We start from the raw sequence: 115,343 nt of genomic DNA, 5'->3' as shown, positions 1-115,343 counted from the left end.
CCTCGGTCACCGCATCCTCCATACGCGTTGTATGCAGGCTGCCCGTGCCTCCGCCGTTCACGAACCGAAGCGGGATGCCGAGCTCGTTCAGCCGGGCGACGAGCGCCGCCCGCCTATCGGCGAGCTCCCGCCGCGACTTGCGCTTCAGCCAGCGGACGAGCGCATTTTTAAGCCGCTGTCCCGGCAGCGCATCGCCAACGCCGGCGATTTGCGCTTCATAACCCATAATGCCGTCCAGAAACACATGGCGCGATGAGGCGATACGTTTCGCCAGTTCGACGGCTTGATCGACCGTACGCAGCGACGATCGCCAGACGCCGAAATGGAGCCCGGGGAAGTCGGACGACATGTCAAAGTCGATGCACACGGGTAGATTTACGCCAAACGATGCCGCTGCCTGCTCGATGCGCTCCACATGCGCGAGCGTATCCACCATCAAGGTGATCGGCTGCCCTTCCGCGGCCTTGCGGGCAATCGCATCGATACTGGAGCGGTCATATACGGGATATCCGATGAGCACATCCCGGAAGCCTCGCTCCGCCAGAAATAGCGCTTCCTCCGCCGTATAGCTCATTACGCCGCAGAACTGTCCGCTGCTGGCCATGATGTGCCGCAGCACGTCAATCGAGCGCAGCGATTTGGTGGCGACGCGCACCGCCTTGCCTCCGCTTGCCGCGAGCAAATCCTTCGTATTCTCGGCAAGCAGATCCAAGTCCAAAAATGCGAACGGCATCGGTATTCCGGCAAACGCCGCCGCATATTGTCCGTAAGTGGGCATGCCCTAGCCTCCCCTCTTGGTAAAGCCGATCGTAGCACGCTTCGATGTAATCGCTTACTCCATTGTAAATGAACCGATATGTCCGATGTCAATAGACGAATCCTCGAAGATGATCTCTTCTACTTTCTACTATAAAAAACGGTCCGCCGCTCATTCGAGCGGCGAACCGTTCCGGGATGCTGCTTATTGTTCCGCTGTACGTTTCTTGCGGAATTTCATGAGGAACTCGTATACGATCGGTACGATAACCAGTGTCAGCAGCGTCGAGCTGATCAAGCCGCCGATAACCGTAACGCCGAGCCCTTTGGAGATGAGTCCGCCGCTTTCGAAACCGAAGGCAAGCGGCAGCAGCGCGCCAATCGTGGCGAGGGCGGTCATCAGAATCGGACGCAAGCGCGTTTTCGCCGCCTCCAGCAGCGCATCGCGCGTCGATTGGCCTTCTTTCTCGCGCTTGATGACGCGGTCGATCAAGACGATCGCGTTCGTGACGACGATACCGATCAGCATCAGCGCGCCGATCATCGCCGATACGCTAAGCGTCTCGCCGGCGATCAGAAGCGCAACGAGGGCGCCGATGACCGTAAACGGCAGCGAGAACAGGATCGCGAACGGCGCAAGACCGCCGCCGAACGTAACGACGAGAACGAAGTATACGATCGCGATCGCAGCCAGCATCGCCATGCCGAGCTGGGAGAACGAGTCCGCCATTTGCTCGGCGACGCCGCCGAAGTTAACTTCAACGGTGGAAGGCTTCTCGATGCCTTCGATTTCTTTTTTCAGATCGGCCGTCACCTTCGATACGTCGCTCACTTTGATGTCGGCGGAAACGTCGGTATAGATCCGTCCGTTACGCAGCGTCACCGTGTTCGGCGATGTGCCTTCTTCCACCTTCATCACGTCTTTCACCGGCACTTGGATGCCAAGCGGCGATGTGACCGTAACATTTTCAATATCGGATTTATCCTTGTAATGCTTCTTGTCGACTTCAATATAAACGTTGATCTCTTGACCTTCGTTTTTGATCTTCGTTAATACCGGGCGTTCGCGTTCCGGCATAAGCGCCATCGCAATTTGCCCCGCGGTCAAACCATAGCTGCTCAGCTTCGCTTGATCCGCAACGAGCGTATACTGATCGTACGATTTGGACAAGCCGGTATCGGCTTTGCCAAGCCGATCATCTTTGCCGATCAAGTCGGTGATGCGGTCGACGACCGGTTTGATTTCATCCAGGCTTTGGCCGTAGACGTGCAAAGTCAGCTTATTGCTGCTTGCGGTTGCGCCGCCCATGTTCATTTCCTTCCACTCGCCCTTGCCGCCGAGCGCATTCAAATCTTTGACCACGGCTTCCTTCTCTTTATCGAACGCTTTGAACTCTTTCTTATATTCGGCGTAGAACAAAGCTTGCTTCGACGCGCTTGGGTTCATCGGATTTTTGCCGCCGACGGAATATTGCACCATCGTGACGCCTTCGCGCTTCATCAGCATTTCCTCCGCCTTCAGCGACAAGGACTCGACGTCCGCCTGCTTTTCGCCAGGAGCCGGATTGTAGGAGACGATCGCCATCTTCTGCTCGTCCGAAGGCAGGAAGCTCATGCCGACGAGCGGTACGAGGAACAAGCTGCCGATCAGCAAAATAACGGCGAGGCCAAACGCAATCAGCTTATGGTTGAGCGACCAGCGCAAGATGCCGACATAAGAAGCCGCAAGCTTGCCGGTTTTGTTCTCGTCGTGGCGCTGCGTGTCGCGAAGTCCTTTCTTGAACAAGGAGTGCGCCATCATCGGCACGACGGTAATGGCAACGAGCAAAGATGCAAGCAATGAAAATACGATCGTTAATGCAAACGGCATGAACATTTCGCCGATCGGCCCGCTTACAAGCCCCATCGGCAGGAATACGGCGATCGTAACGATCGTGGACGACATGATCGGCGTAATCATTTCCCTTGTCGCTGCGAGCATCAGCTCCGTGCCCTTTAACTTCTCGCCGGTCAGCGACATGCGGCGGTAAATGTTCTCGATGACGACGATGGAGTCATCGACGACGCGTCCGATCGCTACCGTCATCGCGCCAAGCGTCATGATGTTCAGCGTAATGTTCATTTCATTTAATAGAATAATGGCGATAAGCAGCGACAGCGGAATGGAAACGACCGAGATGATCGTCGTCCGGAAGTTTCGCAGGAACAGCAAAATGATGATGACCGCGAACAACGCGCCGAAGAGTGCCTTGCTCAGCATCGTGTTGACCGATTCTTCGATCGGCTTCCCTTGGTCGAAGGCATAAACGACCTTCAGATCCGGATCGTTTTTCTGGAACTCGGCCATTTTGTCTTTGGCGCTGTTCACGACGTCAACCGTGTTGGCGTCAGCTGCCTTGACGACCTGCACCGAAATCGACGGCTCGCCGTTCGTGCGCGAGATCGATTCCAGCACGCCGACGATTTGGACGTCGGCTATGTCTTTCAGCTTCACCGTCGGCAGCGCAATCGGCGGCATCGCTTGCCCCGTCGCAGGCTGCTGCACTTGCCCTTGCGGAGCTTGCTGCTGCCCGCCCGCTCCGCCTGCACCCTGCGCACCGGCTTGGCCGAATCCACCGGCGGCACCGGCATTCGGCATGCCTGCGCCGGCTCCCGAAGCGGCCCCTTGGCCTTTCCCTGCAGCCTGCTGCGGAATTGCCGGTATTTCGACATTTTGCAAATCTTCAAGTGTCGTAATATTGCCGTCGATGACAAGCGATTTTTCGGTATCGCCAACTTCCTGGATCCCTAGCGGAAACTTAACAACCGAGCCTTGAATGATCCCTTTGACCGTATCTTGGCTCAAACCCAAAGCTTTCATCTTATCTTCGTTAAACTTGATGTGCACTTCCTTCAGCTGTTGGCCGGACACTTGAACCGAACCCATGCCGTTTATGCCTTGCAATACCGGCAATACTTCTTTTTCCACGTATTCGGTCAGCTGCTCCGGCGTTTTCCCTTTGTCGGACAAGCTCATCGACAGTACGGGGAAAGCGTTCAAATTCAACCGCGACACCGATGGCGTTTGCGCGCCGGTCGGCAGCGTAAACTTGGAAATAACGTCTTTGACTTCGGTTTCGGCTTTCTCCATGTTCTTGGAATAATCGTATTCCAGCACGATAGAGGAGGCATTTTCCATCGAAGTCGAAGAGACGACGTTAACGCCTTGCAGGTTACGGACCTGAAGCTCGAGCGGCTTCGTTACCTTATCCAGAATCTCCTCCGGCGACGCTCCAGGATAGACGGTCGTCACCATGACGATCGGCACATCGATATTCGGGATCGTCTCCGATTTCATTTTTGTTCCGGAGTATAACCCTGCGATAACGACCAGTACCGTCAAAATCCAAATCGCAAACTTGTTATGCAGCGAAAACTTAATAATGCTGTTCAAACCTCACACTCCCTCTCCATCATTCTATTTTTATTTAATGTTCAAGCTCCAGCTGTTCGCGCCTTTCCTTCCATTCTTCCTCGAATCCGTCGAGACGCTTCAGAAAAATTTCCAGCAGCGCATTCAATTCATTCATGCGGCGCTTGAACACGGCAAACGATTCTTTGTCTTCCTCGATATCCTTGCATTGCTCCAATTCTTTTAAGACACCTTTGCAATATTTGCTTTCAATCGACAGCTTCTCGAACATTGAACCAATTAGCGTTAAGCTGAAAGAATCGTCGATCGAATAAAAATCTTTGCGATCATTGCCGCGTGCACGCTTATGGCATACGCCCGTTTTTTCCAGGCGGCGTATTTGAATGCTGACGGCTGCTTTCGTCACGCCAAGCTTGTCGGCCATTTCCTGCAAACCGAGCGGGTGCGGGGCAAAAATGAGATGCGAAAAAATACGCCCAAGTAGGGGACTGCTTCCATCCTGTTCAAAATTTAATGCTGTCCGTTCGCAAAAATCTTGTTTCAATTTCTCAAAGCCGGATGCTTTCTCCATACCACCCTCCCCTTTAGGTCGTTGTATCGTTTTTATCGTTAACAACATCATTAACGATCTAATTATAAAAGAGGGGGCGACACAGAGTCAAATGAATGAAAAATACTTGGCCCCGGAGCATTTTGTGTGGCTCATGGCTCTTGCGTGGCTCTTGCGTGGCTCTTGCGTGGCTCTTGCGCAAGTTGTGCCAATGTACATAAAAGCTGGCAGCGCGCCCCACAATATGGTCCGACACCACCACGAAACCTCCACCATGCGGACTATTCAGAAATTTTTGGCTGAAATTCAGCAAATATTTTCTGAAAAAATCTACTTTCAACTACGGATTCAGAAGACTCAGAAATTATTTACTGAAAAACAGAAAATTTTGGCTAATTTCAGAAATTACTTTCTGAATCTCGTTTATCCGCCCTCTTTTGTCCCTGAATTCAGCAATTTCTTTCTGAATTTCAGAAATTTTTGGCTTACTTCAAAAAGCAGCAGAAATTCCTTTCAATATCCCACCCGAGCTCCTATTTAGCATCTCAGCTAATCTATTCTCACCGGAGCTCATCCAACATAAAGGTAATTTCCCCACACCAGAACTCATCTTGATCAACTCAGCTAATATCCCTAATTGAGCTCATCTTCATTATCTCATGCATCCGAATCCATATTTATCATTTAGCTCATCTTCCCATATCCGAGCTAATGATCATCTCAGCACATTTTCTCCCATCTGAGCGCATCTTCATCATCTTAGCTAATCTTAGCTAATCTTAGCTTATCTTCCCTAATCCGATCTCATCTCGATCATCCAGCTCATCTTCGCCCACTCGAGCTCTACAAGATATATCCAAGCCCACCTTAGCCCAGCCGTGCTCTACATAATCATCCAGACACATCCTCTCTCATCCGTACTCATCGATCCTCCTGCTCATCTCCACATATATCTCCACTCTATTTGCTGAAAACTCGCCAAAAACTTGTTGCTACTCGAAAAACAGCCCCTTTCAGTCTTGTTACATTTAACCTGCCGTATGCCCTTAAAAAGAAGAAACGGCTACGCCGTCTTGCCCGCGTAACCGTCTAGATTTTATTTCGTCGATCTACTGACTCCGATCCGAATCGTTCTTTCGAGCTGCCCCCCTGATGCTGACGCAGGAGGTACGATCACATATCCCGCTTTGCTTCCCTCGATGTTTTCCAGCGTATACGAGTCGTCAGCCGACGATAAGGAAACGCCTCCGTCTCTTGCCGCCGCAAGATCCGGAACATAAATGACAGTAGGCGCAGCGGCCTCCCCTGCTGGAGCCGAAGCATGTTCTTCCTCCCACGCCATCGTGAAAACGTCGGTATCGGGGTCGTGGCTGTACTGCTTCAATTGACCGGCAATCCTCATCGGGTATGCACGGCTTATCGCCTTGAAGAAAGTATACCGGTCCATATTGCGACCCTCGTAGCTCCAATACGTATCTCCGCACAATAGCCGCTCGAAATTTTCCTTTACGGCATATGCTGCATCCTTTGCTCCGGCAGAGCCGTAATACGCACCCCATTCCCCGATCAACATCGGCATGCCAAGACGCTCCCGCGTTTGTTCATGACGTTCGAAGATGAGCCGAACCCGGTCCGCATTCGCCGCATCCGAAAAGCTCGTATCGGTGACGAGATCATAGCCGTGAGGCGCATAAACTTGGTGCGAATCGCGTTCTCCGTTTACGCCGACAGCGGGCTCGATCCCGCTTTTAACCCCCATATTGGAAAAATAATTCGTTTCCAAAAAAATAGCCGTGTCCGAATCAACCTGTCGAATCGCCTGTGTCACCTTGGAGAAAAAGGCCGATAACGTCTCCCGCTCGAACCGGGCGTAACCCTCGGCGACAACATCGATAATGGCCGAATAGCGACCTGCTTCGCCCATAAATTGCAAAACGTTCATCCGCTTCTCAGGATCGAAAAAGTCCTGGATCAATTGCTCGATGTTCGGCTCGGCTATTCCGTGCGCCGCAGCGTACTCCTCGGCATATTTCTTAAACATGAGTGGTTGCACCCGATTTACTTCCGACCCGATAAACGGCTCGTTCATCAAATCGTAGCCGATCACTGCAGGATGTCCTGCGAACCGCTTCGCCACGTGCCGCCATGCCGCCGCATAATGATCCTGCAGCCCGACGCCGTCCGCAGCCGGCGCATTGCTCCACAATCGGTCGAACGCGCGCTGCACGGCGGGGCTGATCAAATACGCGTCGCTCCATACGTCGCCCGTCACATGCGGTTCGCCATCCGTAAGCGTCGCCCATTGCGGCGCTCCGTCACCATAATCGACGCCGTACAAATCTTGATGCATGTCGAGGAATACCCACAAACCGTGCTTCGCCGCATCGTCGACGAGCTTCTCCGTCTCCGCGAGATAAGCATCGTCATATTTGCCCGGCTCCGGCTCAACGCCGTCCCAAATGATGCCGAGCCGCACGACGTTGAACCCCCACTCCTTCAGCTTGCGGAAATCCTCTTCTTCCCACAAGCCGACATAATTGCACGCTTTATCTTTATTGACCATATTAATGCCATGCAGAATGACCTGCCGTCCTTCTTCATCCACGAACCGGCTGCCTTGAACTTGAATCGAGTGCTTCGTCATTCGAGTTTCACCTTCCCTCACAATATGTACTGACTAGTCAGTACAATTATATGGCGAAAGGATGAATTTGTAAACAAAAAAACACCCTCAACCCCCTCCACACACTTCCCCCGCTCTGTAAATATGATGATGTAATTTGATATTCAGGGAGGTGGATTGGGAAACCAGTTATGCTAACCACAGTTGAAGCAACGCCGGGAGACGAGGCTTTCCTTTATAAAATATATTGCAGCACTAGAAATGAGGAAGTATCTTGCTGGGGGTGGGGAAACGATGAGCTGGATGCTTTTTTGCGCATGCAGTTCCATTGTCAAAAGCGATCCTATGAGAGCCAATATCCTCATGCCGAGCAAAAGATCATTTGGAATCAAGGGGTTCGAGTGGGAAGAATCATAGTCGGTGAAACGGATCAAGAAATCCAATTGATCGATATCTCCCTATTGCCTGAATATAGGAGCAACGGCATTGGAACAACCTTGTTAAAACAATTGAAAGATGCTGCCGCAGCTTGCGGGAAACCGATTCGACTCCAAGTATTCCGTTCCAACCGCGCCTTGTCCCTTTATGAACGGATCGGTTTTCGGATATGCGGAGGAGACGAGCCCTACGCAGCTATGGAATGCAGGTGCAGTTGAAATTGCCTGCCTCTTTCCGCTATTCGCCCTCAAAAGTCAGCTTACATTGAGTAAAATAGGAGGATTCCGATATGGCAAATCAATATATTGGCGAGATCCGACTGTTTCCCTACACTTTTGCTCCGAAAGGTTGGGCGTTTTGCGACGGGCAATTGCTGCCGATCAGTCAAAACACCGCATTGTTTTCCCTGCTGGGGTATAATTACGGGGGTAGCGGGTTATTTTTTGCGCTTCCGGACTTAAGAGGCAGAGTGGCGATCCATCAGGGGACCGGTTTCCCGCTCGCTCAATCAGGTGGCGAAGTCACGCATGTTCTTACCGTTCCCGAAATGCCCAGCCATACCCATCAAGCGAATGGAAGCTCTGATGAGGCCAATACGGTGGTCGCGAGCAATAACGTGTGGGCACTGTCGGAAAACCTCACATACAACCAGTCCGGCAACACGCCAATGAACCCTTCGGCGATATCTTCCGCCGGCGGCGATCAGCCGCATAATAATATGCAGCCGTATCTCGTGCTTCATTACTGCATCGCCTTGGAGGGGATATTTCCACCGCAAAATTGAATTTCACATATAGAACGGTTATTCCTTCAGCCAAAACAGGCCCCAATCTAGTAACACCTAACCACTTCATGCCTTCTCTTCGCGCATACAATGGGACGAGTAGCGGGGAGGAGGTTTTATCACGTGCCGATATGCAAAAGTAAAATGATAAGTACAAGAAAATGTTCAAAAAAACCCGACTATCGAAAAAAGATCATCCATCGACGATGCCGCAAAAAAACGAAAAAATGCTGCATTGTAAACATCATCAAACATGACTGCCGCCGAGGACCTCGAGGGTTTCGAGGACTCCGGGGACTCCGGGGACTCCCTGGGCCGCGTGGGGCTCATGGACTTCGCGGGCCACGTGGACTCCGTGGACCCCAAGGGCGTAGAGGAGCAAGAGGCCCACGAGGCTCCGTATCGGGGATAGGCATTTACGGAGACGGTTCGGCGGGCGTACTCCGTGTCGTTAGCGGACAAACTCTAAATCTGAGCGACCCTGCCGGTCTCGCTTCATTACCAGCCGGATTCAATTTGCAGTTTTCTCTGATCGATATTGCAGGTACGTTAATCGTTCCGAGCGGGACCGTGCTGCAATCATCCGGCAATTGCACCGTGACTGGAACGATTTCGGTCCTTGGGGGTGCTGCCGACTCAGGCAACGGTACGCCAAACTTTGGCGCTGCTCTTGCGGATGCGGGACCATATAACGGCGGTATCGGCCTGAGCGCTCTTCAAGCCGCACAGTTGAACCCTGAAGCAACCGCAGGCGGAGCTGGAAGCCGCGTGCTGTTGGGCGGCGGCGGAGAAGGGGGCGGAGGGCTAGTTCTGCTTATTAAGGGCACTACGCACGTCGCCGGTGGTGCAATCGTCAGCGCGAACGGCAATAACGGAACGAACCCGCAAATTCCCGGTAAAGGCATTGTCGGAAGCGGCGGCGGCGCAGGCGGGGTCATCGTTATCGTCGGAAAAGGCGCTATCGTAATCGAAGGTACGCTAAGGGCGAACGGCGGCAATGGAGCGGACGGCTGGGACGGCAACAACGGGGATGGCGAAGGCGGTGGCGGCGGCGGTTCCGGCGGAATCATCCACCTGATCTCCTCAACGTCTCCCAGCATTACCGGAATTCTGCAAGTGAACAACGGTTCAGGCGGGGTTAACGCCCTTGGAACTACCGGAATAATTACCGTTGGCGGAGGCGGCGGCGCATGCGGCGGCAACGGCGGCAATGGCGGCGGCACCCCGGTTATCGGCCAGCCGGCTGTCGCTTCCCAACCCGGACAAATCGGTCAAGTATTGCAGACGATCGTACCGGCGCCGGAAAATCTATATTTTGACTCTTGATTTTTCATCGTCTAAATCGATTCCAAGCTTTTTTCTTTGATTGCCAATTTGATGATTTCTTTTTTGTAGGATGTGTCCGAATAAATATAAATGTATGGAAGAACAACAATAAGGAATACGCCAACCGCTACCAATAGCGGTTCTTTGATTTGCAGCAAATCTCGGGATTCGATGAGGACTTTGATTTGTTCCCCGAAGAAACTGAAAATCAAACCAAAAAACAATCCCAAAAAGAATATCATGGAAGATTTGAATGTATCTTGCTTGGCCTCCAATGCGGCCAATCTCATTTCCAATTGCGGCGCCGTAAAATGCTCCATATAAAATTGCTTCATTTGTTCGTGCTTTTTTAAGCCTCGTTTTATTTTGGCGGCAGCTCTTGTTTGCTTCCGTGATTGTTTTTCGCTTTTTTTTAAAGCCTCAAGGTTTTGGCGCATTCTTCGATAATTCAACTCTTCAGCTGGTTCCATAATAACCCTCCACTTTGTCCGGCAGATAGTTAAAGTTTAACATATTTTTTGCGGCCAAGCAGGCATGATCAAAAAAAAGACCTTTATAACGATAAACGACGTGCATTTATCGTCATAAAGGTCGTGATGTTCTCCTAACATCAAGCGAATACGAACGTATCGCTCAACGATTCATTGGGTATGGTGCCGGATCAGCAAGGCTCCGCAGCCGGATTGCCTGCTTCGGTCGCCGTACGGAACGACGAGCCGCAGCCGCATGTCGCGGTAGCGTTCGGATTGTTGATCGTGAACCCGCCGCCCATGCCGGACTCCTTGAAGTCGATTTCGAGGCCGCGCAAATATTTAACGCTGTCAGCGTCAACGACAACTTTAAGCCCTTGAATGTTCATCACTTCGTCTGTATCGTGCTGCTCGTCGTCAAAGCCCATGCCGTACGAGAATCCGCTGCAGCCCCCGGCCTTGACGCCGATGCGCAGGAACAGGTTCGGCGTTTCTTCCGCCGCGAGCATTTCTTGTATTTTTTCGCCAGCCAGTTCGCTAATGGTAATCATTGTAGTTCCCTCCTTCAATGCACCTAAGAAACATCGCTAACTACGACGCTTCTGTCTCAAGTATACAAAGAAAATCATCTTGTCACAAGAGGAATTCACTTACTTAAATAAAGTATTATATTGCCCCTGTGCGCGAACAGGTTTATAATAGAAAAGTCAAAGTTGCATCGATCCTACACATCGGCAAGATTCGGCTTTTTATCGTCATGGGTCGGATATCTTTGTGCAAGGTTTCACAAACTTTTGCGCAAGTCACAATCATCCTGTACGACGAAGCTTTACGAAAATTAACGCTCAAATCTTAAACTTTAAGGAGGTTTCTACATGCACGTCATTACAAGCAGTCCTGACAAGCGGATGGCGGAAATTGCCGAGAAGGTTCAGCACGGCGTCCGGCTGTCGCAGGAGGACGGAATATTTCTGTACAAGTCTGATGACTTGTTGACCATCGGTCAATTGGCCGATACGGTAAATCAGCGCAAAAACGGCAAAAAGGTTTATTTTATCGAAAATATGAGCCTTTATTTCACCAACGTATGTGAAGCGCACTGCGCATTTTGCAACTTCCGCAAAGATGAGGGAGATGAAGGCGCATATACGCTCAGCGGCGAGCAAATGATTGAATACGTGGAGCAGCACATCCATCCCGGCGTTCGCGAATTTCATATCGTCGGCGGACATAATCCGCACGTTCCTTTTCAATATTATGTCGATTCGATCGAGGCGTTGCACAAAAAATACCCTGACGTCACGATCAAAGCCTATACCGCGGCGGAAATCGACTTTTTCTCCCGCATCAGCGGGCTCAGCTACAAGGAAGTGCTGCAGGCGCTTATGGCCGTAGGTCTCAAATCGCTTACCGGCGGCGGCGCGGAAATTTTGGACGATCATTACCGATCCAAAATGAAAGTGGAAAAAGCAGGCGTCCAGCAATACCTCGACGTGCACCGGGCGGCGCACGAGCTTGGACTCAAAACGCATACAACGATGCTGTACAGCCAAGTCGAAACCGTCGAGCAGCGCATCGAGCACATGCTGCACCTGCGTGAGCTTCAGGACGAGACGAACGGCTTTATGGTGTTCATCCCGCTCTCGATGCAGCCGATTAATCCGAAAGCCGGCATCAAACGCCGCAATTCGGCCTTCGAGGACTTGAAGGCGATCGCGATCGGCCGCCTGATGCTGGACAACTTCCAGCATGTCAAAGCCTACTTCATCAACATCGGCACGCAGCTCACCCAAGTTGCTCTCACTTGCGGCGCTTCGGACGCGCACGGTACGATCGTCCGCGAACGGATCAGCCACGCGGCCGGTGCGTTAACGCCTGCCGGCATTACGCGCGACGAGCTCATTTGGCTCATTAAAGGCGCAGGCCGTACGCCGGTAGAACGCGATACATTTTATAACGAAATCAAGGTGTATGAATAACGATGCGCAATCTGCTGCGTAAATCCGTTGCCGTCACGTTGCTATGCGGCTTGTCGCTTCTCGCCCTGCCGCAGTCCGAGCTAGTCATCGCAGAATCGCAGACGAACCAGAATAAAGTGGCGCCCATTCCTACGAATGCCGGCGCCTCAGGTACGCCGAAGTCCACACCCGCGAATGCAGCGGTTTCCGCGGCGCTCGAGGCGAAGCTTACCGCAAGTCAGCTTGCCGCCAAGTGGCTCTTGCTTCCGCAAACGGCGTCGCAAGGCGATGTCGTGCTTGTCCGTTCGACTAAGCAAGGCTCCGTAACGTGGTTGAAAAAAACGTACAAGCTGCAGCCGTACGGCAAAGGTTATTACACGTACTTGCCTGTTCCGAAGGATATGAAGGCGGGCAAATATAAAGTCGGCGAGGTTGAACTGACGGTCAAGAAGAAAAAGTTCGACGTCCAGTATTTGGAGGTCACGAAAGAACAGGAAGCAATGCGCCGCGATACGAAGAAAATCGAGGCCGACCAGATCAAGGTCAACAAAGCGCGCAGCAAATCTTCGCCGATCTTCCTGTTCAAGGAGTCGTTTCTGCAGCCGATTCAAGGCCGTTTATCCACGCCGTATGGGTTTACCCGTTATATTAACGGCAAGCTGAACAGCAGCCATAATGCGATCGATTTGGCCGCCAAACAGGGCACGAAGGTCAAAGCCGCGAACGACGGCAAGGTCGTCCTTGCGGAAATGCTCTATTTGCCAGGCAACACGATCTATATCGATCACGGCATGGGATTATATACGCAGTATGCGCATCTGTCCAAAATCAATGTCAAACCCGGCGATACGGTCAAAAAAGGCGATGTCATCGGCCTAGTCGGGTCGACCGGCTTTTCGACGGGTCCGCATTTGCATTTTGCTTTTTTTGTCGGCAATACACCCGTAAATCCGAATGTGTTTTTCGATACAACGCCGTTTTTATGGAATACTAAGAAGTAACAGCTTATTCAAGCCCTCAGGCACCATAGAAAGGAACATGGATTCTTATGAAAAATTTCGTCATCTTGGGCGGCGGATACGGCGGCTTGACGGTCGCCATGAATTTGCTCGAACAGGAGCTGCCGGACGATACGAACGTCATTATGATCGACCGGATGCCGTATCAAGGATTAAAAACGGAATATTACGCCCTTGCGGCCGGGACAGTGCCGGATATCGATATCCGCGTCCAGTATCCGGTTGATCCGCGATTAATCTTGAAATACGGCGAGGTGACCTCCGTCAACTTGCAGAACCGCCAGGTCGAATTGCAGGACCAAGAGCCGATCGATTACGAGTGGCTTGTTATCGCCCTGGGCTGCACGGACAAATATCACGGCATTATCGGCGCAGAGCAATACTCGCACAGCATCCAGACGTTATCCAGCACAAGACGGACGTACCGTTATTTGAACGACGTCAAGCCTTACGGCCAGGTCACGATCGTCGGCGGCGGGCTGAGCGGCGTCGAGGTCGCTTCCGAGCTGCGCGAAAGCCGCAAGGACTTGAACATTCGCATTCTGGACCGCGGGCCGAGCATTTTGTCGGCGTTTCCGAGCGCAGCCCAGAAGTACGTCGCTTCGTGGTTCCATGAACATGAAGTCGAAATGTGCGGCCACATTTCGCTCTGCCGGCTGGAGGAAGGCGTGTTATACGACCAGGACCGTCCGATCTATACCGACGTCACCGTCTGGACGGCGGGGATTCAACCTAGCCCGATCGTGCAGCAGCTCGATCTGGAGAAAGACGCCCAAGGCCGTATAGTATTGAACCAATATCATCAAGTTCCCGCCTTCCCCGAAGTTTTTGTCGTCGGCGATTGCGCAAGCCTCCCCTTCTCGCCGAGCGCGCAAGCGGCGCAAGCACAGGGCAAGCAAGTGGCTGAAGTGATGGAGGCGATTTGGCGAGGCGAAACGCCGCGTCTTGGCAAGATCAAGCTGAAAGGCGTGCTAGGCTCCCTCGGCAAAAAAGCCGGCTTCGGCATGATGGGCAAAACGACATTGACCGGACGTGTTCCACGTGCATTGAAGAGCGGCGTTTTGTGGAAATCGAAGCATCATTTCGGTTAATAACGGACTTACTCCGAACAAGCTGGCGCTCCAAGCGGAAGAGCCGGCTTTTTTGGCACAAAAAACGGTTCGAATCGATGCACCCCGCAAGGGGTTGCATCGATTCGAACCGATTCGTTCATCTGGACTAATCCAGGTCATAATCAATATTGAACGAGGCTTCGTATTCGCGAATCGCCTCCAGAATTTTCTCGTGAAGCTCCTCGGCCGTTGGTGCGGCAACGATTTCCCCGTTCACCAGCGCGTAAGGGAATAAGTAGCACTCGCCACAGTTGCCGAGACAGCCGTATTCGATGACATCATATTCGGGATTTTGTTCCAATTCTTTCATCACTTTTTCGGTGCCATGGTGCATGTTGGCCGCGCAAAATTCGATGATCGGTCTCATGATTCGTTCCACCTAACCAGTTTCATGGCTTAGCCATTTTATTTTCTGACATATTGTAATATAATAAACTTTAGAAAGGAGTTGAAGCAAATGAGCGAAAGCGCACAAAACACAATGTACGACGAAATCCTTGAGGTTTTGGATAAACTTCGCCCGTTCCTGCAGCGCGACGGCGGCGACGTTGAGCTCGTTGACGTCGAAGACGGCATCGTTAAGCTGAAGCTGATGGGTGCTTGCGGCAGCTGCCCTAGCTCCACCATCACGTTGAAAGCCGGCATCGAACGCGCTCTGGTCGAAGAGGTTGAAGGCGTTAAAGAAGTTATGCAAGTTTTCTAATTCATGGACCGCCATTATAGTAAGAGTCTCGCTTATGTCAGCGAGGCTCTTTTGCTGTCTTCACCAAAGTCCGGATCGGGTCCAGCCCGCCGGATACATCCATCATATTGCCCGTAATAAAATCCGATTGCGGCTCGCATAAAAACGAAATCATGCGAGCGACGTCCTCACCGGTTCCCGGCCGGCCGCGCGGCGATTCTTCATCCTCCAGGTGCTCCACTTCGGCGATCCGTTTTTCTTTGTTCGATCCGCGGATGTCGCCCGGACAAATCATATTCACCGTCACGCCGTGTGCGGCTTCTTCGACGGCAAGCGTCTTCGTGAAGGAGACGAGTCCCACCTTGGCGGCGGCATATACGGCGCGATGCGGCCAGCCTCTTGCTTCCGCAGCATGGCCGAATCCAAAATGGATGATCCGCCCCCAGCCGCGCTCGCGCATCCCCGGCAGCACAAGATGGTCGAGCAGCATGACGCCGACCAAGTTGCCCTGCAGCAAATAATGGATTTCATCCCATGTGTAATCGCCGAACAACCTTCTCTCCCGAATAAAAGGCCCCGCATTATTAATCAGGATGTCGATTCCGCCGAATCGTTCCTCGATGTCCCGCACAAGCGCGGTCAGCTCATCCTGCTTCGTTACGTCCGCCTTGTAAGCGGAGCATCGTACGCCCATCGCTTCGATCGTGATTGCCAGCTCCAGCGCTTCCGCTTCGCTGTTCACATAAGTCAATACGATGTCGCAGCCCTTTTCGGCCAGCACGAGTGCGGTCATTTTGCCAAGACCTTTGGCGCTGCCCGTAATGAGCGCAACTTTGTGACGCAAACTTCCGTTTACGGTCATCCCCGGTTTCCCCCCACACTTTACAGTTGCGTGCGACAATATCGACATGCCGTTGCGATCGTCCGGCACACCATATCGTATCCGCTTTTCAGCTCGTTCGTGTTGTCTGCGATATTTTCCAACCTGGCATGAGCGCCCAATTCGCGGTGGCTCTGTTCCAAATCGTCCTGCATCTCCGCGTTCATATGATGAATTTCCATATTGCGCGTGTTCCGCAGCTTCGACAATTCATTCTGATACTGATTTTTCAGCGTGGTCAGCCTTAGTTCCAGTTTATCATGAACGCTCGCCTGACGCATCTGCCGGAGGACGGTGAAATAGGAAAATCGCGACTTCACCTTCTCCGTACGCAAATCGAACAGCCGGTTCAGGAACACGCCTAACTTGTCGAGAATGGAGAACACGCGAATGATCGCATTTTTGAAAAAATAAACATGCCGGTAATAGTTCAGCTTCTCTTCTTCCGACATGTCGGCAACCGACGACTTCGTGATCATCGCGGCGAACCGGTTGCTGCAGTAGACGCTTTGTTCGAGCTCGTCCAGCGATACGCGCAGCCCGCGCACCCACACATCCAACTGTCGAAACAGATGCCGGGGATCGCTGCTATGCAGCATCAGCTGCTGGATTCGGCCGCTTAGCTCGTCTATGGCTTCCATCGCCGCAAGCAATTGTCCTTCGTCTTTTCTTGGCGGCTCCCCAAACAAGCTTCGCAACATCAGGTCATACACCTCCGCTATGATTCGTCGACTTCCGGCTTCCGCTGGCCGGGGCGGACCCGGTACGCTGCCGAACTCGCAGCATCCGTCGCATAAAGCGCCGTTCACGCCAAGCTCATCCGCTTACCGAATTATTCGCCAGCAGGTCGCCGTTTACCTGCCAATAGGACAAATCGGCCTCCATCCCGACCGAGGACAGTAAGGCAGAGCAAAGCCGCAAGCAGCAGCTGTCGCCCGCAATCCGAACGGCGATCCGCTTCGCGCGATAAGAAAAGCTTCTATTCGAAGCATTCTCCACGATGAATGACCCTGCGTAAAAGGAAGCTTTTCTTGGTAAAGAAAGTTCTCTTTCACTTTAACGCGTTATCGAACTTAAACTTTCTTTATCGTTAAACATAAGTATTCGCCCGCAGTAGATGAACAATACTTATGGAGCGGATGCCCATATCTCTTTTCATAAAAAGAAAGGGGTCCTACTCCCGTCCCCCAACTTTCATGGACGAGACGTTGGTCCCCCATAACAGATATACGATTGCTACTGCTGCACGCGGCATCATGGACGGACGATCGTCCCCACGCCCCTACTTTCTCCTGCTTCCCTATTTCTATGTCGATGCTCGTTACAGGCTGCTCGCACCGTTCATGCCGTACGGAAAATATTCCTTCCAGCGCTTCGTCACAAGCTCCACGATGTCCTCGCGCGGGAACAGCTCGTCCGGATATCCCGGCTTCATCCGGGCATCGATAACGATCGGCAGCTCGTACGACAAATGGTGGTTCCGGATTTCCGCATCGGCGTAAATATCGTGCGCCGGGTTGAATCGGGTGAATACCGCCCATAGGAACGCCATCTGGCTGCGCGCGATCGAAGCGTCGTCCGCCAAAATGACGAACGGCCAAGGCGTCGATGCCTCGCGCAGACGGGCGAGCAGACGCTTCGGAAGCTCCGGCTCGTCGACGTACGACGCACCGGAAACGACGAGGCAGCCGCGGCAATAGACTTCGGCCGCATCGATTTCATCGATCGGGCCGCCTTCATAAGCGGAAGGCAGCTCGCGAATCGGGGCGCCCGTGCCGAGCATAACGGCTTTGCTGCCGTGATTCAGCTGCAGTCCGGTGTAGTCGAGCGTGTCGTGCGACGTTTTATTGAAAATGAACAGATCCTTGCGCGGATCGAAACGTTCCAGCACGGTCTCGAGCAAATGCTTGAAGTCGGCCAGATCCAGCGTTTGGTCGGTCAATATTAAAAACTTCGTCAGCGTTAGTTGGCCTTCGCCGAGAATGCGGAACGCGGTGCCAAGCGCCTCACGCGAGTAACTCTCGCGCACGATCGCCGCCGCCAGCGGATGAACGCCCGTTTCGGCATATGCCCATAACGACTTGACACCCGGCATCGCCATCGGAAACGCAGGCGCAAGCAGACGCTGTAAATACTCGCCGAGGAAATAGTCTTCCTGGCGCGGCTTGCCGACGATCGTCGCCGGATAGATGGCGTCCTTGCGGTGCCAAACGTGATCTACGTTGAATACGGGGAAATCATGAATAAGCGAATAATAGCCGTAATGATCGCCGAACGGCCCTTCCGGCCGTCGCTCGTGCGGCGGCACGTATCCGCAGATCGCGAATTCGGCTTCCGCAGGCAAGCGGTGAACGCCGTACGGATCGTCGACAACAGGCAGCTTCTGCCCCATAATGAGCGAGGCCAGCATCAGCTCAGGCAAATGCTCGGGAACCGGCGCGATTGCAGCGGCAATCAACGCGGGCGGTCCGCCGAGGAAGACCGATACGGGCAGCGGCTGGTTCCGCTTCTCCGCCTCGTGGTAATGGAAGCCGCCGCCCTTATGGATTTGCCAGTGCATGCCGGTTGTTTGCCCGTCGTAGACTTGCATCCGGTACATCCCGAGATTGTGGTGCTTGTTGTCCGGATGCTCCGTATAGACGAGCGGCAATGTCACGAACGGTCCGCCGTCTTCTTGCCAGCTTGTCAGCACCGGCAGCGTGTCCATCGGCTGCTGCTTGCGGCATACGTCAAGAATCGGCGTTTGGCCGTTCGCCGCTTTTTTCGTGCCGACCCGGGCCAAATCGAAGATCAGTCCCCGTTCGTTCCATAACGCCTTCGGGGTAGGCGGCATCAAAGTGCTCGTCGCTCCGATGATTTGCTTCATGAATTGCTCGGGCCTCGGTCCAAACGCCAGGTCGACGCGACGGCTTGTCCCGAACAAATTCGTAAGCACCGGAAACGGACTGCCCTTTACGTTCGTGAACAGAAGCGCAGGGCCCTGCTCGTCGATCACCCTGCGGTGAATTTCGGCAAGCTCCAAGTATGGATCTACCGGAGCCGTAATTTCGATCAAATCTTTTTCTTTGCGCAATACGTCCACGAATGATCGTAAATTTGTATGAATCAATGAACTGCCCCCTATATAACGGAAGTTATCATGGATAAACGGCTAGCGCCGTCCACGTCGGCGCATCGTTTACCAAGAAATATAAGCCAAGTATAAAGTGAAACTTATCCTTTCTTATATTTTAAAAAAATTGCAGATGAGCGGCTCATCTGCTTAATTGCCAAGCGCGTATGCATAAATAACTGAGTACGCTGAACAACACGGATATGATTGCCGTATGGAGCATACTGGAGAACAACTGCCAATCTTCCGAGCCGAACGTAACGGTCACGAAGCCGCCACTGAACACTTGGAGCACAACTAACGTGAGCGACCATAAACTTGCGGAATATAACTCACGAATATGATTGTACTTGCGCGACGCCACGAAAGCAACCGCCGCGATCAGAAAGAACAACAGTAAAGCGGCAATACGGTGCGTAAAGGCGATTAATGTCGCTCCCGAAAGCTCGGGAATAAATTGTCCGTTGCAGAGCGGCCAACCGACGCAGCCGCCGGCGGATTCCGTATGGCGAACGAATGCGCCGATATATACGACGATATAGCAATAGATGCTGACGAGCCATATTGCATTTCGGAACGACTTGGGAACCGACCGGCCGACGGCCATAGCGTATTCGGCTTTGCCCAAGCTGATCCGTCTCATGTACACCGCCAGCAGCAGCGTACAAGCAAAAGCCAGCATCGAGATGCCGAAATGCAGCGCCTTGACGGCCGACGACTGCGACCACATGACGGCCATCGCACCAAGCACGGCCTGTACGATCGTAAAGAACAACGCGCCATACGCAAACCATTTGACGTCTTTACGCTGTTTCACATATCGCGATATGGCGATGGCCGTCGCCACAATGATAAGGCCTACGACACCGGTTACGGCCCGGTGCGAATATTCTATGATGGATTCAACCGTATAAGCAGGAATGAACTTGCCGTTGCAGAGCGGAAAATCATCGCCGCAACCGCGGCCGGAGCCGGTTTTCGTTACGAGCGCGCCTGCCAGCAGCACAAGAAACATGCCGATGCAGGAAATATAAGCAAGCCACTTCAAACTGTTCGTTTTCATGCCAGCACCTTCTCTCTGAGATCACCATTCATTATAGCGATAATCGACTGTTAAATCCATGCAGAAAATGTGACAAAGTCGGTACGTAAACATGAACTGTGTGAACGGCTTGTCCATCGGATCTGCTTTCATAAAAAAACGGACAGGATTCCGGTTGCCCGGATTCCTGTCCGTATATTGTGAAGCAAGTACATCCTTTTTAATCCGAATTTCGGCTTATTTAGCGGCTGCCTTGGCAACCTCTACGGCACGGTCGAAAAATTGCTCGATTTCTTCTCTCGACTTCCGCAGCTTGCTGACGAAGCGAATCAGTTCTTCGCCTTCCCGAAACGCGATGAAGCTCGGGATCCCGAGAATATTCAACCGTTCGCAAACGTCCGGCAGTTCGTCGCGGTCAATTTGTATAAAATTCAACCGGTCCGCGTAATCGCGCTCAAGCTCCGGCATAAACGGTTCGATGAAATGGCAATCCTTGCACCAGGTCGTCTTGAATACGGCGATCGTTGGTTTTGCTCCCGCGATTGCTTCGTTAAAGGCTTGTTCCGTCGAAATCTGTTCCATCGCAATCATCCTTCCGCATAACAGTACTTTTCGTTTGTATCCGTTATACACGAACCGGGTCGCGAAGTCAACCTGCTCATGACGTTATTGTGGATAAGCCGCTATTCGCGATGAATGGACAGCACCGTTCCGTCCTCGGACCACTTCGCGCTTCCGCCAAGCTCTTCGACGATCGGAACGATCGGAACGTATACGCTGTTCTCATAGGTGCCTACAGCGTCGCCCAGATCGATCTCGCGGCCGTTCACTTCCGCTTTGCTGCTTCCCATCGTCATGACGATCGTTTTCCCGGATTGCTCGTCATATACGGTGATCTGCTGTTTCTCTTCGTTCCAAACGACGTTGGCATACAGGCTTTCCGCCACATAGCGGATCGGACCGTAGGTCACGTCGCCTTCGACGATCGGCGGGAATAAGCTATAGCCGTCATCGTACAAGTTAACATCCGTCCGCGTAATATGCAGATCGTTTTTCAACAAATCGTATAAAGTCGATTTGGAATCCAGCATATTCAAGAAGCCGTTCGGCGTCAATTTCGTGTATTCATTCAAAAATAACGGATACACTGTCTTCGTGTCGATCGTATCGATCGCCACTTCTTCGTTCGCGCTCCAAGTTTCGCTCGCGACCGTCAGTTTAATGCCCTTTAGGCCGTCAAGCCCTTGTCGGGCGCCTGCAATGCCTTCCTGCTCGCCAAGCTCGCTCAGCTGCTCCTTCGCGGCGTCGTTGAAGCTTGGGATAATCGCCAACTCGAAGTTCGACTTGCGAACCTTCAAATCGCCGTCAACGTAGAGATCGGCTTTCAGGTACGTTTTGTCGTTTAGAACCGTGGACAATGACGCAGTCGCTTCTTTTTCCAGCTCGTCGAATTGAGCGACCGCTTCCTTCAAGCCGTCATGAATCATCGTATACAGCTCTTCGACCGCTTTCGCTTTCTCTTCTTCCGTCGGCTGAGGAAGATCGGCGTCTTCACCCGCTCCGGCTCCGATTTGCTGCATCATGGCCAAGGTGATATCCGTGATTTGGGCGACCGCTTCTTTCAGCCCTTTTTCGTCATTCAACAAGTTGGTGATCAACGATTTTAACAGATCGATAATTTCATTGCCATAAAATTCGGTATGTACTTTGTGCAGCGACAACTTCTCGCCATGGATCGTTTCTTCTACCTTATCCACTTGAATCGTTTTTGGATTCGGCAAGTTTTTGATCAGATAACCGCCTGCGGCATCGAACATTTTCTGTCCCGACTCCGTAATTTGGCCTTGCATTTGTTGTGCCAGCTCCATAATGCCGCGGTCAGCGCCATACAGACCTGCCGTCTGAACAACAATCGGACGTTTTGCGCCCTCCAGTTGGAGTACGATGCGGTCTCCGCTCGCGGACATGGCAAAAGGTATTGACCCTTTGCCGTAAGTGAAGCTGCCCTTGACGGAAATATGGTTCGCATCCTGCTGCTTCAAGTCGCTGAACTCCAGCTTCGTCTTGCTGAACAATTGAACGATGTTCTTCTCTTCCGGCTCAAGTTTGTTCAGCGCTTCCTCATTCAGCATCAATTCCAACGCAATGCTGGAACTGCCTGTCATCGATTTGGTTTTTGCGTTGTCCAGCAACACTTTGTTCAAATCGATGCCTCCGACTGCTTGACATCCCGCCGCGATCAGCATAACGGCGATCAGCGCGGCAAGCAGCCACGTTTTTCTTTTCCCCATAATCAACTCTCCTCTCATTAGTATTATAAGGAAAAAATAAGTCTATGTACATCTCTTGCCAAAACGAAGAAAAGCTGCTGCACCCCCGGCTTGCCTTCTATTTCGGCAAATCGGGAGCACGGCAACTTTCCATTCCGTCTTAACTATTTATCATAGGTTGTTCAAGGTTTTAACCGTTCTGACGTGCGTTACCGCGAGACCGGTTCAACAGCCGGAGCAGCTTGCCCATCACTTTGCGCAGCGGCGCCGGATAACCGGCGATGTCTTCGCTGTTCACAACCTTAAGCAAAATAAGCAGAACCGGGTACAACGCCATCATGACTCCGCCGACAACGACCGCTACGATGAAATAAGCCAGCTTCGCGTTGATCCATTCGACGAGGTTCGCTCCGTACATTTCCAGGCCGAAGCCTACGCCCGACATAATCGCCACGGCAAGCAAATACCCGACCCATTTGCTGCCGAGCAGCGTAAATTTCATTCGCTTGCGGATCGACATCAGGTTAAACAGCGTTGATATGAGGAAACACAACGTCGTTGCGAACACGATGCCATAAATGCCGAAGAACGGCGCCAGCGCAAAGCTTCCGACGAGTTTGACGATAATTCCGACGATGACATGATACATCGGCTGGCGCGTAGCCCCGAGGCCGGTCAATATCGAGCCCGAGGTCATCATCGTAATCTGGAAGATCGCCCCGAACGTAAGCAAGGCGATGATGCCCGTGCCCTCCAGATTGCTGAATAGCAAGCCGTTGATCGCTCCGGAAGCGACGCACAACGCCGCAACGATCGGCACACCCGAAAAGATCGAGATGCGCATCGCCATCGTGGCTTGGCGGCTTACATTCGCCATATCCCGCTTCGCGAAGGCGGACGAGATGACCGGGATGATCGATTGGCTGAGCGCCACCGCCAATATCGGCGGAATGCCCGCGATCGACTGGGCCCGGATCGTCAGAATGGCCAGCTCCTGCTTCGCCGCATCCGCGCCGATGTCGCCTTGAAGCAAAGAAACGACGATCGAAGAGTCGATAAAATAAATGAGCGGCACGGCCATCGACGTCAAAACGATTGGAATCGACATCCGGAAAATTTCCGCGTAAATTTCTTTCAGCGACAGCTTGCGGCCGCCCGAAGACGTCCGTTTCAACGCCCCTCCGGTACGCTTCAGCTTCCGAGCGTAATAGATCATGACGGCGAACGCACCGATGCTGCCGAACACCCCTCCGAACGAGGCGCCGGCCGCTACCCACTCGTCGGAGTAGTCCAGGAAGAACAAAATATAAGCGAGACCGACGGCGGTAAGCACGCGCAAAATTTGCTCGATGATTTGCGAGACGCCGCCGGCCGTCATCAGTTGACGACCCTGGTAATAACCGCGCATCATGGCGATCACCGGGAACAGCAGCAGCGCGGGTGCAATGGCTCGGATGGACATTGCCGCCTCCGGCACCTTGCTGACATACGTCGCGTACAGCGGCGCGAGCGCGATAAGCAGCACCGTAATGACGATGCCCGCAACGAAGCCGAACAAAATCGCCGCATAATAGATCCGCTGCGCTTCGTCGTTGCGGCCGAGCGCGATCCGCTCGGAGATCATTTTGCTGAGCGTGCTCGGGATGCCTGCCGTTGCCACGACAAGCAAGAGCAGGTATAAATTGTTGGCGATGCCAAATGAAGCGTCGCCGATCGTGCCGAGCAAATGCTCGAGCGGCACTCTTTGAAATACGCCCAAAACGCGGGCTACCAATGCGGCTAATGCTAGAATCAGCGTACCTTTAATAAATGAGTCCTTGGCCAAACGGGCAACCTTCCTTCCGATCGGTCTAGCAAATGAAATACAAGAACGAATTATCGCAAAACTTATAATCTTGCATTTAAAAACCGCACAGCGAAATGCCGCGCGGTTCGACAAATATCGATATTACGATTGTATTACTTCCGGCCGATTTGTTCAAGCGGTTGATGATGTCCGCGCACCGGTACGGCTGCGTTGGAAGGAGCCGCCCACTTCACGCCGTTCGAAATAATCTGCAGTACTTGGGCGTTATGGTAGGTCGGATACGTCTCATGACCCGGGCGGAAATAGAAGATTTTACCTTGACCGCGATAGAACGTGCAGCCGCTCCGGAACACTTCGCCGCCTTCAAACCAGCTGACGAAAATGAGCTCGTCCGGCGCCGGGATGTCAAAATGCTCCCCGTACATCTCTTCTTTCTCCAGCTCGATATACTCCGGAAGCCCTGCTGCGATCGGATGCGCCGGATTGACGACCCAGATGCGCTCCTTCTCGTCGGCTTCGCGCCATTTCAAGTCGCAGCCCGTGCCCATCAGCTTCTTGAATATTTTCGAGAAGTGGCCGGAATGCAATACGACGAGTCCCATGCCTTGCATGACACGCTGGTGCACGCGTTCGACGATTTCGTCGGAGACGAGATGGTGTCCGGCATGACCCCACCAAATGAGCACGTCCGTGTTGTTCAACACTTCTTCGGTCAAACCGTGCTCCGGCTGATCCATCGTCGCCGTACGTACTTCGATGCCTTCGGCGCGAATGCCGGCAGCAATAGCGTTATGTATGCCTTGCGGATACACTTCGGCTACTTTGGCGTTCGAATGCTCATGAATATTTTCATTCCACACCGTTACGTTTAACATGGAATTTCCCCTCTCCATCGCGATTTCGCTTCGTCCATTATATCAATCTTACGTTTCAAGAACAAACTTGCGGATGACTTCCGCTACGCCGTCTTCTTCGTTGCTTGCCGTTACGTAGTCTGCCGCTTCCTTCACGGCATCCTGCGCATTCCCCATGGCAACGCCCAATCCCGCTTCGCGAATGGCGGCGATATCGTTCAAGCTGTCGCCCACGGCGATCGCCTGCGACATGTCGATGCCGAGCAGCTTGCACATTTCCTGCATGCCAACCGCTTTATTGACGCCGATCGGGTTGATCTCGATATTTACGGGCGAGGAATTCGTGATCTCCATGCCGCCCCAGCCGCGGATCGTATTCAAAATTTCATTGCGGCTCGCATCATCCTCGGAATGGACGCCGAATTTCAGCCAGCTTGTCGAATCGATATCGTCGATCCAACGCTCCGTGTTGTAGATGCCTTCCACGGAATAAGCCCAATACCAGACGTCGTAACGAGAGACGAGCGCATGCAGACGGCGGACAAGAGCCGCGTCCATCACGCGCCGCAAATGCAGCTCGTTCGGCGTTTTCCAAACTTCTCCGCCGTTAACCGTAACCATCGGCGTGTGGAGAAGTCCCAGCTCCTCCGCAAAAGGATAAGCGCTCGGAAAGCCTCGCCCGGTAGAAAAACTTACCGTCACGCCCGCATCCAGAGCTTCGCGAATCGCCCGCTTATTCCCTTCGGAAATTTGCCCGCTTTCATTCAGCAATGTGCCGTCCATATCCAATGCGACAAGCTTGTATTGTGTCAAAAGTCTCCCCATCCTTTATATATCGGTCTACCGTAACAGGTTAGAGACATTGTATCACAATCCGATTGCTTGTGTACGCCTGAATTGCAAATCCGTCGCAGCTTTTGCCGGCTCTCCTTGGATATACAAGGCATGCCACAACGCAAAAATATAAATGGCCCACAGCTTCCTGGAGTAGTCGCTTTTGCCGTCCCGATGAGCGAGATACATTGCTTTGACCGGCTTCAGGTTAAAATACGGCTCGATGCCGCTCGCCTCGATCTGTTCGATGATTTCTTCGCCGCGCTTCCCTCGAAGCCATTCGCGGAGAGGCACCGGGAATCCAAGCTTCGGACGCTGCAATATAAATTCGGGGACGATGCCTTCCATCGCTTTGCGGAAAATGTACTTGGTCGTCCCTTGCCGCAAACGGTAGGCGGTAGGAATTTTGCGCGCCAGCTCGAACAGCTCCTTGTCCAAAAACGGGACGCGCAGCTCCAGCGAATGAGCCATCGTCATTTTGTCCGCCTTCATCAGAATATCGCCGGGTAGCCATAAATTCATATCGATATGCTGCATCCGCGTCACCGGGTCAAGGTGAGTCGTCTGCCGGTAGTAGGCATCGGTAATTTGCAGGGATCCTTTGTAATCCTGCAGCGACTCGTTTGACAGGCTGACGACTTCCGCTTTCATGTCGTCGGAAAATATTTTCGCATTGCCGACAAACCGCTCCTCAAGCGGCTGCGTCCCCCGAAGCACATAGTTGCGGCCCGGAATGCCGGCCGGCAGCCACTGAGTGGTCAGGCGCAGCAAACGCTTAAGCGAAGGCGGCAGCCATGCGATCGGGCGAAGCGATAAAGGCTCGCGGTAGATCCGGTAGCCGCCGAACAACTCATCCGCTCCTTCGCCGGACAGGACGACCTTCACATGCTGCGAAGCCAGCTCGGCTACATGATATAACGCTATGGCCGACGGGTCGGCGACCGGCTCGTCCTGATGCCATACCGCACGGGGGACGGACCCGAAATAATCGCTTTCGGTGATCATCTTCGCGTAATGCTCCGAACCGATTCGCTCCGCCGTTCGGCCTGCGATGATCGTTTCGTCGCGATCTCCGGCAAATCCGACCGAAAAGGTTTTTACCGGCTCGCGCGATCGCATGTAGGAGGCGATACTCGTCGAATCGATGCCGCTCGACAGAAAGCATCCCCGTTCGACGTCGCTATGCATGTGATGCGCAACGGAGTCCAGCAGCCTTTCGCGGATTTCCTCGATATAATCCCCGATCGGCCGATGCGTCGGTTCAAACGAAGGCTCCCAATAGCGGCGGATGGTCATCTGTCCGCTCGTATCCACGGACACGGTATGCCCGGGCGGCAGCTTGTAAATATGCTGAAACATCGTCCCCGGCTCCGGCGTAAACTGGAACGTCAAATAATCAAGCAAGCTCTCCGTCCTTACGGAACGAACGACGGCCCCCGTCGCAAGAATGCTCTTAATTTCGGAGGCAAATATAAACTGCTTGTCGTCCTTGTAATAATAGAACGGTTTGATCCCGAAATGATCTCTTGCCCCAAGCAAACGCTGCTGATTCCGATCCCATAGAACGAAGCCGAACATGCCGCGCAGGCGAGTGACGCAGCAATCGCCGTATTGCTCATAGAGATGGACGATCACTTCCGTATCGCTGCTCGTCCTGAACCGGTGCCCCAGTTGTTCCAGCTCGCTGCGCAGCTGGCGATAATTGTAGATCTCGCCGTTAAACACGATCCACACCGATTCATCCTCGTTGCACAGCGGCTGGGCGCCTTCCTGCAAATCGATGATCGACAAACGCCTGAATCCAAATCCGATATGCCTGTCGGCATAATAACCGGTATCATCCGGACCGCGATGCCGGATCGGGTCGGTCATGGCTTGTAAAAGCTCAGGCGAAGGAATGACATTTTCATTCAGGAGGATTCCCGAAATGCCGCACATATTGCACGCTTCTCTCTTATGCACATTTTTTTATAACTTATATTAGGATAATCAATTAAAGGTAAAACATACCTATTCGTTATTGTACTGCGGCAGACTCGTATGTTCAATAAGGGTGCAGGCACCGGGAGATTAAAGTATAATGAAGCCGAAGGCGATGATCTTGAATGAATCGGAGGGGAACGATTTGATTAAAGGATTAACGACCGCGGGAATCGGTCATCCGGAAAGCTTGGAGCAGTTTGTCGCGTTAGCGGGACAACACGGCTTCGGTGCGGTCGATGCCGGAGGAGGTCAACTGGCGTCATGGATTCAAGACAAAGGAGCGGCTGAAGTCAACGATTATTTGAAGCGGCACTCGGTTATCATCGGCAGCGTAGGCCTCCCGGTGGAATGGCGCCATTCCGAGGAGCAGTTCCGCGCCGGATTGCCCGCTCTGGCCGAGCACGCAGCGGCTGCGGCGGCCGTCGGATGCACGAACTTCTGTACATACGTGCTGCCTTCGACGGATTATAACGCAGCGCATTTTATGGCGCTCGCGACGCGCAGACTGCGCACATGCGCTCAAATCGCCGGAGCCTACGGCTTGCAGCTTGGACTCGAGTTCGTCGGACCGCACCATTTGCGCACCGCCTGGAAAAATCCGTTTATTTGGGATATGGAAAGCACCCTTGATTGGATCGATGCGATTGGCGAGCGCAACGTCGGCTTATTGTTCGATGCGTTCCATTGGTACACGAATGGCGGAACGATCGAGAATATTTTACGTCTGAACGCAAATCAAATCGTTCACGCCCATATCAATGACGCGCGGAACGTTGCGGTGGAGGAGGTTCTCGACAACGACCGGCTGTATCCTGGCGAAGGCGCGATCGATTTGAAGGCATTCTTGCAAGGACTCGCTCAAATCGGATATAAGGGCGTCATTTCCCAAGAGATTTTGACGCGCGAACCTGTTGCCGGAACGCCGGACGAGCTTATTGCGAAGTCGGCCGCCGCATTCCGCAAAGTGTATGCGGCAGCCGGGCTGGAATAGTCGAACCGGAAAACAGGGTCATCAGAATAAGACGGCGAGAAACAGAATGGAATAAATAAACCTGCGAACCGACGGGCTCCATTTGCTGCGCTTCATGCCTTTGCACCTCCTGTCTTATTGTTTATACTATGCAACTTTGTTTACCACGTGCAAAACAGAGTCAATTAAAAACCGTCTTCGAACGCATCGGAATGCGATCGAGACGGTTTTTTGATTGGTTGGTTATTGCGTCGCGGTTTGCTGCTGATCTGCCGTTCCATTCGTTGTGCCGTCTGAAGTCCCGTTAGCGGCTTGATTCTGTACAGGCGGTTTTCTCGGTCCGCTGTCGGTCAAGCCGACCGCTTCATCGTAAGCGTCGAATATTTGGCGGGCGATCGGGGCCGCGCCCCAAGAACCGAATTCGCCTTCCGGCACAACGACGGCAACCGCTAGCTTCGGCTTATCAGCCGGAGCGTAAGCGATAAAGACGGCGTTGTCGACTTTCTTTCCGGCAACGTCCGACTGCGACGTTCCGGTTTTGCGCGCATAACGGTATGGGAAACCATCGAAGCCTTGGACTCGAACCTGCTCCATCCCTTTTTGAACGACGTCCCAATACTTCGTCGGAAAGTCCACTTCATTAAGAATTTCCGTCGTATAACCTTGAACAAGTTTGCCGCTGGAATCCTCAATTTTTTCTACAAACTGCGGTTTCGGACGCTTGCCTCGGGTGGCCAGAGTGGAAGCGTACTGCGCCAGTTGCAGCGCCGTATATTTCCCTTGCTGACCGAACGAAGCATAGATGAGCGGAGATTGTGCACTTCCGCTTATTTTGCGCTCATGGAAGTATTCCACTAAACCCGGGCTTTCGTTCGGCAAACCGCTGCTTGTTTTCACGCCAAGTCCAAACCGCTTTAAATACTTATCCAATATTTCGAGACCTTCATCCCCATTGCGTTTATACAGCTCGTTGCCGATCATCGACATATAGGGGTTGGAAGAAACCTGTATCGCTTTGGCTGGGTCCAATTTTCCATAAACGTGGTTCGAAGCATTGCGTATTTTCACTTCATGACCTTTGGATCCGAAAGCGAAAACCCCCGTGTCCGTATAAGGCGTTGAAGTCGTAATTAACCCTTCATTCAAACCCATCAAAACCGTCAAAGGCTTCATTGTCGAGCCTAATGGAACGAGGGACGATGGATGCTTGCCCCGTTCCTTGTTATCCTTGTAATTCGCAGGAACGTCGCGAATCGTCCCGTTAAGCATAAACGGTGAAATCGCGGCCAGATCCTCGGAGCTGATGCGTCCGCCCCGCCATACGTTCGGATCGTAGTCCGGCATGCTCGCCATGGCGACGACCTTGCCCGTTTGCACCTCCATCGCCACGGCGAAGCCGGCTTTCGCATTTGGTGCCGCTTCCGACTTGATCGTTGACGTTCTGATCTTCTTGAGATGATCCACGATCGCCTGCTCGGTCTTGAGCTGGACGTCGCGGTTGATGGTCAGATACAGGTTGTCGCCCTTTTCCGGCTCCACGATTGTCGGCGCGCCGATAATTTTGTTCTGCGCGTTGACCGGGAACGTTCGCAAACCGTTTTTACCCCGTAATACATCCTGATACATCAGTTCAATACCGTCAAAGCCGACGTCCTCGAACGGCAAATATTTGTTCTCCGAAGCCTGCGTCGTTTGCCGTTCGATGTCCTTATATTTGTTGAGCACAAGCGACGCGGAATTGTACTTCTTCAAATAGCCGACCAGTTGCACGGCAATCGTATCCGTATCGTAATTGCGCAGCGCTTCCTCCACGATATCAAGCTCCGGAAACTCGTCCCGGCGCTCCATGAAGTAAGCGATCTCTTCCTCCGTCAGCCCGGTCTTGATCCGGCGCGGAACGTAGCCGTAGCTCATCGTTGCGTTGATGTCCATCTGCTTGAGTATTTCCTCCGGCTTCATGACCGGCTTGCCCTTTTCGCCGTATTTGGCGAATATTTCGGACAGCTTCTTGGCGAACTCCAGCGCCTCGTCATCCTTAATACCGTTCGGCAGACGGTAATACAACGATTGCGTCGGCGTCGAATAAGCGATTCTATGACCCGTCGAATCCAATATATTGCCGCGGATCGGCGGAATCGGATCGCTCTTCGTGTTAATCAGCTTCTCGCTTTGCTTCAGTTCCTCTCCCTCGACGAATTGCAGGATGGCGAGCCGTACGATCAGGACGGAAAATATAAAAAACGTACTGAAGAAAAACAAGTTGAGCCGAAACGAAAACTGCCGCCGCTTCTTGATCTCCTGCTGCTGCGGATCGTCCATCGAATGGTTCATATTAAAATCCACTTCCCGTAAATCAGTTTTACTTTCCTATCAATTAGACGATCGTTACTTGGCATTGGTTTTAGCCGTATCGATAAAAGTTTGGATCGTATCGTCGATGTCCAGATCCATGATCTTTTCGCCTTTATATTTGAGGGTCACCTTCGTGTCGTTAGGCTTTCCCGTCAGCTCCAAGCTCTTCGTTTTGACCGTGAACGTACCGTCCGCATTGGACGTATACTTCGCTTCCTTCGCTTCGGCAGCCATCGATTTGACCGCTTCCTCCGCCGCGCCTGCCATGACCTTCGCCGCTCCGTCCGAAACGCCGGCAACGACCTGGTCGCCGATCTTCTTCAGGTCATCGATCGTATAGCCGCTATAGATGGCGATGAATAACAAAATCGCGATGACGATCACCCATTTGACGACCGTTTTGACGACTTTGACGACAATAATGAGCGCGACGACCGCCAAGGCAAGCACCCACCAGTTTTCCTGCAAAAATTGGATCAATTGCTCCGAATTCATCTAAAATATCCTCCCCAATATGCTTTATCCATGATTATACAACAATACGAACAGCAGCGTAAATCTAACAAAATAACCCCAAACGGGCATATGTCGGACGACCCCCGCGTACGATCAGTAGTGACAGCTTTTCCAGCAAGCTATCTCAACGAACCTGGTGGTGAAACTCATTGAAAACGGCGATCTGGCTTTATGTTTTCATGTTCGTCGCTTATTTCGACCTGCATGCCCAATATCCGATTCTGTCGCCCTTTGCCTTGTCGATCGGCGCCGCGCCTTCGTTTATCGGCTTCATCATGGGGATGTATTCGATTACCCATCTGCCGGGCAATATGCTGGCCGGCTACAGCGTCGATCGGTACGGCAGCAGGCTATTCATCATCCTCAGCTTGATTGCAGCCGGCATCATCCTGCTGCTGCAAGCGAATGCGACGACTCCATGGCAGCTGCTCGTCCTTCGCTCCATCAGCGGCTTCGTGCTCGCATTTTTGTCTCCCGCCTGCTTGTCGCTGCTCGCCCGGATTGCGCGGGACCCGGTACATCAAGGCAAGCTCATGGCCGGCAACGGTCTCGTACATACGCTGGCTTCGGTCATTTCCCCGGCGGCAGGCGCTTTTCTCGTAGCGAAGATCGGCTTTTCGCTTTCGTTTACCGTGCTGGGCTGGGGCTTAATCGCAACCGGCATCGTCGCTTACGCTTTTATCCGCGACGCAGCCGCAATCCCGCTTGCCGCGATGACAAAACCGGACCGGCGCTCCGCTTCCGACCGCGATTCCGCTCCGACTACGATACCATGGCTCTTTTTTGCCGTTCCGCTTGCCGTATCGTGTTCGCAAGGCGTATTATTTTTCGAGCTGCCCCTGATGAATCGATCGGAGGAAGGTATCTTCGAAACCGGAATCATGTTCTCCCTAATCAGTTTCGGCGCTTTGATAACGCTTGGCATGCTGTTTCTGAACGCACTTTCGCCGTTTTTCCGCGTTGCTTTCGGCAGCTTGGCGCTTGCTCTCGTTTTTTTCGGAATCAGCATCGAATGGCCGGTACCGTTATACGTGTCCCTGGTGTTGATCGGTTTGGCCAAAGGGGTCATCTTCCCTGCCACCGCGTCGCTGCTTATCGCTCTGAGCGGCGGTGAGCGATACGGACGCATGTTCTCCATCCTATCGATCGCATACTCTATCGGAGCTTTTATAGGTCCGTTGTTTGCCGGGCAGCTGCGAGCCTACATTTCTCCGTATTTTATCGCTTTCCTCGTGCTGATGTTGGCTTTGTCGCTCCTGCCCGGCTACTGGAAAAGAGCGACAATGTATACGCACAGCCGTCCCGTATAAGTGTTGGAATCATACAAATGAATCCTCTAGAACAAGCGGCCTGCCCTATGCAGGCCGTTCGACATTTCCCGGGAAATCGGCTACAATAAGTCCCAGAATGTGACAAACAAGTATCCGGCATGCGCCGTCACAAAACATGTATGATGCATGAGGTGAGCAACATCGATTTCGTCATTATCGTAGAAGGCAAAAACGACAAAAAACGGCTCAGCCGGCTTCTCCACGAAGATGTTCCCATCTATTGCACTTTCGGAACACCGAACACGGACAAAATCGAGAAGCTGAAGCAACAAATCGGGGACCGGCATGTCTATCTGTTTATGGACAACGATGCTTCCGGCAAAAAAATCCGCGGCGCCCTTCGTGACATCTACCCCGACGCCGATCACATTTATACTCGCAGAGGTTATGCCGGCGTGGAAGGAACACCCGAGGAGTATATAATCCAGCAGCTGGAGAAAGCTGGTCTTGAGGAATACATACGATATCCTACCGATACTCTGCCGGCAAAACCAGGCCGCGATTGAATGGGCCGTTGGGGATTCTTTTTATTGCAGCAAAAAAATTACCAGCGTGACCGTAAATATACTGAATACCGTAGAGGAAAATACGGCTTGAGAAGCGAACTCCGGCTCGTTGTCGAACTCGACGGCGAGCAGAACGCTCGACAGCGACGTCGGCACGGCACAAGACAAAATGAGCGCCTTCGCCATTGTCCCTTCAATCCCCATCGCCAGCACGACCACAAACCCCAGAAACGGCCCCAGGCACAACCGCAAAAAGTTCACGAGCAGCACGTCTCCCCAACGGAACTTCCATTTCATGCTGCCGAGCTGCACGCCAAGTGTGACAAGCGCCGTCGCGATAAAGCCGCTTGCGATATAGTCGATCGGAATCGTAATCGGCTCGGGAATCGGGATGTCGAAGCCGTGCAGCAGGAATGCCAAGGGGATAACGTAAATGACCGGCATGGAAGCGATCGTCCTCGCCATTTCCCGCCAGTTCGCCTTATGCGCATTGACGCTGTATATCCCGTACGTATTCGGGATAAGGCTTTGCATCATCATAATAATGATTTGAATCGAAAGCGTAAACGGATCGCCTACGAATACGAGCTGATTGAGCGGAATCGCATAATTGGCGCTATTGTAGAACAGCACGCTGTTGCGAATAGCGCTTTTCATCCCGGCCCCATACCGCCGAATGCGCAGAACAATTTCCATGACTCCATATTGAACGAGCATATAGATGACAAAAAACAACAGCACCTGCAGCAGCACTTGCCCCGAAACCGAGGATTCGTAGAGCAGCTTGAACATGATCGCAGGCGAGAATAGATAGAAATTCAGCTTCGACAACGTTTTAATGTCCAAATGAAAAATGCGCTGCAGGATTACCCCGAGCGCAATCATCACCGTTAATGGAATGACGTTATAAAGTAAAATATGCGTAAAATAGCTCATGCAGCCTGTTCCCCGTTTTTCCCCGAAAATCTACTCGTCCATTAAGCTTTCCATCGCATCCAGCATTTTCTCCGGCGTCGTAACTTCAGGATCGTTGGCGTTAAAATATTTGCGAATATTGCCGTCGCGGTCCAGCAGCACGATCAAGTTCATATGGCCGAAGTTGCCTTTGTCGTCCTTCACTACGGACAGCTTATAACCGTCCTTCGCCAGATCTTGAATTTTCTTCTCATCGTCGTCCCGCAGGAACAGCCAACCGGCAGGATCGGCCTTATAATTGCCGGCCCACTTCTGAATCCGTTCCGGCGTATCCCGCGTCGGGTCGATCGTGATCGAAATAATTTGCGCGTCCTTGCCGAAATAGCCTTTGTCTTTCAGCAAATTTTGCGTCTCCGACAACATAAACGTCGTCGGCGGGCAAACATCGGGACAATAAGAAAAGTAAAAGTACACGAGCCGTACCTTGCCTTGCGTGCTTTGGAGCGTAACCTCTTTGCCGTCCATCGCATTCGTCAGCGCGAACTCGCCGGCCTTGCCCGAATTCTCGAGCTTTACTTTGCTGCCGCCCGTTAATGTCGTGAGCCAATAAATGCCCAGCATAGCGACAAGCAGCAGCACGACAAGCTTAAACCAGTGACGTTTCAAAAACACGTCCATTTCCCCAATTCCTCACTTTCCGTCCGGAAGCCCCGCCTTACCCGCGAGCCGTATCGATCATCATAATAACAAAGGTCAATACTAGATAATTATTCGAGAACATAAACGTTTTGAACGCCCATTTGTCGGTATCTTTGGCTCTAAAGCCGGACAAGGCAAGATACAGCCAGTACAAGCCAAGAACGAGCGCAGAGATCAAATAAATGATGCCGACATATTCGTAAACATACAGCAGCACCGTAGCAACGATCAGCAGCGTGATATACGGAATCATCTGCACTTTCGTCCGCATAACGCCCTTCACGACGGGCAGCAACGGGAATCCCGCGGCGCGGTATTCCTCTTTGCGGCGAATGGCAAGCGCCCAGAAATGCGGCGGCTGCCACAGGAATAAAATGGCAAGCAGCAACCACGCGCCCATATCCATCGTTCCAGCGACCGAGCAATAACCAATAACCGGAGGCATGGCACCCGACAAAGCGCCTACCGCCGTGCTTAAGGTCGAAGTCCGCTTCAGCCACATCGTATAAATGCCGATGTACACGATCATGCCGATCAATCCGAGCAGCGTGCAAAGTGGACTGACGAGCCAATACAGGATAGCGATTCCGGCAACGCCAAGAAGGATCCCGTACCACAATACGACATTTGGCGACAAACGGCCGGAAGGTAGCGGACGTTTGCTCGTGCGGGCCATTTTCATGTCGAAATCGCGGTCCCAATAATTGTTAATGACAGTCGAAGATGCCATGGTCAGCATCGTTCCGAGCAGCATGAAAGCCATTGTATCGAAAGAATCGAAATTCCAGCGGGAGGCAAGCCAATAACCGCCAAAAGCCGCGACAAGATTCCACAGGATGATTGTCGGCTTCGTGAGCGTCACGAAATCTTTCCATGAAGCGCCCCGTACCGGCAACTCCGCTGCATGCTCGGCGGCAGACGGATAACGCATACGTTTGTCCACTATGTTGGTCCTCCTTCATTTCCTTGAAAAGAATCGTTCTAATCATAACAAATGCATGTCACCTTTGACAATGTCGCGGGGAGACTGTTCATCATATTGACACCTTAATAAGACTCGCAAAAAAATATGGCGCGACAGGAACTTAGACAACCCGGTACAAATACACTGTATTGTGGTTTTCAGCCCAACCGCTCCAGCCTAGAAAATTATGTTGCGAAGGGAAGTGAGTGGCACGCCATGGCTGTCATCAGAGCGAATTCCGAGGATACCAAGCTTCTAGCTTATGCGGGCAGAAGCCGAAGGTGAAGGCGATTTCGCCATGCTGATGGTAGGCAATGTCGGCGTCAATCGAGTAAAAGGCAACTTATAAACCATTGCTTCTATTCGCCGACATACGAAGATTGTCCAGGCGCTTTTACTACTTATTAAGCTTAACCATTTATAATTGAAAGGATTGGAAACTATGTATAATCAAAAATTGCCGGCACCTACTCCATACGCCTACCCCATGTCTTCACAAGCGGCGATGGGCATGATGCCGATGTCGCCGATGGCTCCAATGACCCCTATGGCTCCGATGCCGATGCCGATGTCGATGCCGATGGCCACGCCAGGCCCCGTCACCCCTCCTTCCGTTCCGGGCGTCGGCGTGCCGGGCTTCGCCGCACCCTCCGGGCTTCCGATGGAACAATCTTACATCGAGAACATTTTGCGACTCAATCTCGGCAAAATCGGAACGTTCTACATGACGTACGAAAACAACTCCCAATGGAACGCCAAAATATTTAAAGGCAAAGTCGAAGCCGCAGGCCGAGATCATATCATTATCAGTGATCCGCAAACCGGCCAGCGATTATTGCTCCTCATGGTTAACCTGGATTATGTCACCTTTGACGAGCCACTGAATTATTCGTATCCGCTTCAACCTCAGCCCCGATAATAAGGGCATTGTTACAACCCCTCGAACTTCGACGTTCGAAGGGGTTTTTTTCGCCTATTTTGTCGAATGACGCGTTTCTTTTGCAGGTAAACGTGTTAAAATAAGTTTTATCGGCGATACTGTAGCCATAGCAATTTCGCAAAGTGATGTCGTTTAATCGTTTCGGCAATTCCTTGCAAGCAAAGCAGGTTTTCCTTCGGAAAACCAAGCGAATCCTTTAGGAGGCACAAACATTGGACACAGGCACACACCTCGTTATGGGCTTCGGCTTGGCAGGACTCGCTTTTATCGATCCTGTCGTCGCTTCGGATACGACGGTATCCACCGCCGTATTAATCGGTACGCTGCTTGGCTCGCAGGCACCGGATTTGGACAACTTGATCCGGGTTAGGGGCAACGCCGCCTATATCCGCAATCACCGCGGGGCGTCGCACTCCATTCCGGCCATCGCGATTTGGACCTTGCTCATTACGTTCGCTTTATCGCTTAGCTTCAGGGATTTACCGCTTCTGCATGTCGGCTTATGGGTTCTCGCCGCAGTATGCATTCACGTATTTACCGATATGTTCAATGCCTATGGGACACAGGCGCTGCGCCCTTTTACGAAAAAATGGGTTTCGTGGAACATTATCCATATTTTCGATCCCATTATTTTCATTTCGCATGTGATCGCCATACTGTGCTGGGCGCTTCACTTGGCGAAACCGGCAACCATATTCGTCATCTTGTATTCGCTGCTCGTCGTTTATTATGTTTGGAGAACGGCCGTCCATTACGCTCTGGAACGGCAGCTGCCGATGAAAGACGAAACGTTCGAACGAGGCGAACGATATTTCCTAATTCCGACGATCTCGCTGTATCATTGGAACGTCGTCAAAAAACGGCGGCTCGGCGGCGGATTTACGGTCGGCGATTTGCGGAACGGTCAGTTGCGGTGGATCGACAATGCGGAGTGCGCCAGCCATCCAGCAGTCGAGGCATCCAAAAAAGATCCCGACATCGCTTCCTTCTTGTACTTCTCCTCCTTCGCCTGCGCCGAGCTGCGCAAGCACGCATGGGGTTACGAAGTCCGCTGGGCCGACGTCCGGTACAGGCACCGCAAACAATATCCGTTCGTCGCCGTATTGCTTCTGGATCACGATTACAACACGCTGGATTCTTATGTCGGTTGGCTTAGCGATACGCGATTGGAGAAAAAACTGCGGGTCAATACCTATTGACCCGCTCCTTTTTTGGTTCTTTGCCCGTTGCCCCCGGAAACAAACCAAGCCCAAGAAATCCTTGGGCTTGGTTCGACCTTATATTAACGGGATGCTTGTCCGGCGATGGATTGCTCTGCAATTTGCACAAGGCGGCGAGTGATGTGGCCCCCGATTGCGCCTGTATCGCGAGTAGCCATATAACCCATATAGCCGTCTTGCGGAATTTGAATGCCAAGCTCTTGAGCAATTTCATACTTCAATTGATCCAATGCTTGATTTGCTTGAGGTACCACCAATTGATTGCTGCTGCGAGATTGACCTGCTGCCATACGTATTATCTCCTTTCAATCTGCAATCTGATGTATTTGCAAGCTTGCAAACTTATTATGCAACGATGGAGATCGTATTATTCATATGACTTTAAAAACGTTTTCGAGGTGTTTCCATTGACCAAATCATTATCTCTGTTATTTGCAATCGTCACGACCTTGTTTATGATCGGTATAGCAGTCTCGCTCAGCTACCGGAGCCCGCTCTTGGTTGCGCTGTTCGTAGTCGCCGCCGTAGTCAATACGGGTGCGGGCTTTATCGTGAAAGCGAGGATGAACCGCAAGCAGGACGGAAATCAATAACCTTAACCATTCGACTTCTATCTTCTAGGCAAAAAACCCATTTTCTCTTTCACTTGGCGAACCGTTTCATCCGCCACTTCGGATGCCTGTTCCGCACCCCGGCGAAGAATATCGTGAATTTCGCCGGATGCGCGAATTTCGCGATAGCGCGTTTGAAGCGGCTCGATCATAGCCACGACTTGTTCAGCCAAGTCCTTCTTGAATTGACCGTAGCCTTGTCCCTCGTATTTGGCTTCGATTTCGGCAACAGGTATGTTCGCGCAATGCGAATAGATGCTTAGCAAGTTGCTGACTTCCGGTTTATTCGCCGGATCATATTTCACTTCACGGCCGGAGTCCGTTGTCGCCCGGCTAATTTTTTTGCGAATGACGTCAGGACTGTCGAGCAGCGCGATAAAGCTCCCTGCGTTCGGGTTGCTCTTGCTCATCTTCTTCGATGCGTCGTCAAGCGACATGATGCGTGCGCCAATTTGCGGAATGTAAGGCTCCGGAATCGTAAATTGCTCGCCGAATCTTTGATTGAAGCGCTGCGCAAGGTCGCGCGTCAGCTCCAGGTGCTGCTTCTGATCGTCGCCGACCGGCACAAGGTCCGCATTGTATACGAGAATGTCCGCGGCCATGAGCGCCGGATAGATGAATAATCCGGTTCCGACGGATTCTTTGCCGGACGATTTGTCCTTGAATTGGGTCATGCGCTCCAGCTCGCCCATATACGACAAGGTTGACATGATCCATCCGAGCTCCGCATGAGCGGTGACATGCGATTGCATAAAGATGCTTGCTTTGGCAGGATCGATGCCTGCCGCAACGAACAGCGCGGCGACCGCTTCCGATTGCTCGCGAAGCGCTGCCGGCTCCTGCGGCACGGTAATGGCGTGCAGGTCGACAACCATAAAGAAGCACTGATGACTGTGCTGCAGCTTGACGAAATTTTGCATCGCTCCGATGTAGTTGCCGATTGTCAATTGACCGCTCGGCTGAATGCCCGATAATACTTTCTTCATCTTGATTTCCTCCTCAAAGGTCGGTCTGGCGAGCAGACGAATTTGAACGCAAAAAAGGCCTCCCGCCGCAAGGGACGAGAGACCGTGGTGCCACCCTAATTTGTTCGCCGCAGCCGGTTAATGCCAGGTCACGAAAACCAAGGCCAACGATGCGACAAACCTTCTCGTTCCGTAACGGGGAACGGCCGTTCTGCATAATAAGACAAGTTCGCCGTAACAGCCGCGTGTCTCCGATGATTCGGCGAACACGGTAACATGGCAATCATCTGTTCTGCTTGAAGCTCCAAGGTCCATTCGGCAAGCCTCTGCACCGGTTCGCACCACCCACCGGCTCTCTGAAGCATCAGTACACGCCTACTTCTCCTCGTCATTGCTTTCATGATTTGCAGTTCAATTCTTATTATTATACACCATATCGAATCGCATCCACAATGATGATTTTCCGTTCAGTGCATTGACCATTGTCGACGTATGATTTCCTTCGGCATGTCCGCGTTGCGCTTTGTTATCAGCCTTCCCGAAAAACGCATGCATCCAACTCTGAAAGGGCTAGATCCTTGCCCCGCAACGGTTTCAGCTGATCTCCCTGCCGCTCGGCATGTCCGCTTTATGAAGTATTGCATACGCTCAAAGTAATGCAAATTTACATGAATGACGTCCGGTGATAGAGTGAAAATGCCTGGGCAAACCATCAATAAAGCGCTTTATGAACCAACAAAGGGAGGATAAAGAATGGCAAAAACCAAAAGCTTGATTGCATTTTTATGTACCCTGATTCTGATGTTTGGCTGCATCCCTGCAGGGTATGCGTCGGACATGGAGGCGCCAGCCGCGTCTCCGGAAAATATCGCAAAGCTGGCGAGTTTTGTGGACGCCGACGACAAGCTTACGGCAACTCCGACTTTTCAGTATTGGGATGCGCAATGGAGCGCAAATTGGTATCCATTTGGCGTGAACGAAACGGATAATAGTCCGGCCAAGATCATCGACGGCAGCCCATCAAGTTATTTCATCTCCAAAAAAGGTGTTAGTTTCGAGGACGGACCGCGCTATATCACGTTAGGCTGGAATCAAGCCCAAACCTTCAACACGGCTGTATTTACGACCAAATATGCCAAGGCAAGGGGAATCAAGGAATACAATATTGAAACAACGGTTGACGGGGTAACTTGGGTTCCTCTGTTTCCTAGCCCTCAAACCCTGAATTGGAAGCGCTATCTCGACGATACGAACAGCCCTGTTCTTGAAAGAATTAAAGTGGATTTCGATACGCAAGAACAAGTCATCGGGGCAAGAATCGCAATTTACAGCGTATATACGGAGGCTGCCAACGGGGATTACGCGCTAAATGAACTCGAGCTTTTCTTCGAGGAGAACCATAACGCTCCCCCATATTTTGATCCTATAAACCGTAAAACGGCTCCGGTCTTGCGAACAACGAAATTTGCAGTCCATGCCACTGCATGGAACGGACAATCCGCTGAATATTCGCTCGCGGACGGAACGCCTTCCTGGGCGGCCATTGATTCGGCGACGGGAGAAATCTCGATCGTCAATCCTACTGTTGAGCTGGCCGGAGACTATACTATAACGGTCAAGGCAACGGATCCAACGACAGGCGCTTTTGCTTATCAACCTCTCTCCTTGACGATATCGGCAATGGTCAATGTTGCGTCGTTGGCAAGCTCCATCGACACGCCAGATAAGCTGACCTCCGACTACAGTATGCCGGCCAATTATTATCAAAGACAGGCGGGCGAGCCCTACTGGTACCCGGATGGAACGACGTATCTGAACAATTCTCCGGAAAAACTCATTGACGGCGATCCGACCACGTTTTTCGTATCGAAAATCAATACCGACATGGGCGGGGAACCTTCCGCTGACAAGCCGCATGATTTGACCCTGAACTGGGATGCTCCGCAAAACTTCAACGAGATCGTATTTACCGCGGACTTCGGCAACCAGAAGAGCATCCAGAATTACAATATTGAAGTGACGAAAGATCGTGTGACTTGGACGAAGCTTTTTGATACCGCACAGAAGTTGAACTGGACTTATTCATTTTATAATTTCAGCGGCAGGCCGAATCCTAACCATTTCACGGAGACGATCCGGGTGAAACTGCCGGAGCAAAGAGATATTGTAAGCGCGCGCATCGTTATTCTGACTGCACCCGATACGAACTGGGGGCAAGCGCCCGGCCGGAGTTATTGGCTGAACGAACTGGAGATCTACAATAATCCCGAGTACAGCAAACCTGTGTTTGCGGATTCGGCAAGCAGCAAAACGTTTCTGAAAAACACGACCGTCAGCTTCACGGTCGAGGCTAGCGCGAATCATACCCCGATCGTTTATTCGCTTACCGATGCTCCGGAGAGCATGACCATTGACGCAACGACGGGCACGATCCGCTGGACGACTCCGGCTGCAGCGGGAGATTATTCGGCGGTCATCAAGGCGACCAACAGCATGTCGCCGCTCGCCTATGCGGAGAAAACGCTGTACCTACATATTACGGATACGGCAGATACAGATGTTTGGACCGTGAACGCATTGCAGCCGATTTATCAAGCGGATACGAAGCCGGATGATGCGAACACCGATCGTTTTGAATTCGTCATGGCCAAACACGAATATGAGAGCGCCCAAATTGCGATCAGAAGCAATCGTGATTTCAGCATTTACGGGGTGGAATTCAGTGGTCTTGCGAACGGATCGGCGGTGATCGGCAGTGAACACTTCAAATACGGGTTTCCCGAATATCGCGTTCCCGAATCCGCTCTGCCGAGTGAGTTCAACTATGTTGCCAACCCCGATACGACCAATCTGTACCCGGGTTCGTTCGTCGACCAATTGCCGGACCCGATATCCAATGAACAGTCGATTGATGTGAATGCGAACACGACACAGCCGATTTTCTTCACTTTGTATGCGCCGAAAGACACAGCTGCCGGCAAGTACACCGGCACGGTCACGCTGAAAACTTCGCATGGGGATTATACGTTTGCAGTACAGGCCGAAGTCTTCAACGTATCCGTTCCGGACATTAAGGATTCAACGCTAACGACCTACAATTGGACGGCGATTTACGGCCATACTCGCGACAAAACCGACTATATCAACCAATATTACGGCCCGGAAAAATATAGCGAAGACTGGTGGGCCATCATCGAAAGCTTCGCCCAAAACTTGGAGGAATACAGGTCGACAATGCATATGATGAAGCCGATGACCTTCTTGTCCGACCACGGTTACACCTTGAACAGTTTTACGGGCGCTACGCCGCCGGTCATCCCCGCCGAAGACTGGAAGGAATTCGATCGTTATATGCAAATATTTATCGATCATGGCGTAACCCGCTTTGCGTTGGATCATCTGGTCGATAAAATCAATCTGATCGCAGATACCGGCGAACACTGGACAACATATGACAAAACTTTGATCCGCGCCGACGGCACGATCGATGCAGGCGCATTTCCGAATATCGACCGATTCGTAACCAACTATCTATCGGCGATTTATGCGCATCTTGAAGAAAAGGGCTGGCTTGATCCGTATCCGTGGTACTCGCATATTTTTGACGAGCCCAGCGAGGCAAGACCGGGTTCGCTGCCATGGTGGTCCTATGTGGCCAAACTGTCCAAACAAGTGGCGCCTAAACTCAAAATAAGCGATGCGGGGCTTGCTTATTTTTATCCGGACATTGTCGATACGTATGTTCCTGAAATGAAGGAATATTACTTGGCCAAAAATTCATTTGATACGTGGGCTCAGCAGAATGTATCCAAAGGAAAGGAAAAATGGGCTTATAGTCTGGGTTCGGACAAAGAGCTCAACAGGCTAACGAATCAACCGACCTTAACCAGCAGGCTGGTGTTCTGGGATTTCAGCCGAAACGATATGACCGGTTATTTGAACTGGGCATGGAATGCTTGGTGGGACGGTGAATATTATGGGGATACCTACGAGGTGTATCCCGACGCCAAGCACAAAACGGTCAAAAGCTCCCTGAGGTACGAAGCCCAAAGAGACGGCATTGAGGAATATGAGCTGTTCAGCATACTCAAACGCCGGAATTCGGCGCTTGCCTATGAGATCTTGAATACGGCCGTGCAGTCAAGGACGAAATATACGCTGGATGTCGATTACATCAAAACGCTGCATGATTATTTGGTCAAAGCGGCCGCCGGGCAACCGGTCGGCAGTATACCACAGTCCGCCAAGCCGTATAAGGAGGTTGTTGCCGGCAGTGAATTGATTAACGATAGCGATGCCAGAGTGACGTATGGCGGATCGGGCTGGAACAAGGTTGCTTATCCGAACCTTAGCTATAACGGAAGCCCGAATACGACCAAAGCCGACGGCTCTTACGAAGATGACGTAAGCACAACCAAAGTCGACGGCGACTATGCGGAGCTCAGCTTCTATGGCTATGGCGTTCAAGTTTACGGCGAGAAGAACAGAAGCATGGGGAAAGTCGAAATATATATCGACGGCGTGCTCGACCAAACGATAGACGCCCATGAGGATGTCCTTTATCGATTTTATCCGATTTATACAAAAATGAACTTGGCCGACGGCCCCCATACGATAAAGATCGTGAACAAGGAAAATACGCTCAATCAGAACAAAGACGGAACGAACAAAAGCTTCCTTGTGCTGGATGCGTTCCGAGTTTACAGCAATACGGATCCTTCCAAGCAAAATGAGTTGGCTGATGTCATCGTTACGGGTGGTCAATTGAACCGGGAATTCGCTCCATATTTGACCGCTTACAACATTGAAATTGCCCGTGACACCGAAGTCATTACGCTCAAGCCTGCGGCACGTTATGCAAACACTAAAATTACCGTCAACGGCACGAAACTGAAAAAAAACGGCAAGGTCACGGTTTTTCCGGGCATCGGGCTGAATACCGTCACGATTACGGCGACAAATCATGGCGTATCCAAAAATTATGTATTCAAGATCACCCGGTTGTCGGATAATATGGCCTTGCAGGCAACAGCATCGGCGGATAATGCCATCACTCCGGATTATGTGCAAACGAAGACGGGTTGGAACTACGCCTTCGGCGAGCACAAATCCGAAGAAAAAGCGCCGTCGAAAATAAACGACGGGAACAAAAATACGTTTTTCATTTCGAAAATCCGATATGATTTTGACGGTTATATCGATGATGCCATTTCCCAGCCGTGGGAGACCGTCGACGGAATCGAACAAAGACGGTTTTATACGCCTGACGGCAAACCGATCACGTATTATATAACGTTAAACTGGAATGCGCCTCAAACGTTCGATACACTAAGATTTTTTACGCAATTCGCGCAAGCCTGGGGCATTCATCGATACAATATCGAAACGACGGTTGACGGCACAACGTGGGCGCCGGTGTTCCCTACGCCGAAATATTTCAGTTACACCACCATTGCCGCTGCGGAGAAAGAACGGATCGATGTATCCATCCCTGTCCAGAACAATAAGCTCGGCGTACGGCTTGCCATAACGGCCGCATCGTATTGGGGCTCGGAAGCCTATGCGCTGAACGAATGGGAGATCTATTTCACTTCAGAGGTACAACCGAGAATCGTATTGGAAAAAGACTCCGGCAACGGGAATGGTAATGGTAATGGTAATGGTAATGGTAATGGTAATGGTAATGGTAATGGTAATGGTAATGGTAATGGTAATGGTAATGGTAACGGTAACGGTAACGGTAACGGTAACGATAACGATAACTAAACTGAAGGGTTGGATAGGGATAATCCCCGTCCAACCCTTTTTCGTATACCGTTATTTGCCTCTCTCCGTTCCTTTACAAAAACAAAAACGCCGGAACCGGCTCTAACCGGTCCAGCGATCTTGGTTCCCCCTAACGCCTCATCCCAGGGCCAAGGGTTCGTTATTTCTTGGTCGCGTCGTAAGCTTGCTGATAAATCTCGAGTAATCGGCTCAGCTTCATATCCTTTAACGTCTGCACGTAGCTGTCCCAATCCTTGTCAAGATCCGCGTCGCCGGTGACGAAACGGGCGACCATCTCGGTGCGGTAATCGTCGAACGATTTTTGCAATCCGGCAAGCTCCCCGGCCTGCTCTTCCGTGAAGACGAGCGGAGGTACGATGATGCTGACGTCCGGTTTGTATGGCTCGTATTTCTGCTTCGTTTCCGTATACAGAATGACTTCGAGGTCTTCCGGGCCTACCGCCTTCTGGCTCAAGCGAAAATCGTCGGACAGGTTGATCGGACCGAGCTCTTCCCAATACGTATTTTGCGTTTTCGGACGGTTCGGATCAACGATCGGCGCCCATTTGGCCGGCTGGCCGTTGATGCCGATGTCGCCTTCTTTCGCTTTTTCCCACGTATCGCCTTCTTTGCCTCTCGACAAACGCATCGTATTGTCCCAAGTATACAGCATATCCGCCAACCGGAATGCGGCTTCGGGGTTTTTGGCCGATTTGGTAATGACGAATTCCCCCGTATAGTAGGAAATCGGATTATAGGCAGCTAGCTGCACGCCGTTTGGTCCTTTAAGCGGCGGAACGGCCTTGTAGCCCAACCATCGCTTGTTGTTGTCTTCACCCAGCGAAATAAATTCGCCTTCGAACCCACCCGGCGATACACCCAGCAGCACATCGCCCGGATTGTTGCCGATCGCCATCAACTGGTTTTTGTCCTGCGTGAGTGATTCCGGAGCAAGCAAGCCGTCCTGGTACAGCTTGCGGAGATACTTAAGACCTTCCTTCCATTCCGGCTTGTCGTAGACGATATCGATTTTATCGCCATTCATGATCATGCTGCCCGAGTTCGTCTTATTATTGTAGATAAACGAGTTCATCAGGAAATCGTCGACGCCGGTAAACCAGCCGTTCGTCGCGTTCGAGGAAGCGAACGGAATTTCGTCGGGCTTGCCGTTGCCGTTCGGGTCTTTCTCCTTAAACGCCTTCAATACGTTATAGAACTCATCCGTCGTTGTCGGCATGCTTAGGCCCAGCTTATCCAGCCACGGCTGGTAGATCCAGAGCTTCTGCGGCATCGTGCAGTGGAAGCATTGATTCACCTTAGGCAGCGAATAAACGTTGCCGTCCGGCGAGCTGATCGTTTCCTTGAACAACGGCAGCGTCTCCATCAGCTTTTTCGTCTCCACGCCGTATTTCTCGATCATGTCGTTTAACGGGAGGAACACGCCTTGCCCGCCATAAATGACCTCTTGCGTTTTGTTCACGCCCATGCCGATCAGCACGTCGGGATATTCGCCGCTAACGAGCATCAGATTGAGCTTTTCGGCCACGTTTTTTTGCGGCACGATCGTCCACTCGATGTGGATGTTCGTTTTCTCTTCCAGTTCCTTCGTGAACTCGTTCGTCGCCATGTCTTCAACGCTGGTGCGCTCGGACGCCATCACCTTCAGCGTGATTTTATCTTTGACGATCGGATATTCGCCTGCCGGCGAAACGGCTGCATCATCCGTTGTTGCAGCATCCTTCTTGTCCCCGCTTGTATCTTCATGATTAGCGCCCTTTTGCGACTCCGCGGCTTTATCGGAATCGTCCACGGATTTGGTGCATCCTGCAAGCACCAGCGTGATCGCGAATAGACAAACAAGCAGCAGTGAACCTAATCTTTTCAAGATAACCGTCCCCTTTACATGTGTGAGTTAACCTTTCAATGACCCGATCATGATGCCTTTGACAAAATGTTTCTGGACAAAAGGGTAAACAATCAATACCGGAGCCGACGCAATAACGATCAGCGAATATTTCAACAACTCGCGCAAGCCGTTCCGTTCGACGATATCCGTAATGCTTGATGACAGCATGGAGATGTTGACCTCATTCTGGATCAGAATGTCGCGCAGAACGACTTGGAGCGGGTACAAATCTTTGCTGCTTAAATAAATGACTGCGCTAAAATATTGGTTCCAATAACCGACGGCGCAAAATAACGCGATAACCGCAATAATCGGCCCGGATAACGGTACCACGATTCGCGTAACAAACCGGATGTCGCTGCTGCCGTCGATTTGGGCAGCCTCCAGCAGCTCGCTCGGGATGCTGCTCTTGAAATAAGTCCGCATCATGATCGCGTTCCACACCGACAGCGCGCTTGGAATGATAAGCGCCCAGCGGGAGTCGAGCAAACCGAGATCCTTCACGAGCAGGTAACTCGGAATCAAGCCGCCGCTGAACATCGTGGAGAACACGAACAGCATCATGAACACGTTCCTGCCTTCAAAATCGTTCCGGGACAGCGGATACGCCGCCATAATCGTAAATACGACGTTAACGATCGTTCCGACACCGGCATAAAACAATGAATTGGCGAAGCCGACCCAAATATACTTGTATTCCAGTACGGCTTTGTAGCCTGCTAGCGTAGGTTCGACCGGCCACAGCCAAACCCGGCCCGACATGACGGCGCTGGACGAGCTGAACGATGCGCTGAGCACATATAGCAGCGGATACAACACCGATAGCGTAAATAAAAGCAGCACAACATAGTTGATGGCCGTAAAAACCCGGTCGCCGTTCGACAGTCTAATCGATTTGACGTTCATTTGCATCTCTCCGTTCGTTTTACCATAAGCTCTCCTGCTTCGCCCGTTTGGCGACTTGATTGACGATGCCGAGCAGGACGAGCCCCACGACCGATTTGAACAAGCCGATGGCCGTCGAATACGAATAATTCGGAATGACCGAGACGAGACCGACCTTGTACACATACGTGTCGATCACTTCCGACGTACGGAGATTCAGCGGATTTTGCATGAGCAGTACCTTCTCGAACCCCGAACTCAAAATGCCGCCCGTACTCAAAATAAACAAAATCATCGCAATCGGCATAATGCCGGGCAAATCGATATGCCATATGCGGCGGACGATCGAAGCTCCGTCCACGACGGCCGCTTCGTGAAGCGAAGGATCGATGCCGGTTAGCGCGGCCAAATAAATGATGCAGCCGAAGCCGACATTTTGCCATAGATCGGACACGACGTATAATGTCTTGAAAAATTCCGGTTTCGCCATCAAATCAACGGCATCCAAACCAAACGATTGCATCACCCGGCTCAAAATGCCAAGGCGCGGATTCAGCAGCTGCAGCATTAACCCGACAATGACAACGACGGATATAAAATGCGGCGCGTACGTAATCATTTGGACCGATCTTTTGAAGAAGGACCGATTGACGTAGTTCAAACCGATCGCCAATATAATCGGAAACGGAAAACCCGCGAGCAGCGCATATACGCTCAATAGCAGCGTATTTTTCATGACTCGCCAAAATTCGGGCGATTGGACAAAAGCCTCGAAGTGTTTAAAGCCAACCCACTCGCTGCCCCATATTCCTTTTGTTGCGATAAAGTTCTTAAAGGCGATCTGAGCTCCGTACATCGGGTAATAGTTGAACAGCAGGATGAATGCCAGCGGCGGCAGGAAGAGCAAATACAGCTGCCAGCCTCTTCTCATTCTTTTGAAACGCTTCCATATTGTCGCTCGCATCGGCAGCTGCAGCTTGCCTCCGTCGGGCGATATTTTCGTTACGGCGCGCACATGGATCTCCCTCCTTGCAAATCGTGGTGAAATGCTTGAATTGACATCAGATTCAGCAATTTCAACTTACAGCACCTGCGTTCCGTTTGTAAATTCGCAAGAATTCAGAGCATGTGCAATTGCTTCGGTGACCCGTCGGAATACGCGATTCCGGTTTCGTTTGCATTCGTTCTCCGTCTTTGCATTCGTTAGGATCGTTTGCGGGTAAGGAAAAGAGGCCCCCCAAGACGCTCCTTCAAGAGCGATCGGGACAGCCTCATTAACAATGTTGAGTCCAGCTACGTAGCCATTTGGCGATACACGGTCGCGCTGATGCCGTTAATCCGTTTGAAAGCGCGGCAAAACGTGCTGGACGAGCTATAGCCGATTCGGCTCGAGATGGCATGGATCGGCAGTTCGGTATGGGCGAGCAGCTGCTTGGCGTTTCCCATCCGAATTTCCTCGACATACTCGATAAAGTTGATCCCTTTCCGGTCTTTGAAAAACTGCGACAAATACGTTTCCGACATGTTGAATTTTTCCGCCACTTCCGTCAGGCACAAGTCCGAGCGGATATAATTGCCGTCGATATATTCAATGATACGGTCGATCAAATCGGTATTTTGACTTTTTCTGCGCAAGCCGATCGTCGCCGAAATTTGTCCGAATACTTGCTTCAGCCGTTGGAACGATAGAGACAAGTTTTCATGCGCATGCATATCCGAGATTGCCGCTTGAATCGTGCCGGACAACCCCTCATCGTCGAGCGCGGTCTGCTCGGTAAGTTTCATCGCCGTGCCCCACATGTTAAAGACGAGCAGCCGGACAATATATAATGACAAATGCATGTTCCGGTTATGTTGAAAAATATCGTTCAACAGCTCTTCCGCCTCATCCTGTTCACCGGCTTTAATCAAATTCATCAGACGGAGCTCGACGTCAGGGGGATAATAATAGCTCGTGCGCTCCGAAGACAGCTGATGGAACCAGATCGTGTCGCTGCCGATTTCCCATTGGCGTTCATTCATCGCCTGGCGCGCTTCTTCGTAGGAACGGGATATTTCGGCGAGCTTGCCATACATCCCGCCGACAGCCATGAGCGGCGTCATTTGGTGATGCTCCTGCAAGCTGATCTTCATCCGTTCGAGCAGCGATTCCAGCTGTGCCTGGCATTGCTGCGTCTTCGTAACGCCCAAAGCCGCGATAATCGCGATCTTATCCTGCTCTACGTCATGACAGATGCAGTGGCCATAAGGCTGCCGGGAGAGCAGCTCCTTCACCATGATTCGCTTGATCTCCAGTTCCTTCAGGATATCCGGGCTTAGCTCGCCCTCATAGGATTGCAGTCGGAGAAGTATCACCGCATATCGATTTCCTTCGAAGCGGATCCCCGTATGCTCCATCACGGTGCGCAGTTCCGCCTCCGAGGTGAAGTCGCCTTTCAGCAGCCGGCCGTAAAACACGGCGCGAACAAACGGCAGCTGTTCCTGGAGCTTCGCCTGAAGCTGGTGGTTATTGCTTTCCAGCAGCGAAAAATTCGTTTCGATCAGCTTGTATTCGCTGCCGAACCGGTATTTGGCCCCGTCGGATCTCTCCACGATCTGCAGCACCAGGTTCCGGATCGGCTTGCTCCGGCGGTAGGCTACGGCGCATATCGCAATGATGCCGAACAGCAGAATAAAAAATAAAGCTGCCGTAATGTTGCGGATATAGTTGGCCTTTTGCAACACGATATTAGGCGATTGGGCAACGACGAATTTCCAGCCCTTCGTATCCAGCGTCGTATACGTAATCATCATGCCGTTCGTCGCGTCGGATGCTTCAATAACTCCTTGTGCGCCCAATTGCTGCTCGAACTCGGAAATACGCCCGCCCTCATTCGATACCGAGCTGATGATCCGGCCTTTTTCGTCCGTAATGTACGCCCAGCCTCCTCCCTGAAGGTCAAATCCGCGCAACAGCTTTTGAATTTCGTTGTTATCGATCAGTAGAAGCACAACCCCATTCACGTAACCCGGATAACCAAGCGACCGAACGTAATGGACGACTGCGGTTGGTCTTCCCTTAAACACCGCTTCTTTGGCCGGAATGTATTCATTCTGGTAGAAATGCCCCAGCATGACGCTCCGCCAGTCCTCACCTTCCATCCCGTTCTCCCGGTAAATCTGGTCGGCAAATTCGCTGTATTTATAAGCGTTATTGGGCGATAGAACAAGCCCGCTGTTCTTGTATAGAATATAGTAGCCCAGCATAAAATTGTTGGACGTTCCGTAGTCGTAAAGCTCGTTTGCCGTTTCGCGAACCTTGTATGTATTCGCGCCGATAAACGGGTCGGTCACTCCTTGGAAAGCGCTTACTTTCGGGCTTGCCGCAATTTGCTGCATGATCGCGTCGAGCTCCGCCAATCGGCGGTCCAGAATGCTTTTGCTTTGCTCCAGCAGCGTGACATTGTTGCTTGTCACTTCTTCTTTGACGATCGTGACCGTTTTGCTATACACGATAATACCTACAATAACCGGTATGATCAGAATAATTGCATAGGAAGCCAGAAATGTCGCAACGATTTTCGTTTTCTGCCGTCGTTTGTCCGCGATCATGCGATTCCCTCCGATGGTCGATTTGTCCGTTCGCAGCCGGCTGCATGGGCGCAACGTCGGTCTATACAGCCGTAGGATGCAACCGATCCGTATGCCGCCACACGAATATACAATGATTTTAGTATGTTTTTTCGGTAAAAGGGATGTATAATACTAGTGCGTTTTTGTCTAATAATAAGCTACTATCATAGGTGATCCCATGGAGCCGAACATCTCCCATTTCCTGAACCGCTATCTTGAAAATTTGCAAGTGCAGCTTTTCGTATGCAGCTATACGAAGGTGGAGCCGGATTGGTTTTTGGCCGACTCCCCGGAAAACTTCAACCGCCTGTATTACATCGTCGAGGGCGAAGGACGCATCAAAATCGACGATGATGAATATGCGCCGTCTCCGGGACAATTGTTCTTGCTGCCCGCCGGTACGAGACATTCCTTCTCTACGATCAGCGACAACACGTTTACCAAGTTTTATTGCCATTTCACCGCCACGGTGGGCGACATCCCGTTATCGCAAATATTGAAGCTACCGCATTATATCGAAGTAAGCAAGAAACGAACCGTCATGTCGCTGTTTACGAAAATGATCAAGCTGTACAACGAAGGCGGGCTCTCCGCCCCCACTCGAATCAAAGCGATCTTGTTCGAGCTCTTGTCCGAATTTATAGACCGGGCCGAATCGGATCCAAGCCGGGTCGGCGCGATGCCTTCTTTCCATAAAATCAATATCGTCCTGGAGTATATCGACCGTCACTTGACGGAACCGATCACCGTCGATACGTTAGCGAAGCTCGTTCATTTTCATCCGAATTACTTCATGCCCTACTTCAAATCCATTTTGGGCGTTTCCCCGATTGCTTATGTAAACAAAAAAAGAGTGGAGCAGGTTCAATACCTGCTCCACCAAACCGAGATGTCCATTTCGGAAATTAGCAAAATGATGAATATGGACATCTATTATATGTCGAAGCTGTTCAAGCAATATACCGGCTTCCCGCCGAGCAAGTTCCGCCGTCTCCGCCACGATCCGCCGCTTGATTGAAGGCGACGAAACCAAATCGGGTACGGGACCCAGTTGTTTCAAGGTCATCCGTATCACAAATGGATTATCGGTTATGCGCAGATTGAACGACATTATTCATGTACATTCTTTTGACCATAACAACTCCCATGCCCACATACGACAACCCCCAGAAGAGAGCGCCCCACTTCTCCATCATAGGCAATACAGGTACGATCATGCTCAGAAGCAGCAACACAATGACCCACCGCGGAAATATTTTCGCTCGAAACGTAACATAGGTGAAACAAGGCATTCCGATAAACATGCCGAACATGATCACCACCTTCGAGATGATGACGAACGTGTTAGGTTCGGTCAATAACATTTCACCCGTCGTCCCGGATGCCAGCAGAGTCCAGATCATACACCCTGTGATGATATTAAAAATGACGAGCAGCAGCGAGCTTATGAAGCCAATTATCCCGGACTCCCGTTGTGCCAAAAACAGACCGATTGACGAAATACCCATCAGCACGCAGGCAAAAAAGCCGAAGATCAGCTCTTGAACGCTGTCTGTTCCCCATACCAATGAGGTCGGCGTCATGCCGATCCTGCTCACACCCGCGGCAATAACCAGAATGCCAAACCATTTCAGAATACTTTCCATTTTCATCGTCATAACCTCCATCACTTTGTTGAAATAAGCATAACAGACGGGAATTCCTACCCCATAGAGTATCCGGTTCACATTCATTCGGAAAAAATCGGGATGCGATCGGGATGATTTGGGAAAATGGGCAAAAACGCACATGACGGAAGACCGTTTTGTTATAATGAGGAAAGTAATGAGAGGCGGCTCATCGGATGAAATCGTTGTACAAAGTGAGAAGGTTTGTAACCGTCGCAATCATTGGATTATTATGCTTGTTGTCCGTCGGCATTTATTTCCGCAGCGTACCGATTTATTATCAAACGTTAAGGACGCAGTGCGTTTTCTCTTCATGCGAATATGCTCCCGCTCCTCCAACTACAATAGCGGCACTTTCGGACGCGGGGTTAAACGCCGACTCGTATTCGTTTCTATTCGTGGCCATCGACGGTTTCCTGACCTTATATTTCTATATAGCTGCTGCGATCGTTCTGTGGAAAAGCAACCGGGAACCGATGGGGTTGTTTGCCGCATTCATGTTGGTGAGCTTTGGAACTGTATTTACGTCCACCGTGCCAATGGCGGGATACGGCAGCTCGCTCATGTTTTTTTCCGGCTGGAGTTCCTTCGTCTTGTTTTTCCTCGTCTTCCCGGATGGGCGCTTTACGCCCCGGTGGACTTTTATTGCGAGTGTCCTTTTTATCGGCCTCTCAAGCTTCGGACTGATATTTCCCGAAGGCGGCTTAGCTCTGCAAAATTGGCCGATTTGGCTGAAAGGCTTTACGCTGCTCATTTTCCTAGTCGTTATCTTCGGTACGCAGCTGTACCGTTACAAGCGTATTTCGAATTCAGCGGCCAAGCAGCAAACAAAATGGGTCGTCTACGGCTTTTCCGTTTCCTTAATCGGCTTCATCTGTATTAATGTCGTTTATACACCCGATGTAACACACGGCGTTTTGTCCTTTTTATACCTGAACCTCATCTTGAATCTATGTATTGCCATCATTCCGACGACATTAACGGTCGCTATATTGCGCCATCGGCTATGGAACATCGACCCGCTCGTCAATCGAACGATCGTCTACATCGGTTTGTCCCTTTGTGTAATCGGCATCTACATCGTTGCCGTAGCCTATTTAAGCCGAGTATTCCGCACAAACGACAACGTATACGTTTCTTTATTGGCTACGTCGCTGGTAGCCGTATTGTTCGCGCCGATGAAGGAACGGTTGCAGCGTTTCGTGAACCGGCTCATGTACGGCAAACGAAACGAACCCTTCTCCGTATTAACCGAGCTTAGCCGTCAGTGGGAAAAACCGATGTCGTCGGAGGAAATTATCGCAATCGTCGTCCAGACGATTCGGCATTCTCTAAAACTGCCTTATGCGGCTATCTCTACGTTGATAAACAATCAGGATACCATCGTCGCTTCGTCCGGGGAGTCCGATTCGGCGCCTTCGGTTCTCCCCATCGTACACAGGGGGGAAATTGTCGGGCAGCTGCTGGTCGCGCCGCGTTCTCCCCAAGAATCATTCACGCCCGAGGATCGGTCGCTGCTCGACATTCTGATCCGTCAGGCAGGTCCCATTGTTCAGGGCGTTATCATGAACATGGGAATAAAAGCGCTGGCGGAGGAGGTGCAGCAATCGCGGGAAAAGCTTGTATTCGCTCGCGAAGAGGAACGAAGGAAGCTAAGGCACAATTTGCACGATGATTTGGCCCCACGGCTTGCCGCCCTTGCGCTCGAAGTTGCGGCAGCGGAGCGGCAAATGCGCAAAGACCCTGAAATCGCGGTTAAGATGTTATCCGAATTGCGCAGCATCATTCGTTTGACGGTCGACGATATCCGAACCCTTGTGCATGGCCTTCGTCCGCCGTTATTGGATGAGCTGGGGCTCGCCGGCGCAATCCGCGAGCGGGTCGGCGAGCTGACCAAGTCAACGCGTCAATTATCGGAAGCGATGGCCGGAACGGCATGCGCCGTACAATTCGAGTTGGGGGAGCCGCTTCCTCAACTGCCTGCGGCGGTTGAGGTCGCCGCTTTCCGCATCGTGACGGAGGCCGTCGTCAATATCGTACGTCATGCACAAGCGACCCGATGCACGGTGCATGTGTCAGTCGGCAACGACCGGCTTCACATCGAGATAAGCGATAACGGCATCGGACTCAGTGCGACGCAAGCGTCATCCCGAAACGGCGGCATTGGCATGTTTTCCATGCGGGAGCAAGCAGCCGAGTTAGGAGGGGCCTGCCTATTCGAGCCCATAAAGGAAGGCGGCATGCGCGTCGTCGCCAGCCTTCCCTTTGAATCGGATGAAAATATTGTTAGCGGATGATCATCCCCTGTTTCGCAGCGGAGTTCGCAGTCTATTGAAATCAACTGACGATATGGAGCTCATAGGAGAAGCTTCAAATGGCGATGAAGCAATCGACAAAGCGGTCGCGCTTGCTCCGGACGTCATTCTGATGGACATCAGAATGCCCGGCACAAATGGAATCGAAGCGACCCGCAAAATCATGGAATCGCTCGCCGATACGCACATCTTGATTTTGACCATGTTTAAGGACGATCAATCCGTATTTGCCGCCATGAGAGCCGGCGCGCGAGGGTATATGCTGAAAGATGCCAACGAAGAGGAGCTGCTGAACGGCATTCGAATGGTCGCAAGCGGAGGCGCCGTATTCGGTGCGGATATCGCCTCCCGCATGATGGATTATTTCACGTTCTCCCGGACGACGGAGCCTGAAGATCCCGTTTATGCCGAGCTTACGGCCCGCGAGCGAGAGATCCTTGCCCTCATCGCAAAAAATGCGACGAATGCGGAAATTGCAGCCAAGCTACACCTTAGCTTGAAAACGGTAGCCAATTATGTGACGAATATACTGAACAAGCTCCAAGTTGCGGATCGTACTGAAGCGAGAAGGTTTGCTCATCAATGGAATATCCACAATAATTACGGAACGGATAGCGAAAAATAAAAGCCGATGCCCCTAGGGCATCGGCTTTTATTGGTTTTAGCTAGGGATTTCAAGGGATTTCAAGAGGTTTCAACCCTTGTATATCGAACGGCTTCATTCGATCTGCTGCAAATAAGCGACCAAATCGTCGAGCTCTTGCTCGGTTAAGTCCGCCGTATTGCCGTGTTTGTTCTCCTTGTTCCGCGTTGTCAGCACATCGCGCAGCGTAGCTGCGCTGCCGTCGTGCAAATACGGAGCCGTCGCCCATATGCCGCGCAGCGTCGGCGTATCGTAAACGTGCGGCGAGCGCGGATTGGTGAAGTTCGCTCGCGCATCGCCGGACGAGCCGATATCCTTGGAAGTTGCGGTGCCGACATCATGCAGGAACTGCGTGACGTCCGTCGTCAGCTTGCCGGTGCCGTCCGTCGCCTTCACGCTGTCGGTGAACTGCTCGCCCGCATGGCAGGCAAGGCAATTGGCCTTGCCCTTGAACAGCGCCTCGCCCCGCTTCGCTTGCTCCGTCATGCTTCCGTCTTCGTTGCGGTAAGGGCTCTTCGGCACCGGGAACGAATCCGGATATTCCAGATAAGCCTTCAGCGCCTCGAACATGTCTTCGGCTCCCTTCGGCAGCGGTTTCCCCGGGTCTACGCCGTCCAAGCCGCCCATCTCGCCCTGCACGGTCAGGATGTAATCGGCAAAATCATCGCGGCTGCCGTCCCACATAAACAGTCCCGTCTTCATCGTCAGCACGTTGCTCGGCGTATTGCGAGGCCCTTTGGCCGTCGTAAACGTCAAGCCGTTCACTTCGCCGCCTGCGTGGCACGAAATACAGCTCATCCAGTTTTTCCCGGTGACCGGGAATTCATCGCTATTACCGCTGTAAAAAATCGTTTTGCCCTTGCGTACAAGCGGCGGCAGCGGATCTTTGGCGATCAAAGCGACGTTTCCGCCGTCCACCTTCGCTTCCGCATGGTCGTCGTGCCCGCCGGTTGCAATAACCGCCAAGTCATGGCTCGTCGCATTGTGCACATATAATGTGCCGTCATCCGGCGAAAGCGCCATGTTCAGCGGATTGTTGCCCGGTATGCCGCGCAGAAGCTGAGAAGCTTTGCGCCCGCGCTTCAAGTCGAACACGATCAGATCCTCGCTGCCGGACATGAGCGTATAAACTTTGCTTCCGTCGGACGAAAAAGCGATGTCCGCCGGATTGGAGACGATCATCGTTTCGTTCAGCGTATTTTTGACGTCGATTTTATCGAACAGCTGCTTGCGGTCGCCGACAATTTCTTCGTCTTTCGTCATGTCGAGGACGGAGATGGCCGGAAATATGGTCTCCTCGAATTGAATCGGCGTGTCGACATTGGTGAGCAAATGGGATACCCACGCCGTCTTTCCGTCCGGGGCGATGCGAATTTGCTCCAGCGTATTCGGAATGCCTTGGCTTTTCTTGCGATCCTTCTTGTTCGGCGATTCCGCCAATTGAATCGTCTTGTTCACCGTTTTCTTGTCCGTATCGATGACGCTGACCCGCCCCGACAAATAATGAACGGCGTACAGCTTGCTCCCGTCGGCCGTTAGAGCCAGCGCGCGCGGGAAGTCCTCGACTTTGATCGTAGACGCCGTCATTCCTTGCTTCGTATCGATGACGGAAATCGTGGAAGAACGGTAATTGGTCACATATAGCTTCGACAAGTCGGCGCTGCCGACAATACCGAACGGTTCGATGCCCGTCTTGATCGTTTTGACGACCTTGCCTGCAACGAGATCGACCACCTCGACGGAGTCCGTATAGCGGCATGTGACGTACAGCTTGTCGCCGGCTTCGTCCAGAACCAGCTGCTGCGGCTCGCGCCCGACCGCGATTTCGCTGAGCACCTTGCGATCCTTTGCATCAACGACGGACACGGTGTTTACGTCGCCGTTCGCCGTATACAGACGCGTTCCTTCCCGGTTCATGACGACGCTGTCGCCGGAGACCGGCCCAAGTCGATCCGGCACTGTCGTTTTCGAGCAAGCGCTGAGCCCAGCCCAAACAAGCAAACATGCGATCGCGCAAGCCGCATAATACAACCATCTCGTCCGTCCCGGCGTTGTTCCGTTATTCTTTGCGTTGCTTTCCAAGCCGTTCTCCTCACTCTCTCCGATTGCTTAAACAACAAACGGATTGCAGCTATGCAATGGAGGAAACAGGTAACCACAGGGTACCTCGTTTCTCCATCCCAACTGCAATCCCTCATCGTGCGGCCTGCCGGGACATCCCGGCCGCCGTTTATTTCTTCAATTCAACAGGCAGCAGAATCGGCGCAATGCCGTATTCCCCGTGGCCCTTCTGGATTTGCGGGACGGTGTCGTTGTCGGTATTGCCGGATTCGTCGCCTTCTTTATAGAAGTCGCCCGTATCCCAGAACTCGGATGCTTGCATCCCTTGATCCAACGCAGGACCGTTGATGACTTGCCGGTAGAACGCTTCGTAGCGCGCAATGATCGTTTCGCGGTCAAGCGCCTTCGGCTTGTCGGCGTCTTCGTTCGTGTTGAGCAGCGACGTTAACCCGAGGCGCAGCGCGGCCGAAACTGCACCTGCCGTATAAGCGTCGTATTCGAACTTGTCTCCCGAAGTTTTGTACGCTTTGGCGCTGTCGTCCCACAGCTTCTCGTCCATCGCCTTATACAACCGGCGTGCCGCGTCGCGATACTTGGCATCCTTCGTCGCCAGGAATGCGGCCGTCAAGCCGCGGATCGCGCCGATTTGCGCCTTCAGCGTCGGCTCGCCGTCCGCTTTCTCGGTGCCGACCGTCCAACTGCTCGCGGCCAGCCCGTCCTTGCCGATCATATGCTCGATCAAGAAGTCGGCCTGACGCTGGATCATCTTCAGCGCTTCTTCGCCTTCCTTCGTATGCAGCCCTTCGGCATCCTCGCCGTTCGCATAACCGACCGGCAAGCCGTCGATCGCCCGGCGGAACATCCGCAGCGCCTCAAGGGAATAACCCGCTTGGAACGTATCCATCGTCGTCCCTTGCTTCGTTCCGTCATGCTCCGTTACCAGAACGCCTTCCTTGTCGTTCCAGTGCATCGCCTTCATGTTGCTGAACACTTGCAACAGGACGTCGCGGTTGACCGAATACGGGTCGTTCGATTCAACGTCGTTCGCCGCGTCGTCGTCCGTATTCGCCGCAGGTGTCGCCGGGAACGGGTCACCGTCGAACACGGCGCGGAAGGCCGGGTTCGTATTGGCGTTCGCTTGACGCTGGTCGGTCGTGCCGAAAAACTCCGAAGCCGGCCATAGCATCAGCCATTGGTCTTCCAGCAGGCTGCGTGCGTCGGTCACTTCCAGCTTGCTCGCGCCAGGATAATCTTTGTTATCGTTCTCCGTCACCTTAATCGCGTGAGGCAAATATACAAGCCCTTTAGCAGGATCGTATTTGCCGCCTTGACCTTTGGCGAGCTGCTTCGCCTTCGCATCGTAGAACAGATTGTCGCGCACATAAAGCAGCTTATTCCAAATTTCTTCGGTCAGAATCATCCCCTGCATGCCGTCAGCCGAGCTTACGCCAAGCTTGATGTTCGGATCGCTGTCGGCCGTCGACGACTCCGCTTCAATTTCCTCGTCTTTATCCGCGGTATGGAAGTTGCCCAGGAAATCGCCGGCCCACAACGCTTGCTTCAGGAATGCGGAACCGTATGCCGCAGGGACTAGCGTTTTGTCCATTTTATCCCGATTCCAGCGCAAGCTGGAGAAATCAACTTGTATTTTCGGAATGTACGTGCCGTTATCGCCGTCTGCAAATTTCGATGTATCAACCTTCTGTATATAATGCGGATCGCCTTTGGCGTATTCGATCAAGGTAGGATACATATTTTGCTGGATATCCTCGGGATTGTGGCCGACGGCGCCAGCCATCTTAATAAATCGCTCGGCCAATACCGCGTTTGCTCCTTCTTTGTCGCTGCGGAGCGAAGCGGCGGCTTGAATCGCCGGCCCGTTCAACAGGTGAAGGCCCATGCCCGATTTTTCCACCAGCTCGTACATTGCCTCCTCGGAATATTCATACGATTCGATTCCGGCGATATAATCGAATTTCGTTGGCGAGTCCGGCTTGGCGGGATCGAGCAAGTCCAGATCAAGACCCAACGTTTCCGCAAGCGGTTCGCCGGACAGCTCGAATTCCGCATAAGCGAACATATTGCCCGCCGTATCGAACGAATAATCTTTTACGTTCACCTTGTAATCGCCTCCGCTGCAAGCGGTCGCCGCCGTCAATGATATCGCGGCAGCCGCGGCAAGCGCGGACTTGAGCAGACGTTTTTTGCGAATTGCCAAAACCGATCATTCCTTCCCCATCTTCACAATTGATTCTATTTCTCACTCAAAATCAAAAGCCCGTGCTAATGAAAATCATTATCAACAAGAATTATAAGGGATCGGTTTTCGTTTGACAATAACAAATTTGTGACCAACTAACAAAATTATAACGAATTCAATACGACATAAGGGGACTTGGCTGAGCCAAATCCCCCTGGTTAGCATCATTAGCTTATACGTCACTCTGCTCCATCGACTCTGCTCCCGGCAGCGGGTCCGCGAAACGGCTCCAATCCGCGGTAAGCTCTTCGTCATTTAATAAGCAGCTGTCAAGACCACGGATCATATCATCTTTCGGCAGCTTCACGCCGATCCATACGAGCCTCGTTTCTCGGTCCCCCCACGTATCATGCCACATCTCGGCGATTTCCGGTTCCGTTTCCAGCACTTCATTGCGCTCGGCTTCCGGCAGCGTCGCAACCCAATACCCTGCCGGTCCGATTCGGATCGAGGTGCCGGCCTGGCTGAGGCTCGTCGCCATGGAATTGCGCGAGGCAAGCCATAAAATGCCTTTCGCACGGACGACTTCTTCCGGCCAAGAAGCCATCCATTTCGCAAGTTTTCCGGGATGGAACGGATGTCTGCGGCGGTATACGAAAGAAGAAATTCCGTACTCCTCCGTTTCCGGGGTATGATGTCCGTTCTGCAGCTCTTGGATCCAGCCGGCCGAAGCGCTGGCCGCATCAAAATCGAACAGTCCGGTATTCAAAATTTCGCGCGGCGGCACCGTCCCGAAGCTGCTGCGAATGAACTTCGCACGCGGCTGCAGCTTGCGCAGCACTTGCTCCAGCTGGATAAGCTCCTCTTCCTCGACGAGATCGCATTTGTTCAGAATCAACACATCGCAAAACTCGATTTGGCTGATCAGCAAATCTACGACATCCCGAGTATCGTCTTCCCCCGCCGCCTGGGCGCGTTCCAGCAAGCTATCCCCGCTGGAGTAATCGTGCCAGAACCGGTTTGCGTCAACGACGGTGACCATGCAGTCCAGCCGGACAAGCGAGGACAAGTCGATGCCTTGCTCTTCGTCAACATACGTGAAAGTCTGGGCAATGGGCACCGGCTCGCCGATTCCCGTCGATTCGATCAGGATGTAGTCAAACCGGTCTTCCAGAGCCAAGCGCTCGACCTCGCGCAGCAGATCGTCCCGCAGCGTACAGCAGATGCAGCCGTTCGACATTTCGACCAGCTGCTCCTCCGTCCGCGATAACGCGCCTTCACCGCGAACGAGCTCGGCATCGATGTTCACCTCGCTCAAATCGTTGACGATGACCGCGACCTTCAACCCGTCGCGATTGTGCAGCACATGATTTAGCAAGGTCGTTTTCCCCGCCCCTAAATAACCGCTAAGCACCGTTACCGGAATTTTGTTGGTCTGTTTCATCATTTTAGCCATCTCCTTATTCGTAATTATTACGATTTAATCATGTTACACAGTTCCGCCGCTTCTGTCAAATCGAAAAGTGCATAAGCTTGCCCGATGTCATACAACGCTCCTTTCAAACAAAAGATGTTGACACGGCAGCGGCAATTGTAATATCTTTTATACGTAATAATTACGAATAATATCCGGAACCAAACATACCATCTATTAATTCGATTCAACTTATCCAGAACAAATTGATCAAATTAACTTGTCCAAAATAATGACTAGGGGAAAGATCAATGCAAACTTTTGTCATGCGTTGGGGCATTCATTTTCTTGCCTTGGGCTGTCTTGTCATGCTGTATTTCATCTTCACAAACCGGGATCTCCCCGATTTGTCCGTAAACGCGACGGCATTCGCCAACTTTAAAACTTTATTTATCAGCCTTATTCTCGAAGCGCTTCCTTTCATATTGTTAGGCGTATTGATGTCGTCTCTGCTGCAAATTTTCGTGTCGGAACGGCTGATCCGGCGGCTGATTCCTAAAAACCCCGTACTCGGCATCGTGTTCGCGTGCCTGCTCGGCCTTATTTTTCCGCTTTGCGAATGCGGCATGATTCCCGTCGTTCGCAAACTGATTCAGAAAGGCATGCCGGTATATGTCGGGGTGGTTTACATTTTAGCCGGCCCGATAATCAATTCCGTCGTATTTGCCTCAACTTATCTCGCATTTCGGACGAGCCCGGAAATGGCTTATTCGCGCATCGGCCTCGCTTTTTGCGTTGCACTCGCTATCGGCTTGATCATTCACAGATTCGTTAAATCTAATCCTTTAAAACAAACAACTGCTTCCGTTCACGAAGCTTATGCGCATTCGCATTCCGACTCGGAATCGCATCCGCATCAGCATATTCACGTCCACGATCATGGTCATAGCCATGACCATAGCAACAATCCCAACCATGTTCATGATCATGGACATAGCCACAGCCATGCTGGCGGCAGCCGCTTATTGACGGGGCTGTCCCACGCGTCCGACGAATTTTTCGAGATGGGCAAATATCTGATATTCGGCGCTTTCCTAACCGCTGCCATTCAAGCCGGATTCAGCCGCGAGACGCTTGTTGCGATCGGCGACGGGACGCTCGGACCCAACTTGTTCATGATGGCTTTCGCCTATGTGCTGTCGTTATGCTCCACATCCGATGCCTTCGTGGCGGCGTCGTTCGCGACAACGTTTAACCCTGGTGCGCTGCTCGCTTTTCTCGTATTCGGCGCGATGCTCGATATCAAAAACACGCTGATGCTGTTATCCGTATTCAAAGCGAAATTCGTCATCGTTTTGACCGTTATCGTTTCGGTATGCGTATTAGCGGGTTCTATCGTGTTCGACATGTTTCTAATGAAGTGATTAAGGAGGCGATGAATTGATGTTTAGACGTTTATGGAAACCGGAAGCCGTCCACCATGCATTGCGTAGTTTGATCTTGACCGGATTTGCCGTTTATATCGCCCGTCTAGCCGGCAGCGGCAAGCTGAGCCTCTATATTGCTCCGAAAATGGCCGATTATGTAAAATGGTCCGCAATCGCTTTATATGCCGTTGCCGCTTACCAGGCCTATTTGGCTATTTCGGCGCTGTGGGGCACGCGTCAACCCCACGCATGCGAATGCGAACATCCTCTATCCGGCTCGCTTTGGAAGAATACGGCGGCTTACGGACTATTCCTCCTTCCGCTTGTACTCGGATTTTTGACGCCGGATGCCGCCCTCGGCAGTTCATTGGCCGACAAAAAAGGAATGAATTTGAGCAGCTCCGCTTCGCTGAAAGATGGGAGCAAATCGCTTAACCAAGCCCCTGCGGCACCCGCCACCAAGAAGGACCCGGCGCCACAAGACGGCTCGCAAGCAGAACAGGCCCCTTCTTCGGAGGATTTGAACTCACTATTTCCTGCCGACGAATACACCGAAGCATATGCCAAATACGGAAAGCAAATCTATAAACAACCGCTCATCAAAGTCGAGGAACAAAGCTTCATTGAAACATTAACGACGTTGGATTTGTTCAGAAAACCGTTTATCGGCAAGGAAGTGGAAATTAGCGGCTTCGTCTATCGAAGCGAAGGGATGAACAAACAGCAATTCGTCATCAGCCGGTTTATTATGAACTGCTGCTCCGCCGATGCTTCGCCTTACGGTCTACTCGTCCAATTCGACCATGCCAACCGTTACCCTGACGATACGTGGATAAAAATTCGGGGCACATTGGACCAAACCGTTTTTAATGATAATGAAATATTGGTCGTACAAGCGAAGCAAATCCAAAAAATTACGCCTCCGGAATCGCCCTACGTTTACCCGAACTACGACTTCGGATTATAGTTATAAATTTCCATATCTTTGTTCGGAAAATTGCGTATTAATTCCATAATTATATCCATACTACCATTAAGCGAATGATCTTCTAGGGCGGATTTACACCGCCGGGAGGCACGCTCACAACAAATTAGGAGGTACGCTTAATGGCACAAGGACAATCCCGTTCCAGCAATTCCCTCGTAGTACCGCAAGCGAATGCAGCGCTCGATCAATTGAAATACGAGGTCGCGCAAGAGCTGGGTATCCAAATCCCGCAAGACGGTTACATGGGTTATATGGCTACTCGCGACACGGGCGCAATCGGGGGACACATTACCCGTCGTCTTGTACAAATCGCCGAGCAGCAGCTGGCAGGAAAATTCGCAAGATAATTGGCTGAACCCAAGTCGTACGTGCCCCAAAAAGTGAAGGTTACCGTCTTGATCCAGCTGCTTTTTGGGGTTCCGCAATCGTATATATTGTAAAAAGTCGGCTCTCCGTGAGGATGGCCGACTTTTGCTTATAAGTAAATAATGAAATGATGCCCATTGATCTGAAGAAACCTAGGAGTCGAGCCCGAAGCTGCGATATGTACCGCGTCCGCCCACAGGCAGCGAAAGACTGGCCATATTGTAATTGCTCTCAAACTGAATGCTTGTGACCAAAGTATTCTGCCGGACCGTAAAATCAAGGAATATTTCCCCGTACGTCCAGCCTTTCTTGAACTTCAAAGCATGGATGGCAAGCTGGCGAAACGATTTTTGCTGCAATTCGGTTAATCCGCTCTGCACGTCTTTAATCTTGCCATCCTTCAACTCAACCGGATTATGTCTCACACCGAACTTGCCGATTGTGTTGTTGCGGATTTGCATAAATACGGTACCGGAAGACAAACCCGACAATTCATCGGACAACGCCATAAAAGCGATATCCATTTGCCTTGAAAGCGGCAGATGTTCAACCGTCATAATTTCCCTCCTTTCTTCCTGTTTCATCACCTTACCCTTAAGACCCATATACTGGGTCTTGTGTCTCATTATATGCTTTCATGTTCCAGATTTCAACATTAATTTACAATAATTATAGTCTCATAGACTTAGGTTGTCGTAAATAGTCATAGACCGAGTTTCCATGAGATGGTATAATGGTTTTAAAAATTAGCAAATTTTATGATGCGACAGGAGGCTTTTTATGGAATGGTTTAACTCGTTAGCGCTCAAGAAGAAGTTGCTTATCGGCTGTTACACGATCGTCGCATTGTTTTCGCTTGCTATGCTGATCGTATTGCTCTCCTCGGGTACCAGCCTGACTGTCGGCATCGTCGTTGTCGCAGTGCTCGTCGCCGTCAGCTATCCTATTATCAGCTTATTGGAGAGAGCGCTTACAGACCCGATAACGAACATTTCGCGCATTGCCATCAACATCTCCAAAGGCGATTTTTCGCAGAAGGTTAACGTCACCTCGAGCGACGCTCTTGGCGAGCTCGGCAATTCCTTCAACCGGATGATCGACAAGCTGCGCGAAATATTGGGCGATACATCGAATATTACGAAGCACGTCGCGGACACCGGCCGCGATATATTTTACAAGAACCAAAACTTGAAGACGATTATGGAGCAAGTCACGATTTCGGCTCAAGAGCTGGCTCAAGGAGCTAACCAAATCTCCGAAGACGTTTCGGACATGTCCCAATCGATTCGCGATATCGAAGAGAAGGTCGGCGACTACGCAAACTCGACCAAGGAGATGAACTCCCGCTCCGAGCATACGCTGCAGCTTGTCGAAAAAGGCCGCAAAGCCGTCGAAAGCCAAAGCGCGGGCATGCAAAGCAATATCGAAGCAACCGCACACGTATCGGAAACGATCTCACAGCTTGCGAAGCAAGCCGACGGTATCACGAAAATTACGAAAACGATTTCCGAAATCGCGGAGCAAACGAACCTGCTGTCGCTCAATGCCTCCATCGAGGCAGCGCGGGCCGGCGAGCATGGCAAAGGATTTGCCGTCGTCGCGCAAGAGGTGCGCAAGCTGGCGGAAGAATCTTCCGCATCGGCCAAGGAAGTATTCAACCTCGTTCGGACGATCGAACGCGGCATCAAGCAGGCGATCGAGAACATCGAGAAGAACGAAGCCGTCGTCAACAACCAAACGATTATGATTAAAGAAACGGAAAAAGTATTTTCCGAGCTTGTCCATAGCGTACAGTTCATTACCGAGCAAATTTACGCCTTCTCCAAGGAAAGCGACGTCATGCTGGACCATGCGCAAAAAATATCCGGCGCGATCGAGAACATATCGAGCATTACGCAGCAATCGGCCGCCGGCACGGAGGAAGTTTCGGCTTCGATGAACGAGCAGATCGCTTCCGTTCAGGCCATGGTCGACCAATCGGAGCAAATGCAGCAAGTCGTCACGCAGCTGCAGCGGACGATTCAAATTTTCAAGTTTTAGTACATAGGTATTTTGGTTCATACATAGAAAAAAAAAAGAATCCAACCTCCCCGGGTTGGATTCTTTTCAGATATGAACGTATCGAGTTACGAAGATACGGCTGATTCGGTCATTTGCAGGAACAATCGAATATCCTGGGCAATGACATCGATGGCGGCTTGCCAAAAATCAGGCTGCTCCAGGTCGACGTCCAGATGCTGCTTCGCAAGCTGTTCCACCGGCATCCGTCCCGTATCGCGCAGCAGCGCGACATATTTGTCCTCGAACGAGCTGCCTTCTTGAATCGCCTTCGCATAAATCCCCGTACTGAACAAATAACCGAACGTATAAGGGAAATTGTAAAACGGCACATCGGTCAAATAAAAATGCTGCTTCGACGCCCAGAACGTCGGATGGTATTCGCTTAACGCATCCTTGAACGCCGTCTTCTGCGAAGAAAGCATCAGCTCGCTGAGCTGCTCGGAGGTCAGCATTCCTTCCTTGCGGGCTTCATAGAACGATGTTTCGAAGATAAAACGCGTATGAATATTCATGAAGTACGATACGGCATTTTGTGCTTTCGCGTCGAGCAGAGCGATCTTCTCCTGCTCGCCTTCCGCTTGCTTCACGGCCGAGTCGGCGACGATCATCTCCGCCAGCGTCGATGCGGTTTCCGCGACGTTCATCGCGTATTCCTGCGCGAGCGGCGGCAGATCGTTCGTCACGTCATCATGGAAAGCGTGTCCCAGCTCGTGCGCGAGCGTTTCTACGCTTTGCGGCGTACCCGCGTACGTCATGAAGATCCGCGTTTGCCGGCTTACCGGGAACGGCGTACAGAAGCCTCCCGGACGTTTCTCCGGCCGATCGGCGGCTTCAATCCAGCGCTGCTCGAACGCCCTCACGGCAAAGTCCGCCATTCGCGGGCTGAACTTGCGGAACTGCTCTACGATCATCTCCGCGGCTTCGTCGTACGGAATCTGCTTCGCCGATTGGCCGAGCGGCGCATTGATGTCATGCCAGCTCAGCTTCTCCACGCCAAGCAGTTTCGCCTTGCGGTTCATATATTCGACGAGCAGATCCTTGCTGCGGTCAATGGCGTCCCACATCGCGTTCAGCGTCCGTTCGGACATCCTGTTTATTGCGAGCGGCTCCTGCAGCACCGACGACCAGCCGCGTCCCTCGTACAAATTCAAGCGGAAGCCGCCCAGATGGTTTAGCGCGTCCGCGCAAAAATCCGCCCATCGCTCCCATTCCTTCTCCCACTTGGCAAACACTTGCTCGCGCACATGGCGATCCGCCACGCTCATTTTGTTATGAGCCTGCGCCGCCGACAATTGCGCCGTTTCCCCGTTTTGTTCGAACGGAATCGAAAATTTCGAAACCGCCGTATTGTAGACGTCCGCCCATCCGTGATAACCGGACACCGCCAAATTGCCGGCGAGCGATTCCATCTCCGATGTCATTTTCAGCTTGGCCGTCGTTCTTCTTTCATCCAAGTTAAAGGCAACGGCCTGCAAGCCATCCTGCTGAAGCAGCGCCGCCCATACCGGGTCCGCGATTCGCAGCAGCAGCTCGTCATATAGCGTAAGCGCAGAGCTGTATCCGGCTTGAATTTGTTTGATTCTTCCGCCGAGCTGAACGGCTCTCTTATCGAACTGATTGTCCGAAGCCAAACACCCGACGAACGAATCCGCTTCCCGAATTTGGCTCAGAAGACTTTGCATCGTCGCCGTCAACCGAACAAGACCTGCTCCGTCCTCCCGTGTTACCGGCGGTTCGGCATCCGATACATCAACGATGAATTGGGCGATACCTTCCTCTAATTTGTTAAGAAACGCGACAAATTGCTCCGAATTCGACCCCCCGGGGAAAAAAACGTCCAAATCCCAAATTTGCTCCAGCGGTTGTTGCATCTTCATCACACCTTTCGGATAATGAACCCTTCCTTGAAACGGATCAAGAACGGGTGTATAACTGATATAGAACAATTGTTTATGTACTGATTATAACAAGGAGGACTTCCAACATGAAGCCACTGCAAATCTCGCCGGAGACGGCGATCAAGCTGGCGGCCAAGCTGAACGTGCCGATCGAACAGCTGATGCATATGCCGCAGCATATATTGCTGCAAAAAATCGCGGAGCTGGCCAAAGAGTCCGAGAAGGAAGACAAGCATGATTCCGTTTGAGCGGACATGGCCGTATGACGTCGTCATGAATGACGTCTACGTGCACGAATGTCCATTTTGCGCCACAGCTAACGTACTTATTCCGATTCGCGTCAAAGAACTGAACGAAATTCACGACGGCAAAAAAAGATTGCTCGTTTTTCCTTGCTGCAGCAACAAAGTGACGGTCATCGATACCGACCGCGATTATTTGCTCACCGACACGGTATTGCGCAGCGGCTAAGCCCCACAAAGTGATGTATAGCTTCGAAGCTGATTCAGGTACTTTGCCCCTAAATTAAAAGCGCATAAGGGCTAGCCGGATGTTGTCCGCTGACTTATGCGCTCCACTGCGTGAGTCATATCGTATATTTCTTGCCTTCTTCTTCCTTCATTTCCTCCGGAAGCTCCATCCGTTCCGCCAGCATATCTTCGCGCAGCTGCATCCATTGCTCGCGGGAAGCGCGAATCATCCCGGCATCCATAATTTGCTTATCGTTAATGACGCGCGAGAACCATTTCACCGCATCATGATATTGCCCAAGTCTGCGGTTCAGCTCCCCGATCAAGTACATGAGCCTCGCATTATTGACATTTACACCTTCCACTTCAAACACGCGTATGTATGCGTCCAAGGCAAATCGCAGAAATCGCAGCTCTTGGTCGCGATTATCCTCGTATCGGTACAGCCAGGCAAGGTGATGCAGCAAACCCGCGACGACACGTTCTTTTTCGTTTTTAATCTGCGCGCACATCAGCGCCAGCTTGTACGTTTCAAGCGCGGTCTCCCAGTTTCGTTCCCCGCCGTAGTCGCGAAATGACCAGGTTCGGCCGATTTTGTCGAAGAACGCTTGTCTCTGTGCGTCGGTGATCTTGTCAGAGAAGCTTTCCGTAGTAGCGAACCCGCAATACGGGCATACACGGACGACATAATAGTCCGGATTGACCTCTTTGTAATGGCAGCAGAAATCGGTGTCGGTTTTTGTCGCTTTCTTGAAGCTGGGCCGCACGCGGGAAGTTTGGTACGAAGCCTCGCAATTGACACACTGTAGCTTAATTTGAAATAACGGTTCAACCATGCGGCAGCGCCTCCATTGTTGTGTATAGATCCGAAGCTAAGGCGTATTGACAAAATGATGCGCAGGTCCCGATAACCGATCCAGCACGAACGATTGCAGCTCCGGATCAAGGCCGACTTCCTTCAGCGCTTGAGCCATGCAGCTTAGCCACGCTTCCGCGCGCGCCGGCGTTATTTCGAACGGCATATGCCGCGCTCGCATCATAGGGTGGCCGTATGCGTCGGAAAATAAGGAAGGACCGCCGAAAAACTGGCTTAAAAACATATATTGCTTCTCCATGACCGGACGGATATCTTCCGGGAACAAGGGCGCAAGCAGCGGGTGACGCTGTACGTTCGGGTAAAACGCCTCAACGATACGACGCACGCCCTCGGCTCCGCCGACAGCCTCATAGATCGTAGCGTATGGATTCATGTTCATTCACACCTTTATTGCGGAGTTCCTCCCATTATACCATACAAACAAAAAAATGGCGCTAAAGGATTAGCACCATGTTCCTAGATTATGCGGTTAACTTTCCCAATCCTCTTCAGGAGAACCCATGAGAGATTCCCTGATGACATATACGAAAGCACATACGAGAATACCTGCGATGATACTCATCCGAATCACTCCTAATGCCAGTGTGAACTGAATTGTTAAGACTATTGTACCACAGGAATCGGAAAAAAACAGTATCTCTTGCAAGCGTTTTCTAAAGGTTTTATTTATGCATGTCCGCTCATAAGCTTAGAATGATACAAGCTGTTTCGAGCCTATTTGTAAACGGGAGGAGACACAAGTGCCATGCGTAAAAAAAATGCGTCACATCCATCCGAATTCCAATCCGGCGGGGCTGCGCGGCTGCTCCCGATCGCCCTCATCGCCTTATGCGGCTTGATGCTGGTTATTCTCATGGTCGTTTTTCCGGAGACGGCCCTTTCCGCGGCCGTTCGCGGACTGGCGATCTGGTGGGATATTTTATTTCCGGCGCTGCTTCCTTTCTTCGTCATATCCGAAATGTTATTGGGCTTTGGCATCGTTCATTTTTTGGGCGCAATGCTCGACCCGCTTATGCGTCCGGTATTTCGCGTGCCGGGGATCGGCGGGTTCGTCATGGCGATGGGATTCGCATCGGGATATCCGGTCGGAGCGAGACTGACCTCCCAATTATGGGAACAAGGTCTCGTGAACCGCGACGAAGGAGAACGTCTCGTCGCTTTCACCACGTCGTCCGACCCCATATTTCTGATCGGCGCCGTTTCCATCGGCTTCTTCCATGATCCCGGCCTGGCAGGCATTCTTGCGCTGGCCCATTACGGCGCCTGTATGCTGATCGGCTTTATGATGCGATACCACGGCGATCCGCAATCGGCAAGTTCCGAGCCTGCCGGCGATCAGCATGAAGCTGCCGGACAGCCTGCATCCTCTTCGGCCCCGCGCAGCCGGCTTCGCCGCGCTTTCGAAGCGATGCACCACGCCCGCCTTCGCGACGGAAGGACGGTAGGACTATTGCTCCAGCAGTCGATTCAGTCCGGCATCCGGCTTATCATCGTCGTCGGCGGGCTTGTCGTTTTCTTCTCCGTCTTGCTGGAGCTGTTGACCGATGCCCGGGCGATGGCTCTGTTCCACGGTGCCGTTCATGCCGTGCTTAGCGTGTTTGCGATTCCCGAAGCGCTGTCGGATTCTGTCGTCAACGGGTTTTTCGAAGTGACGCTCGGCGCCAGATCGGCCGGCGAGGCCGGCGGGTCCATTCAGCTCGTCGACAAAGTCGCCGTAGCGGCCTTTGTACTGTCCTGGGCCGGACTGTCGGTGCACGCGCAAATCGCAAGCATCTGGAATAGCACCAACTTCCGATATCGGCCGTTTCTGATCGCGCGAGTCGTTCACGGCTTATTGGCCGCGACGATGGTGTATGCGCTATGGAAGCCGATGCAGCCGGTTGCCGCTTATTTGCGCGAGCTGGGCACCGCCGCCGTATTCGCAGGACATTCGGCGGACCGGTTCAGGGCGATGTTCTTAGCGGGCGGATTCGTTTTTGCCGGTACGCTTGCCGCCATCGCCGCTTCTTTTGTCATATACTTCCTCTGTAAAAGGGTTTCCGCCGCTCTGCGTCGCAATGCATTGTAATCTGGGCTAATATAAATTATGATGAGATCAATTGAGGCTATGAATTTTAGGAGGAACCCTTTCTTGAACTATTTTGTACTCGACCGCGGAGATTCGCACTCACAGCAGCTTGCCGTTCAATTTCACCAGCTTGCCGAGCAATACGGACTTACGCTTGACAAGCAGTCCCCCGATATCGTCGTTTCGATCGGCGGAGACGGGACTTTGTTGCAAGCCTTCCATACGTTTGTCGGTAAATTGAACGAAATCGCCTTTGTCGGCATTCACACCGGCCATCTCGGATTTTACGCCGATTGGAAAGCCGACGAAATCGAAAATCTCGTCCGTCTCATGGCCGAGCAATCCGATGGGCCCGCAGAAATGGTCAAATATCCGCTCGTCGAAGTCGAAATTCATTCCCGTCAGGGCCTCGAAACAAGGCTTGCCTTGAACGAATTTACGCTCAAAGGCGTCGACGGCACGGTCGTCGCGCAAATCGACATTAACGACCATCCGTTCGAAATGTTCCGCGGCGACGGCATCTGCATCGCCACACCGTCCGGAAGCACGGCGTACAATAAAGCTTTGGGCGGAGCGATGATCCACCCGTCGATCGAATCGATTCAAATCGCCGAAATCGCCTCGATCAACAACCGCGTGTACCGGACGCTGGGCTCGTCCATCGTATTGCCCAAGCATCACCATTGCGATATATTCTCGCGCAAGGCGCAGCGCCTGCTGCTTGCCGTCGATCATATCAACCTTCATCGCGACGATATTATCTCCATTCGTTGCCGGGTCGCCGACCAGAAAGTCAGCTTCGCACGCTATCGGCCTTATCCGTTCTGGGATAGGGTGAAGACGGCTTTTATCGGCCACGTCGAAAACTGAGGAAACCGGCTATCATGCTGAACATAAGAAAAGCTTCTATCGAAGCCATTCAAAGATGATGAACACGTTCAGCTCCCCATCCAACTGTATGTATGAAGGATTGCACTTTTGTAAAAAGACACGTTGTAAATTGATGAACTGACTTTCAGAAACTTTTGGCTGAAAATCAGCAAATGATTTCTGAAAATTATTACGAATACTTACAGGTTCGGCTCCGTTGAAAGCTTTCCGATATGATAAAACCAAAGGCAGGGGTTATACCCCTGCCTTTGGTTTATTCTCCGTTCGGTGCAGCACGAAGTAGGCGCATCCGAAATTGCAATATTCATGCAAATAATCGTTTAATCCCGACATCGCGGTTTCTTTCGTCGATTTCGGGTTGTTGTCCTTGAAGAAGCCCTTCAAGCGGAGCTGGCTGTAGCCCCAATCGCCGATAATGTAGTCGTATCGGTCCAGCACCTCGCTGTACCGGTCGCGAAACGCTTCGGCATTCCAGCCGTCTTTATGGTTAACGAGAACCTCGAACGTTTTTCCGGCAATGTGGATCAAATCTAGTTTCCTCCCCCAGGTACCGACTGCGCTTGCTGCGCCGATTTCACTTGCTCATGCGCGTGATAGGAGCTGCGAACGAGCGGTCCGGACTCGACGTGACTGAATCCTCGGCGCATGCCTTCTTCCTTCAATGTTGCGAACTGCTCCGGCGGATAATATTTCTCGACGTCCAGATGCTGCTTCGTCGGCTGCAAATATTGGCCGATCGTCATAATGTCGCAGTCGACCTCACGCAAATCGTCCATCGTTCGCAAAATTTCATCCCACTCCTCGCCCACGCCGAGCATAATGCTCGATTTGGTCGGAATGTCGGGCTTCATTTGCTTGGCCCGCTTCAGAAGCTCAAGAGAACGACGGTATTTGGCTTTCGCACGAACACGGTCCGAAAGGCGCTCCACCGTTTCGATATTGTGGTTCAGAATATCCGGCTTCGCATCCATCACGATCCGAAGCGACTCCTCATCCCCCATAAAATCAGGAATGAGCACTTCCACGGAGCAAAGCGGCACCCGTCTCCGTATCGCTTTGATCGTTTCGGCAAAAATCGATGCCCCGCCGTCCTTTAAATCGTCGCGCGCAACCGAAGTTACGACGCAATGCCTCAGGCCCATCTGCTCGGCCGCTTCCGCCACGCGCTCCGGCTCCTGCAGATCAAGCTCGGTCGGCATGCCCGTTTTCACCGCGCAAAAACGGCAGGCGCGCGTGCAAATGTCGCCCAGAATCATGAAGGTAGCCGTACGGTTGGCCCAGCATTCATAGATGTTGGGGCAGCGGGCCTCCTCGCAGACGGTGTGCAAAGTTTTGCCCCGCATCATATGTTTTAACTCGGCATAATTATCGCCGGTCGTCAATTTTATTTTGAGCCATTCCGGCTTGCGTTCTTTGTGATCGATCGACATGTTTGTCCCTGCTTTCCTAAGACGCATTTCCCTCATTATAACACGAAGAGGACGATTTTTCACATGGCTCTATTTCATGAATCGCCCCATGATTTTGCAACAAGTAACTTTAATCCTTTCTCCTATTATAAAAACAAAACTTCTCGGGGAAAATGGAAAAAACCGATAACGGAGGGAGACGGCACCGTTGCTGTTCAACCATAAAACTTTGAAGCAAGTACTGCGTTTTCGCCACATGTCTCCCGGAGGTCAAGGGCAAGCCGACAACGGTACCCGCCTCCATTCCGGCAACCCCGTGATGCAGCAGCCCCTCTACAGCGTGTTGCAGGACAATTTGACGACTTTGCAATCATTGTATTACGACTGTTCCGACGTCGTTTTCCAGCAATTTCACATCTCCGGCCAAGGCGCGGTCATTATATTTATCGAAGGGCTGACCAACAAAGATTTGCTCGATCGCGATGTCATCGCCCCCCTGAAACAATCCGCCGGCATGAGCACTTCGTCTAGTTTGCAAGACAGCATCGGCAATCGGATATCGGTTTCCAGTACGGAGCAAATCGATACGTTCGGCAAGGCCGTTCAGCAAATTTCGGAAGGAAACTGCCTGCTCCTCATCGACCTGTGGCCGGTCGCCCTTGCTGTCGGCACATTCAAGTGGGACGGCCGGCAAATCGAGGAGCCGATGGCGGAATCGGTCATCCGCGGTCCGCGCGAAGGCTTCACCGAATTGATCGGCGTCAATACGGCAATGATCCGGCGCAGAATCAAAAGTCCGGCTCTAAAAATGCACTCGATGAAAATCGGCCGTTATTCCGAAACAAAAATCGCGATCGCATATATCGAAGGGATCGCCGATCCCACGTTAATTGAAGAAGCCATAAACCGGGTGCAGCGAATCGATCTGGACGGCGTATTGGAGAGCGGAACGATCGAGGAATACATCGAAGACAGTCCGATGTCGCCATTTCCTCAGCTGCTTACGACAGAACGTCCCGACGTCGTAACGTCCAATTTGCTGGAAGGACGTATCGCCTTTATCGTGGACGGCACGCCGTTTGTCATGGTTGCTCCCGCTACGATATTTGCTTTTTTCCAATCGCCGGAGGATCATTACCAACGATTTTGGATCGGTACGTTTATTCGCTGGTTGCGTTACCTGTTCGTATGTATCGCTCTGCTCGCGCCATCCGCTTATGTTGCGATTCTCACGTACCATCAGGAGATGGTGCCGACGACGTTGCTGCTTAGCATCGCCAAATCGCGCGAAGAAATCCCGTTTCCCGCGCTTGTCGAAGCGTTATTGATGGAAATCACCTTCGAAGCGCTTCGCGAAGCCGGCATTCGGCTGCCGAAACAGGTCGGTGCTGCGGTCAGTATCGTCGGCGCGCTCGTCATCGGCCAAGCCGCCACAGCGGCCGGTCTTGTGTCGTCCCCGATGGTGATGATCGTGGCGATCACGGGGATCGCGTCGTTCATGATACCGAATTATACGGCGGGTATCGCCATTCGAATATTGCGGTTTCCGATCATGTTCCTTGCCGGCGTACTCGGCCTGCTCGGTCTCATGCTCGGCGTCATTACGATCGTCATCCACCTGTGCACGCTGCGTTCGTTTGGCATGCCTTATTTGTCTCCGCTCGCGCCGATGCAGTCGAGTGAAATGAAGGACGTCCTCATACGCGCGCCGTTATGGGCCATGAACAAACGCCCGCATTTGACGGGAGACGGCGACCTCCAGCGCCAAGCGCCGAACCAAAAACCGGGCCCTATGAAGGGAGGGGATTAAGCTTTGCTAGAACAAGGAAAAATTTCTTCCATGCAAATGGCAATCGCCATGTATCCGACCATCGTTGCAACGGCGATTTTGTTTGTTCCGGCCGTAACCGCCATTTACGCAAGGCTCGATTTATGGTGGTCACCCATATGGGCTTCCTCGCTCGGTTTTGTGACGGTATACGTCATGGTGCGATTAAGCAGACTTTTCCCCCAGCAATCCTTCATCGAATACATCGAACGAATTATCGGCCGGGTGGCGGGCAAAATCGTCGGGCTCACGTACCTCATATTTCTGCTGCATATTAACGGCATCGTCATTCGGGAGTACGGGGAGTTCATTGTCAGCTCGTTCCTTTCCCATACGCCCATCATCGTTATTATGGGCACGATCGTATGCGTAAGCGCTTTTGCCGTTATCGGCGGCATCGAACCGATCATGCGATGCGCCCAGCTCTTCGTGCCTGCCGTTGTTGTGTTAGGGGTGGCGATTATCGTATTGCTCATACCCAGCATGAAGTTGACGCATATGTTTCCTATGTTCGAGAACGGCCTTCTTCCATCGATTAAAGGGGCCGTTGTTCCTTCGGGCTGGTTCAGCGAATATATGCTCATCTCTTTTTTGCTTCCGAGTATTAAAGATCGCAACAAAGCGATAAAATACAGCTTTATTTCAGTCACGTCCGTCATGGCGATCATGGTACTCGTCAATTACTCCATCCTGCTCATGTTCGGGAATGGAATCATGACGATGAGCCAACCGCTCATGACCGCAACAAGGCAAATTAACCTCGTCGATTTTATACAGCATCTCGAATCCATAGTGATGGCGATTTGGGTTTTGGCCGTATTTTTGAAAATCACGATGTTTTATTATGTGCTTGTCCTCGGCACGGGACAGCTGCTGAAACTGTCCGAACGCCGCTCCGTCATCTGGCCGATTGGCGTGCTGCTAACGGCGTTCAGCATTTGGTGTGCGTCAAGCCTTCAAGAATTAAGCGATGTGATCAGCACGACGCTGCCTTTTTATTTAATGCTGTTCGCGAGCGTTATCCCGATCGTTCTCTTGTGCGTTGCACTTATCCGGAATAAACGCGGAAGCAAGCCGGAGTGCAAGCCGCTATGAGCGCCCCGGGAAAACGCATATTGCAAGCCATGATGAGGCTGATTCTCGCTTGCGCGCTGCTTATCCCGATCGCAGGCTGCTGGGATCGCGTCGAAGTCAACGATTTGGCGCTCGTCATGGCTGCAGGCATTGATACAAAAAAAGAACGGACGATTGAACTATCCATCCAGGTATACATCCCGAGAGCGGCAGCCAGCGGCGGAATGGGAGGAACATCGAATCAAGTCAGCAAGGGCGGACAAACGCTGGTCCATTCGGCAACCGGGACGACGATTTCCGATGCCATGTCCAAGCTGCAATCGCGCTTGCCGCGGCGGATTTTCTGGGGACACAACGAAGTGTTCATATTCGGCGAAGCGGAGGCCAAGAAAGGCATCCGCAGCCATATCGACTTCATCACGCGTGAACCGCAAGTTCGCGGCAACGCTTATTTATTCGTCAGCAAACAGAAGGCCAAGGACATTCTTGCGCTGCTGCCGCCGCTCGAACGGGATTCGGCAGAGGTTCTGAAAGAAATGGTCCGTTCGGATATCGGGATTAATGTCAATACGTCGAAGATTCTTGAAATGATGACCGGCGATGCCAAAGCGGCCGCGATCCCTTATATCGAAATATTGCCGCCGCAAGCAAATGAACAGCAAAATACGACGAACCCTTATATTACGGGCACTGCCGTATTCAAGAGGGACAAGATGATCGGCCGAATCGACGATAAGGTGACACGCGGGGTATTATGGTTCCGCGATGAATTAAAGCGTGCGATCGTTACGCTAATCCCGCAAGGCGAACGTGAAGAAATCTCCATGAACCTGCTGCGGGCGCAGTCCAAATTAATTCCGAGCATCAAAAACGGCCGGTGGATAATTACGGTCAAGGCCAAAACCGAAGACGATATTATCGAAAACGGTACCCACCTGGACGTTTCCAGCCCTGAAGTGATCGATAAGCTGGAAAAGGCGTTGACCGACGATGTCGAACGCAAAATGAACGCGGCACTTCATCAGCTGCAGAAAAAAATGAACGCCGACATTATCGGATTCGCCGAAGCATTCCATCGCAAGTATCCGCAACAATGGAAAAAAGCGAAAAACCGATGGGATGAAATTTTCCCTCATGTGGAGGTTCAAATGGATGTGAATGCGGCGGTCCGCAGACCGGGCAAACGGACAGCACCGGCGGGACTGAACGAGGACGAGGTGAAAAAAGAATGAATTGGAGCGGTTTTTTCATTGTGACGCTCATCGTAGTCTGCATCGCGATCTATAACTGGCCTCAGGTGAAAAGGCATAAACGAGATAAGACGGCGTTTCTAGTGCTTATTACGATCGGCTGGTTCCTTTCAATCCTGCTCATGAATCGGCCGGACCTCCCCGGTCCGACGCAGTTGATCGATTCGATTTTCAAGCCCTTCGGGGATTGGATGCAGGCCAAATAAATCCGGATGTCCCATCATCCACATGAAATCGTTCCGGTTGGCACATTCTAAAGAAAACGTCCACTTATTCCGATGCGGAGGAATGACCGTGTCCAGATTTCGTATGCAACAAATTGCGGCAAGCGTTAGTCTTGCAGTGTGCTTGATATGCGGCACGATTGGACTGCCGGCGGCATCATCCGCCGCATTGCCGGCCAAGCAACGGGCGACAGCTGCCACACTGCAGCATTCCTATGCGGACCGTTTTGCGCTGCTGCAAGCCATGAGCGCCAATATCGGCATCCCGTGGCATTGGCTCGCCGCCGTCGATCAATACGAGCGTGCGTTAAGTATGGCAAGACCCAAGGTTAGGCCGCTTCGCGACGGATTGATCGCCGTATGGTACAGCGAACAGGACTGGGCGGGAGCCTTGAATCCCGATCCGAACGATACCGATCCCGCTTCGATTTCGTTTTTCGGCGGAATCGGCATGGATGGGAACGGCGACGGCATCGCGGATCGAACGAACGATACGGATGCGTTGTACACGATTGCTACCCGTCTGAATCGTTTCGGGCCTTCTGACGACGACATACGGCTCGCTTTATGGGAATATTACCACAATACGCGAAGCGTTCAGCGGATCACCCAGTTTGCCGAAATATACCAAACTTTCGGAACGCTGGATTTATTCGAGCACGCCTTTCCCGTCCCTCTGCACAGCGATTATACGTACCGCGATACTTGGGGAGCTAGCCGTGGCTGGGGCGGACTGCGCATTCATGAAGGCACCGACCTGTTTGCAGGTTATGGCGTCCCGGTACGCAGCACATGCTACGGGATTATCGAAGTGCGCGGCTGGAATCCGTACGGCGGATGGCGAATCGGAATACGCGATTTGAACGGCGTCTACCATTATTACGCCCATTTATCTGGCTTCAACAAAAAAGTCGGTCTCGGCGATGTCGTCAAACCGGGACAGGTGGTCGGCTGGGTCGGCAGCTCCGGTTACGGCAAACCCGGCACCCAAGGCCGGTTCCCTCCTCATCTGCACTATGGGTTATACCGGGATCACGGATTATCGGAATGGTCCTTCGACCCATATCCCTATTTGCACAAATGGGAAGGCGAGGAACGCTCCCGGACAAAAGCAAAACATTGAAAAACTTACCGCATCCGAAACCTAAAGCCAATGCGCCCGAACAAAACCGGACGATTATTGGCTTTTTGCGTTATGATGGCAAGCAAACCTGAATAAACTTTTAATAAACCGGATTTAACGCCGATTGATCCGGTTTTTTCTTCGGATTTGGGCGAATTCACGGAATCCGGCTGATTTGATCTTATTTGACTTTCGTTTATAATGAAATGGTACGATGCGTTTATTTTACATTTTAAAGGAGGTGTCCTGTTCTCCGAACGATCGGTGAACAGGGAGTGTTTGGATCCTGAACCCGGACCGTTATTACTGAATTTGTTGATTGCTTTTGTATTGGTATTGTTAAACGGATTTTTTGTCGCGGCGGAATTCGCCATGGTGAAAGTGAGAAGCAGCCGAATCGAAGCGCTCGCTCAAGAAGGGTCATTAGCGGCTAGATTTGCCCGTCAAATCACAAGTAATTTGAATGCTTATTTATCGGCGTGCCAGCTCGGCATTACGCTCACCTCGCTTGGCCTCGGATGGCTTGGCGAACCGACGATTGCGGAGTTGATCGGACCTTGGCTGTTAAACATCGGCATTCCGGAAAGCATCGTTCATGTGATTGCCTTCTTGATCGGATTTACGATCATCACTGCATTTCACATTACAATCGGTGAACAATATCCGAAAACTTACGCAATACGACAATCCGAACAAGTGACGTTATGGGCCTCCGTGCCGATGGTCATCTTCTACAAAGTGATGTATCCGCTGATTTGGTGCTTAAACGGAGCCTCCAACTGGATGCTGCGCAAATCCGGGATCGAACCGGAAGCCGAGCACGAAGCGGTGCATACCGAAGAAGAAATTCGATTGTTGGTCAAAGAGAGCCATAAGAACGGGCTCATCGACAATACGGAATTAACGCTCGTCGACAACGTATTCGAATTTACGGAGACGGTCGCACGCGAAATTATGATTCCGCGGACTGAAATGGCGTGCTTGTACGCCAATTTGCCGTCGGATGAGAACATGAGCATTGCCACATCGGAGCTGCGGACCAGGTACCCGGTTTGCGATCCGGATAAAGATAACATTATCGGATTTATCCATATAAAAGACTTGTTCAAAGCAAGAGACGGGTTTGAGCAAATACGCGACATGATTCGGCCGCTGATGAGCGTGCCGGAATCGATGCCGATCAGCACGCTGCTGAAGCTGATGCAGAAGAAACGGACGGAAATTGCCCTGCTGATCGACGAATATGGCGGCACTTCCGGTATTGTCACGATGGAAGATATTCTGGAAGAGCTTGTCGGCGAAATTCATGACGAATTCGATCAGGAAGATCGTCCCGATATCGAGCCGAAGGACGAACATACGCATTCGGTCAACGGTATGCTTCATATCGACGAATTCAACGATTACTTCGGAACGGAAATCGAAACCGACAATTACGATACGATTGGCGGATGGGTATATTCCCAGCTCGAAATTCCTCCGAAGAAAAATCAGCGTTTCCGCCACGAAGGCTTCGAGTTCGTGGTCGACGAGATCGACCACATGCGGGTTTCCCGCGTGATCGTCATCAATACGAACGTATCAAGCGACGTATTGCAGGTTGTTTCATAAAGCGACGCCACAGCAGGAGCCAAGGTCGATGACCTAGGCTCCTTTGCATTTCACCGTCTTTATTCTCCCTCTTTCGGCACCGTCGTCGTTGTGGATGGTTCGCTCTTCGGGAGCATGCCGGGTTTGGCATTCGGCGACGTCATCGGAAGGGAGATGCTCGGCGCTTTCCCGGCCGAATTGCCGGTCGGATTCCCTTTGCCGTCATAATAATACATCGGCACATCACCGACAACGAGCATATACGAGATCGGGATTTCCGTTTCCACCAGCTCGGATTCGCTGTCGAACGGGATGATGATGGCCACCTCGGCAATAATGCGGATGTATACCTCGACGAGAACCATATTGATGCCCGCATCCTGCTGGCGCGTATTCAAATCAACTCTGGCCGCCCCCGCGGGAACAAGCCGGACAGGGATATCCGGACCAAACGAAGCCAAGATGGCGCTGCCGAGAGCCTGACCTAGCGGAATGTGCTCGGGGAAGGCGGACATTTTGTTCAATAGATTGGATACGGCATTGATCGTTTCTGTCCTTATCTTCATATGCTCCGCGTAGTTCAGCATAAATCCGGTAATTTTCCCCTGTCGGTCCGTCTTCCAATCGACCAGCTTTTCATAATCGCTTCGATCGCCGATTTGGTCGGAAATCGCGGTATTGATCGCCTGCGTCGCAATTTGCTTCACGCGAATTTTGGCGACGTTCATAAGCGGAGGCTTCAAATTTTTCTCGATAAAAACGAACGTTTGCACGGACAAAAGAAACATGATGACGAGCGCAAAAAACAGTTTCCGCTTCCAGCCGCCTTTTTTGCGAGCCGTGCTTCTCCAGCGAGGCTTTCCCCACATCGCTTCTCCCCCTTGCCGCAAACAGACCGCCTGCGAATGAGTTGTGCGAGCCCTCTAACTCTACAGCTAATCTTATGCGAGGGCATGGCAAAATAACCCCACAAAGTGGGGCCAGGCTTTGAAGCTGATTCAGGTACTTTGCGGGGAAGAAGCGCTTGGCTCAACGGTCATGGCATCGATAGCGGGGATGGAGCGGAAGTTTTCCGCCTTGCGATCAGCGGAAATTCGCCGATGCGAAGCCGTGCGCTTCCGTAAGGGACGAGCTCAAGCTCTACGGTCGGTTGTCCATCCGCGTTCGGGAAAAACGGAGGCGTGCCGGCGTTGTTGCCCTCCATCCGCCATTCGCGGATCAGCTTCCCGCTTGCCTTCAGCCGAACCGGAGCATCCGCGGCTTGGAATGGCTGATACGGAACGGCATGCTCCTCCGGCTCAAACACGGTATCCGCAAGCAAGCCGTACTTCCAAGGCGATGCGGGGTATACCTCCCAATCGTGGAACTTCGCCCGCTCCGTCACACGCTGCCAGTTCTCCGAGACCGGCAGTACATACACAAGCGGCCCGCGCTCCACGCTGACGGCGTACAAATTGCGCTGAACCGCGCGCGCTTCCATCGGCAGCCGCAGCTCCAGCGAATCGCCGTCCCGCCAGTCGCGTTCCACCCTAGCGTAGCCTTGCGCGACATGCAGCATGACCGGCTCGCCATTCACTGTAAGCGACGGCTGCGCGCACCACGCAGGTATCCGCAGCGAAATGGCGAAGCGATCGCTTCGTTCCAGGGCGATACCGATCCGCACCGTATCCCGGAACGGGTAATCGCCGCTAACGGCAAGCGTTGCTTCCGTTCCTGCGCCGACCTGGACCTTCACCGTGCAAGGAGCATACGAAACCGCCGCCAATCCGCCGCGGTTATCCTTCATCCACAAGTGGGAAACCAGCTTAGGCCACCCTTGGTGCATATTCGCCGTACAGCAGCCGAAATTCGGCTCCAGGCCGAACAGGTTCGCGTCGGGGCCGTTTGACCAGTTCCGCGGGGCGACGTTGCACACGATCTGGTTCACTTGTTGATCGTATTGATGCGACGTCCAGTCCGCCGATATCGTCGCCGGAAGGGCATTAAAAGCGACTTTTTCCAAAATGTCGCCGAAGCGCCCGTCGCCGAGTATTCGCGTCAGCTGCTCCATCGTGAACATATATTCCACAACGGCGCACAATTCGACGCCTTGGCTCGGATGCGTCCCGGATAGCCACTCGTCGCCCGAGAACATGCCGTGGGCCTGTCCGTGATGGGTCATCAGACTGTCGATGCCGCGGTGAACCGCTTCCCGATGTCCTGCATCGCCGCTCAATTGGTACAGGATACCCGGCGTCTTAAGGCCCATCGCGACGTTCACGACATGCGAGCGCCAGTCCCATTGCTCGACCTTGCGCCAGAACGGGAAATCGGCGAAAATATCGGACCACTCGATCGTTTGCGCCGCAATGAGGCGCGCCAGTTCGATGAGGCCGTCATCCTTCGTCCGGTCATGCAACCACAGCAAGCATAGCATCATTTCGCCGCCGCGCGCCGCCGCCCATCCGTCCAGCGGCTGCCGCCCGATCGTCTCCTTCACGTACTGGAAAAACTTCGTCAGAAACGGAACGACTCGGTCGTCGCTCGTCGCCTCCGCGTACTGCATTAGCACCTTCAGCATGATCATGTAATGCCACCAGTCATGTTGTTTGTTCACCTCCTGATTCACGGTCGTAATCCGCGCCGGACCGAACAGCCCGTTGTCCTGCTGGCTGGCGAGCGTCCATTCGATCCAGCGGTTCGCCTTGGCGATGAGCGCCTCGTCCTCCAGCAAATAAGCTAGCGGCACCAGGCCGTCCAAATAATACGGTCCGCGCTCCCAGCTCTCCCCGCTTCCTCCGATCCAGCCGTTATCCGGCCCGACATCGGGCCAATGCTCCTCAAGATGCCCCGTAAGTCCGTCCGCTTGAATGCGGAGCTGATTGTAAAGCCACCCGGCAGGCTTAATAGAGCCAAGCGGCAGCGCTTCAAACGCCGCAGGTTGCAGCTTCATCGATTCCACTCTCCGTTTCGATAGCTAATTTCGTTGCGATTCTTAACGTATTGTAGCACCGTCCGGCGACTTGGGCGGATATCCTAAAGCAACTTGTTTTTGTCCGATCACAACATGGAGGAAAACGATTTTGGGTTGTCTCCCGCGCAGGTTGCGCTTATGATTAAAGCAAAGCGAAGGAAAGGGAGTTTCGAGGCAATGTTCCAATTCATCTGTCCCCCAATGCCGCATTTTATTATCGGGGGTGAAGATACGTATCCTGCCGGCGGCACGCACCCGGCAAGAACGCATATCGGCGTGTTCGACTTGATCGTTGTGACGCGAGGTTGCCTTTACTTGCAAGAAGAAGGTGCGGATTATATGACGCCCGCGGGTCATTACGTCGTTCTTCATCCCGAACGCTCCCACCGTACCGCGATTCCTTGCATGGAAGAAACGCATTTTTATTGGCTTCACTTTCAAACGCTTGGCGGATGGAGCGAGGTGGATGACGAACGAACGCCGCTCGTCTATTCGAACGAGGATGTTCCTTTCGCCAAAATCGAATATTTCAATTTTTATTTGCCGAAGGCCAAAGGCGTGGCCGCGCCAGGTGAAATCAATGAACGGATGAGGCAGCTCTTGGCTCCGGATACGCAGCCGCCTGCCGTTTCGCGTTGGAAGCAGCAATCGCTATTTCATGACCTGCTTTTTATGCTGCAAGAGGAGAGAGGTTTGCCGAAGGACAGCCCGCATCTGATCGTCGCCGAGCAGGCGGCCGCATTCCTGCGGCAGCATTACAAAAAACCGCTCAGCTATCGTCAGCTGGCGGAGGCGCTGCATTTTCACGCCAATTACATCTCGATCTGCATGAAAAAGGCGTACGGCTGCACGCCGCTCGAATATTTGATCCGTCACCGGGTGGAACAAGCCAAACGGCTGCTGATCCATACGAACGAACCGGTCGGGAACATTGCCGAGGAAACCGGCTTCGGCACGTTCCCTTATTTCGTGCGCTGCTTCAGCCGTTATGCCGGCTGTACGCCCAAGGCGTACCGGATGCGGTACAGGTCGCATTAGCCGCCATGCAATGCGGATAGCGTTACGCTACAGCGGCTTCAGCAGACCGCTCTGCAAGCATGCGGCTACGGACAATCGTTTGACCCCTTCCGCAAAACGGATCTCGACGACTTCCCCACTCCGCTGCACGATTTCCCCGTGCCCGAATACGTTATGCTCCACCCCGCTGCCTGCCCGCATATATTCGGGAATGACGAGGGGCGGCGAAGCGAGTTTGGCGGCTGCTGTGGACGATGCAGATGCTCTGCCGCCGGCGAACCGCTTCGGTGCAGGGTACGGCGATGCGTCCGTCGTGCTCTCCGCAATACCTTGGATACGTCTCACGCTTTCGACGAACTGCGATTCCTTCACTTCGGCCCCGTTCTTCATTTTGTACGACAACAGCTCAAGATGCCGCTTCGCCCGCGTCATGCCGACGTAGAACAATCGGACGGCCTCCTCCATTTCGTCAAGGCTTCCCTTGTCATATTTTTTCTGATCGTCGCCCGATGGTATGATTCCTTCGATCAGATCGATCATGTACACCCGATCGAATTCCAAGCCCTTGGCGCTGTGCAGCGTCGACAAGGTCACGACGTTGTCGTGCTTTCGGAACTTGGACGACTTCATGAGCGATTCCAAATATTTCAGCCGCTTCGCGAAATCCTCCATCGATTCCAGCGTATCGGCAATGTCCTCCAGCGTATTCAACATACCGATCAAGTCCTCCCTGCGGAAGCCAAGCCGCTCGCACATTTTATCCAGCGCTTTCTCGTAGCCGAGCTTGTACCGGATGGTTCGGATCGCTTGAAGCGGCGGCATGCCGTTCATCGCTGCGAATGTTTCCTTTACATCCTGCAGCTGCTTGACCTGATACTCCTGCAACGGCACGAATTCGATCAGGTTGTCGAATACCGAGGCGTCGCGCCGGACAGCTTTTAACGCGGCCACTTGCTGCTTCGTCACGTAGCCGTTCACCTTCGTATGAATCTTCTCGAACAATTCCGGCCTGCGGTCGGTATACGACATGCGCATGAAGTTCAAGACGTCCTCGACGACCCAATGGGAAAAAAACCGGGTGTCGCCGTCCTTCATATAAAACGGGATGCCTGCCCTGTCAAAATCATTCATCAGCACGATTGAAGACGACTTGTTGCGGTACAAGACGGCCGCCTCGCGCAAATTGTCCAGCTTCGCCAGCTTGTCCGCCACATATTTGGACTGCACCGTGTAGTTGTTGAAATGCTTTACCACGATCGGCTTATGGGCGCGATTGTCGGTAAACATGTTTTTGTCGTATCGGTTTTTGTTCCGCTTGATGAACCGGTTCGCCACATGGACGATATCGCGGGAGGAGCGGTAGTTTTGCTCCATTTTCAATATTTTCGCCCGCGGATACACCTGCTTGAAGTCGAGCAAATATTGCGGCTCCGCCGCCCGCCAAGCATAGATGCTCTGGTCGTCGTCGGCTACGACGCACAGGTTGCCGTGAACCTTCACCAGCTTCTCGATGATCGCATGCTGCACCTTCGACGTATCCTGGCTTTCGTCAGTCAGGACGTAATCATAACGCTGCTGGTACTTCCGCAGCAGTCCCCGGTCGTTCTCGAACGCCTCGTTCGCAATCGTCAGCATGTCGTCGTAATCGAGCAGCAGTTGGTCGGCGCCGGTTCGCTTGAACGTCTCGTAGGCGTGAAGCAGCCGCTCCGCATCGGGGATGTCGCATTTGTGCTCCTGCCACTGGCTTTGCGGCAGCATTTTATTTTTGACGAAGCTGATGTATGTCGTCAGCTCTTCCATTTGATCGTCCGTGATATGCTCGCCGACCATGCTTTTGTACAAATGGCGCAAAATGTATTTCTTGTGCAGCACCGGGATCGGCGTTCCTTCCGTAGACATCGGCTGATTCAGGTTCATGCTGCCGTCCTGGTTCGGCTCCTGCTCCTCGTCCGCTTCGATCTCGCCTTCGATGAGCCGGTACGAGACCCGCGATTTGCGAAAATATTCCCGAACGACCTCAAACGCCAAGCTGTGGATCGTCGAAAACCGTACGCTGTCCTGCGAATAGTCGGGAAAGAAACGATGAAACCGCTCCTTCATGTCCTGCGCCGAGGCTCGGCTGAATGTAACGGCCTTGATTCGGGAAGGGTGAACCCCTTTCTCCTCGATCAAATAACCGATGCGCATGATGATGGTAGTCGTTTTGCCTGAGCCGGGGGAGGCAAGCAGAAGCAGCGCCCCTTCGGTATGAAGAACGGCTTGCCGCTGCACGGGATTGAGCGCAACGGCAAGCTCGTTATGCTTGCGGGTGAAAAAATCGTTTTCGGTCGTACGCATTGCGAAATTCCTTTCGATTCAATAAACTGTACTCTCCAGTTTACATCAAAAACGGCCGGATGAAAATCAACGATCCTTTGGGCGGGCGCCATATAGTTACTCGGTCCAGTACGGCACAAAAAAACGGAAGGCAAGACGTCGTCTCTACCTTCCGGTGCATCATGTCTATAACAGCTGGAGCTAATTTGCCTTAGTATCTTGCAGCTTCGCCTGCGCTGCCGCTATCCTTGCCAGCGGAACCCGGTACGGCGAACAGCTCACATAGTTCAAACCCGCCTGCTGGCAGAACAAAATCGACTGCTTGTCGCCTCCGTGCTCTCCGCAAATGCCTGTTTTGAGCTGCGGCTTGCGCTTCCTTCCTTTTTCGACGGCCCATTCGATCAATGCCCCTACCCCTTCCGTATCCAGTACCTGAAACGGATTATGCGGCAATACGTTATGCTCGACATAATGGGTCAGAAACTTTCCTTCGGCATCGTCCCGGCTGTAACCGAACGTCATTTGCGTCAAGTCGTTTGTTCCGAAGGAGAAGAAGTCGGCATGCTCCGCGATCCGCTCGGCCGTAACGGCGGCTCTCGGCACCTCGATCATCGTGCCCACATGGTAAAGGACTTCCTCTTGCTGCGCTCCAAGCACGGTTGCTGCAACACGATCAACCAGCTCCCGCATGAGCTTCAGCTCACTCACATGGCCTACAAGCGGAATCATGATTTCCGGAATGACCTGTATGCCGCGCGCCCGACATGCGAGCACCGCCCGGAAGATGGCAACGACCTGCATTTCGTAAATTTCCGGACAGACGATGCCGAGTCGGCAGCCGCGCTGACCGAGCATCGGGTTCATTTCATGCAAGTTCCGGACTTTGCGAATATAGGCGTCCAGCTGCTGCTTGGCTGCGTTATCGCTCTGCGTTTGCGTGTCCCACTTTAGCCGCTCTTGCTCCACGAGCAATTCATCCAGCTTGGGCAAAAATTCATGAAGCGGCGGATCCAGCAGCCGGATCGTAACCGGCAAGCCGTCCATGGCGGCAAAAATGCCTTCAAAATCACCCTGCTGCATCGGCAGCAAAAGGTCCAGCGCCTCCTTGCGCTCGTCCGGACGATCCGCGAGAATCATCGCTTGCACGACCGGCACCCGCTCCGGCGACATGAACATATGCTCGGTCCGGCATAATCCGATCCCTTCGGCTCCGAATTGCCTAGCTTTGGCCGCATCCTCCGGCGTATCCGCATTGCTTCTCACCTTCAAAGTCCGAATTTCGTCGGCCCAGCGGAGCAGCTCGTCCAATTCGGCGCTCATTTCCGGTTCCTTCAGCGCGACAACCCCAGAGATCACTCGGCCGGTGGAACCGTCGAGCGTAATCCAGTCGCCCTCCTTCACGATGACGCCTTGCACCCGAAATTCCCGCGCTTCCGCGTCGATGCGGATGTCTTCGCAGCCGCAAATGCACGGCTTGCCCATGCCCCTGGCAACGACCGCGGCATGGCTCGTCATACCGCCGCGGCTTGTCAATACGCCTTCGGCCGCGATGACGCCATGGATATCTTCCGGCGTCGTTTCCGTGCTCACGAGAACGACGGCTTTGCCGGCGGCGCGCCAATCCTCCGCGGTATTTGCATCAAATACCGCAAGCCCTGTCGCCGCACCAGGCGAAGCGGGCAGTCCTTGGGCGATCACGTCATGCTGTCCCTCATCGTCGAGCGCCCGATGGAGAAGCTGGTCCAGATGCTCCATCTCGATTCTTTGCACGGCGTCGGCTTGTCCGATGATGCCTTCCTTGACGAAATGGACAGCCAGCTTGACTGCGGCTTGCGCCGTCCTTTTGCCGTTACGGGTTTGAAGAATATATAATTTGCCCTTCTCCACCGTGAATTCGATGTCCTGCATATCTTTGTAATGCTGTTCGAGCCGCTTCGCTGTTTGGACAAGCTGAGCATACACCTCCGGCATCGCCGCTTCCATCTGCGCAATTGGCAAAGGCGTCCGTACGCCGGCTACAACGTCTTCGCCTTGGGCGTTCGTCAGGAATTCACCGTACAGCACCTTCTCCCCCGTAGAAGGGTTGCGCGTGAACAATACGCCTGTGCCGCAATCGTCGCCCAAATTTCCGAACGCCATCGACTGTATGTTAACCGCCGTCCCTTGATGATCGGGAATGTTGTAAGCTTTGCGGTATACGATCGCTCGCTGATTGTTCCACGAACGGAATACGGCTTCGACGGCGAGCTCCAGTTGCGCGTACACGTTCTGCGGAAAAGCCACCCGTGCTTTCTGTTCGATCAGCCGTTTGTACTTGACGATCAGCTCCTTCCACATATCGGCGGTTACGTCTTGATCTTCCGCAATCGCATGCTCTTCTTTCAAGAGATGAAGCTGACGTTCGAAGTAAACTCCTTCGATGTCGAACACGACGTTGCCGAACATCTGGATCAGCCTGCGGTAGCAATCATAAGCGAATCGGGGATTGCCGGTTTCTCGGGCAAGCGCTTCGACGGTAACGTCGTTTAATCCCAAATTCAATATCGTGTCCATCATGCCGGGCATCGAACTTACGGAACCCGAACGGACCGATACGAGCAGCGGATGGACATCCCCGCCAAACAGCCGGTCTTTCTTCAATTCTACAAGGTGCAGCGCCTCCCGGATTTCCGCAATCAAGCCATGCGGCAGCTTCCGGTCCCCCGCATAATACGCACGGCATACGTCGGTCGTTATCGTAAAGCCCGCGGGGATCGGCAATCCCGCTCTCGTCATTTCTGCGAGATTAGCCCCTTTACCGCCAAGCAAATCTTTCATTCCCGCATGGCCTTCCTCAAAATGAAATACCCGTTTCGAATTCGTCATGACTGCTTCTCTCCTTGAATAGACTGCACCTGTTGGGACGAACAACATTCATGATCGCTGCACACGCCGTAAATAATGGCAACCCGATTCGTATCCTGCGTTCCGATCAGCTGATTGCAATGTTTACAAATAATCATGCCAAGCTCCAACTGATTGTTTAATGTTTTCATTCTCTCGCACCCCTTTGGTCAATTCTGATGATTGATGATTGAACGATCATTTTTAATAGCACATTTGAAATATAGTATGTATATTTTATAACACATCATTATTTATTACGCAATATATATGTTAAATAATTTATTTATGAGTCATATTTAATCATTATGTGCAAAAAAAAGGCTATCTCAAGAGATGACTTGAGACAGACCTTTGTTAAAAGTAAAAAGATTTTCCACCGAAAAAAGCTCCCCCCTCCAAAATCAGCTATTTTTTCGTCGTATTTTATATAATTTATACAGGTCCTTGAATACTTCTACCCCAAGCCGGAAAAGCGAAAGCTGGCGAAAGACATACATCATCACAACGAATGTAACATAGAAAATAATTTGCATGAAAGGCCTGTGCAACAAATCATGACCATACAATTGGTACATACTATGACCCAAATATAATAAACCGATCCCCACCATAACCCGAACACCTAAGAGCAAAGCGTTTTGTTCCATATTTATTTGCCTCCTTATCCCACATAAAACTCACTTTAACACTAGTCATCCTTGACTTTGCGAACGATCAAGTCATATCAGCTCTATAGTATTACTTTCCTTATGTAACCACTCTCCGTAATAAAAAAAGCACAGACAAAACCCATTGGGTTCTATCGGTGCTTCCGATTTTTAAGCTATTCGGTTTAAATGATATTTTCCTCTTATTGAATCATAATTTCTACAAAGTAACAAGAGGACGATAACCAAGGCCAGTTTGTTAAAAATGCCGCTGCCGCTGCGCTTCGTACAACAATACAGTTGCCGCCATGGCAACGTTCAGCGATTCGGCTTGGCCCCGCATCGGGATAATGAGCTGGTCTTCCGGATCAACGAATGCCGCGGCTTTCGCCGAAACGCCCTTGGCTTCATTACCGAGTATGATCCAGGTCGGCTGGGTGAAATCATAGCCGTAGCAATGGCTCTGCGCTTGCAGGCTTGTGCTGACGATGCGAACGCCCTGCTGTTTCGCTTGCTCCAGCAGCGAGGACAAGTCGCCCACGACAACCGGCAAATGAAACAACGATCCCATCGTCGCCCGGATCGTTTTCGGATTGTAGACGTCGACGCTGTCGCGGCCGATGACGACGCCGGTCGCCCCTACCGCGTCTGCGCTGCGGATGATCGTGCCGAGATTGCCGGGATCTTGAACGCCATCTGCGACAACAACGAGTGACCGCGGATCCTGAAGCAGCGCCCCGATCCCATGCTGCCGCTTGCGAACGACCGCAAAAACAGGCTGCGGCGTCACGGCATCGGTGCATTTGGCGATGATCGCATCCGTCACGCCGATCCGCTCTATACTAGCATCGTGCGGCCATTCGATTTCGCGCGGAAGCCCTTGCTCCAAGGAATGGACGACGCATTCCACGTCCTCCCGCGATTTTAGCGCTTCCTGTACGAGGTGGACGCCCTCGACAATATATTTTTGTTCCTTGTCGCGAGTTTTTTTGTCCAGCAGCTGTGCCCACAGTTTTACTCGCGGATTTTGCAATGAGGTTATTTCCATAAGGCGACATTACCTGCTTTAACTGTAATTTATTCGGCAGCGTATGCGATTTCCATACTCTGCAAATCTTCGTTTTTGCCAACAATGACGAGTACGTCGCCATCGCGGATCGTATCCTCCGCATGCGGAGAAATATTCATTTTGTCGCCGGATTTGATCGCCATGACGTTGCAGCCGAATTTGGCCCGAACATGCAGCTCGCGCAAGTTTTTGCCGATCATCTGCCGGTTCGCCCTCATCTCCAGTATGCTGTAATCGTCGGACAGCTCGATGTAGTCGAGAATGTTCGGCGAAATCAGATGATGCGCGACGCGCATCCCCATGTCCCGTTCGGGGAAAATAACTTTGTCCGCTCCGATCTTTTTCAGCACTTTGCCGTGCAGCTCGTTTTGCGCCTTCACGATAATCCGCGGCACGCCAAGATCCTTCAAGATCAAGGTCGTCAAAATGCTCGATTGAATATCTTGTCCGATCGCTACGACTACGACGTCGAAATTCCGGATGCCGAGCGCCTTGAGCGCTTCCTCATCGGTGGAATCGGCGGCGACGGCGTGTGTCGTCATGCCGATCACTTCTTGTATACGCTGTTCGCTCGTATCGATGGCCAATACTTCATTATCGAGGTTGTATAACGTCCGGGCGACGCTGGAACCGAATCTGCCGATGCCGATAACTGCAAATTGCTTTTTCGCCATGACTAAGATCGTCCTTTCATTTGTCGGGATAAAGACGCTGTGATTTATATTATTATATCACACGGCCATGTAAATTTCCCATCCGGCCGACACGGCTTTTTCCAGCATGACGAGGCAGGCAAATGTACATATTAAGAAAAGCGCGAAAACTTATGTATCGTAGGAGGGCTTACGCATGAACCTGAATCTTCGTCAGGCCATTATCCAGCGAGTTCAAAATAAAACAAACGAGGAGTTAACCGACGTGATCGCAGGGTCGATCGATTCGGACGAACGGGCTTTGCCAGGGTTAGGCGTATTATTCGAAATCATTTGGCAGCACAGCGACGAAAAGACGCAGCAGCAGCTCGTCGATACGCTCTCCAAGCATTTACCCTAAATGCTTGCCAATTTCAAGAAGGGGGCTATATAAGCTCCCCTTCAAATTCAGTCTATTATCAATCATTATATGGAATTTATGGCATATTTGCCGTTTTCGTCAATGAAACCAATTTTATTGCCAATCCGAACTCTCGATAGTCCCCCTTCGAACCTCATATCTATATATTGTTCCTACATAAATTAACAATAAACCCAACAAAAAAACCGGCTCAATCGAGCCGGTCACTCTTATAGATTTACATATCCAGCGTATTGTGCGGCAGCCCGGAAGGCATCGGCGCCGGTCTCTCGCACACGCTTCGCATGTCGTAACGCACGCCGCTAGACGCCGCGTCGTGGAAGCCGTGCATCGCTTCGAGCACGTGATAAGCCATTTCGCCGTTCGCGCGGTGTTGACGGCCGCTTTGGATCGCGTAAGCCAAATCGGCGACGCCGATGCCGCGGTTGTTGTCATTGTAGCCGAACTGCAGCGGCACTTCGCTCCATTCCGAAGCTCCTGCGCTGCGAATCCGAATGGAGCCGCCGAAGCCGTTCGGGTCGGGAACGCGAAGCGTCCCGGCGCTGCCGTAAATTTCGATGCTCGGCAAATCGCCGCTAACCGGCGTATCGAAGCTTGTGATCAACGTGCCGATGACACCGCTGGCGAATTCGATGACTCCAGCGATGTGCGTTGGCGTGTTCACCGTAATTTTCGTGCCGAATTTCGGCTGGCTCGTTATCGTTCGCTCCGGGTACGTGATTTTTGCCGCTCCGGTAACACTGCGCATGGAGCCCAGCATCGTCACGAACGCGGTCAAATAATACGGCCCCATATCGAACATCGGCCCGCCGCCTTGCTGGTAATAAAAATCCGGATCGGGGTGCCACGACTCGTGTCCGCCGCACATCATGAACCCGGACGCGGCGACCGGTGTCCCGATCCGGCCGTCGTCGATCAGCTTGCGGCAGGTCTGAATGCCACCGCCCATGAACGTTTCCGGGGCGCTTGCGACGCGCAGCCCCTTCGACCGCGCCAGCTCGAGCACCGCTTGCCCTTGCTCGCGCGTCACGGCGAGCGGCTTCTCCACGTACACATGCTTGCCCGCTTCAAGCGCTTTCAGGCAAATGTCCGCATGCGCCACGGGAATCGTCAAATTGATGACGATTTCAATCGTCCGATCGGCGAGCAGCTCTTCGACCGTATACGCGTTCGGAACGCCGAATTCCGCCGCTCGCGCTTTCGCCCGTTCCACATCCAAATCCGCGCACGCGACAAGATCAAGAACCGGATATTGCTTGCAATTTTGAAAATAGATTCCGCTAATATTGCCACAGCCGATAATACCAACCTTCACTTTGCGCATCCTTATCTCCTCCAAACGGTATCCCGGTTCATCGTGTTTGTTCATAAGATCGTGTATGTTCGTTAGATCATGTATGTTCGTTAGATCATGTGTTTTTCGTTAGATCGCATATGCCCGCTACTTTCGTGTCGCCCACAGCATCCCGCGCCGCATCAATTCGAGCGTCTGCGGCATCGCTACGATATCGGCCTGATGGCCCAGCGTGCAGTAGTAGACTCGGCCTGCTCCGTACGTTTTCGTCCAAACGACCGGCATTTTTACGTCGCCGAAATTCGTCGTCGCATGGATCCGGATCGCGGGATCGACGTGCATGTAATATTGCTCCGAAACGACGGTAAAATCGCCGATGCCTTCCGTGAGCGGATCATTTGCATCGGTCATATTCACCTCGTACGTCACGCCGTCATTGCCGGGATGCGCAACCCATTGGCCTCCAACCATGTATTGGTATTCCGTCTCGTTGCGGAAAGCGTCTCCCATGCCGCCATGGCAACCGGCAACGCCCGTGCCGCCTTCGCTGACTGCACGCAGAAACGGCCCAAGCTGTTCTCCGGAAATCGTCCCCATCGTCCATACCGGAACGATCAGATCAATGGCCGCCAGTTTGTCTGCATCCGCCAAACTGTCCAGCGTATCCGAAATTTCCACATCATAGCGCTCTTCACGCAACACCTTGCCGAGGAGAGCGGCCACTTCTTCCGGTTGATGTCCGTCCCAACCGCCCCATACGATCAACGCCTTGCTCATCGCAATCACTCCATCTCCATCATCACATTTCGCTGATTTGCACCCATCGCCGTTCGGCAATCGAGACGTCGACCGCCTCCAGCACTTCCTGGCACTTGACGCCGTCGACAAAATTAGGCACGGGCTGACGGCCTTCCGCGATGGCATTCATCAGCTCGACCGTCTCGTGAACGAACGTATGCTCATAACCGATCGTATGTCCCGGCGGCCACCATGCATCGGCATACGCGTGAGCCGGATCCGTCGCCAGCACCCGGCGGAAGCCTTGCACATCGGCAGCGTCGTCCGAGAAATACACCTGCAGCTCGTTCAGCCGCTCAAAATCAAACTTGATGCTGCCCTTGCTGCCGTTTATTTCGAACGAATTTGTGCAGCGATGGCCCGCGGCAAACCGGGTCGCCTCGAAGCTGCCGAGCGCGCCGCTTGCGAACCTTGCCATAAACAGCGTCGCATCGTCCACCGTAACCGGTCCTTTCGGCGCACCCTTGTCGCCTTTGGCGCTTAATCCCGTCATCGCAGACGGCAGCGGCCGTTCCTTGATGAACGTTTCGCTCATCCCCACAACCTCGGTCAGCTCGCCCAGCAGGAATCGCGCCATGTCAATCAAATGCGCGCCCAGGTCACCATGAGCGCCTGAACCTGCAATCTCCTTCTGCAGCCGCCAGACAAGCGGAAAATCGGGGTCAATGATCCAATCCTGTAAAAACCAGGCGCGAAAATGAAAAATGCGCCCGAGGCGCCCTTCGTCAATCAGCTTCTTCGCCAATTGAACCGCAGGCGCAAACCGGTAATTAAAACCTACCATATGTACGATGCCCGCCTTCTCGGCGGCATCCAGCATCTCTCTGGAATCGGCCAGCGTCAGCGCGAGCGGCTTCTCGCAAAAAACATGCTTGCCGGCCTGCGCCGCCGCAATGGCTATCTCCTTGTGCGCATCGCTCGGCGCATTGATGTCGATCAAGTCGATGTCGGCCCGTTCGATAAGCTTGCGCCAATCGGTCTCACTCGACTCCCAGCCGAACTGCTCGGCCGCTTGGCGAACGCCCGCTTCGTCCCGGCCGCAAATCGCTTTCATAAGCGGCTTCGCCGCCTTCGGGAAAAACATCGGCAGCGTGCGATATGCGTTGCTGTGTGCTTTCCCCATAAACTTGTAACCTACCATGCCTACATGAACGGATTTCATCGTACCCGGCCCCTCTCCTATGGTCGATATGAATCGTGTTCTTGCGATGATCCCCGGATGACAAGCTCTGTCGGCAATGTTTCATGATACGTGTCCGGCCCGTCTCCGCTTAGCTGCTCCAGCACTTTTTCCGCCGCAAGCCGCCCCATTTCAAAAAAAGGCACGCGAACGCTCGTCAACTGCGGATCGGTCAGCTTCGCCGCATCCGAATCGTCATAGCCGACCAACGCCAAATCGCGCCCGAACAATATGCCGCGCTCCCGAAATCCTTGAATGAGACCGGTCGCCATCCGATCGTTCGCGGCAAATACGGCGTCGATTTCGCCTTGCAGCGCCGCGATCGGTTCTGCGGCAATGTAACCGCTCTTGCGGCTGTAATTGCCTTCGAACACCAATTCCTGCCGAAAAGGAATACCTGCTTCTTCAAGCGCCTGCTTATACCCGCAGAGGCGGTCCGCGCTGTTGGAATATTCAAGCGGCCCGTTCAGAAACGCAATTCGCCGGTGTCCGCCATCGATCAGATGCTTAACCGCCTCGTAGCTGCCCTGTACGTGGTCCGCTTCGATCAGGTTGAAGCGCTCTCCCTCGAACCGCTGGTTGACGAGGCAGAACGGCGCATGCTCTTCCTGCAGCTGAGCAAGCGCTTTGCGCTCCTCCGGCAAGTCGCTGGAGCCGAGAATGATGCATGCGTCGACCTTCTGAGTGCGGAACAACCGGATATAGTCGACCGGTTCGTCGGCCGAACGGAACAGCAAGAGAAGATCATATTGTTTCCGCTTGACGGCATCGCCGATTCCGCTTAAAATTTCAGCAAAGTAATAGGTCGAAAACAAATGCACCTTCGGCACGAACGGAAGGATGACGCCCAAGTTGCCGCTGCGCCTGCGGGCGAAGCTCTGCGCGATGGCGCTCGGGTAATAATTCAGCCGCTTCGCAGCTTCCAAGACGCGACGTTTGGTCGCCTCCTTGACCGGCCCAACTCCATTCAATACGCGAGATACCGTCGCTTCGGAAACGCCGGCAAGCTTTGCTACTTCTTTTCGGTTCATGCTTTTGCCCTCACATGCGATGTTTTAATGTACACGCGTACATTTTCTCATGAAAGCGTTCCGCTGTCAATGCGGAATCCTTCTGCGCACACCCGCCGCACATGAAAGCCAAAACCTCGCTCAGGTGATCCCGAACGAGGTTTTGGTATCGTCATGGATAGGAATTGCCCATCCCATCAGGCAGTCTCAATCTTTTGCCGTTTCGCCCTCTGTTCCTCCAACTGCAGCAGCTCCGTCTTCATAGGAAGTCCGCCGCGATAGCCGGTGAGCGTCCCGTTCTTCCCGATGACGCGATGGCAAGGCACGGCGATCAGAACCGGGTTCGCGCCGATTGCCGCGCCGACCGCACGAACCGCTTGCGGTTTTCGGATCGTGTTCGCGATATCCGAATAAGAGCTCGTCTGGCCAAATGAAATACCGGCCAATGCTTGCCACACCGACTGTTGAAAGGCCGTTCCGTAATAATCGATCGGAAAAGTAAACTCCGTTCGCCGGCCTTGCAAATATTCGTTCAATTGCGAGACGTACGGCTCCATCAGCGCATCGTCCTTGACAAGAAGCCGGTCCGGCAATTGTTTGCTCAGCCACCTCTTTAGCTCGTCCAGTCCCTCGTCCGGCGATCCGACAAAGCAAAGCCCGTTCGTCGTTGCCGCTGCAATAAGCTGCCACGGCCCCATCGAGAAGGTCGTCCAGAATACGGCTTGACTGCTTTCTGTTTTCATTCGATCATCCCTCTTCATGATTGATTGTGCATGACATCCGTCTTCCCTTGCATTTGACGGTAGTCGCTTGGCTTAAAGCCGGTTTTTTGTTGAAAAAGCGTTGCGAAATGAGCCGGATTCGGGATGCCCACCGAGGCGGCGATATCCATCATTGTTTTGTCCGTTCCGGTCAGTAACTGCTTCGCTTTGTTTATTCGAATTTGCTGCGTATATTGAGCGGGCGTGACGCCTTTGATTCGTTTGAACGTCCGCTGAAGATGATAAGGACTGCCGTGGATCATATCAGCCAGCATTTGAAGCGTAATCGATTCCGGATAATGCGCGCCGATCCATTCGGCTACCTGATCCACCCATTCTTCCTCGGGCAGCTTCAGCCCGTCCGGCTTGCACCGTTTGCATGGACGGAATCGGTTCGACATGGCATGCTCGGCTTTTCGGAATATCGATACGTGATCCTTGGACGGAGGCCTTGATTTGCAGGAAGGACGGCAGAAGATGCCGGTTGTTTTCACCGCATAATAAAATGAACCGTCATAGGTTGAATCGTTTAACAGAATGGCCTGCCACATCGTGTCCGTCATTTCGAGAGCCCGTGGAAGAGCCGAGGATGAAGATTGGCCCGTTCGGGCAGCGCTTTGCTCCGCCCCGGTCTTGCGCGGCCGGTTGTTCATCGGAATCACCTCAAGCTCAGTATACCCCGAGTTCGGCTTCGATGTAAGCTATCTTGAATGGAAAAGCAAGAATGCAAAAGCGGAACTATGCGGTATATGATAACATCATCATCAGCGAATGCTTTCTTAACGTTGAAAGCTCCACGCCCATCAACATGCCAAGAGGAGGCCGGAGTCCGATGAACACACCTGATTCGAATGAAGCAAGCCATTCCAAAGCAATAGAGCCGCCGGTGGACATCATCCCGGTGCCCAAGCCGTTCGGTTATCGCGAAACGGTCCGATATTTGCAGCGCTCTTCCAATGAATGCATGTACCGTGTCGACAACGATCAGATCCATATGCTCATCCCTGCCGGCGCCGAATCGGCCGTTGTCCGGATCGATGGTGAGCGGGAAGGTTTTCTCCGCATCCGATATATTGGAGATGGAGCAAGGACGACGTCCACTGTTCGTGCCGCCGCAGTCCGCTATGTAAGGGAATGGTTCGACTTGGACACCGATCTTGCTCCGTTCTACGAAATGGCCGAGCAAGATACGCTGCTGCGGGAGGCTGTCCATCGGAATTACGGCTTGCGGCTTATCGGCATCCCCGATCTGTTCGAGGCTCTATGCTGGGGAATTATCGGCCAGCAAATTAATTTAACCTTCGCCTATACGCTCAAAAGAAGATTTGTCGAGCAATTCGGAACTTCGGCGGAAGCGGAGGGGCAGCTATATTGGGCGTTTCCTTCGCCGGAACGGATCGCGGCATTGGATACGGCGGATTTGATTCCGTTGCAGCTGACTTCGAAAAAAGCGGAATATTTGATCGGTGTCGCCGGGCTGGTGGCGGAAGGTAAACTATCGAAAGAACGGCTGCTCGCGACCGGCGATTGCAAAACGGCGGAGAAACAATTGGTTGCGGTACGGGGAATCGGCCCATGGACGGCTAACTACGTATTGATGCGCTGTCTGCGTTATCCTTCGGCGTTCCCGATCGACGATGTCGGGCTTCACCTCGCTCTCAAACAGCTTCTGGGGCTGGATCAGAAACCTTCCAAGGAGATGATTGAGCGGCTCTCCGCCCAATGGGCCGGCTGGGAGGCTTACGCTACTTTTTATTTGTGGAGAGTGCTTTATTGATTCAGCAAACTTTCGTCAAATTCTCATCCCGACTGGAGAATGCTGCCGGTTCGAACCGGAAAAACGGAGTTATCGGCGGACTTATTTACGTCGTGCGACAGAGAGCTCCATTGATTTTCCGGTTCTCGTGGCGGCTTGATGCTCGATCGGTTATTGGAAATAGACGATTTCCTTGCGCCGAACGTGCAATATATGTCCGTGATCCAGCAACATGATATGGTCGGGACGCACTTCAACCAGTTGTCCGTCCAGCGGGCCTGCGGTTGTCATTACGCATATATGATGTCCGATGTACTCGCTTAAGTTCTCGGTGAACCATGGATCCACAATCATCACAGAGGCCGGAGACACGGTTGCAGGCGCGTTCTCATTAGCAGTTGCAAGCGGCAGGACAGACTGCGGCATTTCGCTCGAGTAAGGCGATACCGCGGACGGATAACCTTTCGTCGAAAGCGGAGATACCGCCGTACCTTTCGTCGAGAGCGGGGATACCGCCGTGCCTTTCGTCGAGAGTGGAGATACCGCTGCGCCTTTTGTCGAGAGCGGAGATACCGCCGTGCCTTTCGTCGAGAGCGGAGATACCGCCGTACCTTTGGTCGAAAGCGGGGATACCGCCGTTCCTTTCGTCGAGAGCGGGGATACTGCTGTGCCTTTCGTCGAGAGCGGCGATACCGCCGTACCTTTCGTTGAAAGCGGAGCTACCGCCGTCGGGTACATGTTGCTAAACGTTTGCAGCGGAGACACCGCAGTCGGGTACGCGTTGCTGAGCGGCTGCACAGGAGATACCGCGGACGGGTACATATTGCTAAGCGGTAGCATCGGAGATACGGCGGTCGGCTGCATATTGCTTAACGGTTGCACCGGAGATACGGCGGTCGGCTGCACATTGCTTAACGGTTGTACCGGCGACACCGAAGCTGGATATATATTCGATGTTTGCAGCGGCGATACGGATGTTGGGTATACATTGGACGCTTGCAACGGCGATACGGACGTCGGGTACATATTGGACGCTTGCAAAGGTGATACGGACGTCGGGTACATACCGGACGCTTGCAACGGTGATACGGACGTCGGGTACATACCGGACGCTTGCAACGGTGATATGGACGTCGGGTAAACACTCGACGCTTGCAGTGGCGATACGGACGTTGGGAACACATTCGACGGATCCGCAGGCGACACCGCAGTCGGAAATACGCTATGCTCCTGCAAAGGCGTTGTCATCGTTGGCATATAACTCGATGTTTGGAGCGGCGAAGTCATCGCCGGCGAACTGGATTCACCCATCATACTGCCATAATCTGGATTGTAATACACTCCCATTCGTAAACTCTCCTCCGTAGGCTAATAATCAGATCGAACAGTACCATCGTATGTCATTAGCCTACCGGGCGTTACCCCATCCGGTGAAAAAAAAGAAACGTCCGCACGATTCGGACGTTTCTTTTTTGGGTTCCTCTTCTGAACCACTTTGTGGGGTATTTCGGTTATGGCGCCGTTTCGAGAAACTTCGCCGTTGGGTTCTTCTCGATTGCGGTACGCATCGCATATTCATTTTCGAACAAGGCGACATAATTGTCTTTTTTGTCTTTGACGAGCTGGGAGTTGATACGGAACTTGGACGGGTCGATCTTGTCGTCGACGATCCATCGAGCGAATTGGAACGGCGTCCGCTGCAGTTGAATCTCTACGCCGTATTCCGCCCTCATCCGGTATTCGAACACCTCGAATTGGAGCTGTCCGACAACGCCCAGAATCGTATCGTCGAAGCCGATCGTTCGGAAAACTTGAATCGTGCCTTCCTCCGTCAGCTGATCGATGCCTTTCTGGTACTGCTTATGCTTCAACGCGTTCTTCACGGTCACCTTGGCGAAAATTTCCGGCGAGAACGTCGGCAGCTCGTCGAACGTAAGGTCGCTTCCTTGGCTTAAGCTGTCGCCAATCCGGAAAATGCCCGGATCAAACAAACCGATTATGTCGCCGGGGTACGCCACTTCGACGATATCGCGATCTTGAGCCAGAAATTGCTGCGGCTGAGCCAGCTTAATTTCCTTGCCTGCACGGACATGGCGAACGGCCATGCCGCGTTCGAACTTGCCGGAGCATATCCGCAGGAAGGCGATGCGGTCCCGGTGAGCCGGGTTCATATTCGCCTGGATTTTGAAAATATAACCCGAAAACTTCGTATTCGTCGGCTCGACCTCGCCCGTCGTTGTGTTGCGCGACGTAGGCTTCGGCGCCAGCTCCAGGAAGTTCTCGAGAAACGTTTGCACGCCGAAATTATTGACCGCGCTGCCGAAAAATACCGGCGTCAGCTCGCCTCTGCGCACTTTCTCGAAATCGAACGGATCGCCCGCCACGTCAAGCAGCTCCAGCTCTTGACAGAGCTGATCGTGCAAGAAGTCGCCCGCCATCTCGCGGATGACCGGGTCGTTGTAGTCTTCGACCTTGCGCACTTCGATGGACGATTGGTCTTTGCCCTGGAACAGCTCGACCTGGTTTTTGAACCGGTCGTACACGCCGCACAAGTCGCGGCCCATGCCGATCGGCCAATTCATCGGCACCGATCGGATGCCAAGCACGCTTTCGATCTCCTCCATCAGCTCGAAAGGGCTGCGCCCTTCACGGTCCAGCTTGTTGATGAACGTGAAGATCGGAATGCCGCGTTTCGCGCACACCTGGAACAGCTTGATCGTTTGCGCCTCGACGCCTTTGGCGACGTCGATCAGCATGACCGCGCTGTCCGCCGCGGTTAACGTCCGGTACGTGTCCTCGCTGAAGTCTTGGTGACCGGGCGTATCGAGAATGTTGACCTTATGTCCGTTATAGTCGAACTGCATGACGCTGGACGTAACCGAGATACCGCGCTGCTTCTCGATCTCCATCCAGTCGCTCGTCGCATGGCGGTTCGCCTTGCGGGCTTTGACCGAACCGGCGATATGGATCGCGCCCCCGAACAGAAGCAGCTTTTCCGTTAAGGTTGTTTTCCCGGCGTCCGGGTGAGATATGATCGCGAACGTTCTGCGTTTTTCGACTTCTTGCTTGATTTCTTGATCTATCGGTTTACTCATTCTTGTTCTATAGTTCCCTTCGTTCCCGTTTCCGTTGCAAGCATGAGGATCGATTCGGGCCATCGCTGCCTTGTCGGCTCGTTATTTGCCGCTGTTCGACACCCAGATGACGTTGTCTTCTTCCTGCCCGTTGACAGGCCACCAATGGAAGCCGTCCTGCGCCAGCAGCTTCTCCGTCTGCTCCGGTCCCCAAGAACCGGCCGCATAAGGCTGCAAATCGTCGGATTGCTCTCTCCAAGCTTGGGCGATCCGGTCGACGAAGCTCCAAGCGATCGCCACTTCGTCCCAACGGGTAAAGTACGTGGAATCGCCGCGGGCCGCATCGAAGATAAGCCGCTCATAAGCTTCCGGCGTATTGAGACCGACCTGGCAGCTTTGGCAAAATTCCATCGCGACAGGCGCAATCGCCGATTCCGATCCCGGTTGCTTCGTATTCAGTTTAATATAGATGCCCTCCATCGGATTGACCCGAATGACGAGCAGGTTGGGCTGCAGTTGATTTTTCTTCGCCAGATATACGTTGTCCGGCATATTCTTGAATTCAACGACAACTTCAGTCGTTTTGACCGGCATGCGCTTGCCCGTACGAATATAGAACGGCACGCCCGCCCAACGGAAATTGTCGACAAACACCTTCGCCGCGAAATACGTTTCCGTCGTGGACTCCGGATTGACCGAATCTTCCTCGCGGTAACCCGGCAATTCTTTGCCTTTCATGCTGCCGGCCGTATATTGCCCGCGCACCACATTGCTGCGTACTTCCTCGGAAGAGCTGTACGCGCGAAGCGAACGAAGCACCTTCACTTTCTCGTCGCGGATGTCTTCCGGATGCAGGCGGCTAGGCGGCTCCATCGCGATCATCGTCAGCATTTGCAGCATATGGTTCTGCCCCATGTCGCGAAGCGCGCCGGCATGATCGTAATATCCGCCGCGTTCTTCGACGCCGACCGTTTCCGAAAGCGTGATTTGAATATTCGCAATATGCTTATTGTTCCAAAGCGGCTCAAAAAAAGCATTGGCGAAACGAATCACTTCGATGTTTTGTACCATTTCTTTGCCAAGGTAGTGGTCGATACGGTATACTTCCTCTTCCTTGAACACTTGGCGAATTTGCTCGTTCAGCTTCTCGGCGGAAGGCAGATCGTAGCCGAACGGCTTCTCGATGACAAGGCGGTGCCAGCCTTTGGACTCGAGCATGCCTCCGTCCCGTAAATTATGCGAAACCGGGCCGAACAGTTCCGGCGCAAGCGCCAAATAAAACAACCGGTTGCCGGCGATATCGAATTTGGCATCGAGCTTCTCGGTCAGCTGCTGCAGCTCGCGGAATCCGTCTACATTATGGATGTCGAGCGATTTATATTCAAAATGCTCGGCGAATGCGTTCCATTCGCTCGTTTGCTCCGGTTTGTACCGCGCGAACTCGCGGATCGATTCGTAAACGTCCGAACGGAATTGTTCATTCGTGCGAGGACGGCGCGCCAATCCGACAACCGCAAAATTTTCTGACAATTTTCCTTCTCTATACAAGCTGTAAATCGCCGGAAACAGTTTTCGGCGAGCAAGGTCGCCCGTTGCCCCGAAGATCAAAAAAACTGCGCCAGCGGCGATTTGCGTATCGTTTTTGAACATGTCCGTCGTCATGGATTCCTCATTCTTTCCTATGTATTTTTACCATGTTAAGTAGTTTAGCATATTCATAGGGGATTCGCTATCGCTGAGGCTATAAAAAATCGTGATCGACGGATTAAAATTCTCCTGTCGCCGCGGGAATGGCCAGCGTTATTCGAACCCGGTCCGTGCCCGAAACGAGATGCGCCGCAATTTGCATATTCACGGGCTTGCCTCCGCTGTCGACACGGGACGTTAAATCGGCGCTGTAGTAGGTTGCGCTCGCGGAGCTTTTATCCTCGTACGATTCGACTTCGCGCAGCGTCAGCTTGGATCGTAATGTTGTCAAAACCGGCGACAGCAAGTTCGCTTCGCCGTGCTCCCGCTGTCTTTCTCCTTGTACCATAGCATGCCATTCCGGGGACATTCCGATACTTCGGAACCGTTCCATGAGCCGTGCCTGCTCTGCTTCCAGCGCATCGATATCGTGCTTCGAAAGGGAAGACTCGATCACATACATATAGTATGAACGTCCCTCGGCAAGCTCTACAAGATGGAGCGTAATTCGAAGCGATCCCGATTCCTTCTCGGCGATATACCGTAGATGGTCCCCGCGAGCGGCCGACTTGTCCATCTTCAGCTCCGGCATGTCCGCCAGTCCGCCGATCTTGGTTCCCAGCGCGAGTAGTTCCTCATTGCTTCCGTACCGGCCGGCGTCACCCGACAAATTGACCGTAATCGCAGCTTTGTCCGGTAATACCGAAAGCGCCGCCTCACGCAAATGCCGCAGGTCGGCAGCCGGATCGAACGACTCCTCGCTTGTTGATGCAGGCCAAGCTGCCCATACGGCCGTTAAGGCGATGCAGAGAAGCGCGAGCAACAAATACCCGATCGGTTTCCGCACATGCGACCTCCTTTCATCCATCTTGATATTCCCCATTGCATATTTTTCACGGAGGTGCTTTTTGTTTGGCTTTTCTGGGTATTCATCCATGCATGCGTGCCGCGAGCTGAATACATTATGGGTAAACGTACCTTACTACTGGCGATCTGGAGGTGAAAAGGATGTTTCCCGTATACCCGATTACGGAGCAAAACATTAAGCCGTACTGCGGCAATCTCGTATGTATCGTAACGAATGAGGGGAGACGGTTTATCGGAACGTTAAGCCGCATCGATTCCGGCCAGCTGATTCTGAATGAAGATCCGGAGGAAGCGCGAATTGCCGAACAGCAAAAAGCGCTGAAGTCCAGAAAAAACAAAAAGGCAAAAGCGAAGGCAAATGCCAAAAAAGTGAGAGCTTACGCGCCAGGATCGACAGATCTGACGCTTAATCAACAAGAGTCGTTCCCCGAGATGCCGCGCGACGCGTTTGCGCCGTTCCAGGCTTTTCCGCAATACAACTCGTCTTTCGGGCAAAATAGCCGGATGTCCGTCGATCTTTCGAACGTGATTCTCTTCCTCGCAACGTAACCTATGCCGCTTATTCGGCGATCCCGTTCTTATGGGCGTAAATCGCCGCTTGCGTGCGGTCTTCAACGCCGAGTTTGGCGAGAATATTCGTCACGTGGAATTTGACGGTTTTGACGCCGATAAACAGCTCGTCGGCCACTTCTTGGTTCGACTTGCCTTGGGCGAGCAAACGCAGCACTTCCATCTCGCGTTCCGTCAAATCCTCATGAGCGAGACTTTCCTGCTTCTGCGGTTGGCGAAAGCGGTTCATCAGCTTCGAGGCAACCTGCGATTCCAGTATCGATTGTCCCCGCGCCGCCGCGCGAATCGCTTGGGCGATTTCGGCGGCGCGCGACGTTTTCAGCAAATAGCTGAACGCCCCCGCTTCGATCACCGGATATATTTTCTCGTCGTCGAGAAAGCTGGTGAGCACGATGACCTTGCAATCCGGATGCAGCTGGAGCAGACGGCGCGTCGTTTCGATGCCGTCCATTCCTTCCATGACCAAATCCATCAATACGACGTCCGGCTTGTACTCCTGCGCGAGCCGGATGCCTTCCTGCCCGTTGCTCGCTTCGCCGACCACCTCGATGCCGTCTTCCGTATCGAGCACCGCGGCCAGACCGATCCGCACCATCTCGTGGTCGTCAACCAACAATACTTTGATCCGCGTCTCCATCGACATGTTCGTAACCCCCTTCTTCGGCAACTAAAGGCACGCGGATTTCGAGCCGCGTCCCTTTATCCGGTGCCGTTATAATATTCATGGACCCTCCGATTTCGTTCACGCGTTCCTGCATCGATACGAGCCCGTAAGACGTTTGCTTCTTGACGTCAAGATCGAAGCCGACTCCATTGTCCCGAATAAGCAGCCTGACGCCATCCGGCCTTTGGTGCAGCCTAACCTCCAGCTTCGTCGCTTTGGAATGCCGAAGCGCATTCGATAGCGCCTCCTGCACGATCCTGAACAGGTGGTCTTCGATGCCCTTGTTCAGACGGATATCCTCTTCCATTTCGAACCCGATTTCCATCGGCACTTTGGCCGAAAGCTCTTGAATCAGCTCGCGCAGACCTTGCGCCAGCCGCTTGCCTTCCAGATGAACCGGGCGAAGATGAAGCAGCAATGCGCGCATTTCGGACTGCGCGACGGACGCCATTTCCTCGATCAGCGAAACTTGCCGTTTCGCCCGCTCGAAATCCTTGTCGAGCGTCCGCCCAACCGCCGTTGCCGTCATCGAAATCGCAAACAGCTGCTGGCTGACGGCATCGTGCAAATCCCGGGCAAGTCGCTGCCTTTCCTCCACGATCGCCGATAACCGCGCCTTCTCGGCAAGCTGCGCGTTGTTCGTCGATAAACGCTGGAGCGATGTAACCTGCTCCTCCCATTTCTTGCCGACGCGTCCAAGCTGGTCCGCTAGCCGTCCGACCTCGTCCATCCCGAGGTCCGGCACCGGCCGCGTCAAATTGCCTTTCTCCAGCAGCAGCATCGACTCGCGCAGCTGCTCGAGCCGCCGTTTGATGCTGTTGCTTTCATAATAACCGAACACGACGCCGAGTGCGGTCACGACCGCAATCAGCGTCAATCCGACCATAACGACCGGCGTCCAATTCGTAATCTTCGTTATAAACCCGTACGATTGCATTACATATATCGTAACGCCGAGCAGAAGCAGGCTGAACAGAATCGATCGGCCCATGCTTCGCCAAACCATATTTGTGAGCTTCTTGCCGTCCACCGAATCCCTCCGCCTACTAGTTTACACGACGCGTATATCAATATCTGCTACGATAAATGCCAGCAATAGTTTCACTTTATGCTCGCTCGTATCATAGTTGGGCGTTTTCCACACCAGTTTGTTCATCATGCCCGTCTGCTTCTCCGACAACGCATCGACTTGGCCGAATACGGCGGTCGCCTCGATCGCAACGCCAAAATCCTCCGGCACGACGATGTCGACATCGGCCAGCACGCCTTGCATGACCAGTGTCGTTTCTTTCTCCTCCGGCAGCGCCATCGAAAAATCGAGCACGATTTCGCTTACGGCGCTCCAAATACTCGTATTGCGCAGCTCCCAAGGCTGTTTGTCCCATTTCAAGCTTAACAGCAAATGCTGCCTTCGCAAATAGCTGTCGTCCCGATGGACCTGCTTCGATTTCATAAAGAAAAATCCGATTGAAATCATGACGATGGCGATCAGTATCGATAAAAAATTGCTGACCAGGATAAACGTTCCGATGGCGAGTAAAATATACCCCCATTTTTCCCCGCTCCCCGAGCGTACTTTGTAAATGCCAAGCACAACAATGAAGAGAGCGGACATGGCGAAAAATCCGATAACTTTGCCAAGGATGATATACAGACCCGCAAAAATCAGCACGAGCGCCGTATTCCGCTTGCGCTGCCGCTCCCGATCGAGGTCGGGAGTCTGATGGCGTCCGTTATCCCCGTTCGCTTGATGATGATCGTTTCGTTCCATGCCGCACCTCCTCTCCCCAAGTTTGTCGAAATCCGCGTGCCGGAACATATGGAAAAGCCATAGCGGCAAAATCGGCTGCCCCCTATGGCTTTGGTCCAATCTTCGTTTCATAGCATATCACAATTTGCCCGACTCACCAACTGATTTATGTTGATCGACGATGCCGGCCTTGCTTGGCTTCTCTCTTACTCCGAAGCAGTTTCATTCGTCACAGCCGGCTCCGGTTGCGTCCGGTTCAGCTTGTTCTTCAGCGCTTGCAGCTGTTCGTCGACTTGAAGCTGCTTGCTCGCATCCAGCTTGGAACCGTAAGCGACGGACGAACCCGGCATCCGAATGACTTCGGCTTCGACTTCGAGCTGCATAATTTTTTCTTCCATCCGCTGGAAGCCGCGAGCGGCATTGCCGCCTTCGATCGTATGCACGTTCGTCAGCTGCGCCATTTGTTTTTTCGCTTTGGCCATTTGAGCGCGTGCTGCCAGCTCGTTGCGTTTGTTGCGCAATTTGTAGAACTCGTCTTTCATTTCATGCAGCTGCTGCATCAGCTCGTCGGCTTGCGCTTTGGCCCCAGCGTGCAGCTCCACGTATTCGGTTATTTTCTGATCGTAATAGAGCTTTTCTTCGAGAATTTTGCGGGCGATCGCTTCTTGGCCGTTCGTTAACGCACGTGCTGCTTGCGCTTCGCGATCCGCGCCGGAACGCGTCGCTTCTTCAAGGCGCTGCTTCAAGCGGCGCTCGTTGGCCATTTGCTTCGCGACCGTTACTTCGGCCTGGCGAATTTCTTCCTCCATGTCGCGGAGGTATTGGTTGAGCATCACGATCGGATCCTCGAATTTATCTAACAGATCGTGCACCGACGCTTTCGTCATGTCTTTAATTCTTTGGAATACTCCCATTGGGTTGTTCCCCTTTCTCATATTTGGCTATTTTTTCGCGTAATTGTTCGATTTCTTTGAATAATGCTTTTTTCTCGATGTCTTTCATCATATCGTCGATTTCGTTTGGCGCCGCTGCAGTCGGCTGCACTTGAGGCGCTGGGCCGGGTGCTGCAGGACCTGTGTAGGAATGCGTCGGAACAAAAGGCTGCGGGCCGTTATTCGGGTTCGCGCCTTGGAACGATTGCGGTCCGTAGCTGCCGGCATTGTAGCCGTTATGCTGCTGGCCGTAATAGCCGCCGCCGGGGTAGCCCGGTGCGCCGAACATGCCGGGATTATGCAACTTCGGTTCCTTCGGAATGACGAGACAAGCGATAATGTAGATCGGGATGATCGAGCCTGCCGAGAAGAAGGTGGCCACGATAACCAGCACGCGAAGCAGCGTTGAATCAATATTCAAATATTCGGCAACTCCACCGCACAAACCCGATATCTTCTTATCTGTTTGCGAACGATACAGTTTTTTCATTCTGGGGTCCTTCCTTCCTGAGCTAGCTTGCGTTTTAAGTTTTGCAGTTCGCGTTCGAGCGTCGATTGCAGCGTCGTGCCCGCCTGGTATGCGAACTCCGTGCCGATCCGGCGCAAATCACGCAGCGTGCGAGTTTCCAGCTCCATGTCCGCTACTCGCTCGTTCAAGCGGTCGAACATGCGTGACGGATCGTTGAAGCCGTTCATAGTGCCCATTCGTTCATTCATGCGCTGCTGCAGCCGCAGCGATTCCATTCTTGCGATGTACAGCTGGCGTTTCTCGTAGACGGATTGATAATCCGACTTCAATTGCTCCAGCTGCTCCTCCAGCTCGACGAGCGATTGCTTGCTCTGCTCGTACAGCTGACGGTATTGATTGCTTCGTTCCTCATGCATCAATTTCTCTTGCAGCGCCAGCCTTGCAGCGATGTCCTCTCCGGCTTTGACCGCCAGCAGCGCTTGCTGTTCACGCTTCTCTTTCAATTGCTCCGCATTCATATATTGCTGTCCTAGCGTTTGCGTATGTGCCGAGATTTGCTGGTGCAGCTTGTCAGCTTGCACGATTTCGTCCCGCGTTGCGTATAAGTACTGATCGATCAAACGAACGGGGTCCTCCGACTTCTCCAGCATGTCGTTCAGTGTCGCGACCGTCATGGTGCGCACCCGCTTCATGATGCTCATTCGATTTCCTCCTCTATAGTGTAGATGTTAGTACGCTCTGCGATCTTTCTTGAACATCGATACGCCGAAGAATATTAATCCGATGGCGATCGCCAGCCCGATCAGACCGGACAACTTGCCTAGCAGAATCATAATGCCGACTACCAGGATGACCCACCCGAAAAACTTGCTTCCGTTCTTTACGCCGACGTATCCGAGCAAAACCATGATGACCGGAATGACGTAACCCATGAGATGGCCGAATCCGAAATTCAGTTTATCGAGCAAAATCAGTGATCCGAGTACGATCAGCACGATCGCCCATCCGTTCTTTCCTTTTAAGTCCATTCGCTCACCGCCTTTCAATTGTTCATCGCTTATAATCCTATTGTAGACGCCGAGGGCGTTTTCCAAAACGGACCCGCGACGGTATTTGAACCTAGACCTGAGTCGGGGGCCGAGACAGACCCGGGTTGAGCGATGCGGACAAGAGCGCACACATTCGGCGTAAATAAAAAACGGCCGCGCGGCGCGGCCGTTACCGAAGGGATTGCTAGGACAATTCCCGCACAACCTCGATTCGATTGCCGTCAGGGTCGACGAAGACGAGAGCGCCCGGTTGCTCCGTGCCCTCCATGACGGGTACCCCGTTATCGCGGAGCAAGCATCGTACCGCATCAAGATCCGCGGTTCGCAAGCGCAGGAACGGCATGCGATCGCGATTGACATGCCGGCGATGCAAATGTATTGGCGTATCGACGCCAAGCGAGAACTGGTGAACTTGCGCGTGTGAACCCATAGCCGGGATTAGCGTCTTGAACCGCCGTCCGAATGCGACGGAAGACGACTCGACGTCGTTGACGTAGAGGTTCATCGCATCGATTCGGAGATCAACAGGACCTGTGGCCGGAAGTTCCCTCGTATCCGTATAAGGCAGCGGTTTGTCACTGACCGCGAATTCCGTACCGTCGGCGTCGCGGAACATGAAAAAACGCATGCCCGTTCGTTGTTCCACTTGCGGCGTCATCATCTCAGCTCCGCTATTTTGCAAGCTATGGTAGGACGCATCCATATCCGACGCGATCAGCATGCAAGCCGGGTTGGTATGCAACATCAAAGCGTTGAACCGGTGCACGAGAAGCAGCTTGACGCCGCTGTTCATCGCGATAGGGTAAAACGGGGAATCGTACAGTCCATGTAGGATCGGCAGGCCGAATAACGAGCTGTATAACCGGATTGCTTTTTTTACGTCTCTCGCCCCGAAAAAAATCGTATCGAGCTTATATTGAACGGTTTCGTTCGTCACGTTCACCGTGCCTCCCCTCATCCCTGGTCCGGGTAATTTCCAATATCGATCATATTTCCATATGGGTCCTTTACATGAAAATGAACATATCTGCCGTTTTCTCCGAATCTCTTGATATCCCCGACTTCATCCGAGGCTTGAACGAATATCGGATACAGCCCCTCTACATCCGGATGCTGAAGACTAACAACGGGAAATTCCCGATCTTCCAGCCAGAAATGCACGGGCGATGTCTTCGACGTCTTTCTTAGCATAATCCCAGGGCCCACTCGATGTCGGAGTGTTGCGAAATTTTCATTTTCAAATTGAACGATGAAACCTAATCGAGATTCGTACCAAGCTGCCGATTCCCTGATATTCGCTGCCGGCAAATAGATTTGCGCAACGCCAATATCACCGGATGTTGTGTGCTCCATCTTGAATCCTCCTCGGTAAACTGAAATCATACGTTTTCAATAAAAAAACGGATCATTCGGAATGATCGCCGGCATGTCCCGGCCGGCCGTGTCGTCCGCAAGCAAATCCAATACCTGCTGCAAGAAGGCGAGCCCTTCCGTTTCCGCGTCTTTGGCTTCTTGAAGCAGACGGATCGCGTCATGGGCTAGGGCCGGATTTGCCGGATCACCGCCAGAAGGAAACGGGAACAACGTACGCAGCGCTTCGAATGAGCGGGCAACGGCCGAATAATGCCGGGCTGCCTCGCTGAGCAAAACCCTTGCTGTTGCATCGTTCGGCGTTTCAAGCGGCCACATTTCCGCGTACTGGTGCAGAAACTGCGCCGCATAATCCCGCATATCGCCTGCGACGGCTAAACTTGAGGCGTTGCCGAGAGGGTCGGCCGCTCTGCACCGGAAAATGTCCATCCACGTATCGTAAGCAGCCAATCCGTTAACGCAAACGGAAAATGTGGCATCCTCCCCAAACGCATGCCGCAGAGCAAGCCGGAGCGCCCTTTGCATCGCCGTCTTCCGATCGATCTCAAACCGGCCGTCGCATACGAACGCATAGAGATGTCCTTCTTCCAGCTCGCTATAGGGCATCGTCCAAAGTTCCTTCGTATTCGCCAAATAAAACAATCGCCGTTCATCGTCGTACCCGTATGCCAAATCGAATTCCTGATGCCGCCCTCTCGGGCAAAGAAACGGCACGCCTTGATCGATGGAGCTGCGGAACGTATCCAATGCATAAGAGACAAAATCTCTCCGCTTCGCTTCCGGCAGCTTCTCGACCGGCATAATATCGAAATATCGGTTGTGCATGCCGAGATTGATCATGGCGTTCTGCGTGAAAGACAAGCCGTCGTACAGAAACGTACCCTCCATCCGCGCCGCGGTCCGCTCCAAATTGATGTGAAACGCATGGGCGGTCAATCCCATCGTTTCCGCATAGGTCCAATCGCCCTTGCCGATGTAGGGCAGCATATAATGCAGGCCATGGCGGATGGACACATTATACGGATGGCACTGCGTATGTAGAATGCGCGGTTGCTCCAGAATGTTTTTGCGCATCGTTGCGCCGCTCCTCTCCTTTATCGCATTTTCCGTCCAATCTGCCTGTCTCCGCGCCCGCTCGGACAGCTTCTTCTTCGAGCGGGACAGCGACATATAAATATTGGCCGTCGTCGACTGAAACAAGGCGGCGATTTCGTGCGGCGCGAGCTGGTTGAAGAAATGCGCCTCGAATATCGCCCTCTCCCTGCGGCTAAGACAACGCAGCAGGGCGCGAATCGCCTCGATCGTTTCGCTTCGCGCAACGAGATCCAGCGGGTTGTGGCGATCATTGTGGCTTTGTGCCGCGGTTTGGGCCATAAAATGCAATATCGCATCCACATCTCCATAATCGACACGCAATGCCCGTTCCGCCTGTACCGCCATGCTCGTAAACGACAGCTCGTGCCGGTACGGCCCGCCACGTCTCATTTTGTGCACGGCTTGATTGCGAACGATCCGCTGCAGCCATGGAAGAAAGCGGCCGATATCGACAAGCGTGCCGAGATGGAGGAATGTTTTGACGAAGGCATCCTGCACAATGTCTTCCGCGGCATGCCGATCGCGGGCAATCGAGTGAGCCCAGCCGAGCGCCCTGTCTCGATGGCGGCGGATCAGCTCGTTGAACGCCTCTGAATTTCCGTCGCGCGCCGCCTGCACCAAAGCCGCATCAGAAAGCGATTCGATATGCTCCGTTTCCTTCACTTCCTCGTCCTGCGTCACCTCGATCTACTCCCTTCGTATGCTGCTATATATCTAGATACCATCGGTCCATGGAATCTAACATTTTTTTATTTATGGAGTAGGATTCGATATCTTTTCCGGCATTTCCTTTGCGCAGCGGCAAAATGAAGCCTCTGGTATGGCGATGAACACGCGCGACACCTCGGTCCGTGTGATGGTCTCTCCCAATCAACTTCAGAAATTATTTTCTGAATTTCAGCTAAAACTTTCTGCTTTTCCAGCGGATTTAACGATAAAATCGAGCATTCAGAAAAAAATGGCTGAAATTCAGAAACTTTTGGCTAAAAGCAGAAATTATTTTCTGAATCCAGCTCAAACGCTTCGTTTGTTGATGACGTACAATAGTTTGTGTACCAAGATCTGGAGTCTTCTAGAAAGCAAAAAAGTAGGGTATTCTCGGGATTGCGAAGTCACCAAGAAAGGAACCCTACTCATGGCA

At 52.5% G+C, this 115,343-nt stretch carries 104 protein-coding genes, 1 pseudogene and 1 other annotated feature (1 of these 106 running past the window's edge); of the genes and pseudogenes, 38 read left to right on the top strand and 67 right to left on the bottom strand.

Going from position 1 to position 115,343, the window contains the following annotated elements:
* From AC0LWM_RS17665 to AC0LWM_RS17655, 3 genes are all read right to left on the bottom strand, one after another.
* Positions 1-778 carry the 5' portion of an amino acid deaminase/aldolase gene (locus AC0LWM_RS17665; RefSeq protein ID WP_474676294.1) on the bottom strand. The gene continues 410 nt to the left of window position 1, outside the view, so the window shows 778 of its 1,188 coding nt (coding positions 1-778); the start codon lies at positions 776-778; the stop codon falls past the left edge of the window.
* Positions 779-961: 183 nt separating this feature from the next.
* Entirely contained in the window at positions 962-4,189 is a 3,228-nt protein-coding gene (locus tag AC0LWM_RS17660) for an efflux RND transporter permease subunit (protein ID WP_474676293.1), read from the bottom strand.
* A 34-nt stretch (positions 4,190-4,223) separates the two neighbouring features.
* Complete coding sequence (locus AC0LWM_RS17655; RefSeq protein WP_474676292.1) at positions 4,224-4,739, bottom strand: GbsR/MarR family transcriptional regulator; 516 nt, start codon at positions 4,737-4,739, stop codon at positions 4,224-4,226.
* A gap of 91 nt (positions 4,740-4,830) precedes the next feature.
* On the opposite strand from AC0LWM_RS17655, the gene AC0LWM_RS17650 reads away from it, so the two are divergent.
* Positions 4,831-5,259: a hypothetical protein gene (locus AC0LWM_RS17650; RefSeq protein ID WP_474676291.1), complete on the top strand. Its 429-nt coding sequence runs from the start codon at positions 4,831-4,833 to the stop codon at positions 5,257-5,259.
* A 555-nt stretch (positions 5,260-5,814) separates the two neighbouring features.
* Here AC0LWM_RS17650 and AC0LWM_RS17645 read toward each other — a convergent pair.
* A complete protein-coding gene (locus tag AC0LWM_RS17645; RefSeq protein ID WP_474676290.1) occupies positions 5,815-7,362 on the bottom strand; it encodes a cellulase family glycosylhydrolase in 1,548 nt (515 codons plus the stop codon).
* A gap of 170 nt (positions 7,363-7,532) precedes the next feature.
* Between AC0LWM_RS17645 and AC0LWM_RS17640 the strand changes: the two genes are divergently transcribed.
* The 3 genes from AC0LWM_RS17640 (at position 7,533) to AC0LWM_RS17630 (ending at position 9,889) form a co-directional block, all read left to right on the top strand.
* The gene (locus AC0LWM_RS17640; RefSeq protein ID WP_474676289.1) at positions 7,533-7,997 is read left to right on the top strand and encodes a GNAT family N-acetyltransferase; all 465 of its coding nucleotides are present in this window, start codon (positions 7,533-7,535) and stop codon (positions 7,995-7,997) included.
* A gap of 71 nt (positions 7,998-8,068) precedes the next feature.
* Positions 8,069-8,563 carry a phage tail protein gene (locus tag AC0LWM_RS17635; protein ID WP_474676288.1) on the top strand — a complete coding sequence of 165 codons (495 nt, stop codon included), beginning with the start codon at positions 8,069-8,071 and terminating at the stop codon, positions 8,561-8,563.
* 516 nt (positions 8,564-9,079) lie between these two features.
* Entirely contained in the window at positions 9,080-9,889 is an 810-nt protein-coding gene (locus AC0LWM_RS17630; RefSeq protein WP_474676287.1) for a hypothetical protein, read from the top strand.
* Between the two features lie 11 nt (positions 9,890-9,900).
* On the opposite strand, the gene AC0LWM_RS17625 is transcribed toward AC0LWM_RS17630, so the two are convergent.
* Together AC0LWM_RS17625 and AC0LWM_RS17620 are read right to left on the bottom strand one after the other, a co-directional pair.
* A complete protein-coding gene (locus tag AC0LWM_RS17625; protein WP_474676286.1) occupies positions 9,901-10,359 on the bottom strand; it encodes a hypothetical protein in 459 nt (152 codons plus the stop codon).
* A gap of 191 nt (positions 10,360-10,550) precedes the next feature.
* The gene (locus tag AC0LWM_RS17620; RefSeq protein WP_474676285.1) at positions 10,551-10,910 is read right to left on the bottom strand and encodes a HesB/IscA family protein; all 360 of its coding nucleotides are present in this window, start codon (positions 10,908-10,910) and stop codon (positions 10,551-10,553) included.
* Positions 10,911-11,234: 324 nt separating this feature from the next.
* Here AC0LWM_RS17620 and mqnE point away from each other — a divergent pair, with 324 nt between their 5' ends.
* From mqnE to AC0LWM_RS17605, 3 genes are read left to right on the top strand one after another with little or no spacing between them, the layout of a single operon-like run.
* A complete protein-coding gene (gene mqnE / locus AC0LWM_RS17615) occupies positions 11,235-12,338 on the top strand; it encodes an aminofutalosine synthase MqnE (protein WP_474676284.1) in 1,104 nt (367 codons plus the stop codon).
* 2 nt (positions 12,339-12,340) lie between these two features.
* A complete protein-coding gene (locus tag AC0LWM_RS17610; protein WP_474676283.1) occupies positions 12,341-13,318 on the top strand; it encodes a M23 family metallopeptidase in 978 nt (325 codons plus the stop codon).
* Positions 13,319-13,365: 47 nt separating this feature from the next.
* The gene (locus tag AC0LWM_RS17605; protein WP_474676282.1) at positions 13,366-14,427 is read left to right on the top strand and encodes an NAD(P)/FAD-dependent oxidoreductase; all 1,062 of its coding nucleotides are present in this window, start codon (positions 13,366-13,368) and stop codon (positions 14,425-14,427) included.
* Positions 14,428-14,554: 127 nt separating this feature from the next.
* Here the strand turns inward: AC0LWM_RS17605 and AC0LWM_RS17600 are convergent, their stop codons facing one another.
* Positions 14,555-14,815, bottom strand: coding sequence for a YuzB family protein (locus AC0LWM_RS17600; protein WP_474676281.1), 261 nt, complete (start codon positions 14,813-14,815; stop codon positions 14,555-14,557).
* Positions 14,816-14,905: 90 nt separating this feature from the next.
* Between AC0LWM_RS17600 and AC0LWM_RS17595 the strand changes: the two genes are divergently transcribed.
* Entirely contained in the window at positions 14,906-15,151 is a 246-nt protein-coding gene (locus AC0LWM_RS17595; RefSeq protein WP_474676280.1) for a NifU family protein, read from the top strand.
* A gap of 37 nt (positions 15,152-15,188) precedes the next feature.
* Here the strand turns inward: AC0LWM_RS17595 and AC0LWM_RS17590 are convergent, their stop codons facing one another.
* From AC0LWM_RS17590 to asnB, 11 genes are all read right to left on the bottom strand, one after another.
* The gene (locus AC0LWM_RS17590) at positions 15,189-15,974 is read right to left on the bottom strand and encodes an SDR family oxidoreductase (protein WP_474676448.1); all 786 of its coding nucleotides are present in this window, start codon (positions 15,972-15,974) and stop codon (positions 15,189-15,191) included.
* A 38-nt stretch (positions 15,975-16,012) separates the two neighbouring features.
* Positions 16,013-16,711: a Cthe_2314 family HEPN domain-containing protein gene (locus AC0LWM_RS17585; protein ID WP_474676279.1), complete on the bottom strand. Its 699-nt coding sequence runs from the start codon at positions 16,709-16,711 to the stop codon at positions 16,013-16,015.
* A gap of 115 nt (positions 16,712-16,826) precedes the next feature.
* A complete protein-coding gene (locus tag AC0LWM_RS17580; protein WP_474676278.1) occupies positions 16,827-17,009 on the bottom strand; it encodes a hypothetical protein in 183 nt (60 codons plus the stop codon).
* A 322-nt stretch (positions 17,010-17,331) separates the two neighbouring features.
* Positions 17,332-19,119 carry a UbiD family decarboxylase gene (locus AC0LWM_RS17575; RefSeq protein ID WP_474676277.1) on the bottom strand — a complete coding sequence of 596 codons (1,788 nt, stop codon included), beginning with the start codon at positions 19,117-19,119 and terminating at the stop codon, positions 17,332-17,334.
* 145 nt (positions 19,120-19,264) lie between these two features.
* Complete coding sequence (locus AC0LWM_RS17570; RefSeq protein ID WP_474676276.1) at positions 19,265-20,185, bottom strand: COX15/CtaA family protein; 921 nt, start codon at positions 20,183-20,185, stop codon at positions 19,265-19,267.
* 216 nt (positions 20,186-20,401) lie between these two features.
* Positions 20,402-20,746, bottom strand: a complete 345-nt coding sequence (locus AC0LWM_RS17565; RefSeq protein ID WP_474676275.1) for a thioredoxin family protein — start codon at positions 20,744-20,746, stop codon at positions 20,402-20,404.
* Positions 20,747-20,847: 101 nt separating this feature from the next.
* Positions 20,848-22,455 (bottom strand): copper amine oxidase N-terminal domain-containing protein, encoded by a 1,608-nt coding sequence (locus AC0LWM_RS17560; protein WP_474676274.1) that lies wholly within the window; start codon positions 22,453-22,455, stop codon positions 20,848-20,850.
* A 169-nt stretch (positions 22,456-22,624) separates the two neighbouring features.
* Positions 22,625-24,259: a putative polysaccharide biosynthesis protein gene (locus AC0LWM_RS17555; protein WP_474676273.1), complete on the bottom strand. Its 1,635-nt coding sequence runs from the start codon at positions 24,257-24,259 to the stop codon at positions 22,625-22,627.
* A gap of 134 nt (positions 24,260-24,393) precedes the next feature.
* Positions 24,394-25,116: a ThuA domain-containing protein gene (locus tag AC0LWM_RS17550; RefSeq protein WP_474676272.1), complete on the bottom strand. Its 723-nt coding sequence runs from the start codon at positions 25,114-25,116 to the stop codon at positions 24,394-24,396.
* A 48-nt stretch (positions 25,117-25,164) separates the two neighbouring features.
* Positions 25,165-25,908 (bottom strand): Cof-type HAD-IIB family hydrolase, encoded by a 744-nt coding sequence (locus tag AC0LWM_RS17545; protein WP_474676271.1) that lies wholly within the window; start codon positions 25,906-25,908, stop codon positions 25,165-25,167.
* A 54-nt stretch (positions 25,909-25,962) separates the two neighbouring features.
* Positions 25,963-27,867: an asparagine synthase (glutamine-hydrolyzing) gene (gene asnB, locus AC0LWM_RS17540; protein ID WP_474676270.1), complete on the bottom strand. Its 1,905-nt coding sequence runs from the start codon at positions 27,865-27,867 to the stop codon at positions 25,963-25,965.
* Positions 27,868-28,054: 187 nt separating this feature from the next.
* Here asnB and AC0LWM_RS17535 point away from each other — a divergent pair, with 187 nt between their 5' ends.
* Positions 28,055-28,903: a sugar phosphate isomerase/epimerase family protein gene (locus tag AC0LWM_RS17535; RefSeq protein WP_474676447.1), complete on the top strand. Its 849-nt coding sequence runs from the start codon at positions 28,055-28,057 to the stop codon at positions 28,901-28,903.
* 222 nt (positions 28,904-29,125) lie between these two features.
* On the opposite strand, the gene AC0LWM_RS17530 is transcribed toward AC0LWM_RS17535, so the two are convergent.
* Together AC0LWM_RS17530 and AC0LWM_RS17525 are read right to left on the bottom strand one after the other, a co-directional pair.
* Positions 29,126-31,213 (bottom strand): peptidoglycan D,D-transpeptidase FtsI family protein, encoded by a 2,088-nt coding sequence (locus AC0LWM_RS17530; protein ID WP_474676269.1) that lies wholly within the window; start codon positions 31,211-31,213, stop codon positions 29,126-29,128.
* Between the two features lie 54 nt (positions 31,214-31,267).
* Complete coding sequence (locus AC0LWM_RS17525) at positions 31,268-31,729, bottom strand: hypothetical protein (protein ID WP_474676268.1); 462 nt, start codon at positions 31,727-31,729, stop codon at positions 31,268-31,270.
* 170 nt (positions 31,730-31,899) lie between these two features.
* On the opposite strand from AC0LWM_RS17525, the gene AC0LWM_RS17520 reads away from it, so the two are divergent.
* Both AC0LWM_RS17520 and AC0LWM_RS17515 read left to right on the top strand, forming a co-directional pair.
* A complete protein-coding gene (locus tag AC0LWM_RS17520; RefSeq protein ID WP_474676267.1) occupies positions 31,900-33,060 on the top strand; it encodes an MFS transporter in 1,161 nt (386 codons plus the stop codon).
* 143 nt (positions 33,061-33,203) lie between these two features.
* Positions 33,204-33,587, top strand: a complete 384-nt coding sequence (locus tag AC0LWM_RS17515; RefSeq protein ID WP_474676446.1) for a ribonuclease M5 — start codon at positions 33,204-33,206, stop codon at positions 33,585-33,587.
* A gap of 21 nt (positions 33,588-33,608) precedes the next feature.
* Here the strand turns inward: AC0LWM_RS17515 and AC0LWM_RS17510 are convergent, their stop codons facing one another.
* The 3 genes from AC0LWM_RS17510 to cyoE are packed head-to-tail and all read right to left on the bottom strand — an operon-like array spanning position 33,609 to position 36,144.
* Complete coding sequence (locus AC0LWM_RS17510; protein WP_474676266.1) at positions 33,609-34,523, bottom strand: AEC family transporter; 915 nt, start codon at positions 34,521-34,523, stop codon at positions 33,609-33,611.
* Between the two features lie 30 nt (positions 34,524-34,553).
* Entirely contained in the window at positions 34,554-35,180 is a 627-nt protein-coding gene (locus tag AC0LWM_RS17505; RefSeq protein WP_474676265.1) for an SCO family protein, read from the bottom strand.
* A 37-nt stretch (positions 35,181-35,217) separates the two neighbouring features.
* Entirely contained in the window at positions 35,218-36,144 is a 927-nt protein-coding gene (gene cyoE, locus AC0LWM_RS17500) for a heme o synthase (RefSeq protein WP_474676264.1), read from the bottom strand.
* 237 nt (positions 36,145-36,381) lie between these two features.
* Between cyoE and AC0LWM_RS17495 the strand changes: the two are divergent.
* From AC0LWM_RS17495 to AC0LWM_RS17485, 3 genes and pseudogenes are all read left to right on the top strand, one after another.
* Positions 36,382-36,508, top strand: a pseudogene (locus tag AC0LWM_RS17495) (cell wall hydrolase); the annotation flags it as partial.
* Between the two features lie 99 nt (positions 36,509-36,607).
* On the top strand, positions 36,608-37,084 hold the full coding sequence (gene gerQ / locus AC0LWM_RS17490; RefSeq protein WP_474676263.1) for a spore coat protein GerQ: 477 nt from the start codon (positions 36,608-36,610) through the stop codon (positions 37,082-37,084).
* A 233-nt stretch (positions 37,085-37,317) separates the two neighbouring features.
* Positions 37,318-38,304: a metal-dependent hydrolase gene (locus AC0LWM_RS17485; protein WP_474676262.1), complete on the top strand. Its 987-nt coding sequence runs from the start codon at positions 37,318-37,320 to the stop codon at positions 38,302-38,304.
* Positions 38,305-38,387: 83 nt separating this feature from the next.
* Here the strand turns inward: AC0LWM_RS17485 and AC0LWM_RS17480 are convergent, their stop codons facing one another.
* Positions 38,388-38,615: an alpha/beta-type small acid-soluble spore protein gene (locus AC0LWM_RS17480; RefSeq protein WP_474676261.1), complete on the bottom strand. Its 228-nt coding sequence runs from the start codon at positions 38,613-38,615 to the stop codon at positions 38,388-38,390.
* 117 nt (positions 38,616-38,732) lie between these two features.
* Between AC0LWM_RS17480 and AC0LWM_RS17475 the strand changes: the two genes are divergently transcribed.
* Positions 38,733-38,918 (top strand): DUF5325 family protein, encoded by a 186-nt coding sequence (locus AC0LWM_RS17475; protein ID WP_474676260.1) that lies wholly within the window; start codon positions 38,733-38,735, stop codon positions 38,916-38,918.
* Positions 38,919-38,935: 17 nt separating this feature from the next.
* On the opposite strand, the gene trpS is transcribed toward AC0LWM_RS17475, so the two are convergent.
* A complete protein-coding gene (gene trpS / locus AC0LWM_RS17470) occupies positions 38,936-39,922 on the bottom strand; it encodes a tryptophan--tRNA ligase (protein ID WP_474676259.1) in 987 nt (328 codons plus the stop codon).
* Positions 39,923-39,989: 67 nt separating this feature from the next.
* Positions 39,990-40,302: a binding site (T-box leader), on the bottom strand.
* Positions 40,303-40,654: 352 nt separating this feature from the next.
* On the opposite strand from trpS, the gene AC0LWM_RS17465 reads away from it, so the two are divergent.
* On the top strand, positions 40,655-45,667 hold the full coding sequence (locus AC0LWM_RS17465) for a glycoside hydrolase domain-containing protein (protein WP_474676258.1): 5,013 nt from the start codon (positions 40,655-40,657) through the stop codon (positions 45,665-45,667).
* A gap of 160 nt (positions 45,668-45,827) precedes the next feature.
* Here AC0LWM_RS17465 and AC0LWM_RS17460 read toward each other — a convergent pair whose 3' ends face one another.
* The 4 genes from AC0LWM_RS17460 to AC0LWM_RS17445 form a co-directional block, all read right to left on the bottom strand.
* Positions 45,828-47,552, bottom strand: coding sequence for an ABC transporter substrate-binding protein (locus AC0LWM_RS17460; protein WP_474676257.1), 1,725 nt, complete (start codon positions 47,550-47,552; stop codon positions 45,828-45,830).
* Between the two features lie 27 nt (positions 47,553-47,579).
* The gene (locus AC0LWM_RS17455; protein WP_474676256.1) at positions 47,580-48,479 is read right to left on the bottom strand and encodes a carbohydrate ABC transporter permease; all 900 of its coding nucleotides are present in this window, start codon (positions 48,477-48,479) and stop codon (positions 47,580-47,582) included.
* Between the two features lie 19 nt (positions 48,480-48,498).
* On the bottom strand, positions 48,499-49,422 hold the full coding sequence (locus AC0LWM_RS17450; protein ID WP_474676445.1) for an ABC transporter permease: 924 nt from the start codon (positions 49,420-49,422) through the stop codon (positions 48,499-48,501).
* Positions 49,423-49,751: 329 nt separating this feature from the next.
* The gene (locus AC0LWM_RS17445) at positions 49,752-52,049 is read right to left on the bottom strand and encodes a helix-turn-helix domain-containing protein (protein WP_474676255.1); all 2,298 of its coding nucleotides are present in this window, start codon (positions 52,047-52,049) and stop codon (positions 49,752-49,754) included.
* A gap of 199 nt (positions 52,050-52,248) precedes the next feature.
* Between AC0LWM_RS17445 and AC0LWM_RS17440 the strand changes: the two genes are divergently transcribed.
* On the top strand, positions 52,249-53,088 hold the full coding sequence (locus AC0LWM_RS17440) for a helix-turn-helix domain-containing protein (RefSeq protein WP_474676254.1): 840 nt from the start codon (positions 52,249-52,251) through the stop codon (positions 53,086-53,088).
* A gap of 64 nt (positions 53,089-53,152) precedes the next feature.
* On the opposite strand, the gene AC0LWM_RS17435 is transcribed toward AC0LWM_RS17440, so the two are convergent.
* Entirely contained in the window at positions 53,153-53,722 is a 570-nt protein-coding gene (locus AC0LWM_RS17435) for a hypothetical protein (RefSeq protein WP_474676253.1), read from the bottom strand.
* A gap of 191 nt (positions 53,723-53,913) precedes the next feature.
* On the opposite strand from AC0LWM_RS17435, the gene AC0LWM_RS17430 reads away from it, so the two are divergent.
* Positions 53,914-56,034: a sensor histidine kinase gene (locus AC0LWM_RS17430; protein ID WP_474676252.1), complete on the top strand. Its 2,121-nt coding sequence runs from the start codon at positions 53,914-53,916 to the stop codon at positions 56,032-56,034.
* A 34-nt stretch (positions 56,035-56,068) separates the two neighbouring features.
* Positions 56,069-56,677 carry a response regulator gene (locus AC0LWM_RS17425; RefSeq protein WP_474676251.1) on the top strand — a complete coding sequence of 203 codons (609 nt, stop codon included), beginning with the start codon at positions 56,069-56,071 and terminating at the stop codon, positions 56,675-56,677.
* Positions 56,678-56,770: 93 nt separating this feature from the next.
* Here the strand turns inward: AC0LWM_RS17425 and AC0LWM_RS17420 are convergent, their stop codons facing one another.
* From AC0LWM_RS17420 to AC0LWM_RS17410, 3 genes are all read right to left on the bottom strand, one after another.
* Positions 56,771-58,777, bottom strand: a complete 2,007-nt coding sequence (locus AC0LWM_RS17420) for a c-type cytochrome (RefSeq protein ID WP_474676250.1) — start codon at positions 58,775-58,777, stop codon at positions 56,771-56,773.
* A 148-nt stretch (positions 58,778-58,925) separates the two neighbouring features.
* Positions 58,926-60,968 carry a hypothetical protein gene (locus tag AC0LWM_RS17415; RefSeq protein ID WP_474676444.1) on the bottom strand — a complete coding sequence of 681 codons (2,043 nt, stop codon included), beginning with the start codon at positions 60,966-60,968 and terminating at the stop codon, positions 58,926-58,928.
* A 220-nt stretch (positions 60,969-61,188) separates the two neighbouring features.
* Positions 61,189-62,403: a GTP-binding protein gene (locus tag AC0LWM_RS17410; RefSeq protein ID WP_474676249.1), complete on the bottom strand. Its 1,215-nt coding sequence runs from the start codon at positions 62,401-62,403 to the stop codon at positions 61,189-61,191.
* Between the two features lie 278 nt (positions 62,404-62,681).
* On the opposite strand from AC0LWM_RS17410, the gene AC0LWM_RS17405 reads away from it, so the two are divergent.
* From AC0LWM_RS17405 to AC0LWM_RS17395, 3 genes are all read left to right on the top strand, one after another.
* A complete protein-coding gene (locus AC0LWM_RS17405; RefSeq protein WP_474676248.1) occupies positions 62,682-63,794 on the top strand; it encodes a permease in 1,113 nt (370 codons plus the stop codon).
* Between the two features lie 19 nt (positions 63,795-63,813).
* Positions 63,814-64,764, top strand: a complete 951-nt coding sequence (locus AC0LWM_RS17400; RefSeq protein WP_474676443.1) for a TIGR03943 family putative permease subunit — start codon at positions 63,814-63,816, stop codon at positions 64,762-64,764.
* Between the two features lie 140 nt (positions 64,765-64,904).
* Positions 64,905-65,132, top strand: a complete 228-nt coding sequence (locus AC0LWM_RS17395; protein WP_474676247.1) for an alpha/beta-type small acid-soluble spore protein — start codon at positions 64,905-64,907, stop codon at positions 65,130-65,132.
* Between the two features lie 171 nt (positions 65,133-65,303).
* On the opposite strand, the gene AC0LWM_RS17390 is transcribed toward AC0LWM_RS17395, so the two are convergent.
* Positions 65,304-65,708, bottom strand: a complete 405-nt coding sequence (locus AC0LWM_RS17390) for an O-methyltransferase (RefSeq protein WP_474676246.1) — start codon at positions 65,706-65,708, stop codon at positions 65,304-65,306.
* A 223-nt stretch (positions 65,709-65,931) separates the two neighbouring features.
* On the opposite strand from AC0LWM_RS17390, the gene AC0LWM_RS17385 reads away from it, so the two are divergent.
* Positions 65,932-67,191: a methyl-accepting chemotaxis protein gene (locus AC0LWM_RS17385; protein ID WP_474676245.1), complete on the top strand. Its 1,260-nt coding sequence runs from the start codon at positions 65,932-65,934 to the stop codon at positions 67,189-67,191.
* Between the two features lie 86 nt (positions 67,192-67,277).
* Here the strand turns inward: AC0LWM_RS17385 and AC0LWM_RS17380 are convergent, their stop codons facing one another.
* A complete protein-coding gene (locus AC0LWM_RS17380) occupies positions 67,278-69,083 on the bottom strand; it encodes a M3 family oligoendopeptidase (protein WP_474676244.1) in 1,806 nt (601 codons plus the stop codon).
* A gap of 113 nt (positions 69,084-69,196) precedes the next feature.
* On the opposite strand from AC0LWM_RS17380, the gene AC0LWM_RS17375 reads away from it, so the two are divergent.
* Complete coding sequence (locus tag AC0LWM_RS17375; RefSeq protein WP_474676243.1) at positions 69,197-69,358, top strand: YycC family protein; 162 nt, start codon at positions 69,197-69,199, stop codon at positions 69,356-69,358.
* The gene (locus AC0LWM_RS17370) at positions 69,345-69,581 is read left to right on the top strand and encodes a hypothetical protein (RefSeq protein ID WP_474676242.1); all 237 of its coding nucleotides are present in this window, start codon (positions 69,345-69,347) and stop codon (positions 69,579-69,581) included. Before AC0LWM_RS17375 ends, AC0LWM_RS17370 begins: the two co-directional genes overlap by 14 nt.
* A 115-nt stretch (positions 69,582-69,696) precedes the next feature.
* On the opposite strand, the gene AC0LWM_RS17365 is transcribed toward AC0LWM_RS17370, so the two are convergent.
* Positions 69,697-70,416 (bottom strand): DUF2225 domain-containing protein, encoded by a 720-nt coding sequence (locus tag AC0LWM_RS17365; RefSeq protein WP_474676241.1) that lies wholly within the window; start codon positions 70,414-70,416, stop codon positions 69,697-69,699.
* 36 nt (positions 70,417-70,452) lie between these two features.
* A complete protein-coding gene (locus tag AC0LWM_RS17360; protein ID WP_474676240.1) occupies positions 70,453-70,830 on the bottom strand; it encodes a globin domain-containing protein in 378 nt (125 codons plus the stop codon).
* 372 nt (positions 70,831-71,202) lie between these two features.
* Between AC0LWM_RS17360 and ylbJ the strand changes: the two genes are divergently transcribed.
* Both ylbJ and AC0LWM_RS17350 read left to right on the top strand, forming a co-directional pair.
* A complete protein-coding gene (gene ylbJ / locus AC0LWM_RS17355; RefSeq protein ID WP_474676239.1) occupies positions 71,203-72,525 on the top strand; it encodes a sporulation integral membrane protein YlbJ in 1,323 nt (440 codons plus the stop codon).
* A 63-nt stretch (positions 72,526-72,588) separates the two neighbouring features.
* Positions 72,589-73,395, top strand: a complete 807-nt coding sequence (locus AC0LWM_RS17350) for an NAD kinase (RefSeq protein WP_474676238.1) — start codon at positions 72,589-72,591, stop codon at positions 73,393-73,395.
* Positions 73,396-73,650: 255 nt separating this feature from the next.
* Here AC0LWM_RS17350 and AC0LWM_RS17345 read toward each other — a convergent pair whose 3' ends face one another.
* A complete protein-coding gene (locus tag AC0LWM_RS17345) occupies positions 73,651-73,944 on the bottom strand; it encodes a YutD family protein (RefSeq protein WP_474676237.1) in 294 nt (97 codons plus the stop codon).
* A gap of 2 nt (positions 73,945-73,946) precedes the next feature.
* Entirely contained in the window at positions 73,947-74,846 is a 900-nt protein-coding gene (gene lipA / locus AC0LWM_RS17340; protein WP_474676236.1) for a lipoyl synthase, read from the bottom strand.
* A 298-nt stretch (positions 74,847-75,144) separates the two neighbouring features.
* On the opposite strand from lipA, the gene AC0LWM_RS17335 reads away from it, so the two are divergent.
* The 6 genes from AC0LWM_RS17335 to AC0LWM_RS17310 all read left to right on the top strand — a co-directional run bounded on the left by AC0LWM_RS17335 (position 75,145) and on the right by AC0LWM_RS17310 (position 81,935).
* Entirely contained in the window at positions 75,145-76,635 is a 1,491-nt protein-coding gene (locus AC0LWM_RS17335) for a spore germination protein (RefSeq protein WP_474676442.1), read from the top strand.
* 3 nt (positions 76,636-76,638) lie between these two features.
* Entirely contained in the window at positions 76,639-77,748 is a 1,110-nt protein-coding gene (locus AC0LWM_RS17330) for a GerAB/ArcD/ProY family transporter (RefSeq protein ID WP_474676235.1), read from the top strand.
* Positions 77,745-78,959 carry a Ger(x)C family spore germination protein gene (locus tag AC0LWM_RS17325; protein ID WP_474676234.1) on the top strand — a complete coding sequence of 405 codons (1,215 nt, stop codon included), beginning with the start codon at positions 77,745-77,747 and terminating at the stop codon, positions 78,957-78,959. The genes AC0LWM_RS17330 and AC0LWM_RS17325 overlap by 4 nt, the downstream gene beginning before the upstream one ends.
* On the top strand, positions 78,956-79,183 hold the full coding sequence (locus AC0LWM_RS17320; protein ID WP_474676233.1) for a hypothetical protein: 228 nt from the start codon (positions 78,956-78,958) through the stop codon (positions 79,181-79,183). Before AC0LWM_RS17325 ends, AC0LWM_RS17320 begins: the two co-directional genes overlap by 4 nt.
* A gap of 82 nt (positions 79,184-79,265) precedes the next feature.
* Positions 79,266-80,324 carry a M23 family metallopeptidase gene (locus tag AC0LWM_RS17315; protein WP_474676232.1) on the top strand — a complete coding sequence of 353 codons (1,059 nt, stop codon included), beginning with the start codon at positions 79,266-79,268 and terminating at the stop codon, positions 80,322-80,324.
* A gap of 279 nt (positions 80,325-80,603) precedes the next feature.
* Positions 80,604-81,935 carry a hemolysin family protein gene (locus AC0LWM_RS17310; RefSeq protein WP_474676231.1) on the top strand — a complete coding sequence of 444 codons (1,332 nt, stop codon included), beginning with the start codon at positions 80,604-80,606 and terminating at the stop codon, positions 81,933-81,935.
* Positions 81,936-81,994: 59 nt separating this feature from the next.
* On the opposite strand, the gene yunB is transcribed toward AC0LWM_RS17310, so the two are convergent.
* The gene (gene yunB, locus AC0LWM_RS17305) at positions 81,995-82,783 is read right to left on the bottom strand and encodes a sporulation protein YunB (RefSeq protein ID WP_474676230.1); all 789 of its coding nucleotides are present in this window, start codon (positions 82,781-82,783) and stop codon (positions 81,995-81,997) included.
* Positions 82,784-82,950: 167 nt separating this feature from the next.
* Positions 82,951-84,846 (bottom strand): beta-L-arabinofuranosidase domain-containing protein, encoded by a 1,896-nt coding sequence (locus AC0LWM_RS17300; protein ID WP_474676229.1) that lies wholly within the window; start codon positions 84,844-84,846, stop codon positions 82,951-82,953.
* A 198-nt stretch (positions 84,847-85,044) separates the two neighbouring features.
* Here AC0LWM_RS17300 and AC0LWM_RS17295 point away from each other — a divergent pair, with 198 nt between their 5' ends.
* Positions 85,045-85,905, top strand: coding sequence for a helix-turn-helix transcriptional regulator (locus AC0LWM_RS17295; RefSeq protein WP_474676228.1), 861 nt, complete (start codon positions 85,045-85,047; stop codon positions 85,903-85,905).
* A gap of 27 nt (positions 85,906-85,932) precedes the next feature.
* Here the strand turns inward: AC0LWM_RS17295 and AC0LWM_RS17290 are convergent, their stop codons facing one another.
* The 6 genes from AC0LWM_RS17290 to AC0LWM_RS17265 all read right to left on the bottom strand — a co-directional run bounded on the left by AC0LWM_RS17290 (position 85,933) and on the right by AC0LWM_RS17265 (position 93,476).
* A complete protein-coding gene (locus AC0LWM_RS17290) occupies positions 85,933-88,221 on the bottom strand; it encodes an ATP-dependent helicase (protein ID WP_474676227.1) in 2,289 nt (762 codons plus the stop codon).
* A 180-nt stretch (positions 88,222-88,401) separates the two neighbouring features.
* Positions 88,402-91,065 (bottom strand): pyruvate, phosphate dikinase, encoded by a 2,664-nt coding sequence (gene ppdK, locus AC0LWM_RS17285; protein ID WP_474676226.1) that lies wholly within the window; start codon positions 91,063-91,065, stop codon positions 88,402-88,404.
* Positions 91,062-91,235 (bottom strand): GapA-binding peptide SR1P, encoded by a 174-nt coding sequence (locus AC0LWM_RS17280; protein ID WP_474676225.1) that lies wholly within the window; start codon positions 91,233-91,235, stop codon positions 91,062-91,064. Before AC0LWM_RS17280 ends, ppdK begins: the two co-directional genes overlap by 4 nt.
* Before the next feature lie 252 nt (positions 91,236-91,487).
* Positions 91,488-91,733, bottom strand: a complete 246-nt coding sequence (locus AC0LWM_RS17275; protein WP_474676224.1) for a hypothetical protein — start codon at positions 91,731-91,733, stop codon at positions 91,488-91,490.
* A 259-nt stretch (positions 91,734-91,992) separates the two neighbouring features.
* Positions 91,993-92,781, bottom strand: coding sequence for a TrmH family RNA methyltransferase (locus tag AC0LWM_RS17270; RefSeq protein WP_474676223.1), 789 nt, complete (start codon positions 92,779-92,781; stop codon positions 91,993-91,995).
* A gap of 29 nt (positions 92,782-92,810) precedes the next feature.
* Entirely contained in the window at positions 92,811-93,476 is a 666-nt protein-coding gene (locus AC0LWM_RS17265) for a potassium channel family protein (protein ID WP_474676222.1), read from the bottom strand.
* A gap of 175 nt (positions 93,477-93,651) precedes the next feature.
* Between AC0LWM_RS17265 and sspI the strand changes: the two genes are divergently transcribed.
* Entirely contained in the window at positions 93,652-93,855 is a 204-nt protein-coding gene (sspI, locus tag AC0LWM_RS17260) for a small acid-soluble spore protein SspI (RefSeq protein ID WP_474676221.1), read from the top strand.
* A 238-nt stretch (positions 93,856-94,093) separates the two neighbouring features.
* On the opposite strand, the gene AC0LWM_RS17255 is transcribed toward sspI, so the two are convergent.
* The 6 genes from AC0LWM_RS17255 to AC0LWM_RS17230 all read right to left on the bottom strand — a co-directional run bounded on the left by AC0LWM_RS17255 (position 94,094) and on the right by AC0LWM_RS17230 (position 99,482).
* Positions 94,094-95,200: a Gfo/Idh/MocA family protein gene (locus AC0LWM_RS17255; RefSeq protein WP_474676220.1), complete on the bottom strand. Its 1,107-nt coding sequence runs from the start codon at positions 95,198-95,200 to the stop codon at positions 94,094-94,096.
* Positions 95,201-95,317: 117 nt separating this feature from the next.
* On the bottom strand, positions 95,318-95,947 hold the full coding sequence (locus AC0LWM_RS17250) for a ThuA domain-containing protein (protein WP_474676219.1): 630 nt from the start codon (positions 95,945-95,947) through the stop codon (positions 95,318-95,320).
* 22 nt (positions 95,948-95,969) lie between these two features.
* Positions 95,970-97,130, bottom strand: a complete 1,161-nt coding sequence (locus AC0LWM_RS17245) for a Gfo/Idh/MocA family protein (protein ID WP_474676218.1) — start codon at positions 97,128-97,130, stop codon at positions 95,970-95,972.
* A 17-nt stretch (positions 97,131-97,147) separates the two neighbouring features.
* Positions 97,148-98,179: a LacI family DNA-binding transcriptional regulator gene (locus AC0LWM_RS17240; protein WP_474676217.1), complete on the bottom strand. Its 1,032-nt coding sequence runs from the start codon at positions 98,177-98,179 to the stop codon at positions 97,148-97,150.
* Positions 98,180-98,355: 176 nt separating this feature from the next.
* Positions 98,356-98,901, bottom strand: coding sequence for a methylated-DNA--[protein]-cysteine S-methyltransferase (locus AC0LWM_RS17235; RefSeq protein WP_474676216.1), 546 nt, complete (start codon positions 98,899-98,901; stop codon positions 98,356-98,358).
* A 14-nt stretch (positions 98,902-98,915) separates the two neighbouring features.
* The gene (locus AC0LWM_RS17230; protein WP_474676441.1) at positions 98,916-99,482 is read right to left on the bottom strand and encodes a bifunctional transcriptional activator/DNA repair enzyme AdaA; all 567 of its coding nucleotides are present in this window, start codon (positions 99,480-99,482) and stop codon (positions 98,916-98,918) included.
* Between the two features lie 269 nt (positions 99,483-99,751).
* On the opposite strand from AC0LWM_RS17230, the gene AC0LWM_RS17225 reads away from it, so the two are divergent.
* The gene (locus AC0LWM_RS17225) at positions 99,752-100,696 is read left to right on the top strand and encodes a DNA-3-methyladenine glycosylase family protein (protein ID WP_474676215.1); all 945 of its coding nucleotides are present in this window, start codon (positions 99,752-99,754) and stop codon (positions 100,694-100,696) included.
* A 150-nt stretch (positions 100,697-100,846) separates the two neighbouring features.
* On the opposite strand, the gene AC0LWM_RS17220 is transcribed toward AC0LWM_RS17225, so the two are convergent.
* The 4 genes from AC0LWM_RS17220 to AC0LWM_RS17205 form a co-directional block, all read right to left on the bottom strand.
* Complete coding sequence (locus tag AC0LWM_RS17220; protein WP_474676214.1) at positions 100,847-102,022, bottom strand: DUF2642 domain-containing protein; 1,176 nt, start codon at positions 102,020-102,022, stop codon at positions 100,847-100,849.
* 164 nt (positions 102,023-102,186) lie between these two features.
* On the bottom strand, positions 102,187-103,770 hold the full coding sequence (locus AC0LWM_RS17215; protein ID WP_474676213.1) for a peptide chain release factor 3: 1,584 nt from the start codon (positions 103,768-103,770) through the stop codon (positions 102,187-102,189).
* A gap of 81 nt (positions 103,771-103,851) precedes the next feature.
* On the bottom strand, positions 103,852-105,411 hold the full coding sequence (zwf, locus tag AC0LWM_RS17210; protein ID WP_474676212.1) for a glucose-6-phosphate dehydrogenase: 1,560 nt from the start codon (positions 105,409-105,411) through the stop codon (positions 103,852-103,854).
* Between the two features lie 103 nt (positions 105,412-105,514).
* Positions 105,515-106,282, bottom strand: coding sequence for a YwmB family TATA-box binding protein (locus tag AC0LWM_RS17205; protein ID WP_474676211.1), 768 nt, complete (start codon positions 106,280-106,282; stop codon positions 105,515-105,517).
* A gap of 161 nt (positions 106,283-106,443) precedes the next feature.
* Here AC0LWM_RS17205 and AC0LWM_RS17200 point away from each other — a divergent pair, with 161 nt between their 5' ends.
* The gene (locus tag AC0LWM_RS17200; protein ID WP_474676210.1) at positions 106,444-106,851 is read left to right on the top strand and encodes a hypothetical protein; all 408 of its coding nucleotides are present in this window, start codon (positions 106,444-106,446) and stop codon (positions 106,849-106,851) included.
* Positions 106,852-106,861: 10 nt separating this feature from the next.
* On the opposite strand, the gene AC0LWM_RS17195 is transcribed toward AC0LWM_RS17200, so the two are convergent.
* From AC0LWM_RS17195 to AC0LWM_RS17150, 10 genes are all read right to left on the bottom strand, one after another.
* Positions 106,862-107,509, bottom strand: coding sequence for a response regulator (locus AC0LWM_RS17195; protein ID WP_474676440.1), 648 nt, complete (start codon positions 107,507-107,509; stop codon positions 106,862-106,864).
* Positions 107,478-108,566, bottom strand: coding sequence for a HAMP domain-containing sensor histidine kinase (locus AC0LWM_RS17190; protein ID WP_474676209.1), 1,089 nt, complete (start codon positions 108,564-108,566; stop codon positions 107,478-107,480). Before AC0LWM_RS17190 ends, AC0LWM_RS17195 begins: the two co-directional genes overlap by 32 nt.
* A 21-nt stretch (positions 108,567-108,587) precedes the next feature.
* The gene (gene liaF, locus AC0LWM_RS17185) at positions 108,588-109,307 is read right to left on the bottom strand and encodes a cell wall-active antibiotics response protein LiaF (protein ID WP_474676208.1); all 720 of its coding nucleotides are present in this window, start codon (positions 109,305-109,307) and stop codon (positions 108,588-108,590) included.
* Between the two features lie 185 nt (positions 109,308-109,492).
* A complete protein-coding gene (locus AC0LWM_RS17180) occupies positions 109,493-110,200 on the bottom strand; it encodes a PspA/IM30 family protein (protein ID WP_474676207.1) in 708 nt (235 codons plus the stop codon).
* The gene (locus AC0LWM_RS17175) at positions 110,178-110,708 is read right to left on the bottom strand and encodes a PspC domain-containing protein (RefSeq protein WP_474676206.1); all 531 of its coding nucleotides are present in this window, start codon (positions 110,706-110,708) and stop codon (positions 110,178-110,180) included. The genes AC0LWM_RS17180 and AC0LWM_RS17175 overlap by 23 nt, the downstream gene beginning before the upstream one ends.
* Positions 110,705-111,388: a PspA/IM30 family protein gene (locus AC0LWM_RS17170; RefSeq protein WP_474676205.1), complete on the bottom strand. Its 684-nt coding sequence runs from the start codon at positions 111,386-111,388 to the stop codon at positions 110,705-110,707. The genes AC0LWM_RS17175 and AC0LWM_RS17170 overlap by 4 nt, the downstream gene beginning before the upstream one ends.
* Positions 111,389-111,415: 27 nt before the next feature.
* Positions 111,416-111,715: a LiaF transmembrane domain-containing protein gene (locus AC0LWM_RS17165; RefSeq protein ID WP_474676204.1), complete on the bottom strand. Its 300-nt coding sequence runs from the start codon at positions 111,713-111,715 to the stop codon at positions 111,416-111,418.
* Positions 111,716-111,920: 205 nt separating this feature from the next.
* Complete coding sequence (locus AC0LWM_RS17160; RefSeq protein WP_474676203.1) at positions 111,921-112,673, bottom strand: VOC family protein; 753 nt, start codon at positions 112,671-112,673, stop codon at positions 111,921-111,923.
* A gap of 17 nt (positions 112,674-112,690) precedes the next feature.
* Entirely contained in the window at positions 112,691-113,089 is a 399-nt protein-coding gene (locus AC0LWM_RS17155) for a VOC family protein (RefSeq protein WP_474676202.1), read from the bottom strand.
* A 36-nt stretch (positions 113,090-113,125) separates the two neighbouring features.
* Positions 113,126-114,883 carry an RNA polymerase sigma factor gene (locus AC0LWM_RS17150; RefSeq protein WP_474676201.1) on the bottom strand — a complete coding sequence of 586 codons (1,758 nt, stop codon included), beginning with the start codon at positions 114,881-114,883 and terminating at the stop codon, positions 113,126-113,128.
* A 139-nt stretch (positions 114,884-115,022) separates the two neighbouring features.
* Here AC0LWM_RS17150 and AC0LWM_RS17145 point away from each other — a divergent pair.
* On the top strand, positions 115,023-115,343 hold a 321-nt coding region (locus AC0LWM_RS17145), incomplete at its 3' end, for a hypothetical protein (protein ID WP_474676200.1).

This window comes from Paenibacillus sp. sgz302148 (genome assembly GCF_056120465.1).
This window is presented reverse-complemented; position numbering and strand designations above follow the sequence as displayed.

Excerpts from the sequence above, each read along its gene's own strand:
- AC0LWM_RS17655 (WP_474676292.1), bottom strand. The coding sequence starts at position 4,739 with ATGGAGAAAGCATCCGGCTTTGAGAAATTGAAACAAGATTTTTGCGAA.
- AC0LWM_RS17650 (WP_474676291.1), top strand. The coding sequence starts at position 4,831 with ATGAATGAAAAATACTTGGCCCCGGAGCATTTTGTGTGGCTCATGGCT.
- AC0LWM_RS17645 (WP_474676290.1), bottom strand. The coding sequence starts at position 7,362 with ATGACGAAGCACTCGATTCAAGTTCAAGGCAGCCGGTTCGTGGATGAA.
- AC0LWM_RS17640 (WP_474676289.1), top strand. The coding sequence starts at position 7,533 with ATGCTAACCACAGTTGAAGCAACGCCGGGAGACGAGGCTTTCCTTTAT.
- AC0LWM_RS17635 (WP_474676288.1), top strand. The coding sequence starts at position 8,069 with ATGGCAAATCAATATATTGGCGAGATCCGACTGTTTCCCTACACTTTT.
- AC0LWM_RS17625 (WP_474676286.1), bottom strand. The coding sequence starts at position 10,359 with ATGGAACCAGCTGAAGAGTTGAATTATCGAAGAATGCGCCAAAACCTT.
- AC0LWM_RS17620 (WP_474676285.1), bottom strand. The coding sequence starts at position 10,910 with ATGATTACCATTAGCGAACTGGCTGGCGAAAAAATACAAGAAATGCTC.
- mqnE (WP_474676284.1), top strand. The coding sequence starts at position 11,235 with ATGCACGTCATTACAAGCAGTCCTGACAAGCGGATGGCGGAAATTGCC.
- AC0LWM_RS17610 (WP_474676283.1), top strand. The coding sequence starts at position 12,341 with ATGCGCAATCTGCTGCGTAAATCCGTTGCCGTCACGTTGCTATGCGGC.
- AC0LWM_RS17605 (WP_474676282.1), top strand. The coding sequence starts at position 13,366 with ATGAAAAATTTCGTCATCTTGGGCGGCGGATACGGCGGCTTGACGGTC.
- AC0LWM_RS17600 (WP_474676281.1), bottom strand. The coding sequence starts at position 14,815 with ATGAGACCGATCATCGAATTTTGCGCGGCCAACATGCACCATGGCACC.
- AC0LWM_RS17595 (WP_474676280.1), top strand. The coding sequence starts at position 14,906 with ATGAGCGAAAGCGCACAAAACACAATGTACGACGAAATCCTTGAGGTT.
- AC0LWM_RS17585 (WP_474676279.1), bottom strand. The coding sequence starts at position 16,711 with ATGTTGCGAAGCTTGTTTGGGGAGCCGCCAAGAAAAGACGAAGGACAA.
- AC0LWM_RS17570 (WP_474676276.1), bottom strand. The coding sequence starts at position 20,185 with ATGAAAACGAACAGTTTGAAGTGGCTTGCTTATATTTCCTGCATCGGC.
- AC0LWM_RS17565 (WP_474676275.1), bottom strand. The coding sequence starts at position 20,746 with ATGGAACAGATTTCGACGGAACAAGCCTTTAACGAAGCAATCGCGGGA.
- AC0LWM_RS17560 (WP_474676274.1), bottom strand. The coding sequence starts at position 22,455 with ATGGGGAAAAGAAAAACGTGGCTGCTTGCCGCGCTGATCGCCGTTATG.
- AC0LWM_RS17550 (WP_474676272.1), bottom strand. The coding sequence starts at position 25,116 with ATGTTAAACGTAACGGTGTGGAATGAAAATATTCATGAGCATTCGAAC.
- asnB (WP_474676270.1), bottom strand. The coding sequence starts at position 27,867 with ATGTGCGGCATTTCGGGAATCCTCCTGAATGAAAATGTCATTCCTTCG.
- AC0LWM_RS17530 (WP_474676269.1), bottom strand. The coding sequence starts at position 31,213 with ATGAACCATTCGATGGACGATCCGCAGCAGCAGGAGATCAAGAAGCGG.
- AC0LWM_RS17525 (WP_474676268.1), bottom strand. The coding sequence starts at position 31,729 with ATGAATTCGGAGCAATTGATCCAATTTTTGCAGGAAAACTGGTGGGTG.
- AC0LWM_RS17515 (WP_474676446.1), top strand. The coding sequence starts at position 33,204 with ATGCATGAGGTGAGCAACATCGATTTCGTCATTATCGTAGAAGGCAAA.
- AC0LWM_RS17510 (WP_474676266.1), bottom strand. The coding sequence starts at position 34,523 with ATGAGCTATTTTACGCATATTTTACTTTATAACGTCATTCCATTAACG.
- AC0LWM_RS17505 (WP_474676265.1), bottom strand. The coding sequence starts at position 35,180 with ATGGACGTGTTTTTGAAACGTCACTGGTTTAAGCTTGTCGTGCTGCTG.
- gerQ (WP_474676263.1), top strand. The coding sequence starts at position 36,608 with ATGTATAATCAAAAATTGCCGGCACCTACTCCATACGCCTACCCCATG.
- AC0LWM_RS17480 (WP_474676261.1), bottom strand. The coding sequence starts at position 38,615 with ATGGCAGCAGGTCAATCTCGCAGCAGCAATCAATTGGTGGTACCTCAA.
- trpS (WP_474676259.1), bottom strand. The coding sequence starts at position 39,922 with ATGAAGAAAGTATTATCGGGCATTCAGCCGAGCGGTCAATTGACAATC.
- AC0LWM_RS17465 (WP_474676258.1), top strand. The coding sequence starts at position 40,655 with ATGGCAAAAACCAAAAGCTTGATTGCATTTTTATGTACCCTGATTCTG.
- AC0LWM_RS17455 (WP_474676256.1), bottom strand. The coding sequence starts at position 48,479 with ATGAACGTCAAATCGATTAGACTGTCGAACGGCGACCGGGTTTTTACG.
- AC0LWM_RS17450 (WP_474676445.1), bottom strand. The coding sequence starts at position 49,422 with ATGCGAGCGACAATATGGAAGCGTTTCAAAAGAATGAGAAGAGGCTGG.
- AC0LWM_RS17445 (WP_474676255.1), bottom strand. The coding sequence starts at position 52,049 with ATGATCGCGGACAAACGACGGCAGAAAACGAAAATCGTTGCGACATTT.
- AC0LWM_RS17440 (WP_474676254.1), top strand. The coding sequence starts at position 52,249 with ATGGAGCCGAACATCTCCCATTTCCTGAACCGCTATCTTGAAAATTTG.
- AC0LWM_RS17435 (WP_474676253.1), bottom strand. The coding sequence starts at position 53,722 with ATGAAAATGGAAAGTATTCTGAAATGGTTTGGCATTCTGGTTATTGCC.
- AC0LWM_RS17430 (WP_474676252.1), top strand. The coding sequence starts at position 53,914 with ATGAAATCGTTGTACAAAGTGAGAAGGTTTGTAACCGTCGCAATCATT.
- AC0LWM_RS17410 (WP_474676249.1), bottom strand. The coding sequence starts at position 62,403 with ATGATGAAACAGACCAACAAAATTCCGGTAACGGTGCTTAGCGGTTAT.
- AC0LWM_RS17405 (WP_474676248.1), top strand. The coding sequence starts at position 62,682 with ATGCAAACTTTTGTCATGCGTTGGGGCATTCATTTTCTTGCCTTGGGC.
- AC0LWM_RS17400 (WP_474676443.1), top strand. The coding sequence starts at position 63,814 with ATGTTTAGACGTTTATGGAAACCGGAAGCCGTCCACCATGCATTGCGT.
- AC0LWM_RS17395 (WP_474676247.1), top strand. The coding sequence starts at position 64,905 with ATGGCACAAGGACAATCCCGTTCCAGCAATTCCCTCGTAGTACCGCAA.
- AC0LWM_RS17390 (WP_474676246.1), bottom strand. The coding sequence starts at position 65,708 with ATGACGGTTGAACATCTGCCGCTTTCAAGGCAAATGGATATCGCTTTT.
- AC0LWM_RS17385 (WP_474676245.1), top strand. The coding sequence starts at position 65,932 with ATGGAATGGTTTAACTCGTTAGCGCTCAAGAAGAAGTTGCTTATCGGC.
- AC0LWM_RS17380 (WP_474676244.1), bottom strand. The coding sequence starts at position 69,083 with ATGCAACAACCGCTGGAGCAAATTTGGGATTTGGACGTTTTTTTCCCC.
- AC0LWM_RS17375 (WP_474676243.1), top strand. The coding sequence starts at position 69,197 with ATGAAGCCACTGCAAATCTCGCCGGAGACGGCGATCAAGCTGGCGGCC.
- AC0LWM_RS17370 (WP_474676242.1), top strand. The coding sequence starts at position 69,345 with ATGATTCCGTTTGAGCGGACATGGCCGTATGACGTCGTCATGAATGAC.
- AC0LWM_RS17365 (WP_474676241.1), bottom strand. The coding sequence starts at position 70,416 with ATGGTTGAACCGTTATTTCAAATTAAGCTACAGTGTGTCAATTGCGAG.
- AC0LWM_RS17360 (WP_474676240.1), bottom strand. The coding sequence starts at position 70,830 with ATGAATCCATACGCTACGATCTATGAGGCTGTCGGCGGAGCCGAGGGC.
- ylbJ (WP_474676239.1), top strand. The coding sequence starts at position 71,203 with ATGCGTAAAAAAAATGCGTCACATCCATCCGAATTCCAATCCGGCGGG.
- lipA (WP_474676236.1), bottom strand. The coding sequence starts at position 74,846 with ATGTCGATCGATCACAAAGAACGCAAGCCGGAATGGCTCAAAATAAAA.
- AC0LWM_RS17335 (WP_474676442.1), top strand. The coding sequence starts at position 75,145 with ATGCAGCAGCCCCTCTACAGCGTGTTGCAGGACAATTTGACGACTTTG.
- AC0LWM_RS17325 (WP_474676234.1), top strand. The coding sequence starts at position 77,745 with ATGAGCGCCCCGGGAAAACGCATATTGCAAGCCATGATGAGGCTGATT.
- AC0LWM_RS17320 (WP_474676233.1), top strand. The coding sequence starts at position 78,956 with ATGAATTGGAGCGGTTTTTTCATTGTGACGCTCATCGTAGTCTGCATC.
- AC0LWM_RS17315 (WP_474676232.1), top strand. The coding sequence starts at position 79,266 with ATGACCGTGTCCAGATTTCGTATGCAACAAATTGCGGCAAGCGTTAGT.
- yunB (WP_474676230.1), bottom strand. The coding sequence starts at position 82,783 with ATGTGGGGAAAGCCTCGCTGGAGAAGCACGGCTCGCAAAAAAGGCGGC.
- AC0LWM_RS17300 (WP_474676229.1), bottom strand. The coding sequence starts at position 84,846 with ATGAAGCTGCAACCTGCGGCGTTTGAAGCGCTGCCGCTTGGCTCTATT.
- AC0LWM_RS17295 (WP_474676228.1), top strand. The coding sequence starts at position 85,045 with ATGTTCCAATTCATCTGTCCCCCAATGCCGCATTTTATTATCGGGGGT.
- AC0LWM_RS17290 (WP_474676227.1), bottom strand. The coding sequence starts at position 88,221 with ATGCGTACGACCGAAAACGATTTTTTCACCCGCAAGCATAACGAGCTT.
- ppdK (WP_474676226.1), bottom strand. The coding sequence starts at position 91,065 with ATGACGAATTCGAAACGGGTATTTCATTTTGAGGAAGGCCATGCGGGA.
- AC0LWM_RS17280 (WP_474676225.1), bottom strand. The coding sequence starts at position 91,235 with ATGAAAACATTAAACAATCAGTTGGAGCTTGGCATGATTATTTGTAAA.
- AC0LWM_RS17275 (WP_474676224.1), bottom strand. The coding sequence starts at position 91,733 with ATGGAACAAAACGCTTTGCTCTTAGGTGTTCGGGTTATGGTGGGGATC.
- AC0LWM_RS17270 (WP_474676223.1), bottom strand. The coding sequence starts at position 92,781 with ATGGAAATAACCTCATTGCAAAATCCGCGAGTAAAACTGTGGGCACAG.
- AC0LWM_RS17265 (WP_474676222.1), bottom strand. The coding sequence starts at position 93,476 with ATGGCGAAAAAGCAATTTGCAGTTATCGGCATCGGCAGATTCGGTTCC.
- sspI (WP_474676221.1), top strand. The coding sequence starts at position 93,652 with ATGAACCTGAATCTTCGTCAGGCCATTATCCAGCGAGTTCAAAATAAA.
- AC0LWM_RS17255 (WP_474676220.1), bottom strand. The coding sequence starts at position 95,200 with ATGCGCAAAGTGAAGGTTGGTATTATCGGCTGTGGCAATATTAGCGGA.
- AC0LWM_RS17250 (WP_474676219.1), bottom strand. The coding sequence starts at position 95,947 with ATGAGCAAGGCGTTGATCGTATGGGGCGGTTGGGACGGACATCAACCG.
- AC0LWM_RS17245 (WP_474676218.1), bottom strand. The coding sequence starts at position 97,130 with ATGAAATCCGTTCATGTAGGCATGGTAGGTTACAAGTTTATGGGGAAA.
- AC0LWM_RS17240 (WP_474676217.1), bottom strand. The coding sequence starts at position 98,179 with ATGAACCGAAAAGAAGTAGCAAAGCTTGCCGGCGTTTCCGAAGCGACG.
- AC0LWM_RS17235 (WP_474676216.1), bottom strand. The coding sequence starts at position 98,901 with ATGAAAACAGAAAGCAGTCAAGCCGTATTCTGGACGACCTTCTCGATG.
- AC0LWM_RS17230 (WP_474676441.1), bottom strand. The coding sequence starts at position 99,482 with ATGACGGACACGATGTGGCAGGCCATTCTGTTAAACGATTCAACCTAT.
- AC0LWM_RS17225 (WP_474676215.1), top strand. The coding sequence starts at position 99,752 with ATGAACACACCTGATTCGAATGAAGCAAGCCATTCCAAAGCAATAGAG.
- AC0LWM_RS17220 (WP_474676214.1), bottom strand. The coding sequence starts at position 102,022 with ATGGGAGTGTATTACAATCCAGATTATGGCAGTATGATGGGTGAATCC.
- AC0LWM_RS17215 (WP_474676213.1), bottom strand. The coding sequence starts at position 103,770 with ATGAGTAAACCGATAGATCAAGAAATCAAGCAAGAAGTCGAAAAACGC.
- zwf (WP_474676212.1), bottom strand. The coding sequence starts at position 105,411 with ATGACGACGGACATGTTCAAAAACGATACGCAAATCGCCGCTGGCGCA.
- AC0LWM_RS17200 (WP_474676210.1), top strand. The coding sequence starts at position 106,444 with ATGTTTCCCGTATACCCGATTACGGAGCAAAACATTAAGCCGTACTGC.
- AC0LWM_RS17195 (WP_474676440.1), bottom strand. The coding sequence starts at position 107,509 with ATGGAGACGCGGATCAAAGTATTGTTGGTTGACGACCACGAGATGGTG.
- liaF (WP_474676208.1), bottom strand. The coding sequence starts at position 109,307 with ATGGAACGAAACGATCATCATCAAGCGAACGGGGATAACGGACGCCAT.
- AC0LWM_RS17180 (WP_474676207.1), bottom strand. The coding sequence starts at position 110,200 with ATGGGAGTATTCCAAAGAATTAAAGACATGACGAAAGCGTCGGTGCAC.
- AC0LWM_RS17175 (WP_474676206.1), bottom strand. The coding sequence starts at position 110,708 with ATGAAAAAACTGTATCGTTCGCAAACAGATAAGAAGATATCGGGTTTG.
- AC0LWM_RS17170 (WP_474676205.1), bottom strand. The coding sequence starts at position 111,388 with ATGAGCATCATGAAGCGGGTGCGCACCATGACGGTCGCGACACTGAAC.
- AC0LWM_RS17165 (WP_474676204.1), bottom strand. The coding sequence starts at position 111,715 with ATGGACTTAAAAGGAAAGAACGGATGGGCGATCGTGCTGATCGTACTC.
- AC0LWM_RS17155 (WP_474676202.1), bottom strand. The coding sequence starts at position 113,089 with ATGGAGCACACAACATCCGGTGATATTGGCGTTGCGCAAATCTATTTG.